This is a genomic window from Nocardia sp. NPDC052001 (assembly GCF_040680615.1).
GTDB lineage: Bacteria > Actinomycetota > Actinomycetes > Mycobacteriales > Mycobacteriaceae > Nocardia.
The window spans coordinates 403,701-519,043 of record NZ_JBFAXC010000005.1; the positions used below are offsets into that span (position 1 = coordinate 403,701).

A 115,343-nucleotide genomic window follows, 5' to 3' on the forward strand; every position below is an offset into this window, starting at 1 on the left:
TGGCGGGCACCGGTTCCGGCGTGCGTTCGGCGGTGCGCTTGGATCGGTAGACGTGCAGCTTGTCGGGCTGTTCCGGCAGCGGCTCGTCCAGCCCGGCCAGCAGATCACCGTCTCGCTCCCAGCGGCGCAGGACGTCACCGAACCATAAGTGCCGCAGCTTCTTCCGCTGTTCGATCTCCGACCAGTCGCGCGGCGCGGCCACCCACGGCTCAGCGCGGCCGCGCAGCGAATACGGCGCGATGGTGGTCTTGGCCATATTGTTCTGGCTCCAGTCCAGCAGCACCTTGCCCGCGCGCTCGGATTTGGCCATATTCGCGGTCACCAATTCCGGTCGCAGCTGTTGCAGATTCGACGCCACCTGTTTGGCGACCGCCGACGCGCCGTCCGCGGCGACCCGCCGATCCAGCGGGACGTAGACGTGAATTCCCTTGGAGCCGCTGGTGACCGGGTACGCGTCAAGACCGACCTCGCGCACCACATCCCGCAGGATCAGCGCCACCTCCGCGCATTCCGCCAGCCCCGCCCCCGGGCCGGGATCCAGATCGAACACCAGCCGGGTGATCGGACCGCGCACTTCCCCGTCGAAAACCCATTGCGGCACATGCACTTCCAGCGCGGCCTGCTGTCCGAGCCAGGCCATACCGGCCACCGAATCGATGAGCGGATAGGTCACCGGGCGGTCCGAATGCGGAACGGTGCGGCGCGCCAGCCACTTCGGCGCGTGCTCGGCCAGATTCTTCTCGAAGAAAGAGCCCTGCTCGACCCCGTTGGGCCAGCGTTTACGGGTCACCGGCCGCAGTGCGATATGCGGCAGCAGTGCCGGGGCGATGGCGGTGAAGTAGTCGATCACCTCGCCCTTGGTGGTGCCGGTGGCCGGATACAGCACCTTGTCGAGGTTGGTGAGCCCAACCTCGATACCCCCGAAATCCCGGCGGGACCCCATAGGCAGCAGTCTAGGGCCGGGTGCGGGATATTCCCGCCAGCCCACGGCTTCCCGGATCCGAAGCCGAAGGTCAGCTCACCCCGTCATCGCGGCATGGCTTACGGCCGGGAATCCACACCTCGCGGGCAGTGGACTCCGGCCAAAAGCCCGCCGGAATGACGGGGGCGGCGTCGACAATCAGGCCGGTGGCTGATCTCCCGGAGCCGGTTCCGGCGCGGGGGCCGGTTCCGGAGCGGGTTCGGGCGCGGGCTCCGGTGCGGGCGCGGCCGCGGCTTCGGCCGGTGCGGGCTCGGCGGCGGGCGCGGGCGCCTCCGCCGGAGCATCGGCCGGAATCGCGTTCTTGACCGCGGCCGTACCCTTGTCGATCTGCGACGAGTACTTGCCGCCGGTCTTGTCATTGATCACATTGCCGGCCTTGTCGACCGCGCTTTCGATCTTCTCGGCGTTCTGGGCCGCCACTTCCTTGCCCTTGCCGACCAGTCCCTTGAGCGTGTCAATCAGACTCACAGTCCCTGCTCCTTCACTCTCGGTCTTCGGTCATTCGCGCACATCTTCCCACCACGTATCCCCTGATGGGAGGCCAATCGGGTCGATCCGCTCTCCCGGCTTGGGCACGGCGACCGTCGTACCGGCGTCTTTCGCGGCGGTGACCATCCGGCGAACCGGCTCCGACCAGCCGTGGAAGGCCAGATTGAAGGTTGCCCAGTGGATGGGAACCAAAATCCCGTATCCGGGATCGCCGACACACAGATCGGCGTGTGCGCGCACCGCCTCCTCGGGATTCATGTGCACGTCCGGCCAGTGCCGGTCGTACGCGCCGATGGGAAGGAGAGTCAGATCGAACGGGCCCAGCCGCGCGCCCGCTTCCGCGAACGCCTTGGTGTAACCGGTATCGCCGCCGAAGTACACCCGGCGGGTCGGACCGGCGATGGACCAGGACGCCCACAGCGTGGTGTTGCGCACCAGACCGCGACCGGAGAAATGCCTGGCCTCGGAGCAGGTGATGACCAGATCGGTGCCGTCCGGATGCGCTCGCTCCAGCTCGGACAGGGAAACCGAAGCGGCCCAATCCAATTCGACGATGCGATCGGCCGGAACATCCCAGTGCCGCAGATGCGCGCCGATACCGATCGGCACGATGAACACCGCGTCCTGGGTCTGCACCAGCGCTTCGACGGTATCGCGGTCCAGATGGTCGTAGTGGTCATGCGAGATGAGCACCGCGTCCACCGGCGGCAGCGCCTCCAGCGGCGTCGGCACCGGATGCAGCCGGGCCGGGCCGACCAGCGCGGACGGCGAAACCCGTTCGCTCCACACCGGATCGGTGAGCACCCGGTAGCCGTCCACCTCGACCAGACAGCTGGCGTGCCCGTACCAGGTGACCGCGAGATCGGCGGCCTGATCCGGCACCACCGGCGTCTCCAGCGGGATCTTTCCCGGCGGCCTGCCCGTATTGCGTTGTGTCAGTAGCTGATACAGCAGCTCCAGCCCCGAACCGGTGAGCTGCGAACTCGGTTCGGTGTTGTGGAATTGCTTGTTCCGATAGGTCGTCGCCCCGGTCGCGGTCGGCGCGATCGCATTGATCGACGCGCCCATGGCATTGGGGATACCCCATGCCGCCCGCACCACCCAGGAGATTCCGAATGCACCCGCTGCCATACCAGCCAGTCTCCGCGCATTCGCGCCCAAACGCTCGCCGTTCATCGGCCCTCGAATCTCGCGGAACGCTTCTCCAACCGAGCCACCCGTGCCTCCTGCGCATCGGCGCTGGCCCAGGCCGCGGCCAGGGCGGCGCGCTGTTCGGCGGTGTCATCACCGCGGCTGCCGTCATCGTTGAAAACCAGCTTCATATGACGCAGCGAGAGCGGAGCCAGCTCGGCGATCTGCTTGGCCCACATCTGCGCGTCCTCGAGCGTGCCGATCTTATTGGCGAAACCGAAGTTGTACGCGTCCTGCGCCTGCACCCGCTCCGCGCCCAGCAGAATGGTGCGCGCCGGACCCGGCCCGATCAGCGTGGATAGTCGCCGCACCGTCCAACGATCAACGGAGATACCGAGTTTCGCGGCCGGAATGGCGATGAACGAATCCGCGCTCATCACCCGCAGATCCGAGGCGATGGCCAATTGCACGCCCGCACCCAGCGCGCCCCCGTTGATCGCGGAGATCACCGGCACCGGTGCGGTCTCGATGGCGCGCAACATGCCGAGCAGCGCACCCAGGAAACTGTCCGAATAGACGCCGTCCAGATCCGCGCCCGCGCTGAACAGCGGACCCTGACCGGTCAGCACGATCACCCGAGCCGACCCCGCGGCCTCCTCGATCGCATCGCGCAGCAACCGCACGAGCTCTTCGTTGAGTGCGTTCCGCCGTTGCGGACGCTGCAGTTCGATGGTGACGACATCGCCATCACGGCTGACTCCGAGCATTTGTCCTTCCCCACTGTGCTACGTACCCATGGACATGTTCACTGTAAGCGGGCGTACCGTCGGGTCCGTGACAGCAACACCCGATGTCGAGATCCTGGTGATCGGTGCGGGCCAGGCCGGATTGTCGGTCGGGTACCACCTGCGCAGGCTCGGATTACGCCCCGAACAGGACTTTCTGATTGTCGACCACGCGCCCGCGGCGGGCGGCGCGTGGCAGTTCCGCTGGCCTTCTTTGACATTGAGCACAGTCAACCGCGTGCACGATCTGCCCGGAATGTCCTTCGAGGAGACGCTGCCGGACGGGTCCGAGAACGCGCAGGCAGCCACCGCGGTACCGCACTACTTCGAGTTGTACGAGAAGCGGTTCGATCTGCGGGTGCACCGGCCGGTATCGGTGAGCGTGGTGTGCGATCGGGCGACGACCGCCACCTGCCCGGATGCCGAGGTGGACGGATTGCTGCACTCCGAGGTGCGGCCGGTGCGCCTCGATCACACGGACCCTTCGGTCGTTAAACCGTTCGTGGACAGCGATATTCGCAGCCGGGGGCTCATCAACGCCACGGGGACGTGGGATAAACCGTTCATCCCCTTCTATCGCGGCGCGGACACCTTCGCCGGACGGCAGTTGCACGCGCACGACTACAACACCGCCGACGAATTCGCGGGCAAGCATGTGGTCGTGGTCGGCGGCGGAATCACGGCAATCCAACTGCTGGACGAGATTTCGCGGGTCGCCGACACCACCTGGGTCACCCGGCGCGAACCGGTGTTCCGGGACAGCAAGTTCGGACCGGAGGCCGGACGCGCCGCCGTCGCCATGGTGGAGGATCGCGTACGGCGCGGACTGCCGCCGGGCTCGGTGGTATCGGTGACCGGACTGCCCGAGGACGACCGGGTGCGCGCCGCTCGCGCCCGCGGCGTACTCGATCGCAAACCCATGTTCGATCACATCGAACCCGGCGGAATCCGTTGGGCCGACGGCACTTTCCAGGCCGCGGACGTGATTCTGTGGGCCACCGGGTTCCGCAGTTCCCTCGACCATCTCGCACCGCTGCGGCTGCGCGGGCCCGGCGGCGGGATCACGATGGCCGGGCAGCTCGCCACCCAGGTGGCGGCTGATCCGCGCATCCATCTGCTGGGGTACGGGCCGTCGGCGAGCACCATCGGGGCCAACCGCGCGGGGCGCGCTGCGGCGGTGGAGCTCACCAAATACCTTGGGCTGCATACTGTGTGACCATCTCACGGTGTGGATCCCGGCCAAAGCATGCCGAGACGACGGAGGATTCGATCAGCCGACGGCTTGTGCCGCGAGGTGGGGGTTGGTTAGGCGACGGCTTTGGGGGCGGTCTTGCCGCGCGGGGCGCCGGGGTCGGCGACGACGCCGAAGCGGATCAGGCTGGCGGCGGTGTCGAGCAGGGTCTGCTGGACCGGGCGCATGGTCCAGCCGAGCTCGTCCCGGGCCTTGGCGGCGCTGACGTGTTCGGTGCGGCCCAGGTAGCGGGCGGCGGTCGCGGCGGCGGGATTGAAGCGGGCGCTCAGGCGGACGAGCCAATCGGGCAGCACCCGGGTCGGGACGCGGTATTCGGTGGCGATCGCACGCGCCATCTCCGGTAGCGCGACCTGTTCGCCCGCGCAGATGTAGCGATTGCCCACGGCCCGCGGCAGCTCCATGGCGAGCCGGTGCGCGACGGCCACATCGCGGACATCGACCGTGGAGAAGCCGAGAGCGGGCAGGCCCGGCATTTCCCGGGCCAGCAGGATGCGCACGGCATCGACCGAGGTGCCGGCGGCGGCACGCTGCACCGGGCCCAGAATCATGCCCGGATTGATCACGGCCAGTTCGAGTTCCGGATGCGCCGCCGCGAAATCCCAAGCGGCGCGCTCGGCCAGGGTCTTGCTCTTCTCATAGGCGTTGCAGGCGTTGACATCCGACCAGTCGTCCTCGGTAAGTACCCGATCGCCGTGCCCGCGCATGACTGCCGCCACCGATGAGGTGAGCACCACCCGTTGCACACCCGCGGCCGCCGCGGCACGCAGCACCCGCAGCGCGCCGTCCACCGCGGGGCGCACGAGTTCATCCTCGTGTTCGGGTTCGGCGGGCGGGAAGGGCGAGGCGGTGTGAAGCACGAAACGGCAGCCCGCCACGGCCTCCGCCCACCCCGCGTCGGAGTCCAGATCGGCCTGGACGAAGTCGACTCCGGACAGGTGGGTGAGTTCGGCGGCCTTGGCGAGTGAGCGCACCGTGCCGCGCACCCGATAGCCCTGACCTTGCAATTCATCGATGACATGCCCGGCGAGATAGCCCGAGGCGCCGGTGACGAGGACGAGGTCCGACATGGGACGGCTCCAATCTGAGCAGTGTTTAGAATCTAAACAATGTATAGATTCAAGGGCGCGCCGAAGTCAACCCCTTACGCTCATCCCATGCCGACCAAGGACCGCTACCACCACGGAGACCTCCGCGAAGAGCTGCTGCGCGCCTCGCTGCACCTCATCGAGACCGAGGGTTTGGCAGCGGTGAGCCTGCGCCGGGTCGCACGCGAAGCGGGCGTCAGCCCCGGCGCGCCGTACCACCACTTCAGCGACCGAGCCGCGCTACTGGCGGCGATTTCCACGCGCGGCTTCGAACAGCTTGGCGCGCAATTGATTTCAGCTCGCGAGCAAGCCGACGGACCGCGCGACGCGATCATCCGCATGACCGTGGCGTACGTGGAATTCGCGCGGGCGTCCCCCGGATACTTCCGGCTGATGTTCCGGCCCGAATTGCATCAGCCCGAGAAGCATCCCGAGACCGAGGCCGCGGGCGATGCCGCCTACGCCGTCCTCGAGGACATCATCGACGACGCCACCCGCACCGGCGGCCTGCCGCCCGAGGATGCCGAGACATTGGCGCTGTCACTGTGGAGCCTCGCGCACGGCCTGGCATCGCTCACGGTGGACGGCAAGCTCGAATTGCGTTCCGCCCAAATGGGAACCACCGCATCGGCACTCGCCGATCGGGTCACCCGCATGTTCGCCGACCTCCTCGACAGCCGGTGGCCGCAGGCCGGAACGCCACGGCACTGAGAACTCAGGCGGGCGCGTCCACCTGGAATTCGTCCGGATTCGGGCCGATGCGAGTGCCGTTGTCCAGGGCGCTGATTCGCGTCACCTGATCCTGGGTCAGCTCGAAATCGAAGACCTCGAAGTTCTCCGCGATGCGAGAGGCGGTGACCGACTTCGGGATGGCGACATTGCCCAGCTGCATATGCCAGCGCAGGATGACCTGGGCGGGCGTGCGGCCCACCTCCTGCGCGACGGCGGCGATGGTCGCGTCCTCCAACACCGCGCCCTGGCCCAGCGGGCTCCATGCCTCGGTGATGATGCCGTGCTCGGCGTGGAAGGCGCGCAACTCGGTCTGCGCGAGATACGGGTGCAGTTCGATCTGGTTCACGGTCGGGGTCTCACCGGTCTCCTCGATGACCCGCTCCAGATGTTCCCGGGTGAAATTCGAGACGCCGATGGAGGTGACCCGGCCCTGCGCCTTGAGCGCCTGTAGCGCCCGGAAGGTGTCCACGTACAAACCGGACTCGGCAATCGGCCAGTGAATCAAATAGAGGTCCAGAACATCCAGTTCCAGACGCTTCATGCTCTCGTCGAAGGCGCGCAGGGTCGAATCATAGCCCTGATTGCGATTCCACAGCTTGGTGGTGATGAAGAGTTCATCGCGCGGCAGCCCCGAATCGGCGAGCGCGCGGCCCACCTCCGATTCGTTGCCGTAGATGGCCGCGGTATCGATACTCCGGTAGCCGACCTGCAGCGCGGTCGCCACGGTGTCGACGGTGTCACCCGATTCGACCTTGAACACACCGAAGCCGAGCTTGGGCATGACATGGCCGTCATTGAGGACGATCGAGGGGACTGCGCTGGTCTCGCTCCGGTAAGTCACCATTCCGACCGTAGAAGTGGTTCACCTGGGCGTCAACCACGCGCCCGCGCGTGTCAGTGCCGAAAACCGATATGTGAGCGGGCTAACTTCCAGCAGATATTCGATCAGTGCCAGATGACGCAGGACGGATCGTCGGTGGTGCTGAGCTGGCAGCGCGTGAACGAACCGGAATTGATGAGCAATTGCTCGATCAGGTACGACAGTGAATTGCCGCCGATCGAGGAGCCCGCGCCGGAGGAACCGGCCGTGAGCAGATTGACCAGCACGCCGGGGCTCGAACCGGTATTCGCCGAAAGCGTACCGAGCGAACCGGGATTCGCCGAACCGGTCTCGGCCGAGGCGGACGCGGCGCCGGTGGTCAACGCCGCGGCCGCGACCGCTCCGATCATGACGAGACGAGCAGTTCGGTACATGCAGAACCTCCGTGTTACCCACTCACGGAAGCAATTCCATTACACCGCAAGCACTTCCAACTGTCATCTCGAGACAATAGTAAAATTCGAGCATTTCAGTGAGCCCCCGAAACCGGTGTCCCGAAGATCATCGGCAGCGCTACTCGGGCAGCCCCAGCCTCCGATAGCGGAGATGCCGGACCGCGCGGAGTTCAGCCAGCGGCTTGGCGGTCAGATCCGCTACCTCCGCCGCGATGGCCGACACCATGCGCATCGCGAAATCCACCGCTTCATCCGCGGCATCGGGATATTCGGGGACGATGCGATCCACGATGCCGTTGGACCGCAACTCCGTCGCCCGAATGCCCTGTCGCGCGGCCATTGTCGGGGCGTGCAGGGTATCGCGGTAGACGATCGCGCTCGCACCCTCCGGCGGCAGCGGGGCCAGCCAGCCATTGGCGGCGGCCAGCACGCGGTCGGCGGGCAGCAGCGCCAGCGCGCCGCCGCCACTCCCCTGCCCCAGCAGCAACGAGACCGTCGGGGTGTCGAGGGTGACGAGATCGGCCAGACAGCGGGCTATTTCGGGAGCCAGGCCGCGCTCCTCGGCCTCCCGGGAGAGCGATGCGCCGATGGTATCGATCACCAGCACCAGCGGCACATGCAATTCGGCGGCCAGATGCATGGCCCGGCGCGCCTCGCGCAGCGCCGCCGGACCCATGGTCTGGTCGGGTGATTGGCCCGCGCGATCGTGGCCGAAGACAATGCAGGGTTGACCGCGAAAGCGCGCCAGCGCGTGCACAACCGTCCGGTCGGATTCACCTTGTCCGGTGCCGGACAACGGAACTCGGTCGGTCGCATGCCGGAGTAGTTCGCGAATGCCCGGACGATCGGCGCGCCGGGAGATGAGCACCGACTGCCACGCGGGCACATCATTCCCGACCTGCAACGCCGGACCGCGCAGTTCGTGCCCGGCCTGCAGAATACCCACGCCATTGTCGAAATCGCGGGTGTCACCGTCCATTTCGGTGAGCGGCTGCGGACCGTCGCACAGCACGTTCAGGGCCCGATGCGCGATCCGGCGAAACACCGAGATCGGCACCACGCCGTCGATGACGCCGCTGTGGTACAGATTTTCTGCGGTCTGCACCCCCTCGGGGAAGCTGCGGCCGTAAAGTGCCTTGTAGACGCGCGGTCCGAGAAAACCGATCAGCGCGCCAGGTTCGGCGAATGTCATGTGCCCCAACGATCCCCACGAGGCGAAGACGCCACCCATGGTCGGATTGCGGAGATACACCAGATATGGATACCCGGCGGACCTGTGCACGGCGACAGCTCCGGCGATCTTCACCATCTGCACGAAAGCCACTGTGCCCTCCTGCATTCGGGTACCACCCGAAGTCGGCGAGGCCAGCAGCGGCAGACCCAGCTCGGTGGCGCGCTCCACCGCCGACACGATGCGCTCGGCCGCGGCAACCCCGACAGACCCTGCGAGAAAGGCGAATTCGCATGCGATCACGGCCACCGGCCGTCCGCGCAACATTCCAGCACCGGTCAGCACCGACTCATCGATGCCAGCCTGCATCGCCGCTACGTCCAACTCCGCCCGATACTCGGAAGAAGCCTCGACAGGGATCGGCGGTAGATCCCAGCTCTCGAAGGAACCGGGATCCAGCAACTCGCCGAGCAACTCTCGCGCCGAGGTCTTCACGCGCGCGAGCTTAGCTGTGCCCAACTTGCGCCGCCTGCGGCGACGCGGTTCGCGGCCCTTGAAGGCCCGAATCTTCCCTCCCTACGGGCGCTCCTTCGTCGCACCCTTCGGTCAGTCCAGATTCGAGCCGGGCCGCGAACTAGTAGCCCTGCACAACCTTGCGCAATGCATATTCGGTCACGGCGACCAGCGCCTGCTTCACCGGTTCCCGGCGACGGGCATCCATCGACAGGATGGGGACATCGGCGGGCACCGCGAGGGCCTGACGAATGTCCTCCACCGGATACCTTGGCGCATCATCGAATTCATTGATCGCCACCAGGAAGGGTAGGTTCCGTGCCTCGAAATAATCGACGGCGGCGAAACTGTCCTCCAGGCGACGGGTATCGACCAGCACCACCGCGCCGATGGCGCCCTTGATGAGGTCGTCCCACATGAACCAGAAGCGGTACTGGCCGGGCGTGCCGAACAGGTAGAGCACCAGATCATCGGCCAGGCTGATACGGCCGAAATCCATGGCCACCGTGGTGGTGGCCTTCGACGGAACACCCGTGAGGGAGTCCACGCCCACACTGGCATTGGTCACCAGAGCTTCGGTGCGCAGCGGAACGATCTCCGAGACGGCACCTACCAGGGTCGTCTTACCCACACCGAACCCACCGGCGACCACGATCTTGGCCGACGTGGGCTTGCTGGTGCGCGTATCGACCTGTGTCGTCGAATCAAATACGCCGGAGTCCACTGAGAACCCTTTCGATCAGCTCGCGACGTTCATCGTCGCTGGAATCGTCTTTCAATGTCGCCGAAACCCGTACATGGCCGGCTTCGATCAGATCAGCGACCAGCACCCGGGCCACCCCGATCGGGATACCCAGGCGCGCGGCGACCTCGGCGACAGACGGCGATTCTCTGCACAACTCCACGATTGACGTCTCGATGTTGGTGAGTTCGAACTGCCGCTCGAGGGCGACCGGATGCGATGCGACGAGCGCCTCCAACGCCAATTCCACCTTCGGCCGGGTACGGCCGGCAGTCAGGGAATACGGGCGAACGAGGCTCGGCTCGGCGCTACCGATGCGTTCGTTGTCTATGTCCATCCCGCCATCAGGAACCCATCGTGACGCGAGGTGTGGCCTGAACTGTCTGGCCCACTCGCTCGACCAACAACGCCATTTCGTATCCAACCTGGCCGATATCGCACGAGGTATTCGTGAGCACCGCGAGGTAGGAACCGTCGCCGACGGCCATCAGGAGCAGATAACCGTGCTCCATCTCGACCACCGACTGCAGGACGGTGCCGCCCTCGAACAGATTGGACACGCCCACCGACAGGCTCGCGAGGCCCGCGGTCACGGCAGACAGCTGCTCGGCACGATCCACGGGCAGTTGCGCGCTCGCGGCCATCAGCAGACCATCCGCCGAAACCAGAACCGCGTGTGCGACGCCCGGAACCTCATTGGCGAAATTCGAAACCAGCCAATCCAGCTGACGCTTCGTACCACCTAGATCGGGGTTCATCGGTCTCCTTTATCTCCGGTTAGGTTCATTTCTTTCATCGCACGGCCATCCCGGACACCTTGCTGATGCCGACTCAGACTCGACCTGATGGATTCTGGGTCGCGATGGGCCGCCTTGTCAGCGTTTCCGTTGACACCGCCCGGCACAAGTCGGTTACCCGGATCACGTTGCGGCAGACCCGCGGCCGTACGGCGCTGCGGCTCGGACTCGTTTACCCGCTGCGCGGCCTGCCAACCCTCATCACCCGGTGATTCGAAGGACGAGGCCACATGGGATCGCTCCGCGCTCGGATCCGACAACCACGCCGACATCATCTCAGCGAAGATCGGCGTACCCATGGACGCCTGATCCTCACCGGTCGCGGGCTGCAACCGGGTCTGGAAGAACGAGGCCGCCTTCTGCGGATTCGAACGGAAACTGTGCCGGCCGCGGTCCTTCGGATCACCCGAATCGCCCTGCGGCAGACCGAGACCCGGCAGCGGAGCCGGACGCTGCGGCAGACCCGCACCCGGATCCCGCTGCGGCAGACCACTGGCGCCGCGCTGCGGCAGACCGGGCGCACCCGCATCGGTGCCACCGCGCTGCGGCAAGCCACCATCGCGCTGCGGCAGACCACTACCGGCCGGATCCGCACCACGCTGGGGCAGGCCACCCGGACGCTGCGGCTGCCCGCCGAACGCGGCTTCCTGCTGCGGTGCGCCAGGCGCGCCATTGCCACCGGGCGCACGACGCGCCGCTCCACCACCCAGCGCTTGGCCCGAATCACGCTGCGGCAGACCGTTGGAGCCGGTATCCGACCCACCGCGCTGCGGCAGACCACCCGCGGCATCGGCACCACCGCGCTGCGGCAGGCCGTGCCTGCCCGTATCGCGCTGCGGCAGACCACCGGACTGATCCCGCTGCGGCAGACCACCCGGGGCAGCATCCGCGCCACCACGTCGGCCCTGCTGCGGCAAACCGCCCGACTGATCCCGCTGCGGCAGACCATTGCCGCCGTCTCGCTGCGGCGGCGCCCCGGCGGACGGATCACGCTGAGTCAGGCCGCCCGAGAGGGAATCCTGGCCACCGCGCTGCGGCGGCTGTTGACGACCCTGCGGGCCGCCATCCGCTCCGCTTCCACGCTGCGGCAAGCCACCTGAGAGAGCATCGGAATCGCCGCGCTGCGGCAGACCACCCGACAGGGCATCCGACCCACCGCGCTGCGGCAAGCCACCCGACAGGGCATCCGAACCGCCACGTTGCGGGAGACCACCCGACAGGGCGTCGGAGCCACCGCGCTGCGGCGGCTGCGGACGGTTCCCCGCACCCGAATCACGTTGCGGGAGACCACCTGCGGCCTCACCGCGCTGCGGCAAACCATCACGCGCGGGCGCGCCATTGGCGCCCGGCTCACGGGTGGGCAGTCCGCCCTGGGCGGAACGCTGCGGCGGCAGGCCGACACTGGGCTCGCGACCCGGTGCGCCATTGGTGCCCGGCTGGCGCTGCGGCAGACCGCCGGACGCCGAACCGTTCGCTTGATCAGCGCCACCGCGCTGCGGAAGCCCCGTCGCCGGATCGCGTGGCGCCAGACCATCCCGCTGCGGCGGTACCGGACCGCGCTGCGTCAGACCCGAGTCACCCGGTCCGCCGAGACCATTGGAGCCACCGAGGCCGACACCCTTACCCGGACCGCCGGGGCCACCCGGGCCGCCGAGACCACCCGGTGCACCCGGTGCACCCGGCGCGCCGGGGCCACCCGGACGCTGCGGCAGTCCACCGGGACCACCCGGACCGCCTTGGCGGCGAAGCATATTGGCGGCGAGACCGCCGCCGGGCCGGGCCGGGCCATCGCCCGGCGGACGCTGCGGCAGATTCGCGGCAGGCTGCGCACCCGGCGCGGCCGGACCATTCGCACCCGGATCGCGCTGGGGTAGCCCACCGGGTCTGTCCACCGACGGGGTGGCCACGGTGTGCTTCACGGTCGGACCGTTCACACCCGGCTGACGCTGCGGCAGACCGCCGCCGAGACCGCCACCGGCAAGTCCGCCACCGCCGAGACCGCCACCGCTACCGGGCAGACCGCCAGGGACGTTGGTGCCCGGCGAACGCTGCGGCAGACCCGTCGAGGCACCGCCCGACGCGGCCGCGGGAGCCGGTGCTCCGGGCGCTCCCGGCGCACCGGCCGGAATCGGCCCGCTCACACCGGGATCCACCGTGACCATGACATTGCCGGTCGCGGTGCGGGTGACCGCGCGCATCTGCATGGAGGACGGCGCGCCCTGCTGATTCCCCGCACCCTGCGCGGCCGGGGCCGGCTGCTGCGGATTGCCCTGCGGCGGCACCGAAATGGCACCGCCCGCCGCCACGATGAGCGGCTTGGGCACGTGCACCGTCACGGTGACGCCGGGATCGCGGGCGGTATCGAAGGTCGGGCGCAGTCGCACGCTCAGGCCGTGGCGCTCGGCCAGGCGGCCGACCACGAACAGACCCATGTGCCGCGCGGTATCCGGACCCACCTCGGCGGTGGATTCCAAACGCCGGTTGATCTCGGCCATTTCGGCCGGGGGCATACCGATGCCGCGGTCCGCGACCTCGATGAGCAGACCCTGATCGTGCGCCTGCGCGAAGGTGAACTTCACGTCCGTCTCCGGCGGCGAGGCGCGCAGCGCGTTATCGAGCAGCTCGGCGAACAGGTGCGCCATATCGGAGGCGGCCGGTTCGGTGAGCGCACCGCGCGGGGTCGCGCCCAGCTTGACGCGTTCGTAGTCCTCGACCTCGGAGATGGCGGCACGCAGTACGTCCGCGATCTCGACGGGCGCGGACTTGGTGCGGCGCTGTTTGGTGCCGGCCAGAATCAGCAGGTTGTCACCGTTACGACGCATACGCGCCGCGAGATGGTCCAGGCGGAAGAGGTTTTCGAGCAGGCGCGGGTCCTTCTCGTCGTACTCCATCGCCTCGATGAGCGAGAGCTGATGGTCGACAAGGGACTTCGAGCGCCGCGCCAGGGTCTCGAACATATCGTTGACCTGGGTACGCATGGAGGCCTGATCGGCGGCCAGGCGCAGCGCCTGCCCGTGGATATCGTCGACGGCGCGAGCCAGCTGACCGATTTCCTCATCGGTGTGCACCGGCATGGGCTCCAGCGGCACGTCTTCCGGATCGGCGCCGTCACGCAGCTGCGAGACCTCCTGCGCCAAGTCGTATTCGGCGACGCGGAGCGCGGCCAGGCGCAGACGGCGCAGCGGCACGATCATCGCGCGCGCGATCAACACGGCCAGCGCGAGCGCGCCGAGAATGGTGGCGATGACGATCACGGTGTAGCGAATGGCGTCGCCGCGCGCGTTGGACGCGAGCACGTCGACTCGGGACACGATGTCCTTGGTCGAGTTGGTGCCGATGGTCTGATAGTTCTCGACGCTGGAGACCAGCGAATCCTTCAGATCCGAGACCGGCAGCTGACCGGCCTGCGCCTGCGGGCTGGTGACCAGCTGCAGACGGGTATCCACCAGGCGTTGTAGCTCCGCGATGATCGGATCGCCGTCGGCGAACCGATGCGCCATGACCGCGAGCAGCTGCCGCTCGGTGCTGATGCCGATCTGGATATCGCGCAATCCGTCCTTGGGATTGCTGCGCAGCGCGTCCGCGAAACCGGCGACCTCGCCGACCAGTACGGCACGGGTGTTCAGCGAGTCGACCAATCGTAGTTTGGATTGATCGACGTTCTTATCGGCGATGGTGGAGACGATGCTCTCCACGGTCCGGACGCTGTTACCGCGAATCCGCTCGATGGTGTTGATGCCCTCGGCGGTGGTCTTGAGCGGCGCCAGTCCATTGGCGCGAACCGCTTTGGAAGCGGTGATCATGTCATCGAGTGCGGCGCGCGCGCTCGGGAGATCGGACAGCGATGAGACCGCGCGCTCGGCGAACTGAATAGCGGTATCCAGGCTCGCCAATTCGGGTTCGGTGGTGATCGACTGGTTCGGGCCGAGCTGGACCATCTGACCACCGACCACCGAAGCGGCCGTGGCACTCAAACCGGTGATCGCCGGAATAACGGCGACATGGTCGACCGCGTTCCCCTGCCTGCTGGACTCCGCGAACTCTGCCGAGATCCTCGACGCACCCAGCACGACGGCGACCAACAGCGGGACGGCGAGCACCGCCGTCACCTTCCATCGCAGGTCCCAGTTGCTCAGCGCCCAGCGCTTATTGCTGCCGGACCTTGCGGCGTCACGCATCTCCCACTCACTTTCCAAACTGGCCCAAGCCACGCGCCATCAGCGAGCCTCCGCGATCGCACGCTGGGCTCGACAGACGGAGCTGGCCGAGAACTGCGGCTGGCCGAGAAATTGCGTCCAAGACGGCCGAAATATGTGACATGCGATTCTAACGGATCAATAACTTCTTGTGTGACCTCTTGGCAACCACCAGTCTCTGACCAGCCGTTTGCAGGCATTATCAAAGGTCGCGGCGTCCGCCCGGACGTCGCGTGAAGTCTGCCACAATCAGGCTGATCTATCGAGGCGGGCATCCATGCCCTTCACATGCGTGCTGCGGAGCTAGGGAGTCACGGGGTTGAACGCGAAGCAGGAGTACCGACCGGCGTATCAATTGAGCCTGGTCGATCCCTCGGAGTTCTGGCGCACCGCGGCCGAATCCATCAGCTGGGATGTTCCGCCCACCCAGATCCTCGACTCGAATGCGCGCCCGACCGCGCGCTGGTTTCCGGACGCTCGCCTCAACACCTCCTACAACGCACTTGATCGTCATGTGCGCGAGATCACACCCTCGGAGGGCGGTTCCGGCGGTCAAGAGGGGGGTCGCGCCGATCAGCCCGCCCTAATATACGACTCCGCTATGACCGGCACCAGGCGTGTTTACACATACGCACAGCTGCTGGACGAAGTCGCCCGATTTGCCGGATCCATGGTGCGACTCGGTGTGAAAACCGGCGATCGAGTCGTCATATATATGCCGATGATTCCGGAATCCGTTATCGCGATGCTCGCCTGTGCTCGCATCGGTGCGGTGCATTCGGTGGTTTTCGGCGGCTTCGCGGCGCACGAATTGGCCGCTCGCATCGATGACGCCGAACCTGTGCTGATCATCACAGCCTCCGGCGGGCTCGAACCCGGCCGCCGTATCGAATACCCGCCGATCGTGTTGCAGGCGTTGGATATCGCCGAGACCACCGCACCGCGCAATGTGCTGGTCAAAGCGCGGGACGGCTTCCCCGAACTGCGCTTCTCCGCGGCACAGGCCGCCACCGAATATCTGCCTGATTCGTCACAGACCGTGGCCGCGCGCTGGCTGGACTGGGATGAGGCGATCCGCGACGCCGAACCGGCCGCACCGGTTTCGCTGGCCGCGACCGATCCGCTGTACATCCTCTACACCTCCGGCACCACCGGAAAGCCCAAGGGCGTGGTCCGCGACAACGGCGGGCACGCGGTGTCGATGGCCTGGTCGATGCGCAATATCTACGACGTCAATGCCGGGCAGACCATGCTCACGACCTCCGATATCGGCTGGGTCGTCGGCCATTCGTACATCGTGTACGCGCCGCTGCTGGTCGGGGCGACCACCATCCTTTACGAGGGCAAGCCGATCGGGACGCCGGACGCGGGCACGTTCTGGCGGCTCATCGAGGACTACCAGGTCGATGTGATGTTCACCGCGCCGACCGCGTTGCGCGCCATCCGCCGCGCCGATCCCGAAGCGGCGCTGGCCAAGCGGCATGACATGTCCACCCTGCGCGCGCTGTTCTGCGCCGGTGAGCGGCTGGATCCGGCCACCTATGAATGGTCGGTCGACACCCTGCTCGCCGATCGGCCGGACTGCCCGGTGGTGGATCACTGGTGGCAGACCGAGACGGGCTGGCCCATTTGCGCCAATCCGCTTGGACTGCAACAGCTTCCGATCAAGGCCGGATCGGCCTCGGTTCCCGTGCCCGGTTATCGGCTGCGGGTACTGGATTCGGAGGGCAACGCCGTGCCGCCGAACACCGAGGGCAATATCGTCATCGGGCTGCCGCTGCCGCCCGGCACGCTGACCACGCTGTGGCGTGATGACGCGCGCTTCGAGCGCTCCTATCTCTCCGCCTATCCCGGGCACTATCTGACCGGCGACTCCGGCTTCTTCGACGAGGACGGCTATCTGTTCGTGCTCGGCCGCAGCGACGATGTGATCAATATGGCCGGACATCGCCTGTCCGCGGGCGGCATCGAGGCCGCCATCGCCGGACATCCGCTGGTCGCCGAGACCGCGGTGGTCGGGGTGCCGGATGAGCTGAAGGGCCAGCGGCCCATCGGATACGTGGTGCTCAAGGCCGGTGTCGATATCGCGCCCGAGGAGTTGCGCGCCCAGGTCATCGAGCGGGTCCGGGATCGGGTCGGCGCCATCGCCACGCTGTACGACGTGGTCGCGGTGACCTCGCTGCCCAAGACCCGATCGGGAAAGATCCTGCGCCGCACCATGCGCCAGATCGCGGCGGGCGAGACCTTCGAGGTGCCGCCCACCATCGAGGACGCGGGCATGCTGCCCACCCTGGAGAAGCAGATCCGCGATGCGGTGACGCTGATGGAGGATAAGGAGCGCATCGCGGCCGCCGACGCCGCGACCGCGGCCACCACCCCGTTCCGGCGCATCGACCCCAATGCCGCCGCGCCGAGCGGAGATACCGCGCCCTCCGCCTGAATCACCCGCTGACCGGGGCGAATTCGGGCACCCACACGGTTTTCTCAGAGATCGTTCACGGGACTCCCATGGCGGTGGCCTAGCGTCGGGCGGGCACGGGTCGCAGGACCCGTGTACCGCTGAGAAAGGCCGATACATGAGTTTCGTCCGTAACCACCGGACCGCCGCGATCCTCGGCGCCGGTGCGCTCGCCACCGTCGCGATCGCACTGGCCCCCGCCACCGCCTCCGCGAGCCCGCTGGATCTGGCCGCGCCGCTGCTGAATTCGACCTGCACCTTCGCCCAGGTCGACGCCGCACTGCACGACAAGGCCCCCGCCCTGGCCTCGCTGCTGGATCAGAACCCGTCGCAGAAGGCCGAATTGCAGGCCAAGTTCGATCAGTCGCCCGCACAGCGCCAGGCCGAATTCGACGCCTATGTGCGCGATAACCCGGACGCCGCGAACTCCGCCGCGAACGATCCGCGCGCCTCCGGTATGGCCGCCACCATCCAGACCGTCGCCGACACCTGCCACAACTACTGAGGCAGAGACTGCGACAATGGAACCCGTGGGCGAACGCGGCGAGTTACCTACTGTCCTGGTCGTCGATGACGACGAGGATGTTCTTGTCTCGGTCGAACGCGGGCTCCGGCTCTCGGGCTTCCGGGTGGTCATCGCCCGGGACGGCGCGCAGGCGCTGCGCGCGGTCAACGAGACCGCACCCGATGCCATCGTGCTCGATATGAATATGCCCATCCTGGACGGCGCGGGCGTGGTCACCGCCCTGCGCGCCATGGGCAACGAGGTGCCGATCTGCGTGCTGTCCGCGCGCAGCTCGGTCAACGACCGCATCGCCGGACTGGAATCCGGTGCGGACGACTACCTGGTGAAACCGTTCGTGCTGGCCGAACTGGTGGCGCGGATCAAGGCGCTGCTGCGGCGGCGCAGTGATGTGCCGCCGTCCTCGGTACCGGGCGGAATCACGGTGGGGCCCTTGGAAGTCGACGTCGCCGGATATCGCGCACTGCTGCACGGCGACGAAATCGAGCTCACCAAGAGGGAATTCGAATTGCTGTCCACACTGGCGCGCAGCGCCGGAGTGGTATTGAGCCGGGAACGACTGCTGGAACTGGTGTGGGGCTACGACTTCGCCGCCGACACCAATGTGGTCGACGTCTTCGTCGGCTATCTGCGCCGCAAACTCGAGACCGACGGCACACCCCGGCTGCTGCACACCATTCGCGGCGTCGGATTCGTGCTGCGCGCACCGAAATGACGCCGTGAACCGCCCGCGCAGTCCGCGACGCCGCTCGTATTCACTGCGGGCGCGCGTCGCCGCGGCGGCCGCCCTCGGCGCGACAATCATTGTGGCGGCGCTGAGTTGGTTCACCATGTACGCCATCGAGCGCAATAACCTCGCGCAGGCCGATCAGCAGTTGGCCGTCACCTCGCGGGTGGTGCTCATCGAACCGGTGCTCGCGGTGACCGTGCTCGGCGTGCTCGGACCCACCAACGATATGGCCCTGACCGTGCGCAATGCCGACGGCTCACTGGCCAGCACCTCGGTGCAGCTGCCCGCGCTACCGGTCGGGAATCACACCGTCACCGTGGACGGCAATACCTACCGGGTGCTCACCACCACCCAGAATCAACCGTCCGGACGTGTTGTCTCCCTTGGCATTCCGACCACCGAGAACGAGCGCACCACGGCCGCGCAGCGGCGCTGGGTGCTGTGGGCGGCGCTGCTGGCCGTGGCCGCGGCGGCCGGACTGGGCTGGCTGTTCGGCGGGCGCGCGGTGCGCCCGATCGCGAACCTGACCCGGCAGCTGGACCGGCACGGCGAACCCGGCGGCCCGCTGCCCGTGGACGGGCACGGGGTGCGCGAATCGGAAATGCTCGCCGACGCGGTCAACACCATGCTGGAACGCATCGACCGGGCGCAGGCCGAAACCGCCGCCGCGCTGGAGACCGCCCGCGATTTCGCCGCCGTCTCCGCACACGAACTGCGCACCCCGCTCACCGCCATGCGCACCGATCTGGAGGTGCTGCGCACCCTGGACCTGGACGAGGCGCAGCGCGCGGAAATCCTCATCGACCTGCATCGCGGGCAGAACCGGGTGGAATCCACCCTCGCGGCGCTGGAACGGCTCGCCGCCGGGGATCTCACCAATGCCCGCGATCACGTGGCCACCGATGTGGCCGAACTCATCGATGCCGCCGCACACGACGCCAACCGGCACTTCCCGAATCTGAAGGTGCGCATCGACACCGATGCCGAACTCGTCACCCGCGGCCTGCCCACCGGGCTGCGCCTGGCCATCGACAATGCCCTGGCCAATTCCGCGCGGCACGGCGGCGCGACCGAGGCGCTGGTGTCGGCGCATCGAGATCCGTTCGGGCACATTGTGATCAGCGTCGACGACAATGGGCACGGCATCCCCGCCGCCGAACGCGCCACCGTCTTCGAACGCTTCGCGCGCGGCAGTCAGGCCGCCAAGGGCGGATCCGGGCTGGGGCTGGCGCTGGTGGCACAGCAGGCGCAATTGCACGGCGGGCGAGCCTATTTCGACGACGGACTGCTCGGCGGCGTGCGACTGGTACTGGAATTGCCGGATACCCCAGTGTTTACCGAATTCTCAGAGAAACGCCAGAGCTGACGGCAATAGGTACCTCTACGGTCTTAATAGTGTTGGGAAAACATCGCACTCGGCTGGCCCTGTTCGCTCTCCTACTGGTAGCCGCGGTCACCACCGGTGTAATCGCGTATCTGCGCATATCGCCCGCGCCCACCGGGGTGGCGCTCATCAACGGCGATACCGGGCCCACCGGTGCCAAAATCGCAAGGGCGTTGCAGGACAGCGGAACTCGCGAGTGGGATGTGGTCGATTCGGCCAGCACCGACGATTACGCGGTGATCATCACACTGCCCACCGAACTGTCCGCCGATATCGCCTCGCTCGGCACCGATAAACCGCAGCGGGCGCAGGTGACGGTGACGACCAATGATCGCGCCGACGCGAATATCGTGAACGATGCGGTGAATGACGTGACAAAGAAAATCAGCGCGTCCGGACTCGACACCCTTTTCGCCTCGATGAACAGCGCGCGCGGGAAATTGCAGCAGGTCTCCATGACCAGCACGCTGCTGAGCGCGGGCGTACAGGCCGCCGCCGACGGCGCACAGCAGTTCGGCTCCGGGGCCGATGAGATGCTGGCCTTCCTGGATCAGGCGAAAGCCGGTGCGGGACAGATTACTTCGGCCATCACCGAGTTGAACACCACGGTCGGCGCGGCCACCAAACAGGCGAACGATCTCGGCACGGCGCTGGATTCGACCGGGGTCACCGTCGGACAGGTGTCGCAGGCGGCCGATCAACTGAGTTCGGGCATCAATGCCATCGTGCCGCTGCTGCAGGGTCTGCCGTTCGCGGGCGATCCGCAGTTGGCGAGCATCATCACCCAGCTACAGGGTTTGCAGGTCGTGGCGAACCAGGCCGGAGGCCAGCTCAACGGGGTGGGCGATCTGGTCGGCACCACCGTCACCCCGGAAACGCGGATCGGGCAGCTGCTGCACGATGGCGCGACCCGCCTCGGTGACGCGAGTGCGCAGTTGAATCAGGGCGGGCAGCTGGCCGCGAGCATTCCGGCGCTGGCGGATCAGGGCAAGACGCAGCTGGTGGCGGCGTTGAACGCGCTGACCTCGGGGGTGTCGCAATTGCAGGCGGTCACGACCACGCTGGGCAATCAGGCCACGCAGGCGTTGAACGCGCTGCCGCAGCGCGGGGTGCCGCAGCAGTCGGCGATCGCGTCCGCGCTCACCGATCCGGTGGAGATCGTCCGCAAATAATCTGCGCCAATAAAGCGTTGGCAAACAATCAGCAACAATCGGCGGTTCTTCCGGTTACACTCATGACCGAATTGTTCTAATCGATCAGTTTTTGACGCTCCTGCCCCACCCGCGCCACGGCTCCACCCCCCAGCGCCCCGGTACCGGAGAGGAAACGATCGTGAGCATGCTGCTGGCCGCGCACGACATGTACGGCACAGTCCTCGCGCAAATGGGCAATCCCACGGCCGAGACCCCGCCCATGGCCGACAAGATGATGAAGATGTTCCGCTACTTCACCTGGTTCACCCAGATGTCCGGCATCGCCGCCATCACCTACGGCGGCGGAAAGTTCGCCTGGGAGAAGTGGGGCGGCGGAGCGGGCTCCCCCAAAATGGTCGCCAACGCCATGCTCGGCGGTGCGACGGCCACCAGCGCCGGCACCATCATGAACACCATCGTCGGCTCCTGACAGCCACACCGAGGAGAGATTTCGGGGGCACACCCCGGAACCCCGAAGTGCGAAGATGCCCACACAACGAACGCCCGCCTCGCTTCCACGAGGCGGGCGTTCGCTTTTCGAACGCGAAGCGCTTAGTTCAGCACGTCCAGCAGATCGATGATGAAGACCAGGGTCTTGCCCGAGAGGCGGTGTCCGGCTCCGGCGGGGCCGTAGGCCAGCTCCGGCGGGATGGTGAGCTGGCGGCGGCCGCCGACCTTCATACCGGGGATGCCTTCCTGCCAGCCCTGGATCAGGTTGCGCAGCGGGAACTTGATGGACTCGCCGCGGTTCCAGGAGGAATCGAACTCTTCGCCGTTGTCGAACTCGACGCCCACGTAGTGCACGTCGACGGTGGAGCCGGGCTCTGCCAGTGCGCCCGTGCCCTCGACGAGGTCCTTGATCACCAGCGTCGCGGGGGCGGGCCCGTCCTGGAACTCGATTTCCGGCTTGGTCATGGTTGTCCTCTTCGATAGGGGATCGGGATCGTCAATCACCTTATGCTGTGCCCCGGATCGACCTCGAGCTGTGCCCCGCAAGAGCCCGGAACGATGTCGCGCGAGAATAGCCCCGTGGCCGAAGTGATCGATATCGACGACCCCGCCGACCCGCGCGTCGCCGACTTCCGCGACCTCAGCAATGCCGATCGGCGACCGGACCTGCCCGGCGGTAAAGGGCTGGTCATCGCCGAGGGCACCGTGGTGGTGGAACGCATGCTGGCCTCGCGGTTCACACCCTCCGGATTGCTGGGGGTGGCGCGCAAATACGAGGTGCTGGCCGAGCAGCTGGCCGGTATCGACGTGCCGTACTACCGGGCCACCGCCGAGGTGATGGCGGAGATCGTCGGATTCCATCTCAATCGCGGTGTGCTCGCCGCGGCGCGACGGCCGCCCGAACTCACCGCGGAAGCGGTGCTGGCGCGGGCGCGTACGGTCGCGGTGCTGGAGGGCGTGAACGATCACGAGAACATCGGCTCGATCTTCCGGAACGCGGCGGGCCTGGGCGCGGACGCGGTGCTGTTCGGCGATCGCTGCTCCGATCCGCTGTACCGGCGTTCGGTGCGGGTCTCCATGGGGCATGTGCTGCGCATCCCCTTCGCACCGCTGCCCGAACTCCCCGATGGCCTGAATATATTGCGCGACAAAGGTTTCCAGATCATCGCGCTCACCCCGGATCCGAAGGCGGACACCCTCGCGCACGCCATGACCGGCGACCGGGTGGCCCTGCTGCTCGGCGCGGAGGGCCCCGGCCTGACCGAGGACACCATGCGCGCCAGCGATATTCGCGCCCGCATCCCCATGACACCGGGCACCGATTCCCTTAATGTGGCGACCGCCGCCGCCATGGCCTTCTACGAAAGAGTGCGTGCCCAGTGAGTTCAGGACCGGCCCAGTGAGCTATCCGCCCGACGGCCCCTACGGCTACGGCTATTCCGAGCCGACCCCGTGGGCCAGCGGTATCGCCGTCATCGCCTTCGTGGCGCTGCTGACCGCGGCCGGGGTCTACTCCTTCGGATCCGCACTGGCGCAGATTCATCCGCTGCTCTCGGCGCTGGTGAATGTGGTCGCGGTGGGCGGTGTCACTCCGACGGCCTGGCGCTGGCGCTTCCAGCCGGTGACACGCTGGGTGATCGCGGGTCTGGGCGTGGGCGTGTTACTGGCCTGGATCGCCCTGCTGGCGAGCTGAACTCACTGATCCGACTGACTCGGCGTGCGTCCCAGCCGGTTTCGCGCGTCGAGCCGTGCGGTGCCCGCAGCAGTCAGGACACGCGGTCCCGGTCCTTGCCGCGCAGCCAGCCGAACAGCCCGCGCTTGCCATTGCGTTCGACGGTGACCGGTGCGGCGGGTTCGTCCACGGCGGGTGCCTGGCCCTTGGGGAAGAGCGAGAATCCGCAGACCTCGATCAGATCCGGGGTGAGCGCGTCCTCGGAGAATTTGCCGCGATAGCGGAAGCCGAGCCATTCCTGATTGGCGGCATCGGCGAAATCCGGTGGGTCGAACGGCAATAGCTGTGGATCGGCCATTTCGCCGGGTTCCAATTCGATGGGGTGTTCACCCGCCCAATACGGCCGCTCCCATACCCGGGGCATGCCCTCGTCCTCGAGGATGTTCACCCGGCTGGCGCTGAACGACCGCCGGAATTCCCCGCGCTCCCATTCCGCGAAAGCGCCCCAGCCCAGCGACAGGTCGTAGGACACCAGATAGGTGTGCTCGGAGGCGAGCGGACGGACCAGCAGCTCGGGGAGCCTCGTCGGTCTGGGCAGTGCCGCCTGGGTGGAGCAGACCACGGTGACGCCGGGATAGCAGCCGATATAGATGGATTCGGGATCCGGCCCGGCCCACACCTTCATGGTGCCGGAGGCGGCGGGCACCACATCGCGATCCGGATTGAGCTGGCGGGCCAGCGCGAAGGCGGCTTCGGGATCGGGTCCCGGATGCGCGCGCAGTACGCCGACCGGATCGGAGGCGTCGACGTACCAGAGGGACGAGACAGTGGATGGCATTTCGCACCTCCCGAATTCCTTGCGAACCACTATTGGCAAACTATCCGCAACATTCGGTGGCCGCTCTCGGCGTCGGCGCGGACGGCCCCGGCCATCACCGCCACCACCATAAAATCTACCCGCCCGCCCGTCGAAATGTCGCTGTTGCGCAAGGTCTCCCCCGGCGCGGCGAACTTGCCGCCGCCTGGGAACCTTCGGACAATTCAGGCAGTTTGCCAATGCAACGGCGCATTCCCGCCGCTATCGGCACCGATTCGGCAACCGGAAACGCGAAAAAGCGCCCCCGGCAATCGGGGCGCAACAATTTCAGCGCTGTAGCAAACTTTCAGCTTCGAATTCGGTCCCGCAACCGAACGCACCGCGGGACGCGCGTCAGTGACCGGAGCTGCGCACGCCCAGGAGTACGTCTTCCCACGACGGCATGGGGGCTTTACCGCCACGCTTGGCCCGATTCTGCTTCGCCGCGGGCTTGGCGGCGGGCGGCGTCGCGGGCGCGGTGGTCGCCGCGGCGGCCGGAGCCGCCGTGGCCGGTTCCGCGACCGCGGGTTCCGCCACCGGAGCCGACGCGGCCGGAGTCGCGGCAGGCGCCGACTGCGCCGGAGCGGGCTCGGCCTTGTCGGGCACGGTCCGCTCGGGCACGGTCCGCTCGGGAGCGGCGGGCGCGGTTCGATCGGGTGCGGTCGCGGCGGTGCGTTCGGGCGCGTTGCGTTCGGGCGTGCGCTCCGGCGTCGAATGTGCCGGGGCGGCAGGCGGAGTCGTCACCGGGGGCGTCGGGGTGGCCACCGGGGCCGGAGCCGACGCGGCGGCGGACGGTGCGGGCACGGTGCCGTCACCGACGGCGGCGCGCTGCTCGTAGTAGCCGTCCATGGACTGCTGGCTGGCGACCCGGGCGGGCGCGGACTCGTAGTCGGCGCGCTCCTCGCGCGGGACGGGCGCGGTGGTGCGCGGCGTGGACGCCGGGGCCTCCACCATGACCGGTTCGTTCTGATCCGGCAGGATGGTGGCGAGACCGCGCAGAGCGCGGCCGAAGTCCGGATCGATCAGGTCCGAGGCCGGATCATCGAGCGGCACAACGGAACCGCCGTGCGCGTCGGGCTGGTAGCGCCAGTGCGCGGCGATGACCGAACGTCCGGCCTGCCACTGCAATTGCGCGACCCAGTACGCCTTTTCGTCTTTCCAGGCGTCCCATTCGGCGACGTCGATATTGTGGCCGCGCTCGGCGAAGGCGGCGGAGACGATCTCGATGAGGGTTTCGACGGCGGGACCGTCATTGCGGACCGGATGCGCCTTCTGCGCGAGCTCCGCGGCCCGGGCGCGTTCCAGCAGAACGGGATACGCGAAACGCTCCACCCGGCTGGCGGGCATTCCGGACTCTTCGGTGACCTGCTCCACCGAAGCACCGGCACGGATTCGAGCCTGGATATCGCGAGGGCGCATCGTGGCTTCCGTTTCGATCTCGATTTGTCCGAACCGGGCAAGATCTCCGCGGGCAGCGGCACGCAGTTTGTCATCGGCGGGGAGCCGGTACTTCTGACCGCTCTCGGTATCGATGCACACGATGTGCGTGGAATCGGGCGTCAATCCGATTACTCGAAGTTCACGCACCGTTACCTCCTTGTCACTGCATCGAACACAGTGCTGCGTCTACACAGCTGTCAGGCTCGCTTCTCCGCCCACGTTCTGGAACAGTAGTGCACTTCTGTGATTCATGGGGCAAGACACGCGGCGCGAAAATCTGTCGCCAGACTCTCGCGCCGCCTACTGTGTCTTAGTTTGCGGTTCAGCCGATCTGCTGCACAACCCAATCGATGCTGCGGGTCAGCTGGGAAACATCCTCGGGATCGATGGCCGGGAACATACCGACGCGCAGCTGGTTACGACCCAGCTTACGGTACGGCTCGGTATCGACGATTCCGTTGGCGCGCAATACCTTCGCAACCTGTGCCGCATCCACCGAATCATTGAAGTCGATGGTGCCGACCACCTGCGAGCGGTGCGCCGGATCCGCCACGAACGGGGTGGCGAATTCGCTGGTCTCGGCCCAGTTGTACAGGCGCGACGAGGAATCCGCGGTGCGCTTCACGGCCCAGTCCAGACCGCCGTTGCCATTCATCCATTCGATCTGATTGGCGAACAGCAACAGCGTGGCGAGCGCCGGGGTGTTGTAGGTCTGATCTTTGGTGGAGTTGTCGATCGCGATGGGCAGCGACAGGAATTCGGGGGTGAAGCGACCCGAGTTCTTGATCTCCTCGACGCGAGCCAGCGCGGCGGGGCTCATCAGCGCGATCCATAGGCCGCCGTCGGAGGCGAAGCACTTCTGCGGTGCGAAGTAGTACACATCGGAATCGGCGATGTTCACCGGCAGACCGCCCGCGCCGGAGGTGGCGTCGATGGCGATGAGCGCGTTCTCCGAACCCGCGGGACGCGACACCGGGATGGCCACACCGGTGGAGGTCTCGTTGTGCGCCCAGCCGATGAGGTCGACCGAGGGATCCGAGGTGGGCTCGGGCGCGCTGCCCGGCTCCGCCTTGACCACGATGGGGTCGCCGATGAAGGGGTTGGCCTTGGCCACCGAGGCGAACTTGGAGGAGAACTCGCCGTTGGTCAGGTGCAGCGACTTCTCGCGGATCAGGCCGAAGGCGGCCGCGTCCCAGAACGCGGTGGTGCCGCCGTTGCCGAGCACGACCTCGTAACCGTCGGGCAGGGCGAACAATTCGCGCAGGCCGGAACGCACCCGGGCCACCACGTCCTTGACCGGCTTCTGCCGGTGGGAGGTACCGAACACGGAGGCGCCGGTATCCACCAGGGACTGCAGCTGTTCGGGACGCACCTTGGAGGGTCCGCAGCCGAACCGTCCGTCGGCGGGCTTGAGATCGTCGGGGATGGTCGGGAACGCAGAGGTCATGGCGACAAGGGTAGAGGCTGCGCATCCGTCGCGAAACGAGTGGGTCGGCCCTGCAACACGTTCGGACCTCGGGCTTCGGCAAACGGCGGGTATCGCTGTGGTGAGGACCACAGACGCACTACCGTTCAGCAGCATGAACATGGCCGCGCACGAGCGACCTGGATCTCCCGCCGGCGATACCGCCGAGCCCCCGAATTCGACCGTCGCACAAGGTGTTATCGCAGGTCGAGCGGTTGCCGATCCGGAATCGGAGCCGCGCCCGGGCCTGTTGCGCCGGTTGACCGGACTGCGGCTGTCCACCCAATTCGGGTCGCACGGGCTCACCCGGCGCGGTCCGGCCCTGGACGATGCCGCCCGCCGTGAACTGCTCATGCACGGCACCGAGGGCACCGCGACAATTCTCAGCGTCCGTTCCGAGGTCGAGCCCGGCGCGGCCGGCAGCGCCCCGCGGCCTGCCGATCAGCGCCCGGACGGCGATCCCCGGACCCGGGATTTCCCCGGGCCGAGCCAGGAATTCTGGGTGCGCGTCCAGCTGGAGGACCGGCACGCGTACGAGACCCGGGTGCGGCAGCGCGTCAATACCCCTGACCAGGAATGGATGCAGCCCGGCGATGTGATCTCCTGCCGCGTCGATCCGGGCGATCACGATCGCGTGGTGCTGTACGTCCCGGCCGTGGAGGAGGCGAGCCGCACCAATATCGCCAAAATCCTGGCCGACGGCCGCCGCGCCCGCGCCACCGTGCTCGCGGCCACCCCGGTGGCCGCCGACTACACCGGCCGCGATGATCCGGTGCTGCGCCTGGATCTGGAACTGCATGCCTGGGATGAGCCCGCGCCCTGGCGGATTCGCATCATTCAGCCGGTTCCGCTGGCCGCGCTGGAACTGGTGGACCTGGGCCGCCACCTCGAAGTGGCGTTCTTCACAGTCGATCGCGGCGAATCGGTGACGGTCGACTGGCAGGCTTCCCGCGAACTCGATTGATACGCGCGAACTTCGATTCGCTAGGGCAGGCGGACGAACTGGAAACCGCTGCCCTTCAAGGCCGTCAGCGCCGCGTACATGCCGGGGCCGGTACCGGATTTGGGTCGGTGCATATGCGCCAGCGAGATGCCGCCGGGCGCGGCCTTCATCATGTTCGCCTGCACCTGAGCGGCATTGGAGGTCGCGCCGTAATCGGCGTTGAGCGAGTAGCCGACCGGCACTTCGCCGAGGTCCTGGACGATATTCACGGCCAGTTCGTCGTAATGCGCGGTGCCGGTGCGGAAGAAGCGCGGTGCGTGGCCGGTGAGCTGGGTGAGGCGTTCGTGATTGCCCCACACCTCGTCGACGGCCTCCTGCGGTGAGCCGGTGCCCTTGATCTCGTAGGCGGCGTGACCGTTGACCGAGAGCGGGCGGTGCGCGGTGCCGTGGTTGGCGAGTTCGAAGAGCGGATTGCCCGCGAGCTGGGCGGCACGCAATTGGTTCGCGTCGATCCAGCGCTTGTTCAGGAACAGGGTGGCCGGAATCTGCTGTGCGATGAGCAGACTCAGCAGATTTTCGTCGATTTCGTTATTGCCGGGACCACCGCAGGCATCGAAGGTGAGCGCGAATTGCTTACCTGAGGTATCGAAATTGGTGAGAATGCCGGAGATATCCGTTCCCCACTGGTTCGGTTTCTTCCCGGCGTATTTGGCCGCCACCGCGTCGGGGCTCAAACCGCCCTTGGCCAGCGGCAGATTCGCCGTCAGCCCCCTATCCGGCCGCGGCCGCGGCGCTTCCAGCACGCGGTCCGCGGCATTTCCGCTGGCCTTACCGCAGCCTGCGGATACCACGCCGGCGGCCAGGGCCGCACCGACCGTGAACAAAGTTCTCCGCGAGAGTCCTGCATCGAGCACTTGCGCAGGTTATGCCACTTACGACCCGAAGCCCAGGATTCCGATCACCGTTATTTCGACCTTCGCGGGCGCGCAACCTATTCACCACCACAATTCGGGCACACGTAATTCATTGTTCGGCCGCGGGACTCGCGGAACGTGTCATGTTCCGCCGGGCGCTTTCCACCGTGGAGAGCCCCGGCGCGCCGTTGTCGCCCCGGTGCTCCAGACTGTATCGGCCCAGTCACCTTGCCGCCGACAGCCACTCGGCGGCAATCGGGGGGTGCCCGGTACCGATCCCCTTTCCGGTACCGGCCGTTTCGACGCGCGATGAGGAAGTACATGACCTACCCGAACAACCCGTATCCGCCGCAGCAGCCCGGATACGGTTATCCACCCCAGCAGCCCCCGGCGCAGCCGGGTTACGGCTACCCGCCGCAGGACGCGCAGCCGGGCTACGGTTATCCACAACAGCCCGTGTCACAGCCGGGTTATCAACAGCAGCAGCCGGTTTCGCAGCCCGGTTATGCACAGCAGCCGGGTTATGCACAGCAACCCGGATACGACTACAACCAGCAGCAGCCCTACGGCGGCTACTCCCCCTACGGCGCGCCGGTGGCACCGCTCGGTGAGTACGCGAGCTGGGCCGCGCGGGCGGGCGCGTACCTGCTCGACGGGCTGATGTTCTTCCTGCCCGTGGTCATCCTGGAGATCCTGGCCATGACGGTCGGCACCGATTCGGTGGATTGCTCCTCGTACAGCAGCAGTTACAGCACCTCGCGCAGCTACAGCGCGGGCTGCACCGGCGGCGGTTTGAACGCGTTCGGCGGAATCCTGCTGTTCCTGGTGTTCGTGCTCGCCGTGGGCGCGGGGATCTTCCTGATCTACCGCGAGGGCAGCACCGGGCAGACGCCGGGCAAGAAGATCGTCGGCATTCGCCTGGTGCGCGAATCCACCGGTCAGCCGGTCGGTTTCGGCCTGGCGTTCGGCCGCAAACTGCTGCACGTGGTGGACAGTTTCGCCTGCTACATCGGCTGGTTCATGCCGCTGTGGGATGCCAAGCGGCAAACCCTGGCGGACAAGATCGTCAACACCGTGGTCGTGAAGGTGCAGTAAAGCCGGAGTCGGCCCGAAACACCGAGGCCCGCAGCGGATTCCGCTGCGGGCCTCGAATCGTCTTGCGGGCGTTGCCTACCGGGCAAGCACCTGATCACTCGCGGGCGAGATCACTTGCGGACGACGGTCTCCCAGCCGGCCACGGTCTCGGGCAGGCGCGGGGCCGGGCCGGTGTAGATGGCGGCCGGGCGGACCAGCTTGCCGAGCTTCTTCTGCTCCAGGATGTGCGCACACCAGCCGGCGGTGCGGCCACAGGTGAACATGGCGGGCATCATATGCGCCGGGACCTCGGCGAAGTCGAGGATGACCGCGGCCCAGAATTCGACATTGGTCTCGATGGCGCGGTCCGGGCGGCGCTCGCGCAGTTCGGCCAGCGCGGCCTGCTCCAGGGCGGCGGCGACCTCGTAGCGCGGGGCGTCCAAGCGCTGGGCGGTGGCGCGCAGCACGCGGGCGCGCGGGTCCTCGGCCCGGTAGACCCGGTGCCCGAAGCCCATGAGCTTTTCCTTGCGGTCCAGGATGCCCTTGACCAGTGCCCGTGCGTCGCCGGTCTTCTCGACTTCCTCGATCATCGGGAGCACGCGGGCGGGCGCGCCGCCGTGCAGCGGGCCGGACATGGCGCCGATGGCGCCGGACAGCGACGCGGCGACATCGGCGCCGGTGGAGGCGATGACGCGGGCGGTGAAGGTGGAGGCGTTCATGCCGTGTTCGGCGGCGGACACCCAGTAGGCGTCGATGGCCTCGGTGTGCTTGGGGTCCGGGTCACCCTTCCAGCGGGTCATGAACCGCTCGGTAATGGTGGTGCACTCGTCGATCTTCTTCTGCGGGACCGCGGGCTGGTAGATGCCGCGCGCGGACTGCGCGACGTAGGACAGCGCCATCACCGAGGCGCGGGCCAGGTTGTCGCGGGCGGTGTCGTCGTCGATATCCAGCAGCGGCTGGTAGCCCCAGATCGGGGCGAGCATGGCGAGCCCGGCCTGAACATCGACGCGGACGTCGCCGGTGTGGATGGGCAGCGGGAAGGGTTCGGCGGGCGGCAGGCCGTGGCCGAATTCGCCGTCGACGAGCAGGGACCACACGTCACCGAAGGTGACCCGGTTGGCGACCAGGTCGTCGATGTCGACGCCGCGGTACCGGAGCGCGCCACCATCCTTATCCGGTTCGGCGATATCGGTGGTGAACGCCACCACGCCTTCGAGGCCGCTGACGAAATCAGCTGGGATGACAGGGCTGGCCGCAGCGCTGGCAGTCATGTTGTGACTCTCCTTGCAAATCGGGCTGCCCGATCCATGGGCAGCCACGCCGATCCCCTAGACCTTAACGCCCGCATTACTCCGGAGTAACGTCTGGCCCATGCGCGACCAGGAGAATTACGCCACTCCCGACCTCGATATCGCGGCGCTGCGCGTGGAGTACGGAGTGGACGCCGGCGACAATCATCCGGGCCCGGAAACCGACCTCGACGAGAGCTGGTTGACGGACGGCTGGGAACCGTTGTTGCGCAACTGGATCGAGCACGCCACCGCGGCCGGGGTGACCGATTCCAATGCCATGGTGCTGGCCACGGTGGAACTCACCGATTCGGGGCCGCGGCCGTCCTCGCGGACGGTGCTGTGCAAAGGACTCTCGCCCGAGGGTGTGACTTTTTACACGAATTACGAATCGTTCAAGGGGCGGCAGCTGATCGCGACGCCCTATGCCTCGGCCACTTTCGTCTGGCCCGCGTTGGGCAGGCAGGTGACGGTGCGTGGTCCGGTGCACAAGGTCGCGCCCGAGACCACGGCCGTCTATTGGCAGTCCCGGCCGCGCGGTTCGCAATTGGGGGCATGGGCGTCGCTGCAATCGCGGCCGATCGCCTCGCGCGAGGAATTGGATCGGCGGTTGACCGAGTTGACCGCGCGTTTCGCGGAGGTCGATCCGATTCCGGTGCCACCGCAGTGGGGCGGTTTCCTGTTGCGGCCCGAATCGCTGGAGTTCTGGCAGGGCCGCCGCAGCCGGATGCACAATCGCATTCGTGTCCTGGTGGAACCGGGCAATCCCGATATCGCCGCCATGAAGATCGAACGATTGCAGCCCTGACCAGCATGATCGCAATGGTTCGGCGCGTGGGGTTTCTCACGTCCGAATCATGGGACGACCCCCGAAAAAGGCTAGTCGCACCGCAATTCATCCCATTACTGTCACCGCGGTGAAGCTGCTCGCCGATATAACCCCCTTACGCAACCCCGACTACCGACGGTTGTGGACCACCGGTGTCGTGACCGTGATCGGCGCGCAGCTCTCGGTGGTAGCGGTGCCCAAGCAGCTGTACGACATCACGCACAGCTCCTCCTATGTGGGACTGGCCGGACTCTTCGGCCTGATTCCGCTCATCGTGTTCGGCCTGTGGGGCGGCGCCCTCGCCGATGTGATGGACCGCCGCAAACTGCTGCTCATCACCAGCACCGGCACCGGCCTGACGGCGCTCGCGTTCTGGGGACAGGCCGCGGCCGGACTGAACAACCCCTGGCTGATCCTGGTGCTGTTCGCGGTGCAGCAGGCGTTCTTCGCGGTGAATCAGCCCGCGCGCAGCGCCATCTACCCGCGTTTGCTGCCGGAAGATCAACTCCCGGCGGCGAATTCGCTGTCCATGACCGTCATGCAGTTCGGCGCGATCGCCGGACCGGTGGTGGCGGGCATGCTGATTCCGGTGTCGGGGCTCTCGACGCTGTATCTGCTGGACTCCATCGCACTGCTGGCCACACTGTGGGCCACCTGGAAACTGCCGCCGATCCCGCCGACCGGTGAATCCCGGCGCGCCGGATTGCGCGAGGTCGCGGACGGCTTCGTCTACCTGGCCACGCAGCGAATCCTGTTGGCGTCCTTCGCCGTCGACGTGGTGGCCATGGTGTTCGGCATGCCGCGCGCGCTGTTCCCGCAGATCGCGCAGGACAGTTTCGGCGATACCGCCAGCAGCGGTCACGCATTGGGTCTGCTGTTCGCGGCCATGTCGGTGGGCGCGGTGCTGGGCGGGGTGTTCTCCGGCTGGCTGTCGCGAATTCGCAGGCAGGGCTTGGCCGTTGTGGTGCTGATCGTGCTGTGGGGTCTGGGCATGGTGGGCTTCGGCCTGGCGGTCGGGGCGGCCGGGCATAGTCTGAGCACCACGGTGGCGCTCTGGATCGCGTTCGGGTCCTTGGCTTTCGGCGGTGCGGTGGATATGTTCTCGGCGGCGCTGCGCACCACCATGTTGCAGTCGGTGGCCACCGATGAGATGCGCGGACGGCTGCAGGGCGTGTTCATCGTGGTGGTCGCGGGCGGACCGAGAATCGGTGATGTTGCACACGGTTTCGCGGCCGCGGCGGTGGGTACCGCGGCCGCCGCGGCGGGCGGTGGCGTGCTCGTGGTGATCGGCATGGTGATCGCGGCACTGATCTTCCCGGCCTTCGTGCGGTACCGGGTGGCGCGGGCGCACGCGGAGGTTCCGGCCTGAAATCCCCGGTCGTCGCCTGAGCGTCCGATAAGAATTTTCCAAGGACTTCGCAAAGACCGGCCCCTAATTTCATAAGCGTCCAGAGCACAGCACCACCGGATGCACGGGGAAACATCATGCGAAAGTCCTTCACCACCAAGGCCATCACCACCGCCATCGCCATGGCCGCCATCGGCGGCGCGGGACTGCTGGTACCCGCGCAGGCCGGCGCCACAGGCACCTACTGGGGCGCCATCGCCGTCTCCGACGAGGGCAATTGGCACGCGTCGTGGAATTACTCCACCAAGGACGCGGCCAAGGCCGAGGCGCTCAATCGCTGCAACGGGCGCAATTGCGAGGTGCTGGTGGCCTTCACCGAATGCGGTTCGATCAGCCACTCCGACAGCCTGCGCCAGTACGTGGGCCGCTACGGCTCCACCCGCGACGAGGCCGAGGATCGCGCCCGCGTGGCGTACGACTCGCGCATCATCAAGACCGTATGCAACGACTAGCCGACACGCCGGGACGGGCGGTGCGGCCCATGCCTATAGCGCATAACCGCACCGATCCTCACATCGCGACCATGTGACTGTGAGGTAGTTAAGGACCACCCTCGTTAGTCGGGCTTACCGGACAGCGACTAGCGTTGAGCCAAGCGCGTCGTGCGCCACCGCGCCGATGCCTATGGTTTCAAGCCTGAGAGGGATCCTTCCGTGCCCGCTGAGAACATCATCAACGTCGACGAAGACGCCAAGCCGGTGCTGTCCTACCCCGGTGGTGAGTACCCGATGACGGTCGCCAAGGCCGTCGAGGGCAACGACGGGATCGACCTGGGCAAGCTGCTGGCCAGCACCGGGTACGTGACCTACGACCCCGGCTTCATGAACACCGCGTCGACCAAGTCCGCGATCACCTACATCGACGGTGAAGCCGGCATCCTGCGTTACCGCGGCTACCCGATCGAGCAGCTGGCCGGTAAGTCGACCTTCATCGAGGTCAGCTACCTGCTCATCTACGGTGAGCTGCCGACCCAGGCCCAGCTGGATGACTTCACCGACCGGATCCGCCGGCACACGCTGCTGCACGAGGATCTGAAGCGCTTCTTCGACGGCTTCCCGCGCAACGCGCACCCGATGCCGGTGCTGTCGTCCGCGGTGAACGCGCTGTCCGCGTACTACCAGGATTCGCTGGACCCGCGCGATCCCGAGCAGGTCGAGCTGTCCACCATTCGACTACTGGCCAAGCTGCCGACCATCGCGGCGTACGCCTACAAGAAGTCGGTCGGCCAGCCGTTCCTGTACCCGGACAACTCGCTGTCGCTGGTCGAGAACTTCCTGCGCATGACCTTCGGCTTCCCGGCCGAGCCGTACGAGGTCGACCCCGAGGTCGCCGCGGCGCTGGACATGCTGCTCATCCTGCACGCCGATCACGAGCAGAACTGCTCGACTTCGACTGTGCGCCTTGTCGGTTCGTCCGACGCCAACCTGTTCACCTCCGTCTCCGGCGGTATCAACGCGCTCTGGGGTCCGCTGCACGGCGGCGCCAACCAGGCCGTGCTGGAGATGCTGGACGACATCAAGGCCGGCGGCGGCGACGTCAAGGAATTCATCCGCAAGGTCAAGAACAAGGAAGACGGCGTGAAGCTCATGGGCTTCGGGCACCGCGTCTACCGCAACTTCGACCCGCGCGCGACCCTGGTCAAGCAGGCCGCGGACACCATCCTGCGCAAGATCGGCGGCGACGATCAGCTGCTCGATATCGCCAAGGCGCTGGAAGAGGCCGCGCTCACCGATGAGTACTTCATCGAGCGTCGCCTGTACCCGAACGTCGACTTCTACACCGGCGTCATCTACCGCGCCATGGGCTTCCCGACCCGCATGTTCACCGTGCTGTTCGCCATGGGCCGGCTGCCGGGCTGGATCGCGCACTGGCGTGAAATGCACGGCGAGCCTTTGAAGATCGGCCGCCCGCGCCAGATCTACACCGGCTACGAGGCGCGCGACTACCGGGGCATCACCGAGCGCTGATCGCTCCCCCGTCGCACTCGACATCGAACCCGCCTGCCGCACTCGGCAGGCGGGTTTCGTCATTCCGGAAGCCGTTCCTGCACAGCCGTTAACACTGCAAGGTCTTTTTAAGGAGATCATCAGCGCCGCCCGGCAAAGTAGTTCTCACGAGATCGAGACGATCTCGACGGGGGGAACCTGCAGGGCGCGGGGGAGGCGCTCAGCCATATGGGGAACCGGGCGAAGCGCGGGGAGGCGCCGAGCCACACGGGGGAACCGGCTGGACGCGGGGAGGCGTTCGGCCACACGGGGAACCGGCGACGCGTTGGGAGGCGCGGAGCCATTCGGGGGGACGGTGACGCGCGGGGAGGCGCGGAACCACCCGGGGGGACGGTGACGCGCGGGGAGGCGCGGAACCACCCGGGGGGACGGTGAGGCGCGGGGAGGCGCCGAGCCGGGGGATCAGGGGCGAGTGGCGCCACCCGGAGCTGTCGGGGGGTGGGTGGCGCCACGCGCGGGGGAAAACCCGATGCGCGGAATGCCCGATTCATGGGATGGTCGGACTATGGCACTCACGAATGGCATCACCCTGCGTTCGGCCACCGAGAGCGACTTTCCCGCCATCCTGGAGCTGGCCGAAGTCTGCTTCGGTATGCGCTACGACCAGGTGGAGAAGGACAATATCCCGGGCCTGTTCCCGATCGAGCGCGCGATCGTCGCCGTCGACGGCGACCGCATCGTCGGCCACACCGTCGACCGCACCATGACGGTCACCGTTCCCGGTGAGAACACGATTCGAGCCTGCGGCGTCTCCGCCGTGACGGTCGCGCCCACCCATCGCCGCCGCGGCATCCTGCGCGCGCTGTACACCGAACAGCACGCCCGCACCGAGGCCGAGGGCATTCCGCTCACCATGTTCACCGCGAGCGAGGGCACCATCTACGGCCGTTTCGGCTACGGCCCGGCAACGGTGGCGAGCGAGATCACCATCGATCGCCGCAAGGCCGAATTCCGGCCCGGCACACCGGATCCCGGTGGCGTGCGAACGGCTACCCTGGCAGATTCGCAGGATCACATTCGCGAGGTGTACGACCGCTGGCGGCGGCTGGTGCCCGCCGGACAGGATCGGCCCGACGCGAACTGGAACATCTGGTTCGGTGATCCGGACCGCTACCGCGACGGCGCGTCCACGCTGTTCGTGCTCACCCATCCGGACGGTTATGTGCTGTATCGGCGGCAGTGGCGCGATCATGAGTCGGTCGCGCTCGTATCCGAGTTCAAGGCCGTCACCCCCGAGGCCCATATCGCGCTGTGGCGGGTGCTGCTGAGCCTGGATCTGCTGGACAAGATCGAGGCCGACCTCGTCGACGACGATCCACTCCCCTTCCTGGTGACCGATCCGCGACTGGTGCGCACCAAGAGCCGCTACGACGGACTCTGGGCGCGCGTCATGGACGTGCCCGCGGCGCTCACGGCCCGCACCTACCGCGAGGACCTGGATACCGTACTGGCGGTGGATGATCCGTTCCGTGAGGCGGGCGGCACTTTCGCGCTGCGGGTGCGGGACGGGGTGGCCGAATGCGAGCGCACCGACCGCGCGGCGGAGATCGAACTCGGCATCGATGTGCTGAGCAGCCTGTACTTCGGCGCGCACCGGGCGCGAGTCTTCGCCGCCGCCAACCGAATTCAAGTGAAGGACGCGGCACTGCTACGCTCCTTCGATACGGCTTTCACGGGCGATCGAGATCCGGAGTTGGGCTGGTTCTTCTGAGTTCGTGAAGTGAAAAGGGTTGGGCGGCACCAATGGTGCCGCCCAACCCTTTTCTCGTATCCGACGTACTACTTGCCGATCTTGGCGCGGAACGGTCCGCCGATGCTGTTGAACAGCAGGTCCCCGTTCGGGAACGCCTCGACGATCGCGTACGCCCCGTTGCCGAGGTTGGTCTGCCCGAAGATGGTGCGGTGCACCGTTTCCCCGGTCTTCCAGTCCAGGCCGGTGACCTCCCAGCCGTCGGCCTTGGAGTAGCCGTTCACGAAGACGATGCCCGAGCCGGTGGATACCGCGGGCACCATCGAGGTGGACACCACATCACCGCGCGTCCACGCCGAATTCCACCGGTGCGCCTTGGGATCCCATTCGAAGCGCTGCATACCGTGCGGAGGTTCGGCGACCGGGCCGTTGGCGAGCACATCCACCAGGCGGTCCGGGGAGCCGCCCGCGCCGATGTTCTGCACCACGAACGCGCCGTACCCGTTCACCACCACCGACTGTTCGGACTGGATGAACTCCGGCGGATTGTCGAGTCCGGCGGTCACCTGGATCTGATCGGCGATGCGGTTCGACTTGGTGTCCGGCTTCTGCTGGAAGCCGTCCGGAATCCTATTGCGCCAGAACGCGACCAGCTTCATATGGTCGGAGCCGTCGGTGATCACCACCAGCTCGTCGGTGTCCTTGCCGTAGCCCATCAGGGTCGGCGTGGAGCCGGTGCCGATACCGAATTTCACCGCCGGGGGCTGGCGGCCGAAGTCGTACGGTGAGGCCCAGCCGCCGTCCGCCTCATCGGTGGAGAGTTTGCCGTTCTTCCACACCGCCTTGCGCATGACCTTGTCGGAGGCGAAGTAGATGCCGCCGTCCTGATCCACGGCCATCGAGTTGGAGATGGTTTCGTCATCACCGATGCGGATCTGCTGCGGGTCGCCGGTGAGGTCCCGGTTCAGCACGTACAGCGCGCGGGAGGCCAGCACCACCAGATGCCCGTCATAGGTCATATCCGCGCCGACGATGGTCTCCGGAATGCCGAGCGTGGTCATCGAGGTCGACAGCAGCGGTTTGAAATCCTTCTGCGCGATGATCTCGATACCGTCGGCGGGCTTGTCCTTGTTCTTCAGGCCGAAGACGAACAGCTCCGCGTTCTGGTTCAGGAAGTAGAAGTGGTTGTCCTTGTCCACCATGCCGTAGACGCCGTTGCTGATGCGCGTCCAATCGACCCCGCCCCAGTCCTGGGCGATGGCGGCCTCGATCTGGCCGGTATCGGTGAACTGCCGGTTCAGCACCTGATCCAGCTGCTGCGTCGAAATCGGTTGTACGCCAGGGGCATCCATGGCCGCGACTTCCTTGAAGCCGCCGTTGGAGACGTCCACGTAGCGCGGGCCGGAGGTGGAGGAGATCCACATGTAGTCCGGCGACGGCGAGGCTAGGGTCATGATGCTGACCGGACCGGTGGGCACGCGCTGCATCTGGGCGGGGTCGATATGGAAGGTGCCGCGCGGCACCTCGTCCGGGAAACTGTCGGACTGCGCGGGGTCCAGGTGCGTGACCGCGAATTTATCGGCGGCCAGGTAGGGGTTGCGGGCCGGGCCCGAACCGGCGGCACTCGCCGCGGCCGAGGTCGAGGTGGCACTGGAGCTGGAACCGGAGTCGGAGGAATCATCACTGCCGCAGCCGGTGAGCGCGCTCGCGGCCGCGAATGTCAGCACGACCGCGCCCGCACCGAACCTGAGTTTGTTGCTCAAAATTTGCCCCTGTCCATTATTTGACGGGAGAACGGGTTAGATCTGCACATATTTCTCTTGCTAGAGATTAGCAATCACGCCGGGGCGGCAACGCCTTTTCGAGGTCAAACCACGGATTCAGCCAACCCTGGGCAGGTGTTCACACCTGGAAGTCAGGGTTTTCCCGGTGTCGGCGACCGCGCGGCGCTGGCATGCTGGAAGATGTGAAACCGATCCAGTTGCTCTTGAACATCCTGTGGTTCGTCCTGGTGGGATTCTGGATGGCGCTGGGCTATGTGGTCGCCGGGCTCATCTGCTGCGTCCTGATCATCACCATTCCGTGGGGTATCGCGTCCTTCCGGATCGCCTCGTTCGTGCTGTGGCCGTTCGGGCGCGAAGCCGTCGAGAAGCCGGGCGCGGGCGTGGCCTCCATGCTGGGCAACATCATCTGGATCATCGTGGCCGGCTGGTGGCTGGCGCTCGGGCATCTGTTCACCAGCATCGCCCTGGCCATCACCATCATCGGCATTCCGTTCGCCTGGGCGAACCTGAAATTGATCCCGGTGTCACTGTTCCCGCTCGGCCGCGAAATCGTTCCCAGCGACCGGGCATTCGGGGCATAAGCCCCGCGCTCACGCGGCACAGTGGTGGTATGCACGACAATCCGCTGTGGGCGACCGGCCCCGAGATACCGCGCCTCACACCCGCCGAGGCCGCCGAGCAGGGGCTGACCTTCACCGATCTGCTGCTACTCCGCGCGGCTGACGACCATCCGGGGCTCCTTTTCGAGGAATCGACCTGGAGCTGGCGCGAGGTGGTGCGCGAATGCGCCGCTCGCGCAGCGGTTCTGCGCGAATTGCGCCGCCCCGGACGGCCGTTCCACCTCGGAGTGCTGCTGGAGAATGTGCCCGAGTACATCTTCCTGCTCGGGGCCGCGGCCTTCGCCGGGGCGACGCTGATAGGCATCAACCCGACGCGGCGCGGGGCGGAACTGGCGGGCGATATTCGCGGCGTGGACTGCGATCTGATCATCACCGACGGGGAACAGCGCGCTCTGCTCGCCGGACTGGATACCGGCGTGGATGACGATCGCGTGCTGGATATCGATGAATCCCGGTGGCGGGAGCGGGTTTCCGCCGAATACGCGACGGACGCGTGGGTCGCGCCCGAGGCCCGGGATCGCTCGACACGGCTGCTGCTCACCTTCACCTCCGGTTCCACCGGTGCGCCCAAGGCGGTGATCTGCACGACCGGACGGCTGGCGGCGCTGGGCGCGATGAATCACTGTTCGCTGACCCGCGCCGATGTCACCTACAACGCCATGCCGCTGTTCCATGGGAACGCCATCATGGCCTGTTGGGCGCCTTCGGTTTTCACGGGTGCGACCTTCACCATGCGCCGCCGTTTCTCGGTCAGCGGGTTCCTGCCCGATATCCGGCGGTTCGGGGTCACCTACTTCAACTATGTCGGGCGGTCGCTGGCCTATCTGCTGTCCGCTCCGGAATCTCCGCTGGAGCGGGATACCAAGTTGCGCACCGCTTTCGGGACCGAAGCCGCGCCGCGCGACCGGGCCGAGTTCGCGCGCCGGTTCGGGGTGACGCCGGTGGAGAGTTACGGATCCAGCGAGGGCGGGGTGGTCATTCGGCTCACCGACGATTCACCGCCGGGCGCGCTCGGCCGCGCACCCGAGTTCATGCCGGTGGAGATTCACGACGAGCAGGGAAAACAGTGCCCGCGTGCGCTTTTCGCCGCCGACGGCACTCTGCTCAACGCATCCGAGGCGATCGGCGAGATCGTGAATATCGCCGGTGCGGCCATGTTCGAGGGCTACTACCGCAATCCGGAGGCCAGTGCCGAACGCGTGGACGGCGCGACCTTCCGCACCGGTGATCTCGGATATCAGGACGAGGCGGGATTCTTCTACTTCGCGGGACGGTCGGGTGATCGCCTGCGCGTGGACAGCGAGAACTTCGCCACCGCACCGGTGGAACGCATTCTCGCCCGGTTTCCGGGCGTGAAATTGGCGGCGGTCTACCCGATTCCGGATCCGCGCACCGGCGATCAGGTGATGGCGACCCTGGAATTGGATGCGGGTGTGCGATTCGATCCGGAACTATTCGGCGAATTCCTCGCCGCGCAACCCGATCTCGGCACCAAATGGGCGCCGCGCTTCGTGCGCGTCACCGAATCCATTCCGGTCACCGCGACCCGCAAGATCGACAAACCGGCACTGCGCCGCGAATCCTGGCTCACGAAAGATCCCGTGTACCTGGGTGATACGAAATCCCTGCGCTATCAACCGCTGACCGAGAGCCTGCGGGACGAGCTGTCCCGCGAATACGAGCACTACGGCCGAACCCCGGTCTAGCTCGTCGCGGTACCCGGATTTCCAGCACTGGGAAGTGGAGCCGCGCGCGATATCTTTACTCGGATTCGTCCACGATCTGTTTCATGATCCCGACGGCCTGCTCCAGCACGGCCAGCTGGTCGGGGCTGAGATTGGAGAGCTGATCGGTCATCCAGGCCTCGCGGGCGTGGGTCTCATCGGCGATGAGGGCGCGCCCGTTCTCGGACAGCGACACGATGATCTGCCGCCCGTCGGTGGGATGCGGATCGCGTTGCACCAGCGACATTTCCGACAGTGACGCGATCACCCGCGTCATGGACGGCGGCTGTACCCGCTCCTTGGCGGCCAGCGCGCCCGGCGTCATGGCGCCGTCCCGGTTCAGGGTGGCGAGCGCGGAGAGCTGAGTCAGCGAAATCTGGGCATCGGCACGCCGCCCGCGCAGATGTCGCGTCAAGCGCACCACCGCCAGCGACAGTTCACCGGCGAGCGCTCGAATATCGGAAGGCGTTGTCACAGAGCGAAACGATACGTGACCGTTCACGCACACGACGCCTGTTCCGGCGCACACCCCCGCCACCGGGCGGCGAACCCGACCGGTACGCGCCCCCACCCCCTAGTACCCCCGCACCATCCCCGCCCAAACCAGACATTTCCCCAATGGCGAAAATCCGCATCCCTCCGGTATCGCCCGTGGCTCGAGCAGCGGCGCATCCCCGGCCCGCGACCACCGGAACTCCACGGGGACAGCCCCGCCGATCCCCCATCGACCGCTCCACCTTCTACGCTGGATCTCGTGACCCAGCCCGTACCGGAAATCCCGCAGCGCTTCACCGACCCGCGACCGGTCCTGGCCGTCGGCAGCCTCGGCTTCCTGATCGCCACAATCGTGGTCTGGCTCAATGACGACTGGGCGACGGCCCGCCCGATTTGCCTGATGGGCCTGGGCGTGGGCCTGCTCGGCTACACCATCTTCGCCATCCAGCGCCGCGGCGCGCGCCGCGGCGACAAGGGCGCACAGCTCGGCCTGGACTAACCACCCCCGCACAAGTTCATGGGGCAGCCACGCCCCCGTGTACACGGCCGGCGGGGAAGAGAAGCGCGGGCGGTCAGCGGATGTCGAACTCGGTGGTCGTACCGGTGAAGGGGTGCAGGGTGCCGTCGGCGGCGAGTTGGTCGGCGTAGTGCTGGAGGCGGTAGCGGCCCGGCGCGGTGCCAGCGGGGATGTCCCAGGTGAAACGGGCTATGGAGACATCCGCGCCGCGTTTGGACCAGAAGTATTTGACCGGCCATTCGCCTTCGTTGGCGATGCGGGTCCAGCCGGAGTCGGTGGCGCGCTGGATTTCCAGGAAGGTGCCGTTGCGGCGGGTGTTGTGTTTCGGATGGGCCGAGACGAATTCGGCCGCGGCCTGGTCACCGGGGGCGTAGGCGGGGGCCGGTTGGGTCAGGACGTCGCCGAAGTTCGTACCGGGCAGCGTGCCATCCGGGCCGGGGGCGGCCACGAAATTGGGCTGGAGGTTGGCGACGTCGCGCGGGGCGGGACCGCGCGGGACCGCCTGTTGCGCGACGAAAGCCGTTGCGAGACGGTGGAATTCCTGCTGATAGGCCGGGAGCGTGTAGCGGCCGTACAGGGTTGAGCCGCCCTCGTACTGCTGGGCGTCGTATTCCTCGGGGGTGGCGACGTATTCGTGATAGCAGTTGGCGTAACCCTGCATGAGCACCTGATCCAGCGATACGCCGAGGGCTTCCGCGACCACGCGACGGATGCGCAGGCCCGAGGTGATGGTGAATTCCGCTCCGCCGCAGGCGAGATAGAGGTCGCCGATGCGCACCAGCTGGATCGGCACCACGCTCGGCACCCACGGCACCGGCGGCATGATGCCGAGCGGGGCGACAATGGCCTTGGGGGCCTGGGCGTCGGCGAGCCAATCGGGAATCGGCTGGTTGACGCCGCCGAGCGCGTCCACGAACGGGTTTCGCACGCCCTCGGGAATCGGCACGCCGGGCAGGCCCGGACCGTCCTCGACACTGCCCGCGATGAGCGAGACACCCGCGCAGGCAGGTGCGGTGTGGCGGGGCTGACCGTTCGGGGTCCAGCGGCCGTCGACCTCGATATCGGCGATATCGATGTAGCAGAGCAGGCTGGCGACCGGACCGCTGAGCGGGCTCGCGGCCGCGAGAGCTGTTTTCCCGGCACGGTATTGGCGGTCGCCGATGATGCGGGTGTTCTCGAATTCGTTCTGCGTCGGCCCGTCGGTCGGGTGCAGATTCAGGTTCGGCGACATATCGCCGGAGTTGGTCTGCGGGAAAGCGGCGACGAAATCGCAGCCGTCCAGGTAGCGGACGCCGTGTTCCTCGTGTTCGAACGAGTAGGAGGCGTACCCCTTGTTGTCGGCGCTGATGAGCCGGTTGGTATTGCTCATCGAGGTGTTGTGGGTGGCGAACCAGGTGATGACGCCGACCTCGCGCCCGCCCTTGCGCAGCGACAGTACGGTGACCGCCGGATCGATGGCGTCGGGGAAAACCTGTTTGTCCGCGTCGGGATTTCGATCCCAGGCGATCTTGGATCGATTCACGCTGGCGTCGTGCAGTTCTCCGCGCCCGAGTGCGAGGCTGCCGGGGGAAAGGTCGGCGTCCGCGGCGGCAATGGCCTCGACTATGCCGTTCACTTCGGCGTCGTACACCTGCTGCTGGAATCCGAGAATGGACAGGTTGTACGCGTAGTCATTGCTGGATCCGCCGCAGGTGGCGTGTGAATGCGTGGAGGTGAGCAGGACGTTCTGCTCGGTGTAGCGATCACCGAATCGTGTTGCGAGCGCGGCCATCACACCGCGGTGCACGGATTGGAAGATCATGCCGTTGTCGGCGACGACGTAGACCACGCGCTGGTCCGCGCTGCCGAAGATGAAGGCGCGGGCGCGGGGTCGCAGGTGGATACCCGCGGTGTCCTGTCCGAATTGCGAGTAGCCCATCATCCCGCATTCGGCGGCGGGGCCGGTGATGTCGGAAATGCCCACTCCGACGAGGTATTCGCCGGAATCCGCGTATGCGCGCGAGCCGGGTAGCGCGAATGTTGCCGTCACTCCGAGCGCGGCGGCGCCGATCGCGGCTCCGGCCAGCACCGTTCGGCGGGAGACGGTCGTGACCTCGCCCGCATCGGCCGTTTCCTTGTCCGACAGCGCCATTCGCGTCTCCTTCCGTTCTGGAAGGCAGCGAACCATACAACTGGACGTTCGTCCAGGCCAGATTTTCCGACCCTGCGAATTGACTGTGCGCTTCCCGGACGCTTAACTCCCTGGAGTGTCCTCCCGATTGAGCGTCGAAGAACGACGGGCCCACCTTATCGAGGCGGCCATCGGCCTTGCCGAAAAAAAGGGCGTGGCAGGAGTTACCACGCGCGATGTTGCACAGGCAGCCGGTGTTTCGCTCGGTGTGGTGCATTACTGTTTCGAAAACAAAGATCAGCTGATGACCGAGCTGGTCAAGGCGCTTTCGATGGAATTGCGCGATTCCGTCGATGCCAACGAAACGGTATGGCAAGACGTCGGAACTGGAAAAGAAGCGCTTCAAAAATTGGTGCGCGCTGCCTTGGAACTCATGTGGCTCAACGTCGAAGCCACACCCGAACGTCAACTACTCACCTACGAAACCACCACCTACGCACTTCGCGAAGGCGAACAAACTCCGGCGAAACTGGCAATCGCCCGCGAGCAGTACACATTCAACGACTCCACGCTCGCCGACATCGTCGAACACGCCCGCGAGGCCACCGGCACCCAGTGGACCGTTCCGGTCACCACCCTGAGCCGCTTCACCCTCGCCGCCATCGACGGCATCGTGCTGCGCTGGCTGGTCGACAACGACAGCGCGGCCGTGCGCGAACAGCTGGACCTGCTAGCCACGATGGTCTGCTCGTACACCGCCTGACCACCCCGTCCACTACTCCGGCGCGCGTATTCACGCGCGCCGGAGTCTTTTTCATGCGGATGATTAGCTAAACGGTTGCTTGCGTACGTGAACGGTATCGCCGTCCTGCCACCACGGCACCGAGACGGTGGTCTCCACCGCACCGGTCAGACGCACCCGGAGCTCATCGTGAACGACGAGATCGCCTGCGGTGCAGGCGGAACCGAATTGCAGGCGCAACAGCACGCCGAGCGGATCGGTATTCCAGGTGGTGCGACGGCCCTCGCCGAGGACTTCGGCGGTCACCACCTCCGAGGCCAGCGGGATGTCCAGCAGTGCGGAAAGGGATGGGGCCGAGGCGATATCGCCGACGATGAGGCGATCCGCGGGCAGCGCCGGACCGAACCAGGACTTGTCCAGGATCAAGGCGTCCGCGGGATCGATGACCGCGCCGGAGAGGGCGCGCACCTGATCCGGGAAATCCAGGTCCTCGACATCGAGCAGGCCCTCGGCCATCGCCACCCCCAGGCGGCGATGCGTTTGTGAAATCGCCTCGGGGGTGGGTGATCTCGTCGGATCGGCGAGGGCGTCCAGCAGTTCCTCCGCCAATTGCGCGGTCATGATCTCCGGGGCGGCGAGCACCCCGCGCAATACCAGCAAATCCTGCTCGGAGAAGCCGAGAAGTTGCGGGAGCAGGCCCGCGAGGCTCTCGTCCTCGGGATGGCGCATGAGGCCCAGCGGGATATCGTCGATATGCGCGTTCTTGCGCAACCACCAGGCGGTGTAACCGTCGCGGTCCGACAGCAGCGGGCGGGTGCTCTCATCGGAGAGCAACAGGCGCAGGGCCTCCGGCCATTTCGCGTCATCGACCAGATCGAGGTCGCGGACCGCGCGCAGCTCCGGCGGATCCTCCTGCAAGCCCTCCCACCAGGCATCCTCGTCATCGAGGTGATGATCCGGGCCGGTCGGGTCCTCCTCGACGGCGAGGGTGAAGCTCCAGCCGACACCGATGGCGCGCAGGGCGTCGCGGCCGTACTTCTCCAGCGTCTCCTCGGCGATGATCTCGAACGGCGAATCCGCCACCAGCACACCGTCCAGCGGGGCCGCGGGCAGCAGCAGTTCGTCGGCGGGCAGCAATTCGCCTGAGTCGTCCGGCAATTCGAGCAGGCCGAGCCAGGTCGGCAGGGTGCCCGGCATGGCGGTGCCCGCCAGGCTCAACACCGCCTCCACGGTATCGGGATCGCTCGGATCGTCCTCCAGGATCGCCTGCAGCGCGGGATCATTCAGCAAATCCTCGGGCGTCGCGGCGCGCGCACCCAGGCGGCCCAGCAACTCGTGCGCGGCCTCCGGATGCACCAGACGCGCCCAATGCACGGGAATGGCGTTCTCCAACTGGAGATCCAGCACCACGGTGCGCGGCCCGGTCACCAGCCGCCCGTCCGCGAGCGGTACCGACAGCGCGCCCAGCTCCTCCACCGACAGTGGATCCAGCACGAACGGTTCCAGGGCGTCGTACAGCGAATACCACCACTGCGCGGGACGTTCCAGACTGCTCGACAATTCCGCGATCCGCGCCAACCCGATCCGATGCACATCCAGGGCGGCCAGCGCATCCGATCCCGCACGCCCGGAAAGCTCCGGAATCACCAGCGGCCCAACAATTTCCGCCAGCAATCGCGCCAATTCCGGCGTCGCACCCGGGAATACGCTCGCCCGCCGCGGCCGCTCACCGAGATCCTCGGCCACCGATGCGGAAGCCGCCCGGGGCAGCGAACCGACCTCCGGCCATGCGGCGGCCTCGGGCAGCGCCTCTCCTTCGGGCGCACCTCCCCGCGGCGAGAGATCCTGGCGCAGTACGCCATTCGTACCGGAATCGCCGAACGTCAACTCCAGCTGATGTGCGGCATCCTCATCGGGGCTACCGACTCCGGTCGGCGCGCCGGAGCCCGCGGCGCTGTCTTCACCCGCACTCGCGGCTATGTCGGCCGTGCTGCCCGCGCGTGCCTCGAGGGCCGCGTCGAATTCGAGCAGGGGGTCCGCGCCGAGTTCGGGATTGCCGCCGAGCGCGTGATCGCTGCCGATGAGGCGGGGGTCGCCGAGTGCTTCGCCGCCCGAGCCGAAGACGGGGCCGCGCAGGACCGGGAGCCAGGGGTGTTCGCGCAGTTCGGCGATGAGAGCCTCGCGCAGGACGGTATCGGGCTCACTGCGCGCGAAGCCGGGGACGGGCACCAGCACCAGGCGGTCGGCGGGCGGCAGTGCCAGGGCGAAATCGGCGTAGCCCGTGGCCAATTCGGCGATCCGGGCACCGGGGAGCAGGCGGCGGCGATCGGGCTGCATGGGGATATCGGCGATCAGCAGCGCGGGGAGCGAGAGTTCCTCATCCGAGCGGGTCGGGGCGCGCAGCACATCCGGGCGCACCGCCACCGGACGGCCTTCGCGCAACGGCAGCAGCCAGCGCGCGTGCGGGGTGCGGTACTGCCACCAGCGCCGGTCCTCCCACTCCCCGGTGACCCGGACTTCCTGTAGTCCGTTATCGAGATCGGTGACAGCACAGCGGATTTCGTCATCCGCGATCGAAACGCTCTGGAGCGCGGGCAATTCCAGCAGCAGATCCACCGCTTCCGCCCGCATCCCCGCGAGCAGCGCGTCGGCATCCACCTCCGGCCGCAGTTCGAGCACGATCTCACTGTCGAATCCGGCGGCGGGCTTCGCATCACTCGGCCACGCCAGCCGCAGTGCGGGCGGCACGAATTCGCCCTCCACCTCGGGAATCTTGACGTCTTCGGCCGCGAGCAGCGCCGCCGTCGCGGCCCGCGAGAACCGCACCGACCCACCCGTGGACCGGAACTCGACCTCCTCCGCCACACTGAGCACCGCGGTGAACCCGACACCGAACTGCCCCACCGCCGCCTCGCTCGCGGCCGGTCCGGCGGTCTTCGCCGACGCGCGCAGCGCCGTCAACGCGTGCACCCCCGAAATATCCAACGCCACACCCGTATTGGCCACATGCAGCACGCGCCCGTCCAGCCACACCGCCAGCCGCCCGACGACCCCCGCCTTGGCCGCGGCGTCGGCGGCGTTCTGCGCCAGTTCGGTCAGCACCCGATCCCGATACCCGGCCCGCACCAAATCGGCCTCGGTGGCCGCATCCTCCCGCAACCGCGTGGGCGACCCCCGCCACGCCGCGATCACCCCGGCCCGCAACCCCGCGGTATCGAACGGATCCCCCACAGCCCTACCGCCGTCCAACCCACGCACCCCTTCCGCTCATGAACGCCAGCAGCGCCCACCCGCCCGGCCGACCCGGACGCGACAGCACACCTTAAGCGCCTTTCCCTCCACCCACTCACCCATAGCCCCCACCACCCCGCGAACCAGCACCCGACCTCCACCTGAGCCGCCCGCGCGGCCTCTCCAACCAGTCGCGCATCAGAAAAGCGGTCACCGGCATACGGTGGTCACACATCCCACCCGGTTGAACGTGGAAATGGCGGTACGCCGCTGGTCCAGCTCCGCGACCACACGCGACAGTGAACATCGCCCATCGCGAATGACGTTGGCCTGCCGACCCGGTCACCCGAAGGCGCAGACGCTCCCCTGGACGGTGGTGCGACCTGCACAGTCACGCCACCGGTGGCTTCACTACTCGGCCGTGATCGGGGCAACACCGATCACCGGGCGCGGGGTGGCCGCGAACCGCTTGGAATTGGTGTACGGGCTCCAGGTGATCCCGCGCACCGCCTAGTGCCAGGACAGCAGCCTGTGTAGAGCTTCGCGTCCAGCAGATCGCGGGCGGTCGTTCCCACCGGATGACGATCCGTACGGTGGGATCGGCCCGCTGGGCTGCGACCGGATTTCCTGACCGGCGCAGCGCCAGAGCGAGGCTTCGGGAGTTGGTGCGACTCCACGGCTCCCGGGGGTCAGTGCGACTCCGCAGCTCCGGGGTCACCGACCTGTGGTGCGGCGGTTTCGGCTTCGACGCGGACCGCGCTCACACCCCAGGCGTCGTCGACCACCATGTCGGGGTCCGCCAGGTCGAACAGCGCGGGAATCCCGTTGTCGGCGGGGACCTGCGAGATCTCGGATTCGATCGGGGTCACGGCCGCCACCTCCGCCACGGCGGTGATGGCCTCGGCGGTGGCGCTTTCGGCGATGGCTTCCGCCGCGACGGGAGCGGTTCCGGCCGAGGTGGACGAAGCCCCCTCGGATGCGACCGCGTCCGATGCGACCGAAAGGGACGACGTCGTCGACGAATTCGCTTCGGGCGCGGGGGCATTCGTTGCGACCTCGGTCGGCTCGCTCACCGGCGACGGGTCGGCGGGGGCCGAAACGGCGGCGGTCGGCGTCGATCCCGCATCGGCGGGTTCGGCTGCCACGGCGTCGGAGGTCGCATCGGCGGCTGTCACGACTTCGGTAGTCGCCGTGGCGGTTTCGGCGGACGCCGAGCCCGGCGAAGCGGCTTCGGCGGGCGTCGTATCCGCGGGGGTGGATTCGGCATGGGCCGCGGCGGCGGTGATGTCCTCGGCGTGGGCCGCGTCGGCGGTGATGTCCTTGGCGGTCGCCTCGCCCGCCGGGGCGGAATCATCCTCGGCGGCAACAGCTTCCGGCTTGCGGAGTTCTTCGGGGGGGATGATTTCGACGGCGGCGTCGTCGAAGGCTTCGTAGGCGGGGGAGCCGGCGCCGGTGGGGAGTTCGGTGTCGGAGTGGGCGCCGCAGCCGTATTCGAGGCTGACGACGCGGCCGTCGGCGCCCATGGCGTTGGCGCACACGCCGAAGGCGGCGCGCAGGCCGCCCGCCAGGGGGACGAAGAAGCCGCAGGTGCCGCAGGTGGCGGGGGCGGCGCGGGCCATATCGGTATCGGGGCCGAATTCGGAGAACCAGCGGTCGGCCGCTTCCTCGCGACCTTCGCGGCTCAGCACACGGGGGCGGCCGAGGCCGAGTTCGAGGGCTACCTCGTCGACGACCGGATCGCCGGAGGCGATGTAACCGGGGACGAGGCGGGGGTCGTGCAGGGGCGGGGCCAGCAGATCGCCGGGGGCGAGGTCGCCGGGGCGGATGCGCTGATCCCAGGGCAGGAAGTCGGGGGCGACGAGCGCGTCCGGGCCGGGTAGCAGCGCCGATTCGCTCACCGTGACCCTGGTCGCCTCGGGCGGGGCGGCCACCACGACCGCCCACTGCCAGCCGCGATAGCCCGGCAGCGTGGCCTCGAAATGATGGGTCGCGGCCGAATCATCCTCGGCCGTAACACCTATATGCCTGCCGACGCCGAGTGGCTCCAACTCCAGGAGCGCACGGCGAGCCAGGTCGACCGCCTCCGCCAGGATCGGCCGAACACCGGACTCCGAAACTCCAACCGCGCTCACGCCCTACATTTTGCCGTATGGAGCGCAAACGTCGTGCACCGGTAGCGGCCGCGAAGATCATGCTGTGCTCGGCCATGTGCCTGGCCGCCGCAATCACCGGTTGTGACAGAGCCGACGACACGCCGCGCCTGCGTGTCGAAGTCATCGCGACTCGCCCGCACGACACGCGGGCATTCACCGAAGGACTGGAAGTGGACGGCGACACGCTCTACGAGAGCACCGGACTTTCCGGACAGTCGTATATCCGCGCCACCACCCTCGACGGCGGTACCGAGCTCGCGCGCGCCGACCTGCCCGCACCCCTGTTCGGCGAGGGCGTGACCGTGGCCGGAAACCTGCTCTGGCAGCTCACCTATCGCGACGGCATCGCGCTGGCCCGCGATCCGAAAACCCTGACCGAACTGCGCCGCACCACCTTCGACGGCGAAGGCTGGGGCCTGTGCACCCGCGCCGGCCGCGTCCTCATGTCCAACGGTTCGGCCACCCTCACCTTCCGCGATCCGGAAACCTTCACTCCCACCGGCACAATCGCCCTCACCAGCCATAAGAACGCCAAACTCAACGAACTCGACTGCGCCCCGGACGGTTCGGTGTACGCCAATGCCTGGCCGACCGACACGATCCTGCACATAGACCCCGAAACCGGCACCGTCCTGCACGCCATCGACGCCTCGGACCTGCTCCCCCGCTCCGCCCGCACCCCCGCCACCGACGTCCTCAACGGCATCACCCACCTCCCCGGCACCGACCACTTCCTGCTCACCGGCAAGAACTGGCCCACCACCTACGAGGTCCGCTTCCTCCCCGACTGACGCTCCCTCCCCGGCCGACCGCGAATCATCTCCGGGAGGCGGCACCACGCCCACTCCCGGTAGTGAGAATCCACACCGGCTCCGAGGTGCGAATGCCCCGGCCGACTAGGCACGGCACCTCGAATTCACGACCGTCAAGCGGGCTTTGTGTCCCCGCACACCCGCCGTAGTCGCACCCCTGTCGTCCGGCACTGCAAGAATTGGGTGCGTGACGACTCCCCGCGAACCTGACGCCGACCCCGGCCGGTGGGGCGACGAGGAGTCTCCGCTCATCGAACGGCACCCCGGCTTCGACCGCTATCCCCCGGCCAATACCCCGTCCCGGCGATCGCGCGGCGATGAGGAGGTGCCGGAGTTCCTGACGCACCGCGCCGCCGCGCAACCCGGACATCCTTCGGGATCGGGTGTGCAGGCCGCCGAAGAGCAAGAGCGGCGGCGGGTTTCGCGGTGGTCCCGGCGACGGTCCGGGACGCCCGCGCCGGAAGCCACGACCACCAGGTATTTCGGCGCGCGCGGCGACTTTCCCGCGGCTGCCCGGCAGGTACCGGATTCCGCTGGGGCGCAACGCCCGCTGACCCCTTCCGAGGCGGAGACCACGCGCCTGCGCGGGGCCCAACCCGCGGATTCACGCGGCCCGGCCCCGGATGCCCGGGCCGTGAACTCCCCGAATGCCCGGGGCGGCCCTCGGCCGGAGTTACCCGCCGGTGCCCCCGCACAGCCCGGACATGATTCCGACCGCTCGGATCGGGTAGACCCGCATCGAACGCGGCCGGAGGCGACTCGGCCACTGCCGCAGGCGGAGGAGGGTGTGACGGAGCAGGTCGGGGATGCCGGATTGCACAAGCCGCCGCGCAAGTTGACGGTGACGCGGGTGGCGGCGCGGCGAAGCATCGAATTGACCGAGCGCGGATTCGCGACTTTTCAGCGAGCGGCCAAGGCCGATGGAGCCGAGGAGTCGGGTCTCACCGCGCTGGTCTACGCGACGATGGCGAATTTCGCGACCGATGCCGCGGTTGCCGTGGCGTTGGCGAACACGTTGTTCTTCGCCAGTGCGACAGCCGAATCCAAGACCAAGGTCGCGCTGTACCTGCTGATCACGATTGCCCCGTTCGCGGTGATCGCGCCGCTGATCGGGCCCATGCTGGACCGGTTGCAGCGGGGTCGCAGGCTAGCGCTGGCGGGATCGTTCGCCGTGCGTGTGCTGGTGGCGGTGCTACTGATCTTCAATGTGGATAACTGGGCGCTGTATCCGCTCGCGTTGTGCATGATGATTCTCAGTAAATCGTTCTCGGTGTTGAAATCCGCGGTGACGCCGCGCGTACTGCCGCCGGGAATCGACCTGGTGCGCACCAATTCCCGGCTCACGGTATTCGGCCTGGTGGGCGGCACGCTGGGCGCGGGTGGTGTGGCGGGACTGATCGCCTCGGTCGCGCATTCGGCGGGCGCACTGCTGTTCGCGGCCGTATTGGCCGGTGCGGGTTGCTATCTCAGTTTGAAGATCCCGTCCTGGGTGGAGGTCACCGAGGGCGAGGTGCCCGCGACGCTGACCTATCACGGCGATGATTCGCACACCGAGGTCCTCGATGCCCAACGGGCGGAGCAGATTCAGCCGAGCAAGCGCCGCCAGCCGCTCGGCCGCGCCGTGGTCACGGGGTTGTGGGGCAACGGCACGGTCCGCATCCTGACCGGATTCCTCACTTTCTACGTGGCGTTCGTCGCCAAGGCCACCGAACATCGCCCGGTGCAGCAGGCCGCCATGCTCGGCGTGGTCGGCGTCTGCGCCGCGGTCGGCAATTTCGCGGGCAATGCCACCGGCGCGCGCATGAAATTGGGCCGCCCGACCCTGATCGTGCTGCTGTGCACGCTGTCCTGTGTGGGCGTGGCGGTGGCGGCGGCCGTACTGGGCAATCTGCTGGGCGCGGCCGCGGCCACGCTGGTCGCGGCGGGCGCGAGCGCCTTGGCCAAGGTCTCGCTGGACGCGTCCATTCAGGACGATCTCCCCGCCGAATCGATCGCCTCGGGTTTCGGCAGGTCGGAAACGGTATTGCAGCTGTCCTGGGTGATCGGCGGCGCGATGGGCGTACTGCTGCCCACCGAGTGGTGGAAAGGTTTCGCTGCGGTCACGGGGGTGATGGCGCTGGGATTGGTGCAAACGGTGGTCAGCTACCGTGGTCATTCGCTGCTGCCCGGTTTGGGCGGTAACCGCCCGCAACACGCGCAACAGGAGATCCCCGGTGCCCACGGCGCCGAGGAGCCCACCACGTAAGGACAGGAATCCACGGTGAGCAAACCCAATGCCCGCACGATCGTCGCGCTATTGGCGGCCCTGCTCGTGGTGGCCGTTGCCTATGTCGCCGTCATCGTGGTCGTCGCCAATCGCGCGACCAAGCCGGACCCGGAGATCACCGCGTACGCGCACGGCAAATCGGTGACGGTGGCGCCGTTCAGGTTCTGCAATCCGAAGGTGGCGAACGGGCAGATCGATCTGAGCGACTGCAACAATTCCGAAGCGGTCTCGGATCTCGACGTTCCCGCCGGTTCCCCGCTGCAGATCTCGCTGCCCAAGGAGATCGCCAAGGCCCCCTGGCGGATGAAGCTGTTCTACCGCCTGCCCGGCGACAATGTGGCCGTCGGCGCGTTCACCTACGAGGATTACAAGAAGGGCCTGGTCAACACCGAGGTCGAGACCTCGGGCACCCCGGCCGCGATCACCGTGCCGACCCCGAACGATCCGCAGATCGAACTCGCGGTTGCCGAGCTGTATCTGCCCGTGCCCGCCATGGACGCGCAGGGCAATGTGGGCTGGGTGCCGAGCGCGATCTGGTCCATCCACACCCCGGCGTATCAGGGCCTCAATATCGAATGACCTGCGGCGCAAGCCCATTCGCATGAAAACGGGCCCCGGTGAGTCGAACTCACCGGGGCCCGTTGGCTTTTCGGATGCGACCTAGTGGTCGAGTTCGCGCGCCACGCCGCGCACGACTTCCGCGATGCGCTGGGCGGTCTTGCGATCCGGGTACTTACCGCGGCGCAGATCGGGCTGCACCTTGGTCTCCAGGATGGTGATCATGTCCTCGATGAGGCCGTGCAGTTCATCGGTGGACTTGCGATTGATGGGGGCGTCGCTGCGCGGACGGCGTTCCCGGGATTCGCGCTCATTGCCACGCACAGTGGGGGTTTCGAGCAGTTTGAGGCTCAGCGCCTGCGGACCGCGGCGACCCGCCGCCATCCCGAATTCGACCCGCTGTCCGGGCTTGAGCGCTTCGACACCTTCGGGCAGCGCCGACGAACGAACATAAACATCCTCACCCTCGTCCTGGGAAAGGAAGCCGAAGCCCTTTTCGACGTCGTACCACTTCACCTTGCCGGTCGGCACTGCGCTCACCCGTTCGTCATTCGATGCCCGGGCTCGCCGGGCACAGTTGTGGTCGGCGGACCGATCGTCCGAGACCTTGCGTTTGCGAAAAGAACGCGCCCCACAGCTATGGCAGGACGCGATTGGATTCGAGTCTACCCCGGTGCGAAAGGCCCCAGCACGTGAGTTTTACGGTTCTGGGGTGTCCGATACTTCTCCCGAGCAGGCTCCGCGCAGGTCCGGAAGCTGGCTCCTCTATCTCGCCATGACATTGTTCGCGGTGGGATTGCTGGCCATTGTCGCAATCTTCGGCGTAGGGCTGTTGACCGATTCGAAACCCGGGGTGTGGCTGTATCTGCTCGCCATGGCGGCGCCGCTGGGGTTCCTCTTGGCGCTGGTCTTCGCGCTGTGGTCGGGTCGCCGCGCACGTTGAACCGGCATTCCGGCCAACTCCGTCTGTGACACGTCCGATTGCCCACTTCGTTACCGGACCACACATGTGACCTTCGTCACATTACAGAACGGTCACGGTGGAGTGACAGACCCCTATCGGCGCAGACTCGCCGTGACCACCTGCACAGACGGGAAGCGGAACCCCTTGCGCCGGTTACTGACCCGGACAGACACGACGGTTACCAAATGGTGATTTTTCGCGGGGACCGCCGTATGGTCATTTTTCAGCCGGGTCAGCCCGGCGCCACCGGCCCGCCGCACCGAACCTCACCCCGCGGGTACGGACCCCAACTGGAACCCAGGGGTGAGGACGAGGAACAGCGCGCACCAGCGCGCCGGAGCGGACGACCTCTCAGTTCGCCCCCGGTAGTCAACCCTCGAGGCGCGTACGAGAGGAAAACCCGAAAATGAGTGGACGCCATCGCAAGCCGAGTAACACCGGTCGCACGGTCGCCAAGGTAGCCCTGACGGGCATCGCCCTCGGTGGAGCCGGAGTGGCCCTGGCCGGTAACGCCAGCGCGGCACCCGACTCCGACTGGGATCGCCTCGCGCAGTGCGAGGCCGGAGGCAACTGGGGCATCAACACCGGCAACGGTTTCCAGGGTGGGCTGCAGTTCTCGCCCAGCACCTGGACCGCCCACGGCGGCGGCGAATACGCCCCCACCGCCAACCAGGCCAGCCGCGAACAGCAGATCACGGTCGCCGAGAAGGTGCTCGCCTCGCAGGGCTGGGGCGCCTGGCCCTCCTGCTCCTCGAGCCTCGGCCTGCACAGCGCACCGTCGCAGCGCACCGCTCCGCAGACGGAAGCGCCCACCAAGTGGAATCCGCCGAGCCCGGGCAATGTCCAGGCCGCCGACGGCAGCCAGCAGGTCTTCCAGGCCGTCGACAAGGCCATGGAGATCGCGCAGTCGCAGGGCATCAACATCCCGCAGCCGGTGCTGGACTTCCTGAATGTCAGCAAGGCCAACAACACTCAGCTCGATCCCACGATCGTCAACTTCTTCCAGGCGAACAAGGGTCTGCTCCCCCACTGAGACACCTCGTTCGCGTATACAGACGCCCCGCATCAATGACGATGCGGGGCGTTTGTGTTCTCCCGAGACCGATGTTGCTGCCGGAACGCCGTGCGCCGGGCAAACATCCGGGTGCCGGAGGGGGCGCGTCGGTAATGCTCATGTCAGAATGAGCGCGTGGTGAACAAATCGAAGAAACCCTACGTCGACAATGGCTGGCCGGAGACGGCCAATGGCGATCACGCCGTCACCGAGCTCTCGTCGACCCGCTCGGGCGGCCTCTCCCCGTACGGTGAGGACACCGAGTTCCCGCTTCCCGTGGATCAGCTGCCCTACGTGCACCCGCACACGATCATCAACCGCTGATCAGCCGCTACACCGATAACCATGCGGTTAACGGCACGGCTCGCATTCGCGCGGCCGCCGCACCCGCGGCGGCCGCGCAGCCGTGCGTCACACCGCGTCTGTGCCGTGCCCCCGGCCGGATCACCTCCGGCCCCTGCGCACGGCCCCCATTCCACCTGTCTCGCCGTGCTTTCGAGGCAACCGCATTCGTCCGCCTGGATCGGGTGAAGTGACCGATACCGTTCCCCCCGCCGACGCTGACGGCGCATCCTCCGCCGCGCCCGAGGCGGCGCCGGATAAGCCCGCCAAGGCGGTCAAGGCCGCCAAACCTCGCAAGTCGGCGAAAGCCGCCGAGGCGGCGACGCTGACCGAGTGGCTGGCGGCGCTCGGGGATGACGCGCTCGTGGAGCTTTTGCAGGTGCGGCCGGATCTGGCGGTGCCGTTGCCCGCGTCCATGGCGGTGCTGGCGGCTCGGACCGAACAGCGCGCTTCGGTGCTGCGGGCCACCGATGAATTGGACACGCTCGACTTCGCGGTCATCGAAACCCTTGTGGTGCAACGGGCGGGAGATCTGCGCGATCCGCAGCCCGCGCCGCGCACCGTGCTGACCAAGGTTCTCGGGGATCGGGTCGGTAAGGCCGCCATCGACGCGTCGGTGGCGAAGCTGCGGGCGCGGGCGCTGGTGTGGGGATCGGATAAGGCACTGCATCTGACCCCCTCCGCACAAGAGGCGCTGCCGTGGCCGCTGGGCAGCACCACCGAACTGCCGGATTCGCTCACCGAGCCCGAGATCAAGGCCGCACTGGCGGAACTGCTTCCGCCCGAACGCGGCCTGCTGGACAAGCTGGCCACGACCGGGCCGCGCGGGCGCACCCGCGACGCCGCACCGGGTACGCCGGAGGATCGACCGGTGCAACGACTGCTGGCCCGTCGACTATTGCGCTGGATCGATGACGAGACGGTGGAACTGCCGATCTCGGTCGGCCAGGTGCTGCGCGATGAACCGGTCACCGATCCGCACGCGCTCACCCCGCCGCAGCCCGAATTGCGTAGGCAGGGCAGCGCGGATGTGAACGCGGCGGCCGCCGGTGAGGTCGGAGAACTGTTGCGGCACAGCGCCGCCATCCTGGATGTGCTCGCCCAGGCCCCCGCGCCCGCACTGCGCTCGGGCGGACTGGGTGTGCGCGAGATCCGGCGGGTGGTGAAGCAGACCGGGGTCGACGAGACGCGCATCGGTCTCATCGCCGAGGTGCTGGCCGCGGCCCGGCTGCTGGACAAGGGTTCACCCGAACCGCTGCCCGATGACGGCACCGAGGACTTCTGGGCCCCGACCACCACCTCCGACGCCTGGCTGGCCGTGGTCCCCGCCCGCCGCTGGGTGGTGCTCGCGCAAGCCTGGCTGGACCTGGATCGCTTCCCGTGGATGATCGGCGCGCGGGACGCCAATGACAAACCCCTCGCCGCGCTCTCGGCCGAACTGCGCAATGTGCACGCGGTCCGCGATCGCCGCGCGATCCTGCGCCTGCTGGCCGAATACCCTTCCGGCAACGCGGTTTCCGCTGCCGATCTGGGCCGGGCGCTGGCCTGGCGGCAACCGCGCTGGCGACGGCACTACCGGCTGGACGCGGTGGAGCGCACGCTTGCCGAGGCCGAGACGCTGGGCCTGGTGGCGCGCGGTGCGGTCACCTCGGCGGGCCGGGCACTGCTGCACGGCAGCGCGGAGGACGCGGAATCGGAGATGGCGGCCGCGCTGCCCGAACCCGTGGATCATGTTCTCGTACAGGCGGATTTGACGGTGATCGCGCCCGGGCCGCTGGTGCCCGAGCTGCTGGATCGGATCTCCCTGGTCGCCGATGTCGAATCGGCCGGTGCGGCAACGGTTTACCGGCTGAGTGAGAATTCGGTGCGGCGCGCGCTGGACGCGGGTGCGACAGCGGCGGAACTGCACAATCTGTTCACCGCGCATTCGCGCACCCCGGTGCCGCAGGCGCTCACCTATCTCATCGACGATGTGGCGCGGCGGCACGGGCGACTACGCGCGGGGATGGCCCAATCCTTCGTCCGCAGTGAGGATCCCGCGCTGCTGGCGGAAGTGCTGGCCGCCCCCGTGGCGAGTCAGCTGGCCCTGCGCGCGGTGGCTCCGACGGTCGCCATTTCGCAGGCCGCCCTGGGCGAGGTGCTCGAACATCTGCGCGCCGCGGGCTTCAGCCCCGCGGGCGAGGACTCCTCCGGCGCGATCGTGGATCTGCGCCCGCGCGGCGCCCGTATACCGGCCCGTTCCGGACAGAAGCCGAATTGGCGGCCGAATCCGCCCAGCACCGAACAACTTCAGGCGCTGGTGGCGGAATTGCGCGCGGGTGAGCGGGCGGCGCAATCGCGGGCGGGTCAGACCGTCCGCTCGGACGGCACCCGCACCACCACCGCCGCCACCCTCAACCTGCTCCAATTGGCTTCCCGCACCAGGCGTCCGGTGCACATCGGCTATGTGGACGCCTCCGGCGTCGCCACCCAGCGCGTGGTCGAACCGCTGAAAGTCGGTGGCGGCCAACTGGATGCGCTCGACCCGGTGACCGGCGCGATCCGGCACTTCACCCTGCACCGCATCGCGTCGGTTGCGCTGATCGAATAGGTCCTACTTCGGATTCCCGAGGCAGAACGTGGTTTTCGGGTCCGAGACCGTCCGGAAGCCGATCGCGGTGTTGGCATCGCACAGGAATTCGTCGGCCTGGCCGTCGATGCGCTTGGTCACCTTGAACGACGCCTCGGGTGCGGTGCACTCGACGTTCTTGTAGCCGGTGGTCTGGCTCTCGTTGTAGCAGGCGCCCTCCTTGAAGTTGGGCGTCAGGCACAGGAACGCGGTGGTCCCGCCATTGAGCGTCTCCTCGTAGGAGGTCTGCTCTTCCTTGCAGTCGGTCTTCTTGTCGAAGATCTGCGCGACCTTGTAGACCGCCTTCTCCGACGAGCAGTCGACCGGCTCGGTCTTGGAGTCGACCATCGACCCCTCGATCACGTTGATGCAGTCGCCGACCTTCGCCTTGGCGGTATCGGACTTGCTGGCGTCCTTGATCATCGAACAACCGGTCACTGCCAGCGCGGCCACCGCCACGGCCACCAGGGCCAGCACGAGGCGCAGTAGCGGCCTCGTTCCTGTGAACTTCACCTGCGAAAACCTTTCTCACCGTACAATTCACGGCTGCCGTGAACGCGGTGAGGATACCTTTGCGCTATCGCCGACCGCATCACCGAAATTGGGGATTTACGAACCCGAGGCGGAACCGGACGACGAACCCGCCGAACCCGACGAGCCGGCCGATCCGGTCCCGATCGGACCTGTCGGCACAGTAGCCCCCTTGGAGCCCGGGCGGTTGATGTAGACGGTGACCGGTGACCCGGAGGCCGGTTGCACGGTCACCACGCGGGCTCCCGCGGGTGAGGTGACGGTCCCGCCGTCCACCCGGACCTCGTAGCCGATCGGATAGTGCAGATCGGAAACGTAGATCTCGGTCGGCCGCGGCCCGGCGTGCGGGGTGTAGCGGTAGGCGAAGTCGCCGGTGTCCGCGTCGAAGATCATTCGCCCCGGCGTGCCCGCGGTGGCCTGCGGATAGGTCCGCACCAGTTGCCTGCCGATATCGCCGAGGAAGGGATCGGGTCGCGGTCCGGGCGCTCCGAACCGCGAGGCGTAATGCCAGTACTGCCAGCTGATGAACCGCTCGTCGGCGCGAATCACGGTGTTGCGCAGCACGGTCGGATCACCGTCGCCGAATTCGGTGACCAGCGTGGGCAGCCGCGTGCGAGTGGTGAAGGAGTCGATATTGCCCCAGGTCTTGTCCTGCTGCATCGGGCACAGACCGCGCAGGAAGGCGGGCAGGCCCAGGTAGATGGCGAGCTGACTCGGAATGCAGTAGTCGTGCGGGGCGAACGCGATATCGGGCGCGGTGATGGGCGGATTCCTGCCGAGGTTCGACGGCATGGTCTCGTTCCAGGTGACATTGGGCTCCCAGAACACCATGGTGTTCGCATTGCGTGCCCGCACCGCATCGGTCAGCTTCTGCATGGCCGCTTGGTATTTCACGTCGAAGCCGGGGCAGCCGTTGGGGTAGCAGGACAGGAACGCGCTGCCCGGCCACGGTTCGTTCATGAGCTCGAAGCCGAGCACCCCGGCATGCCCGTCGAGCCGCCCGGCGAGCGCGCCGAGCGCCTGGCCGAGATAGTCGAGGACCCCATTGCTGTTGTTCCACACCTCATCCCAGCCCTGATTCATGCTGGGCATGAGGTAGTAGAGCGGGAAGCCGAGGTTCGGTTCCAGTGCTCCCGGACGGGATTTCAGCGCCCATTCGGGAAAACCGTTGCCACCCCACACTTTCGAGAGTCCGTCCTGGTGATTGTCCAGGAGGGTGTGAATCCCGCTCTGCGCCAGCGTATCCACCACGGTGGCGACGCGATCCAGGTAGGCGGTGTCGACCACCCCCTTGGTCGGCATCAACCCGTCGAAGGACACCCCGAGTCGCACCGTGTTGAAGCCGTGCCCGGCCAGTAGCGCCGCGTCCTCGGCGGTGAGGGTGAACCCGTCCCCCGGTTCGATGTACGGCGCGTCCTTGTCGACATTGTTGACCCCGTGCAGCAGTACGACCCGCCCGAACTCGTCGACGAAGCTGTTCCCGTCCGCGTGAACGGCCGCGGTGCCGGTCGGCGTGGCCTGCGCGGTGGGCGGTGTGACCAGCATCGCTCCCCCGAGTGCCGCGGCGACCAGGCCCGCCTGCCACCGTCTGCCCCGTAATACCCTGCGCATCGGCACCTCTATTCAGCTTTCGACATAACTTCGACCCAACACGGACTATCTGGACAACCGCCCAAGTTGGAAGGGATCGTAGCCACCGAAACTCGGGGCTTGACCGTTTTCGCCGAATTACCCCCCGCCGCGCTGTCGGTGCCATCAGGAACAATGGACAACGGCCCTGTTCGGGGCCGACAAGCCAGGAGGTGCCGTGACCGACGGACCGCTCATCGTCCAAAGCGATAAGACACTGCTGCTCGAGGTGGATCACGAGGCCGCTAACGCCGCCCGGCAGTCCATCGCGCCGTTCGCGGAACTGGAGCGGGCGCCCGAGCACGTGCACACCTACCGCATCACCCCGCTGGCGCTGTGGAATGCCCGCGCCGCCGGTCACGATGCCGAGCAGGTCGTCGACGCGCTGGTGAAGTTCTCCCGGTACGCCGTCCCGCAGCCGCTGCTGGTGGACATCGTCGACACCATGGCCCGGTACGGCCGGCTGCAACTGGTGAAGAATCCGGCGCACGGGCTCACCCTGGTCAGCCTGGATCGCGCGGTGCTGGAGGAGGTGCTCCGGCATAAGAAGATCGCCCCCATGCTCGGCGCGCGCGTGGACGACGACACCGTGGTGGTGCATCCGTCCGAGCGCGGGCGCATCAAACAGATGCTGTTGAAGATCGGCTGGCCCGCCGAGGACCTCGCGGGGTATGTGGACGGCGAGGCGCACGCCATCGACCTCGATTACGAGGGCGGGCACTGGGAGCTGCGCGACTATCAGCAGATGGCGGCCGACTCCTTCTGGGCGGGCGGCTCCGGCGTGGTCGTATTGCCCTGTGGCGCGGGCAAGACCATGGTGGGCGCGGCGGCCATGGCCAAGGCCAAGGCGACCACGCTGATCCTGGTCACCAATACCGTGGCCGGGCGGCAGTGGCGGCGCGAGCTGCTGGCCCGCACCTCGCTCACCGAGGAGGAGATCGGCGAATACTCCGGTGAGCGCAAGGAGATTCGCCCGGTCACCATCGCCACCTATCAGGTGATCACGCGGAAAACCAAGGGCGAGTACCGGCATCTGGAGCTGTTCGACAGCCGCGACTGGGGTCTGGTCATCTACGACGAGGTGCATCTGCTGCCCGCGCCGGTCTTCCGCATGACCGCGGATCTGCAGTCCCGCCGTCGTCTCGGCCTGACCGCGACCCTGGTGCGCGAGGACGGCCGCGAGGGCGATGTCTTCTCGCTCATCGGGCCCAAGCGCTACGACGCGCCCTGGAAGGATATCGAGGCGCAGGGCTGGATCGCCCCGGCCGATTGCGTCGAGGTGCGGGTGACGCTCACCGATGCCGAACGTATGGCATACGCCACAGCCGAGCCCGAGGAGCGCTACAAACTGTGCTCCACCGCGCGCACCAAACTGCCGGTGGTGGAATCGATTCTGGCCCAGCACAAGGGCTCGCCGAGCCTGGTCATCGGCGCGTACCTGGATCAGCTGGATGAGCTGGGCGAACACCTGAATGCCCCGGTCATCCAGGGTTCCACCAGCACCAAGGAGCGCGAGAAGCTGTTCGAATCCTTCCGGCTCGGGGAGATTCCGGTGCTGGTGGTCAGCAAGGTCGCGAATTTCTCCATCGATCTGCCGGAAGCCTCTGTGGCGGTGCAGGTTTCGGGCACCTTCGGGTCTCGGCAGGAGGAGGCGCAGCGTTTGGGGCGGCTGTTGCGGCCGAAACAGGATGGCGGCCAGGCTCACTTCTATTCCGTTGTCGCACGTGACACGCTGGACGCCGAATACGCCGCGCACCGGCAGCGTTTCCTTGCCGAGCAGGGGTATGCCTATCGCATCACCGATGCGGACGACCTGTTGGGGCCGACGTTAGGATAACTGGAGGACTAGCCTCCGGAAGGCGGGAGGGAAGGCACGTGCGACGCTTCGAATTCGAGGTCGACCGTGAGCATGCCCGGGCGGTCAACGAAGTCGTCGCCGATCTGCGGCGGTTGCGGGTGCTCGGCGTGGGCGCGGCGGTGGTACTGGGGCTGGGCACCGCTTTCCTGGTGTGGGTGAATCACCCGTGGTCCTGGCTGCTGGCGGTGGCCTTCCTGCTGGGGGCGATCACCTCACTGTTCATCGGCCTGTGGACACCGCATCGGGGCCGGGTCGACAAGCTCTATGCCGCAGGCGAACTGGTGCCCGCGGTGGTGTCCGAGACCAGCGGTTCGGGGGCGACGCTGCTGGCCCTGGTGGATCTGGCCAAGCCGAACACCGACGGTCCGCGGTACGCCCTGGTGACCCGCACGGTGCGCGCCCTGCCCGGGCACCGGACCCGGATCGGCGAACAGGTGCCGGCGGTGACGGTGCGGATCGATCGCGCACCCGGTTCGGTCGGGGAGCTGTGGCAGTCGGTGAGCGCCATGCCGATCGCGTGGGGCACCCGGGATCTCAATATCATCGAGCAGGCACGCACCACCATCCGCGAGGTGGAATGGCAGCTGCTCACCGACAATCTGGATCTGGCGGACAAGGTGCGGCACGTGGATGCCAAACGGCTGCTGCTGGATCCGCAACAGCTCCCCGAGGAGCTCCGGCGGGTAACCGGGTAGGCGCCGGGGCAAGCGGCCCGAAATCCCTTGCCCCGGAACGTAGAATGATCCGATGATCCCCGGCGCGAATCTTGCCGCCTTTTTCGTCGCGGCCACCGTCCTCATCGTCATTCCCGGACCGGGAGTGCTCTTCGTCATCGGCCGCGCGCTCACCTCCGGGCGCAAGGCCGCCCTGCTATCGGTCCTCGGTCATGCCGTGGGCGTGCTCCTGGTGCTCACCCTGGTCGCGGTCGGGCTCGGCGCGATCGTGGCGGCCTCGGCCATCGCCCTCAACACCGTGAAGCTGGCCGGTGCGGCGTACCTGATCTACCTGGGCGTCCAGGCTATTCGCGAGCGCAAATCGCTGCGCGAGGCGTGGGAATCGCGGCGCGAGGTCGCCGAGGGCGGCAAGCTGATGCGGCAGGCGTTCCTGGTCGGGATCAGCAATCCCAAGGCCATCATCTTCTTCTCCGCGGTGCTGCCGCAGTTCGTCGACCCGGCCGGTGGGCCGGTGCCGGTGCAGATGCTGATTCTGGGGCTCATCTTCCTGGCCATCGCGGTGGTCTCGGACAGCGCCTGGGGCCTGATGGCGGGATTGGCGCGGGATTGGTTCGCGCGCTCGCCCAAGCGGCTGGAGACGGTCGGCGGCGCGGGCGGGGTGATGATCATCGGACTGGGCGCCAGCGTGGCCGTGTCGGGCACCGGTCATTGAGCACGGCGGCGACTAGCATCGCCCCGGGGGTTCTTGATTTCGCGCCGGGAAAGGGGCGGTTCGACGTATGAGGCACAGCTGGTGGCGGTACACGGTGGTCGGCGCGATGCTGCTGGCGGGCGCGAACGCCGTTCCCGCACAGGGTGATCCGGGCGATCCGTTCGCCGGTGCGCCGGGACTCGGCGATCCGTACTACCCGCTGGACGGCAATGGCGGCTACGACGCCAAGAACTACGACATCACCCTCGGCTACGATCCGGCCTCGCACGCCATGACCGGTTCCACCCGGGTGGACGCGGTCGCCACCCAGGCGCTGCGCACATTCAACCTGGACTACAGCGGCCCGGCGATCTCGAAGGTGACGGTCAACAATCTGCCCGCCTGGTTCGATCGCGCCCAGGAGCACGAGCTGGTGATCACGCCGATGCTGCCGCTGCTGCCCGGCCTGCCCTTCACGGTGCAGGTGGAGTACGGCGGCGATATCACCGGCACCGACGGCGAGGGCTGGGTGCTCTCCCCCAGCGGCGGGGCTTTCGTTGCGGGCGAACCGCATTCGGCCTCGGCCTGGTATCCGCTCAACGACACCCCTTTGGACAAGGCCACTTTCGCGCTGCACGCCACCGTGCCCGCCGAATGGGAGGTCATGTCCAACGGTCTGAAGATCCGCGATGAGGTACACGGGGCCAATCGCACGGTGGATTGGGAGATGCGCCAGCCCGTGGTCGGCTATCTGACCACCATCGCCATCGACAAATTCGATTTCCTGGCGCAGCAGCGCGCCAATGGCACACCGCTTTTGAGCGCGTTCGCACCGGATGTCAAACAGTCCACCCGCGATACCGAGGCGCGGCTGCCGGAATTCCTGGACTTCCTGGAGCGGCTGTACGGCCCGTACCCGTTCGACACCGCGGGCGGCATCTACGTCGACACCGATCTGCAGTTCTCCCTGGAGACGCAGTCCCGGCCCATCTACGCGCCCTGGACCGATCTGGACACGGTGGTGCACGAACTGACCCACCAGTGGTGGGGCGATTCCATGTCGGTCGAGCAGTGGTCCGATATCTGCCTGAACGAATGCTTCGCCAGCTACACCGCCGACTATCTGTGGCCCGAACGCATGGAGGGCAAGGATGTCGACGCGATGTATCGCGAGACCGTCGCCAAATACCGTGGCGAGGACAAGTTCTGGCGCATCATGCTGCAAAACCCCGGTGTCGGAAACGAATTCACCGCCGTCTACTACCGCGGCCCGCTCTTCCTGCACGCGCTGCGCCGCACCATGGGCGATGCCGCGTTCTTCGGCGCGGTCCACGATTTCGTGGACGGTCACCGCTACGGCAACGCCTCCATGCCGGAGTTCCGCCGGTTCATGCAGTCCCGCACCCCGGTGGACCTCACCGGCTTCCTGGCTGCCTGGCTGGACCGCTCCGAACCCCCGGCCGACGAATACCTCTACCCGGGCTCACTGCGCTCCTGAGCGGCGAAACCACAAGCCGCGCCGCCTGTTCCGGCTGTTGACCGGTCAGGCGGGCAGCGGGCGGGCGCGGTCGGTGGCCACCAGGGCGGCCATCACGCCCAGGACCGAGCCGGTGACCAGGCGCTGGGCGCGCAGCCAGAGCGGGCGGGCGGCGAGGAAGGTCGCGAGAGCGCCCGCGCTGAGCACGATGAGGCCGTTGACCGTGATGGCGATGGCGATCTGGACCGCGCCCAGGCTCAGGCTCTGCAACCAGACCGAACCGCGGGCGGGGACCACGAATTGCGGGATGAGCGCCATGTACATGATGGCGATCTTGGGGTTCAGCAGGTTGGTGAGGAAACCCATGGCGAACAGGCGGCGGGTGGGGTCGGCGGGCATGGCTTCGGGGGCGAAGGCCGAAAGGCCGCCGGGGCGCAGGGTTTTCCAGGCCAGGTAGAGCAGGTAGGCGGCACCGGCCAGTTTCAGGGCCAGATACAGCGCGGGCACCATGGCGAACACCGCGGTGATACCGGCGGTGGCGGCGGCCAGGTAGACCGCGAATCCGGCCGCCACACCCGTCAGGGAGATGAATCCGGCGCGGCGGCCCTGTGACACGGTCCGTGAGACCAGGTACATCATGTTCGGGCCGGGCGTGAGCACCATGCCCAGCGCTATCGACGCGACACCGAGAACCGCGGCCATCTGGATCATGACCTAGATCCTGCGCGAACTGGCCCGCCCTGTCGCGGGCCAGTGACAACCGAGTGGACTGCCCCCTTGTCCTCCCGGGCGGATCAGCGCGCGGACGCGGTGCGGCCCGCGCGGAGGCGGCGGACGCCCTCGGCGATGGTTTCCTCTTTCTTGCAGAAGGTGAAGCGGACCAGGTGGTTCCAGGAGGCTTTGTCATCGGCGAAGACGCTGACCGGGACCGCGGCCACGCCGAGGCGTTCGGGGAGTTCGCGGCAGAAGTCGTAGGCGTCCGTCGCGCCGAGCGGAGTGATGTCGGCGCAGACGAAATAGGTGCCGTCGCTGCGCTTTACGCCGAAGCCCGCCTCGGACAGGGCCGCGGAGAGGCGAAGGCGCTTCTCCGAGAGCGTATCCCGCAGTGCGGCCACCCAGCCCTGTGAATGTTCCAGGGCGTGCGCCACAGCGGGCTGGAAGGGGCCGCCGCCGACGAAGGTGAGGAACTGTTTGGCGGCCAGTACGGCGTCGATGAGCGGGGCGGGGGCGCAGGCCCAGCCGATCTTCCAGCCGGTGACGCTGAAAGTCTTGGCGGCGCTGGAGATCACGACGGTGCGCTCGAACATGCCGGGCAGGGTGGCGATGCTGATGTGCTGATGCCCGTCGAAGGTCAGATGCTCGTACGCCTCGTCCGACATGACGTAGAGGTCGTGTTCGATGGCGAGCTGGGCGATGGCGGTCAGGTCCGCGCGTGAGAGCACGGCGCCGGTCGGATTGTGCGGTGAATTCACCAGCAGCATGCGGGTTCTGGGCGTGATGGCGGCGCGCAGGCTGTCCAGGTCCAGGGCGAAACCGTCACCGTCCGGGACCAGGCGCGCGGTGCGGCGCTGCGCCCCGGCCAATGCCACGGCGGCGGCGTAGGAGTCGTAGTAGGGCTCGATGAGCACCACTTCGTCACCGGGTTCGACCAGTCCGAGGATGGTGGCGGCAATGGCCTCGGTGGCGCCGACGGTCACCAGCACCTGACTGTCCGGGTCGTAGTGGGTGCCGTAGCGGCGGGCGCGATCGGTCGCAATCGCTTGGCGCAGTACGGGTACGCCGCGACCGGGCGGGTACTGGTTGAAACCGTCGGCGATGGCCTGCCGGGCCACATCGAGCATGCCGACGGGGCCGTCGGAGTCCGGAAAACCCTGCCCCAGATTGACGGCACCGTGCCGGACGGCGAGTTCGGTCATCTCAGCAAAGATCGTCGAGGCGTACGGGCGCAGCCGGGCGACGGTCGGAATCGGGCGCATGTCCGGAGGATAGTCCACCCGCCGCAATGGTTGCGAAACGATAGCGAAAGGCTATGTTTCACTTTGGAATCGAGCTCCCTACCTGGCTCGTTGTGCAATGCCCTAAAGGCGGCTAGCCTGCCCGTGTTTTATCTCACAACCGCCCATCAGCGGTTTCTCGAAAGGGGCGAAATATGCCCTCGGTATTGGATCTTCTTCTGCACCCGGCGCAGGGTATTGATCTCGCACATCAAATTGCCCATCAGCTTATTGCTGGCAACTGGAGCACCGGCGATTGGAATCTCGGCTCCAGCTTCCCGCCCTCCGGTTCGGGCGGCTCCGGCTCCGGTACCGGTTCGGGTATCGGAAACTGCATGCCCACCGGTTCGGTCAGCCTGTCCGGCGGAATGGATTGCAGCTCCGGCTCCGGGTTCACCTACCCCCCGAAGTAATGAGCACCGATGTGCGGCATGTCGGTCGGGGGTGTGCCGCCCATCGGCTCTCGGGACCGTACGTCAGTGCGGTAGTCGCAAGCCCTTGAGCTTGGCCGGATTGACGAGATCGTAGACGCCCCAGACCTTTCCGTCCCGCACGGTGAACCCGTAGACGCGCGGAGGGGTCCCGGGACGCCCCGGTTCCGAGGCACGCTCGTGCACCAGAATCCCCAATTGGCCGTTGACGAGCACGAATTCGAACGCGCCCGATTCGTAGACCGCCGGATCGTCGAAACCGTGCCGGGTGCGCAGCCCGAGCCAGAGCCGGGCGTTCTTGTCCACGCCGGCGACCACATTGATCGCCGTCGCGGTGGTGCCGCCCGCATCGCCGATGGTGCGCACATCCGGATGCAGCGCCGCCACAACGGCATTCACATCACCCCGGTAGAGCGCCTCCAGCAGCCGCTGCACACCGGCATTGTGCTCGGCATCGGTGACCGGTTCCGGGCTGTGCGCCAAGGCTTTTCGCGCCCGCGAGGCCAGCGCCCGCGCCGCCTCGACGGAAACGCCCAGGATGTCCGCGATCTCGTCGAACGGCACCGCGAAGCCGTCGTGCAGCACGAAAGCCACCCGCTGCGGCGGGGTGAGGGTGTCCATGACCACCAGGGCGGCGAACCGCGCATCCTGTTTGCGCACCACCGCGGCCAGCGGATCGGGTGCGCTGGAGGGTTGCGCACTGGTCACGATGGGTTCGGGTAACCACTGACCCACGTACTGCTCGCGCCGCGCGGCGGCACTGCGCAACCGGTCCAGGCAGATTCGCGAGACGACGGTGGTGAGCCAGGCGCGCAGATCCTCGATCTCGTGCTGCCGGGCCACCGCGAGCCGCAACCAGCTCTCCTGCACCGCGTCCTCGGCATCGACGACGCTGCCGGTCAACCGATAGGCCACCGAGAGCAGGTGTGGCCGATGGGTTTCGAACAAATCGGTGAGCAGAGCGGCGACCATCGACCCGATCCTACGGTCGCGGTCGGACCAATCGGGCACCGCCCCGGACGGCGTCCGCACCACCGCGGCCGACCACCGCAAACCCGATGCGCCCGTGCGAGGTTCCGTGACAGCATGGCGGAATGGACGCGCGGACGCTCACTAACGGCACGGTGTGGCTGTCCCCGCCGACCGCCCTGGATATCGACGACATCACCGCGTGCTGCCAACAACCCTCGGTCGGCCGCTGGACCACCATGCCGGTCCCCTACATCCGCGCCGACGCCGAGAAGTTCATCTACGACATGGTCACCCCCGGCTGGGCCGACCGCAGCCCCACCTGGGCGCTGCGCCTGGGTGAACACGCTCCGGTCGTCGGCATGATCGGCCTGGGCCCGATTGATTCACGCCGCGACCACAATTCGGCCGAAATAGGCTTCTGGCTCTCCGCCGAAGTCCGCGGCCGCGGCCTCATGACCCAGGCCGTGCACCTCGCCTGCGAGGCCGCCTTCGCCCCCGGCTGGCTCACCCTGGACCGCATCGAATGGCGCGCCATAGTCGGCAACCACGCCTCCGCCGCCGTAGCCCGCCGCGCGGGCTTCCACTACGAGGGCCTGCTCCGCAGCGGCTGCGTCCAGCGCGGCACCCGCCTCGACAGCTGGATAGCAGCCCGCCTCCGCACCGATCCCCCCGGCCCGGCCCCCGCCTGGCCCGCGGGAATCTGACCTCTACCCCAAGCAACACCACCCCCGCCATCCCGAGTAACACCACCCCGTCATCCCGGCATGCTTTTGGCCGGGATCCACACCTGCTGCCGGACAACAGGTTTCAGTGGATCCCGGCCAAAAACGCGCCGGGAAGACAAGGGTTCACATTCGGGTTCGGGACGTGCCCGAGCGGTTCGATCCGGTCGCGCGTCCGCGCGGGAAGGGTCGATCCGGGCGGGCGGCCGTACCGGGAGGGTTCCGGCCCGACGCCGGAACCCGCTCTCCCGCAGGCTATGTCAGCCAGGCTATGTCAGCCGCGCGCCGCGCGACGGGCCGCTACCGCGTCGGCCAGCACGTCGAGCTGGGTGGCGGTGACGTCCCAGTCCAGGCAGGCGTCGGTGATGGACTGGCCGTAGGCGAGGGTTTCCGGGTGGCCCAGGGTGAGGTCCTGACGGCCCGCGACCAGGAAGCTCTCCATCATCAGGCCGACGACGGTGTCCTCACCGGCGGCGATGCGGCCCGCGATATCGGTGACCACGTCGACCTGCTTGTTGTGGTCCTTATTGCTGTTGCCGTGCGAGGCGTCGACCACCAGGCGCTGCGCCAGCGACGACTTCTCCAGGCGGATAAGGGCTTCCGCGCAGGAGTCGGCGTCGAAGTTGGTGCCGTTGCTGCCGCCGCGCAGGATGACATGGCAGTCCGGGTTGCCCGCGGTGCGGATGAGCGCGGAACGCCCGTCCAGATCGGTGCCGGGGAAGACGTGGCTGGCGGCGGCGGCGCGCACGCCGTCGACCGCGACCTGCACATCGCCGTCGGTGCCGTTCTTGATGCCGACCGGCATGGACAGCGCGCTCGACAGCTGCCGGTGCACCTGACTGGCGGCGGTGCGCGCGCCGATGGCGCCGTAGGACACCAGGTCCGCGATGTACTGCGGGGTGATGGGATCGAGGAATTCGACCGCCACCGGCAGGCCCAGCCCGGTGATGTCGAGCAGCAGTTCGCGGCCGACGTTCAGCCCGGTGTTGATGTCGAAGCTGCCGTCCAGGTGCGGATCGTTGATCAGGCCCTTCCACCCGAGCGTGGTGCGCGGCTTCTCGAAGTAGACGCGCATCACCACGTGCAGCCGGTCGCCGAGCTCGGCGGCCTTGGCGGCGAGCTTGCGGGCGTACTCCATGGCGGCGGCGGTGTCGTGCACCGAGCACGGTCCGACGATCACCATCAGGCGGTCGTCTTCACCGTTGAGCACCTCGACGGTGGCCTTGCGGCCCGCGCGCACGGTATCGGCGAGCGCGTCGTCGAGCGGGTAGTCGCCGCGCACCTCGGCGGGCGAGCGCAAGGGGCTCACGCTGAGAGTGCGCTGGTCATCGAGATCGGCATGCCGGGGATCGAGATCGGCAGCGGTAGTCATGTTCGTGGGTTCCTTTTCTCAGGCCGACCCACGGGGATTTCTGACTGTGAACCCCTCGGAGCCGGTCTGTTCATCCGGCTCGGGGTGGAGAAGGTCAGCGCAGGTTCGCGCCGCCGAGCCCACCCGGGGCCGGCTGGCTAAACCAGAAATACACGCGCTGCATGCCCGGCACAGTATCAGAGATGACGGAAATTGCGTGTGGCAGCCGACACACAGTGGGATGCCGTCCCATAGACTGGGATGGCATTCGGGAAAAACGCCCGCTCGGAACCTGATTGCCGAGCCGTAGCTAGCGCGCGATGTAGTGCAGGATCACATCGTGCACATGCCGCGTCTTCTCATCGCCGCGGAACTCGACCTCGTAGTTGTTGTGCCCGGTGCTGATCACGATGTGCCCGGACGAGAAGAACTGTCCGGCGAACGACTTATTGGTGATCACGCTGACGCTGCTGATCCGCGCGTACGGAATGCTCGTGATGGCGATCTTCTTCCCCACGAACGAGTTGTCCTGAATGATCACGCGCCGATCGGTGAGCCCCAGGAATCCGGTGCCGACCCCGATGGCGTCGTACACCGCCAGGATCGTCTCACCCTGCAACAGCCCCTGCTGAATCTTCTCCAGCTGATCGCGCCGGTCGAAGGGAATGCTCACCGCTACCGCCGCGGGAACGCGTAGCTGACCTTGGTCAGCTGTTCGGACAGTTCCCACAGCCGCCGCGCGGTGACCTCATCGCGGGAGGCGGCGGTGGAGCCGCTGGGCCCGGGATTGCCGCGCAGACCGCGTAATCCGGTCGGGCCGTAGAATCCGCCCGGCCGCACCTCGGCGGCGGTGGCGGCGAAAAGGCTTGGCAGCGCGCCCATTTCGGCACTCTGCGCGAGAACCCGGTTGCCCACGGCCAGGAAGTAATCCTGGAACGACTCGGTCTTGCCCTGCAATTCGGTCGCGGCGTAGCCCGGATGCGCGGCCAGCGACAGCTTCGATGAGCCCGCCGCGGTCAGCCTGCGCTGTAATTCGTAGGCGAACATGAGATTCGCCAGTTTGGACTGCCCGTACGCGAGCCAGCGCTGATAGCGGCGATGCTCCCAGTTCAGATCCGCCAGATCGATCTTGCCCATGGCGTGCATTCCGCTGGAGAGGGTGACGATGCGATCGCTCACCTTGTCCAGCAGCAGCCCGGTGAGCGCGAAATGGCCGAGATGGTTTGTGCCGATCTGCATTTCGAAGCCGTCGGCGGTGCGCTTGAGCGGTACCGCCATCAGGCCCGCGTTGTTGATGAGCACATCGGCGGTCTCGACCGAATCGGCGAATTCGCGCACCGAGGCCAGATCGGCCAGGTCGAGTCGCCGCACCTGCACGTTCTTACCGATGCTATCGGCCACCGAACGCGCTTTGACCTCATTGCGGCAGGCCATGATCACCTGCGCCCCAGCCTCGGCGAGGGCTCGCGCGGTGACCGCGCCCAGCCCGCTGTTGGCGCCGGTCACGATGATCGTGCGGCCGGTCTGATCCGGGATGTCGGCTATGCCCCAACCACTCACGAGGTCGAGTCTAGGGGCGTGCGCGCCCGCCCGCCGGATCTCGCCACCAACCGACCCGTACCCGCAATTCGCCAGCCGTTCGCCGATCGATTCGGAACGGCGGCGTGTCCGAGTCCGTTTGATAGGCCCTGACCAGGCAAAGCGGTAGCGTCCGCGCCTATGGACACGCTCATACTCGCGGGTTTGCTATGCGTGCTGTACCTGATTCTCACCCAGAGTTCGCGGCGCGCGATTCTGACCGGCTGGTGGATCGCGGCGATCGCCTGCGGCGTACTGCTGAAGCTGCACATCACCAGCAGCCTCGGATTGGGGCTGACATGGTGACCGATACCGCGCCCGGAACCGTGGAAAGCCGTGGCGGAGTGCTGAATCAGCTGCAATTCTGGCTGGCGCTGATCTTCATGGTCGGCTGGGCCGGGGTGATCTGCGGCGGTCTCGGCTTCCAGTTCGTGAACTGGGAGTACCCGTGTCCGCTGTGCATGCTGCAGCGCTACTTCATGATGCTGGCCGCGCTCGGCGGGGCGTACATCGTGCGCAAGGGCATGACCGGCACCATCGCGCCGCGCGATTACGCGGTCGGCTGGGGTATGGCGATCGTGGCCTGTTTCGGCGGCGGTTTCACCGCGTGGCGGCAGACCATGCTGCACATCCTGCCGGGCGATCCCGGTTACATGGGCGCGGTCTTCGGCCTGCACCTGTACGTGTGGGCGTGGATTCTGTTCGTCGCCGCCATCACGACAATCGGTGTGGTGCTGACGTTTTCGTACGCGACGTCGACCACGACGATTCCGGCTCGGCCGCATCGGATGGCCGGGCGGCTGGCCTTCGGCTTCCTCGCGCTGGTGATCATCGTGAATCTGGTGGCGACGTTCTTCCTGGAGGGCTTCCACTGGAAGCTGCCCGATGATCCGGCCTGTTATCAGCTGCCGCACGATCTCGGCATCCTCGACGGCGGATGCGAGCTGCCCGATACTCACTGATTGAGATAGGGTTGCCTAACCTTCGTAAAGCAACCCTTACTCTCAGAGGCTCAGCATCGTGACATCGCTATCGACCGCACGCGACCACCGCGACGGCTTCGTCCCCTTCCCCGCCGAACTCGCCAAAAGCTACCGGCAGGCCGGATATTGGGCAGGCCGCCCGCTCGGCGAACTACTCCGCGACGCGGCGCGGCAGTGGCCCGACCGCATCGCCCTGCTCGGCGATCCGGGCACGCCCGGAGCGGGCGCGACCTACGCCGATCTGGACACCGCCGCCGATCGGATGGCGCACGGACTGCTGAAACTCGGTCTGGCGCCCGGTGATCGGGTCGTGGTGCAGCTGCCCAATGTGCTCGAATTCGTGCCGGTGCTGTTCGGCCTGCTGCGCGCGGGCATCATTCCGGTGCTCACCCTGCCCGCGCATCGGCGCGCCGAGATCGAACATCTCACCCGGCTCTCGGGCGCGGTCGCGTACGTGATCGCCGACAGGGCAGGCGATTTCGACTATCGCGCGCTCGCCCATCAGGTGTGCGCCGCCGTGCCCACGCTGCGGCATGTGCTGGTGCTGGGCGATCCCGGCGCGTTCACCGATCTGCATTCGGTGCCCACCCCGGGCGGTGCGCTGCCCGAGGTCGATGCCACCGATATCGCGCTGATGCTGGTCTCGGGCGGCACCACCGGCCTGCCCAAGCTGATCGCGCGCACGCACGACGACTACTACTACAACGCCACCGCCAGCGCCGCGGTGTGCGAACTGCGCCCCGAGGACGTCTACCTCGCGACATTGCCCGTGGCGCACAACTTTCCGCTGAGCTGCCCCGGCATTCTGGGCACCATCGCCACCGGCGGCGGCATGGTGTTCGTCACCGATCCGAGCCCGGAGCACGCCTTCGCCGCCATCGAACGGCACGGCGTGACGGTCACCGCCGTGGTGCCGCCGCTCGCCCAATTGTGGACCGCGGCAGTGGAATGGGAGGAGGCCGATCTCGGCAGCCTGCGCCTGCTCCAGGTCGGCGGCGCGCGCCTGGCGGAGGTCAACGCGCGAGAAGTGCGGCCCGCCTTGAATGTTCGGCTCCAGCAGGTGTTCGGCATGGCGGAGGGACTGCTCAACTACACCCGCTTCGAGGACTCCGACGAGATCGTCTGCACCACCCAGGGGCGACCGCTCTCCCCCGCCGACGAGGTGCGCGTGGTGGATGCCGAGGGCAATGACGTCGCCGACGGCGAGGAGGGTGAGCTGCTCACCCGCGGCCCGTACACGCTGCGCGGCTACTACCGTGCGCCGGAACACAATTCGCGCGCCTTCACCCCCGACGGCTTCTATCGCAGCGGCGATCTGGTGCGCCGCCTGCCCAGCGGGCACCTCATGGTCTCGGGCCGCATCAAGGACGTCATCAACCGCGGCGGCGAGAACGTCTCCTGCGATGAGCTCGAGGAGCATCTGCTCGCCTATCCGGGCGTCCGGCACGCGGCCGCCGTCGGGCTGCCCGATGACGTACTCGGCGAAAGAGTCTGCGCCGTACTGGTCGTCGAGGCGGATATGCCGACCCTGGCCGAGATCAAGACCTTCTTGACCGAACGCGGCCTGGCCACCTACAAGCTGCCGGATGTGTTGCGGCAGACCGATATTCTGCCCATCACCGCCGTCGGCAAGATCGACAAGAAGGCACTGCGCGCGGCCCGCTGAGGCGCGCGGGAGCATGGATTCGCGGTGACCGCACCCGGGGTACCGGAGATCGGGCGCATTGGGCATGTGCACTTCGTCACCGCGTTTCCGCAGGACACGCGGACACCGGCATCATAGGGTTCATCTATGGGTGGGTGGAATACGTCGAATATCCCGGACCTGACCGGTAAGACCTACATCGTGACCGGTGCGACCAGCGGGCTGGGCGCGTCCACCGCACGCGGTCTCGCCGAGGCGGGCGCGATGGTGATCATGGCCTGCCGCAATGAGATCAAGGCGCACGAGGTCGCCAAGACCATCCGGGGCAAAACGCAGATCCGAGTGCTGGACCTCGCCGATCTGGCCTCGGTGCGCGCCTTCGCCGATACCGTCGACCACGCGCACGGACTGATCAACAACGCCGGTGTGATGGCGGTGCCGTACGGCCACACCGCCGACGGTTTCGAAACGCAGATCGGCACAAACTTTCTCGGCCACTTCGCGCTCACCGGCCTACTGCTGGACCGTATCTCCGAACGCGTGGTGAACGTCTCCAGCATCACGCACTACATCGGCCGCATCGATCTGGAAGACCTGAACTGGGAGCGCCGCGCGTACTCCCGCTTCGGGGCCTACGCGCAGACCAAACTCGCGGTGCTGCTGTTCACCTACGAACTCCAGCGGCGACTGCTGGCGGCCGGATCGGCCAAACTCGCGCTGGCGGCGCATCCCGGGTACGCCGCCACCGAGATCAACTCCAAAACCCAGAACCTGCTGGAGCAGATCATCGATCTGGGCAATCGGCTGATCGCGCAGAACGCCGATATGGGCGCGCTGCCAACACTTTTCGCCGCAACCGCGCCCGAGGCGGAGCCCGCGGGCTACTACGGTCCGGCGCATTTCAACTGGAGCGGTCATCCGATCCGGGTGAGCTCCAATGCCGCCTCACACGATGAGAAGATCGCCGCCCAGCTCTGGGAGCTTGCGGAACGACTCACCGGCGTCGACTTCACAGTGCACCCGGACTGAACCCAAAAGCGGCACCCGGACTGAAAAACACTTCGAGCGGGAACCCGCGGCACCGTCACTTGCCGTGAGCTCCCGCTCGATGAGTGGTATGCGCAGCGACTCCGCCGCGCCTCGGATGAGTCATGCGCACACCACGTTTCAGAAGGGCCGGCGATGCGGCCCCGAGTCCGTCCGGTCAGGCGCGCACCACGTAGGGCGCGACACTGCCGAGCTTTTCGCAGGTCTCCTCGAATTCGCGTTCGGGCCGCGACTGGCCGACCACGCCCGCGCCCGCGCGCAGCCACGCACCGGAGCCGGTCTGGTAGACCGCGCGCAGCACCAGGGTGGCCTCCAGCGCGCCGTCGGGGGAAATCGTCACCACGGCACCGGAATACAGGCCGCGGGCGTCATGGTCGAGGCGGAAGACCGCGTCGACGCCGGCCGCCTTCGGAATGCCCGACGCGGTCACCGAGGGGAACAGGGTTTCCAGCGCGTCCCACGGACTGCGGTCCGCGGCGAGGCGGCCCTTGACCGTGGAGGCCAGGTGCTGCACGCTGCCGCGTTCGCGCACGGCCATGAAATCCGAGACCGCGGTGGTGTCGGGTTCGGCGACCGCGGTGATCTCGGCGAACGAGGTCTGCACCGAGATCGCGTGCTCGACAATCTCTTTCGGATCGCTGATCAGGTCGGCGCGAGCCGCGGAGTCCACCGCGTCACCGCGGCCGAAGGCACGGGTGCCGGCCAGCGGTTCGGTGGTGACGATGCGTTCACCGTCGACCGAGGCCACCAGCTCCGGGCTGAAGCCCGCCGCTTCCAGGCCGCCCAGGCGCAGCAGGAACGAGCGCGCGGGCGTGTTGTTCATGCGGCCCAGCCGGTAGGAGTCCGGAATGTTCACCGCGAAGGGCAGATCCACCTTCCGCGACAGGATCACCTTCTGATATTTGCCGTCGTGGATCTCGGCGACACCGGCCGCCACCCGGTCGGCGTATCCGGTCGGATCCACGGTCACGTCGACCGGATGCGCGATCGGCAGCGCACTGCCCTGGGCCGCGGCGATGAGTTCGTGGATATCGGCCGTCTCGGCGGGCGTCGCACCGGCGACCCGCACGCCGGAGGCGTCGATGCGCACCTCGATGCGCGGAATCATCAGGTGCGCCAGCGTGGCCCGCGGATGTACATGCGCGGTCGCGCCGAGCGACCAGGCGCAGAATTCGAATCCGATCCAGCCGTACGCGTTTCGCCGTCCCAGCGGAATACCGGCCAGGGCGCGATCGACGGCCTGGGCCGGACTGCCTTCCCACGCACCGGAAGTCGTCTGTCCGTCCCAGCTCACCCGCAGCTCGTCCGCGTCGAGTTCGACGCCGCCGATCGGGTCGGCCGCGAACACCCATACACCGGGGCGCTCGTACACCACGTATTCGCCGAAGCGATCCGCCGCGGCCAGTGCGGCGACCGCTGCCACCGGATCGGTGACGTGCTCGCCCCATCGCTGCTCTTCGTCGAGCCGTACCCGTTCGTCCGTGGCCGCCACCAGTCCTCCAAGGTTATGCTTACCTAACTTCTTGAGGGAGGTTAGCATTACCTTCCTTCGAATGGTCAACCCCTGCGGACGACCTCCGTCACACTCACCGAAACCCGCAGCACGATCGGGGAATTGGTCGGTCCGCAACCCCGCGGCCCCGCTTTCGGCTTCAATGGATTGCGGCGGCACACGTGCGGAGGTAACTACAGATGCTCGATCACGACAGTCGGCTCCCGGAGGCCGCCATCACCCCCGGGTCGGTGGTGGCGCTCGTCGACGCCGCCGGCCGGGTCGAACGCGAACTCATCGGCAATTGGCTCGCCGAGGGCGGTATCGCCCAGGAATACGGGACCGCCGCCCCCGTCACGCAATTGGATCTGGACGCCGACGCCGTCACCACCCGGCTGGTCGGGCGACATGACGATCCACTGGTGGTGCCGGTGCGCGTGCTGTGGTTGCCACCCGAACGAGATGGTGTGCGGCGCACCAGCTTCGGCGATCTCATCACCCTCACCAATCCACGCAAACCCAATCGCTTCATGCAGCGGCGACTGGTCACCAAGGCCCCCGACCGGCATCTGGTGCTCACCGGCGCGCCCGCCCGGCTCAGCGAGCTGCGCGCCAACAATCCCGGCTCGATCGGCGCACCGGAATCCTTCGCGCGCGCCATCGTGCGCGCGGGCACCGTCGCCCTCGAACGCGCCGAGCGCGCCGTCATCGGCGACCGCTACAAGGTGCCGCGCCTGGTGGTCGAGGAGATCCTGGACTCCCCCGAATTCCTGCGCCGCCTCGACGTCATCGCCGAACAGGCGGGCACCGCGCCGCGCGAGGTCTACCGGCGCGCGGAGAAGGGTTTGCGCGAACTCGTCGCCGCGCAGAGCCGTCTGGTCTCCGATCTCTTCACCCAGGCCATGCGGCCGGTGCACGCCTCCACCTGGAAGGTCGACGACGATCCGATCGGATTGGACCGGCTGCGCGCGCTCAATCGCCGGTATCCACTGGTATTCCTGCCCTCGCACCGCTCCTATGTGGACGCCTTCGTGCTCGGGGATATTCTGGCGCGCAATGACTTTCCGCCCAATCATGTGGTCGGCGGGGCAAACCTGAAATTCTGGCCGATCGGGCCCATCGCCCGGCGCACCGGAACCGTATTCATTCGGCGCAGTTTCGGCGATGACGAGGTATACAAAGCGGTCGTCGAGGAATACTTCGCGTATCTGCTCGCCAAACGATTCAATCTCGAATGGTATTTCGAAGGCGGGCGCACCCGCACCGGCAAACTCCGGCCGCCTCGCTACGGATTGCTGAATTACCTTGCGTCGGCATTGCGTTCCTCGCGCATCGACGATGTGATGCTCATTCCGGTATCGATCACCTATGAGCGGCTCAATGAAATCGGGGCCATCGCCGATGAACAAACCGGCGGCATAAAACAGGCCGAAGGGCTCGCCTGGCTGGCCCGCTATGTTCGCAATCAACAGCATTCCGCCGGACACGTCTACATTCGCTTCGGCAGTCCGCTGTCCGCCCGCGATCGACTGGCGGCGCACGGCGATCCGCTGACAACGCATGCGGCGCAGTCCGAGCCGGAACTCGAGGACCTGGAACACAAGGCGGTGCAGCGGCTCGCCTTCGAGGTCGCCGTCGGCATCAACGAGGTCACCCCGATCACCGTCAACGCCCTCACCACGCTGGTGCTGCTCGGCGTGCACGAGCGCGCGCTCACCCGCGATGAACTGGGCAAAGCCATCTCGCCGGTGCTGACCTACATCGAGAACCGGGCACTGCCGCGCGGCGAACTGGAAACCCTGCGCGACGATCACGGCCTGGCCGTGGTGCTGGAACAGCTCGCCGTCGCCAAGGTCGTCACGGTGTATCGCGGTGGCCTGGAACCGGTGTACTCGATCGGCGCGGGCGCGCATCTGGAAGCCGCCTTCTACCGCAACAGCGCCGTGCACTGGTTCGCCAACCGCGCCATCCTGGAACTGGCCATTCTCACCGCCGTCGAAGCACCCGAGGGCGATCAGTTGCGGGTCGGCTGGGAAGCCGCATACCGGCTGCGGGACCTGCTCAAATTCGAATTCTTCTTCCCCGAACGCGCCGAGTTCACCAGTCAGCTCACCGCAGAAATGCTGCGAGTGGATCCGGAGTGGCATCGCCGCACCGCCGCGGGCACGGTGGGCTCGGAAATCCTTGCGCACCTGGCAGAATCGGGTTTCATGATGGCGCACCGGGTACTGCGATCCTTCTTCGACGCACAACTCGTGGTCGCCGAACGACTGGCCGCGCGCGATCCCGCCGTCACCATCGACAAGAAGACGTTCACCGACGAATGTTTGCAGGTGGGCAAACAGATGCTGCTGCAACAGCGATTGCACAGCCCCGAATCGGTGTCCTCCGAATTATTCGGCAGCGCACTCAAACTCGCCGACAATCACGGCCTGCTCGAAGGTGACGATCCCGCGGATCTGATCGACCGGCGCACCCGATTCGCCGCCGAACTGCGCGATATCAGCGCCCGCATCTCCCGCGCCGCCACCCTCGACCCGTCCAATCGGCTGGACGCGCTATGACGCACCGGGCCTCCGGCGGCGAACTGCTGGCCCCGGGCGTCGGCATCATCGAACAACCCATCGGCGCAATGGATCTGGACGAGGCGGTGGCGGCCATCCGCTCCGGGCCGCAGGGGCCGGGCGTGGCCGCGATCTTCGACTTCGGCGGGACCGTGATCAGCGGCTTCAATCCGCCCGCCATCGTGAAACGCCTCATCCGCCGCGGCGGCGACAACGCCGTCAGCGCCGTCCTGCTCGGCAGCATCCGCGGTGCGCGCAGCGAAGGCGAATACGAACGCTTCCTGCAACAGGCCATGCACACCTGGGCGGGCGTCCCCGAAACCGAACTCGAGGAACTCGGCGCGCGGCTGTTCCTCGAGACCGTGCACGGACACCTCTACCCCGAAGCCTGGCGACTGGTGCGCGAGCACGAAACCGCCGGGCACACACTGCTGCTCGTCAGCTCGCTGACCAGGTATCAGGTGCAACCGGTCGCCGAGGAACTCGGCATACCCAACGTGCTGTGCACCACCATGGCGGTACAGGACGGCGTGCTCACCGGACACGTCGACGGAAAACCACTGTGGCGCAATGGCAAAGCCGACGCCGTGCGCAGGTTCGCCGCGACCCGCGGCATCGACCTCGCACAGAGCCGGGTGTACGCCGACAGCGCCGCCGACCTGCCACTACTCCAACTGGCCGGACATCCGGTCGCGGTCAACCCGGACCCGCGAGTGGTGCTGGAGGCCGCCGAGAAGAGTTGGCCGGTACTGCATTTCCGGCCCCGGCAGGCACCGACGCCCACCGACTACGCGCGCACCCTCTCCGGTTTCGGGGCGCTCGTCGGCGGCGCGCTGTTCGGCATCGCCGCCAAGGCGCACACCAAACAGCGCAGGCAGATGGCCGATTCCATGCTGACCGTCGCCGCCGACTCCACACTGCGCGGCACCGGCGTGCGGGTGCGCGTGGCCGGAGCCGAAAACGCCCGTGCGCCACGGCCCGCCGTGTTCATCTTCAATCATCAGAGTCAATTCGACATCGTGGTGATCGCCGAGGTGCTCGGCGACGGCTTCACCGGTATCGCCAAGCGGGAAGTCGCCAACAATCCGCTGTTCGGGCCGCTCATGCGGTTCGTGGAAGTCACCTTCATCAACCGCGGCGACAGCGCCGCCGCCAGAGCCGCCCTGGAACCCGTCGTCGAAACCCTCAGGGGCGGACTGTCGGTCGTCATCGCCCCGGAGGGCACGCGCTCGCTCACGCCGCGCGTAGGGGCCTTCAAGAAGGGCGCGTTCCACATCGCCATCCAGGCCGGGGTGCCGATCATCCCCGTAGTGATCCGCAATGCGGGCGAAATCGCCTGGCGCAACTCGGCCGTCGTGCGCAAGGGCGTGGTGGATGTGGCCGTCCTGCCGCCCATCGACGTCAGCGGCTGGGATCCGGCGCAGATGGACGACGAGGTGGCGGCGGTCCGGCAGCAGTTCGTGGACACCCTGCTGCACTGGCCCGAAAACGAGTGATCCCGCACCACCGAAGTGGTGCGGGATCGAAGTCACGGTGTGCGACAGCGCGTCAGACGGCCTTGCCGAACAGCAGCTTCCACGGCATCAACGCCGACTCCAGCTGCACCTTCAACGTCATCTTGGACGCGCCCTTGGTGCGCTCCTCGAAGCGGATCGGCACCTCGGCGATGGTGATGCCCTTCTTGACCGTCCGATAGTTCATCTCGACCTGGAACGAGTAACCGTTGCTCTTGATCGAGGACACATCGATGGCGCGCAGCGTATCGGCCTTCCACGCCTTGAAACCGGCGGTCGCGTCCTTGACGCCCAGGCGCAGAATCAGATTCACGTAGAAGTTGGCCCAGGCGGACAGCGCCTTGCGATGCCACTTCCACTCCTCGGCGGTGGAACCGCCGGGCACATAGCGGGATCCGAGCACCACGCCCGCGTCGGTGGTCTCCAGCTTCTCCAGCATGGCCGGAATCACCTCGGCGGGATGCGAGAGATCGGCGTCCATCTGGATCACCACGTCCGCACCCTCGTCCAGGGCGCGGGTGATGCCCGCGATGTAGGCGCGGCCCAGACCGTCCTTCTCGGTGCGGTGCAGCACACTCACCACATTGGGCAGGTCCACCGCCAGCTTGTCGGCCACCTCACCGGTGCCATCGGGTGAATTGTCATCCACCACCAGCACGTGCAGGTCGGCCACCGGTAGTGCGGTGAGTCGCTCCACCGCCACCGGAAGATTCTCCCGCTCGTTGTAGGTCGGCACCACAACGGTAACCTTCAAGACTCGCCCTCCCGCTCGATTCTCGCCCGTACGCGCCCCCGGCACGGGTGGGCACAACGTCGATTCTGCTCACGGAACTTTAGTTGATGTACCTGAGGTACACGTGAGCGCATAGGCCCGAGCGGCCAGTCCAGCGAGCCGTCCTCAGTCGTCGTCGGCGTCCGCGGCCTTGTTCCGCGCCTTCGCGATCTCCAAAGCCCTTTCGGCAGTTGCCTTATCAGGATACGGCCCCATCCGCCCACCCACCCAGCACTGCTTACCCTGCTCAGCCCGGTGATGATCGATGCAGTAGTACCACTGGTTGTCTTCATCAGCCATACCTCCAGCATGGCACCAAGATCAGGACGGTCGGTGCGAACACGCGAAAATCAGCGCTAGCAGGGCTTCACCTGGTAGGTCGGACAGAAGTCCCCATATTGTGCGTCCCAGGCCCGAAACGGTTGCGACCGTGGTGTGAAGCCCCTGGGCCAGGTCGTCGCCGGGTCGAATCGCACGAACATGACACTCGCCCCGTTCACCTGTTCCTCGTCGGTGGTCATCAGATCCGGTAGCGGGCCGGACGAGAAGGCCATCGAGAAACCGTCGGCCAAGCTCGCACCTCGGAGATCCGTGTGGGCGAACTGCGCGCCCCGCAAATCGGCACTGCCCAGTGCGGCCATACGCATATCGACCGAGGCGAACCCGGCTCTGTGCAGCTTCGCGTCACCGAATATCACAGCCTGCATCGAACCGCCTTGAAACCCGGCGTCGCGCAGGTCAGCGCCGTCCAGCACCGCACTGTCGAGGACGGAGTCCACGAATACCGATTCCCGTAGGTCGGCCTGGAGAAACAACGCATGCGTCAGGTTGGACTGTGTCAGGAGCACCTGCCGAAAGTTGGCATTCCTCAGGTTGGCCCACACCAGGCAGGTATTCGACAGGTCGATGATCTCGACATGAGCGTCATCTCGGCCGCCGATCACGGTCAGCGCGGTCTGCACGTCGAGATCGGGTTCTTTCTTGACCACACCGCATTCGGGTCCATTCGGCGCGTGGGTGCGCACGAAGGCTCCGAGCATCTGCATGATCGGCTTGCGATCCGGCTCGGAGTCCTCGGAGAGCTTGCGTAGCAGGTTGATTCCGCCCAGCCGGATATCGAGGTTGCTGTTGCCCAGCTGCTCGACGGCTTTCGCGAAGCGGTCGGTGACGGCGGTCTGACGTGCCAGTCCGGACTGTTCGCTTGTCGCCCTGAGTGATTGGTTCGTGAACCACAGCGTCGCCAGCGCGGCGATGGTGGTGACCATGGCCGCCAGCTTCGGCCAACCTCCCCAGCCGAACAGCGCTCGGCTCGCGCGGCGGACGCGGAAGCGGCGCGTATCGGGTTGGCGCAGAGAGTAAATGCGATGCGGACGGCGTCGCGCGCCGGTTCCCCCCGTTGCTGATCTCACCCCTTGATTTTCCCTCGGGGGTACGACAAAAAAGGTCGCACCCTCGGGGTGCGACCTTTGATGACGATGGTGGCCAGAGCCGGGATCGAACCGGCGACCTTCCGCTTTTCAGGCGGACGCTCGTACCAACTGAGCTACCTGGCCGAAGCACCCGGTATCGAATGCCAAGATAAGTCTTGCGACCCTGACGGGACTCGAACCCGCGACCTCCGCCGTGACAGGGCGGCGCGCTAACCAACTGCGCCACAGGGCCTTGCTTGCTCCACTACAACAGTGTTGCCACTGTTGTACCCCCTACGGGATTCGAACCCGCGCTACCGCCTTGAAAGGGCGGCGTCCTAGGCCGCTAGACGAAGGGGGCCCGCCGGATCACTCCGGACCGTTACACTCAACGGCTTCCGTTGGGAGCGGAGATAGCTTATGACAGCATCCGCTCTATTCCCAAATCTGCTGGTCAAACCGTCAAATTGAGATCTTCCAGCCGGGCGGACACCCGCCAGCCCACGCGCCGGAACTCCTCGGTCCACTCGGGAGTCGCGGTGGCTTCCACGATCATCTCGAGCGCCTCGGTGAACCGGGAGCGCAGATCGACCGGACCACCCAGCACATCGGCGATATAGCGCTGGCCCGCCAGGGCCGCCGCCAGCGTGCGGGTGAAGCGGTCCGGATCGGTGTCACCGCGCAATTGCTTGTGCTCGGTGGCGCGCACCGCGAGCAGCCGGATGGACCGCCCGAGAATGCGGCCGCCGCCGGCCTGGATATCGCGATAGAACTCCGGTTCGATGATGAGCCGGAACTCGGCCTGGATGATGATGTCGTTCTCCAGCCGCAGCGCGATCTCGTCGATCATGCCGTGCAGGACATCCAGGGGTCCGAGATCCCCTCTGCCGAGCCATCTTTCGGTGGACACGCGGTAGCGGTCGACTGCCGCTTCCAAGACCGCGCGAGCCAGGTCCTCCTTGGAGTCGAAGTGAAAGTACATGGCGCCCTTGGTCGCGCGTGAACCTTCCAATATGCGGTTGAGCGATGCAGCGGCATAGCCGCTCTTCCCGAACTCAACGGCGGCGGACCTTATGATCGCCGCGCGTGTCCGGCGGGCCCGCTCTTGCTGCCGTGCCATGCTCGAAACGCCTCCGAAGCTAGCTACCGCCGCTGGCTACCCCGTGGTGTTCCACAAAGCGCCCTCGACGCAAAGTTACGTGTCTTTCAAATACTTCAAAACGGGCTTCGCCCGAATTACCAAACTTTTGGTACGAAAAAGCGCGAAAAACTTGAAACACACCAACTGGTATAGTTTTTCCCGCCCGGGTGCGCCGCAGGGGGTGCGCACCCGGGCGTTCTAGTCGTCTGGAACCGCCTCCCGCAGCCTGATCTGTTGGAGCCGCGATCGATCGGAACCGTTCGCAACCCATTCGGGCATATCAACGATAAGCCGAATCCCGTGCTACCGGGGCAATCCCGGTTCTTCAGGAATTCACCAGTCGGTCACCGTACCCGGAATGCGCACCCTGCGTGAGGTGTACCGGAGAGTCAGTTAGCCAGCATGCCCCCTATCGAAAACCGCAATTCCTCAGCTAACAGCTGGGTGAATGGTCCGGAAAGCTGAATTCGCCCATATCCCTTGAACGTTCGGTATTCGGCCACAGCGGCACACCCCGCCGCCGCACGCCCGGCAGCACCCGCGGTACCGAGCGCCGCCGGCCGCGCCGAATCCGGCCGGTTCCCGGCCTGCGCTCCAAAATGCTTGCCACACATCACCATTGGATGATATTCACAATCAGGCGCATCGAAACAATCTGCGTGTCAACGCGATTGCCGAACGGCAGTACAGCGCCGGTTCCGGCGTGCGCGCGCACGACCGGGACGCAACCGGGCCGCACCCCTCGCGCCGCCCGCGCGCCCCTCCCCGGCGCGCGGTCCGCCCCCGCCCGCGCCGCCATCAATCCCCACCGACCGGTCCGCACCCTCACAGCCCCTCATCGTGCTCCGCGCACCCCACCCCGGTGCCCCCGAAACTGGGGGATCGGCACATTCAGTCACCCCTTTGGCGCACCCGGTCACCCGACCACGACCCTCACGCGAACCGGGCCACGACACGACACTCCCGCGAACCGGCCACGCGCGCACCGCGCTCCGGACACCCGCCCGAGCGGACCACCCCCGCCGCAGCGCCCGGCGACACCACCGACACACGCGGGGCCAACCGCCGTGACCAGCGCAAATGCCGTCCGGCAGCACACAATTGGATACTCATTTAACACTTGCGGGGTCAACCTACTAAAGTGATCGACCGCGCCCCTATAGCTCAGTTGGTAGAGCTACGGACTTTTAATCCGCAAGTCGCAGCGCTTCTAGCTGCGGAAACGCTAAAATCTTGGGGCATCCATGGGGCATAGACGACAGAAGGGGCACCCGTAGGTGCCCCTTCACTGCGTTGTGCCCCCTGTAGGACTCGAACCTACGACCTAGAGATTAAAAGTCTCCAGCTCTACCAACTGAGCTAAAGGGGCGTAGCGGCTTAGCGGGGACAAGAGTACAACATGCCCCACGAATGCCCCACATGGATATCGACGGAGGCGCGATCACATGGCATGGGCCGAGAAGCTCCCCAGCGGCCGGTACAGCGGCGTATATCGCGACGCAGCAGGCAAGAAACGGCGGCTGCCCAAGACCTTTGCCCGCAAGGACGATGCGGTGCGGTACGCGGGCAAGGAGGAAGTCAATCAGCGCGAGTCCCCGACGCCCGCCGACGCGGGGAAACTGACGTGGGGCGAGTGGGAACCGCGGTGGCAGGCTCGCCGAATCGTGGACAAGAGCACAGATCGGTCTGACCAAGGTCGACTACGCGATCACGTTCGCCCGCGATGGGAGCGGGAACCTGTGCGCAGCATCACAACCGGCATGATTCAGCTATGGGTGACCGACATGGCGAAATCCGGCATGGCACCCTCGACGGTCGCCAAAAACTACTACCTCCTGAGCGCGTCCATGAAGGAAGCGCACAAGGCTGGTGTCATCGAGATGAATCCATGCAAAGGCGTGAGCTTGCCGAAGCCCGGCCCAATGCCGGAGCGCTACCTGGACATCAGCGAAACCTCAGCAATCATGGCCTCGTTGAGCGATTTCGATCAGCTCGTCGTAGACGTACTGCTTGGTACGGGAATCAGGCTCGGCGAAGCGATGGGCCTGCACTGGGAGAACGTCGATCTGAAACGCCGATTGGTCGCGATCGAATGGGCCTACGATCCCGTCGAGCAACTGATGAAGTCCCCGAAGGATCATGAGCGCCGCACGATTCCCATCGGGGCCAGCTTGACTCAGCGGTTACACAGACACCTTTCGCAAGTCGGCGTCGGCAAGCCTGCGCCCGCCCCCATCACGTACCCCCGCGCCGCCCGCGTCCATTCCGGTCTGGTTCTCGCTCACACCGAAGGCAGGCCATTCGATCCGTCCAATCTCCGGACGCGATTCGATGCGTCGGTGCGGATCGCGTACGTCGGCAAGGGCAAGCACCGGCACCAGATCGGCCATGTCCGCTTGCATGACCTGCGCCACACCTACGCGAGTCGCCTGCTGGAGGCTGGAATCCCTATCGAAGAGGTTTCGCGGCTGCTGGGCCATGCCAGCATCACCACCACTCAGCGGTACGCCCACCGCGCGAAAAATCAATGGACTGATGTCCGCGCGGCCCTCGGCTAACACCTATCCCCCACCTCCGCGACTGGTCGTACGTGCCGACTACTGACCAAACGTGCCGACTCTGCCTGCCGCCGGGCTTCTGCGGTCTGAGCGGAGCAGGATCGGTTTCGGATGATCACCGCGCGCATATTCAGCCCGGGTAGTCGGCTGACGCGGTAGGTCAGCTGAGGGGTGAGCAGTGACACGTAAACGAGTTCTTCTATCGGTTCTGCCGTTCGTTCTGGCCGCCGGTCACGGGGTGGCCGCCGCCGCGCCGGGGCAACCAGGGTTGGCGGTGCCGGGTGATGGTCAGCCGGGACTGAGTACGGCTCCGCAACCGCCGCCCGCAGCGCCGAGTCTGGCCGACTACATCCCGGACCCGCCCGCACCCCCAGCGCGCCCGCAGCCGAGTCAACAGACCCCGCCCCGACCCAGTGTCCCGAAACCTCAACCGGCGCAGGACAACGAGGCACAGAGCCCAGAACCGGAGCCCGCGCCGGAAGTCGTTCCGGCTGCGCCGAACACATTGCGGGCGGGCAATGCCACTGTGGCGGTACCGAATTGGGTAGATGCCAAGACCCGGGACAAGGCGCAGGCGTATCTGAACTGGGGGGAATGGCAGATCGCCGCAGGATATGACGCGCTCGGATTCTCCCGGCAGGAGTCGGACCGGCGCGCCGCCTCGACCCTCATGGGCGGGCTGGTCGGCGGCGGCGTTGGAATGGAAATCGCTTCGGTGCCTGCGGCAGTGGCCGGATGCGGTGTCGGCGGCGTTGTCGGCGCGGCGGTGGGCGCGGCCATCGGGGGCGTGCCGACTGCGGGCGCGGGCGCACCACTAGGCGCTGCGGTGGGCGGTGTGGCTGGATGCGCGGTCGGGTTAGTCACGGCGGCAGTCCCGGCCATCGTGGCGGGCGCCACGGCGGGCGCTGTTGTCGGCGGCGGCGCGGCCGGTGCGCTCGGCGGCGGCGTCGACGTGGAAAAGCCCGCAGTGGTCCCTCCGCTCATCGAAGTAGCCGCGCCGACCGTCGATCCTGTTGCCGGGGCAGTCGATTCGCTGGCCGCCGCGGTTCCGGGTGCGGGCGCGGTAGTCGATTCGCTGCGGTCCGCGCTCGCGGCCATGCCTCAACTCTGACCGCACCGGCGGGCGATATCGCGGGAACCCGCACGGCGGCGAGCGCGTCCAAGCTGATATGACGACATCGCCGCCGCGTGGTCCCGGCTTCTACGACAGCACGGCCGGGCGGTGGGCGCTGGCGTGCCTGCGGATTCGGCTCATGCTGACCTACGGCGACCCGGCTGTCCGCCGCCGCGATCGGCGACGCTCTCAGCGGGGAGTGATGGCGCGCTGAGAGCACCATTGCCGCATCTCCAATGTCCCGCGCCGGTTCCCGGTCTCGATCGCGAATTCGACTAGCCCTATCCATGCGCCGTCTCGGGTGCGCGCCCACCCGTGCAGCAACCCGGGTGCTGTGCCGGTCATGTCCAGCCCTCCGGCACGCACACGCATCGGCAGCGCGTTGGCGCTGGCATTGCCCGGGTGGGTCGGGATCGCGGCTGCCAGATCCACTGTCACCGGCGTCGGTGGATCGACCACGCGCCGCAGCGGCGGTTCGAATTCGTCGGGCCAGCGTTCGAACATAGTTTCGAATCATATCCATGATGTGTCCACAAACCAGCCAAGGGCAGACCGAGACCGCCCGCGCGTGCGACACAACCGCGACACGGGCGTGAGAATCTCCGGCAATGACAAGCCCTCACGAACTCGCCTCCCCCCGAACTGGCCGCGATGCGTGCCGCATACCTGGCCCTGGAACCGCTCACTGACGACGCGCGGGCGCTGCGATGGCTCGGCGATGTCCTGTGCGGCGGTGTCCGCACGCGTATCACGGCCATGACACCGGTTCGATGACTCCGGTCTCATGATCGATACAGCTCATTCTCACCACCGGCCGCGCGCCGCGTACACCAGCGATTCGCGGCCGGTACGGTCGGATTCACAGTCCTAGCAGGCGTTTCGAATGGTTCGCGGTGCGGGTATTTTGCCGCGAATCTGCGGCGGAATACCCGGCACGGCACACCTTGCCGCATTCAATAGCCGCGAGCTTGCTTATCGGACGCTATCGAATAGCTGCGCTGCCGGGAACGATCATGTCGTTCCCTTCTTCGCACGCCGCGTTGCCGGTTCCGGGAGTCCGGTAGAGCTACGGTCCGTTCCCCTGCGCGCTGGTGTCCCTCTGGGCGGCCTGGCCCGCCGCCGAGGCGATGCCCTTTCGTGCCCTGCGGGCGCGGTGTTTTTCCCGGTCCGCAAGCGCGTCGGGGCTGGTGTGTGGTGTCCCTCCGGTATGGCCTGGGGCGTCTCCGATCACGGACGGAACCCGCCCCGCGCCCGGCGCACCTGGCCGCTGGATCACTCACCGAGTGCGCGGGGCGGGTTCTGTCTGTGATAGCCCCGTGAAGGCCATACCGGAGGGACACCACACACGCCGCGCGCGGACCGCGCGACCTTCGGTCGCGGTACCCCGGTCCCCACCGCCATCGCGCTACGGACCCAACCCCTTACGGTCTCGCGTGCTCTATACCGCAGCCTGCCTACCTGGCCGGACCACAACCTTCGTATGCCAACGCAACCTACTCGCAAACGCTCCGATACCCACCCAACGCAACCCAAGTCTTTTGTCTTTTCCTCACCACCCCACCACCTCTCACTCACTTCATCTTTTTGATTTCTGATTGCTCCCTTCCCTCCCCCGTTCCCCATCTCATCTTCTGTTCACGTAGTGGGAGATGAGATGGGGAACGGGGGAGGGAAGGGAGTGAGCAGAAATCTTGCCCTTAAAACACTGCTCACGCATGGTTTTTGGGGTGGTGGGGACACGCGAAAAACCCGCACCGGTTTGTACGCCTGATTCGCTGGGTTTTCGCGGGATTTTCGCGCCCTCGATACCCCGAGATCAACTGCCGCACAGCCGATGCCGTGACACGAGAACGGCCCTTCCTCGGCCGGACAGGATATGTCCGGCCAGCGCCTTGCCCAAGCGCTTCGCCTGCGGCTCGCCGCCTTCGGCGATGGCCTGCGGCCACCCTTGTGCAAACCGCAGTCCGGACAGGCCAAGCCTTCGGAGGAAGGGCCGAAATAGCGGTCAGGGTGGAACCGCTCCACCCATGCCGCGCCGCCGACCGGCCGTGAACACGACGCAGCCCCCGACCCATACGGGCCGGGGGCTGCGCGGTGCTGGCGGCTAGGCGGCGGGCGCGGTGTAGGCGTCCAGCCCGTAGACGCGGCCGTAGCCGCTCTCGACCGGACCGACGTAGCTCAGGTTCTCCAGTCGGCCGCCCAAGGCGATGCCTCCGGCGCGGGCGCGGCGCACGCCCGCGTTGATCGCGCGCATGACATCGCGGTCCAGAGTGATCGCGTATAGCCCGTCGTCCTGCTCGTCGGCGCGGGCATCGGTTTCGAGGATCAGCTGCGAATCGATGACCGGATCGCCGCCCGCGGCGGGCATCGGTCGGCGGTCGACCCAGAACAGCGGCTGTCCGGCGCTGTTGTGGCGGTGGCGGCGCACGACGGCGACGATTTCACCGCTCACCCCGTCCCCGGGCTTGACGTCCTTGCCGAACGGGTTGGTCGCGCCGGTGGTCATCAGCTCGGTGTTGATCTGGTCCAAATCGGTCAATGAAGTGGTCATGAGTGGGTTCCTTCCAATGGGTTCAACGAGTCGGATGGTGCCCCGCCGGGCGGCCCGAATGTCTCGGCACCGCCCGGCGGCGATCGGTTAGCGAATGATGCTCAGGACGTGCGCGTCACCTCCGTTCTCGGATTCGGTGATCGCATTGCTGGCCTTGAACCGCGCGACGACTTTGGCGACGGTGCCGTGATGCAAGCCGATCAACTTGCCGATATCGCGTGTGGATAGCCCGGCCTGGCTCTGCTCCCAGATGTAGGCATCGCGCTCGGGTGTCGCTTCCGGACCCGGCGGTGTCGCGTCGCTGTCGCCTGCTGTCGCGTCGGTGTCGCCCGAATCGTCGCCTTCGCTGTCGCCAGCGACGGACTGTCGCGTCCGGGCGACGCTTTGCGACACGGGTGCGACAGGCGCTGTCGCCATCTTTTCGGCCGCCGCTGCCTGGTTGCTGGCCTCGGCAGTCCGGGGCACTTCCAGCAGGGTGGTCAAGGCGTGGGTAACCGCGAGTGCGGCGATCGGAGCCGCTCCCGCGACCGCTGCGGCAGCGAACCCGTTCAGTACCTTGCCCTCGATCATCGAGGCGTGGGCGGCGTTGCCGACCAGCGAAATCGCTTCTGCCGCAGCGAGTTCACCCCAAAAGAACCCGTAGGTTCCCTTCGGGATGACCACATTGGCCTTCTCCCGGCGACGCAGGGTCACCAGCGCGAACGCGGATTGGATGATCGGCCCGTCCACGATGACCGGGGCACCCCAGGCCAGCCAGGAAGGAATCCCGGCGGCCTGGGCGAGCCCGTGCAGGGCGATAGCTGACCAGCCGAAGGCCGCGACCGACACCGCAGCCACCGCCAGCAGCGCCACAGCCTCGGCGACATTCCAATCCAGTCCGGTTGTCGCCTCGGTGTCGCCTGCTGTCGCCTTCCCGGCTGTCACGGTGTGTCCGGTCTCGGGTGGCGACAGCTCCCGCCCGGTCGGGGCGACAGCGGCGACACCTTTTGTCGGGTCGGCGGCGCTCATCGCTCGTACCCTCCTTCGGCCCGGTCTGACAGCGCGGACCCTCCGGCCCAATCCGCCAGCGCCGACCCCGCGTCCGACCGCGACGGCCGAATCAGGCGTTCCTGCTCCGCGCGCACTGCAACCTCTGCGAGTTGATCCAGGGCGTCAGCGAGTTCTCGGTTACGGGCAATCAGCCGTCCGACCAGCTGTCCGGCGGCAACCAATTGCTCCTCCAGCTCGTCGGCCCGCTGGTTCGCCACGATCAGTCGGGCGTCGGTGTCGGCGCTGCCGCTCGGATGCTCCGGCGTCTCCTGATCGGAGCTGACGGGCGTGGCCGGAATGGTGCGGATTGGCGACCATGCGACTGTGCCGACCGGTTCGGGTGCGGCCTGCGCAGGCATGGTCGCGTCCAGGGCGGGGGCGCTCATCGCTCGAACCCGTCGTGCTCGCTGGTAGCGGCGTCGGCGGCCAGAGCGTTGCCGGGCTTGAACTCCGCGAGCGCGGACAACGCGCCCGCGGTGGGCCGGTCGAGTGCGTCAGCCCGGGTGATGTACGGCGAAACCACCCCGCCGGAACCGTCGCGCTCTACGCCGTGCTCGGCCATGTAGCGGGCCTGCTCCTCGCTACGCCGCTCGATCGGCGACAACCCCTCCAGGTCGACGTCTACGGTCAGCCGCTCGGGATCGCGGTTGTCTTCGTGCCGAAGCGTCGCGTCCTGGAGGTAGCACCACTCCTCGACCCACTCCGGATCGCTCATCCACCGGTTGGCGTAGTCGCCGTAGTCGACGGCATCGGCCGGGTCGTACTCGCCCTCGTAGGTGGACCAGGCGTGCACGAAGTCCGCGCGCATCCGCGTCTCGGTCTCGCCCGCTTCGGCCGGGGTGAAAGGCTCGGGCTGGGTAATGTCATTCATTGGTTCGGTGTCCTCTCGATCAGTGGTTTTCGTGGTGATGGCGGACCATCGGCCGTGGCCGGACAGGTCGCGTGCCTGCGCCTGACTGCGCCACGTCACCGGGTCCATACCGGGCGGTGTCTCGCCCGGTATGGTCGGCAACTCCAATTGCCCTTGCGGGTGGATGAATGCGCCGGTTTCGATCCACAGCTGCCGCAGCTCGCGCCAGCGCGGGGCGACCTCCGGATCTGCGATCCAGTGCTGCTCGATCTCGGCGGCGCGCTCGTACAGCCATGCCGCGTCGGGGTGTTCCGGCCATGGCTGGTCCAGGGCCAAATCCACCCGCATGTGCGCCCGGGTGTAGTCGGTGCGCCATTGTGCCTCTGCCGGGTCCGGGACACGGCTGGCGTGGTACTCGCCGATTTTGGTGTCGATCCGATCCAGGCCGCATTGGGCATAGGTGACCAGCAAGGCATCCATGCACCAGTTCTCCAGGTCGGACTCCCAATCCAGCGTCGGCGCGGCCTTGGTGCCCTTGGCCCACCGCTGCGCGCGCTCGTCGGCGTCGGTCCATACGACCAGTCCGAGGCCATCGCAGTCCCGGCACGGGCTGTCCTCATCATCGAGGTCTTTCAGGCCGGTACCTGTGCAGATATCGCAGTCCTTGGTGCGGATCACCGCTCGGCCCCGTCCCGCTCGGTGTCCTGCTCGGAACCGTTGCTCAGGGCGCTACCGGGCTTGTGGTCCGCCAAAGCTGACCGGCCCGCCGACGCCTGGTCGATGCGGTTGAGTTCCTGCCTGAGCCACTTGCGCATGTCCGGATCGGTCTCTTCGTTCAAGTCGATCTGGAGATCGGCGCGTCGGTCGGCGGCGCTGGCTATGCGGTACTCGACTCCGAAATGACCATCCCCGCGAACGAACACCGCCCCGCCGCTCTCTTGCGCCTGGAACCAGACTTCATCGCTGGGGGCTTCAGAGGTCCACACCTGCTCGGGTCGCTGCTGCTCGCGGTCGTCGGCGCTCATCGCTCGGCCCCGTCCCGCTCGGTGTCCTGCTCGGAACCGTTGCTCAGGGCGCTACCGGGCTGGTGACCGGCCAGCGCCGACCGTCCCGTCGCCTTCTTCGCGGTCTTGGCCTGGCGCTGCGCGCTGCCGTACCGCTCGCTCGGCTTGGTCCGCTCGACCAGCTTGGCCACGGCCTCATCCCGCTCACCGCGTAGCCGCTCCAGCTCGGCTTTCTGCTGCTCCAGCTCGGCTTTCTGCTGCTCTACGATCCCGGTCAGTGCCTTGGTCTGCTCCGCGAGGGTGTTGCGCTGGTCGGCAAGCTCGCGGACCCGTCCCACCATGTCGTTCATGTCCGGCGCGGCCTGCGCGGTCGCGGTGCGCTGCCCCAAACCGCCGGCGGTTTCCCCGGAGACACGGCCGGGCTGTGGCGGGCGCTCGGTGGAATCCGCGGTGGCCTCGCGTGCCTGCTGCGATCCCTGTTCGGCGGGGTCCGGCTTGCGGTAGGGCTCTCCCTTGGCGTGGGCCGCAGTCACGTCACGCCATTTCTCGGTGGCGCGACCAACGGTGGTCTGATTGCCTTCGCGGAGGTAGAACGGCGTGCGCTGGCCAGCCTCGCGGGCACGAACCGTGAACTGTGTGCCAGCCTTCCAGTTGTTCTCGATCACCGTGCTGTGCACCCACTTCGCGCCCTCGGCCTCGCTCGGGAAGTACCCGACGTTCGTTTGCGAGCTGCCATCCGGAGAACTGGACGCGATCTCCACCCGGCACCGGCTGTTGGCCTCGGCGTTGTTGAATTCCCACTGGATCCGCTCCGCGCTGAGCCCGGCCTTTTCGGCGTCGCGGACCGCGTCCTCGCGCGCCTGCTGGTACTGGCGACCGGACCCGTTCTTGGTGTAGTCACGCTGCCACTGGTGTTCTACGTGCCGGATCTTCTGTATCGCGTCGGCCCGGCTCAGCGCCGGAGAGGCCTGGTCGATCCCGCGCGGCTCCCGCCCCGGGGCGAAGTCCTGGAACTGAAACTGCCGATTCGCAGTCGCGGGTGAGGGTGTGGCGGTGTGGCGGTCGGCGCGGGCCTGCGCTGCCCGGTCCTGTTCTGCCTGCCAGAGCGCGTATTCGCGGTTCTGCTGCTCCTCTTCCCGGCGTGTGTAGTCCTGAAGTTCGGACTGCACCCCCGCCGCGCGGGCGAACATGGCGTCTTCGTTGCTCAGCGGCGGGAAAACCGGCCCGAGCGTGCTGGCCGGGTCTTGATCGACCGCGCCCAGCGCGAGGGCGGCTTGCCCCCGCTGCTCCAGCGACATCCCCGACATGTGCAGGGTCGATTCGATCCGGGTCCGCACGGCCGCAAGCCGCGCCGACGCGGCCTGCACCTGTCCGGGGCTGTAGAGGTTCGGGGCACCGCGCATCGCGGCCACAATGCGGGCCTCGTGCTGGTAGTCCCCTACCCGCTTCTCCATCCAGGCGGCGGCAATACGCTCGGCTCCCAGCTGTTTCTCGATGTGGCGGGCCATCTCATCGCGCTTCTGCCGGGTCAATTTGGCTCCGCGAATCGAGTGGTGCTGGCGGGCGAGCCAGCTGCGGGCGGCGTTCATGGCCTGCCGGAATACGGTGCCGGGCACGGCGGCGATTTCGTCAACTTCGTTCTGCGACATGATGATTCATTCCTTCCAATGGGTGTTACTGCTGCTCGGCGGAATCGCCGAGAGTTTCGGGGATGATGAGGGCCTGCGCCTCGTCGGCCGGGCCCGAGAAATCCGGGTAGGGCGGGAACGTCCTGGACTGCCACGGAGCGACGGAGGCAGGGACATCGACGTTCTGCGCGAACGCATCTCGGGCGGTCGGCCATTCGTCGGTGTGGCTGCTGACGTAGTTGTAGGCGTGGTAGAACCGGGCGCGGTCCAAGAACGACAGCTCATCGGGGTCGCGGCTCTCGAACTCACTGCGCAGGGCTTCGAGCTGCGGAGCCCACACCCGCGCGTCACGCTCGACCGGATACCCGGGGTCCACCGCGACCATCTCGGCGCACTTGCGGTTCTTCGCGTACCGAACCTCGCTGATCAGCTCACTGACCGACAGCTCGGACAGCTCCCGCGCAATCGGGCCACTGAGCAGCTCGGGCCGGAACTTCGCGCGGATCTGGATCTGAACCTGTTCGCGCGCATGGACATCGAACTCTCGGCGCGCTTTCTGCTCGCGCAGGATTCGGTCATAGTCGGCGCGGTCGGCGGGCGAGAGCCGTAACCGGTTGATCGCGTCGGGAATCCGCGCATCCAGGTCGTTGACCAGAATTGCGATCGTCGCGAACGTCGCGACCGCCCCGCAGGCGAGACCGATAACGACGGCGGTTCGAAAATCGTTGCTGTGCATGGCTTTTCCTTCCAATGAGTTCTATTGACGAGCGAAACGGATCAGGCCATCGATCGCCCAGAGCTGGGCAAGCGGCTTCGGTACGCCCAAGATGTCGGTGATCTCGGCCCAGGTAGAGCCTTCGATCCAGTCCTGAGCGATGCCGTGTCCGAGTTCCTGGACGGCTTCGGTGGCGGTGAGTGCGCAGTGCCCGCGCCGAAGAGCGGCAGTGCACAGTCGATTCGGGAACGGGCGGCCTCGGGCGGCCTGGCGGGCTTCGGCGTACCAGGACTCCAGATCCGGGTAGCGGGCGACGGTCTGGCCCCATTCGTCGGTTACTTCGTGCGACATGGTTCTCACTCCTGCCCGAGCGAGGTGAGCGACGCGGCCGGATCGGCTACGCGCACAGCCGATTCCAGTTCGGCCGGGAATGCGGCCCAGTACCGGAACAGGTTGGTCACCTCGGCCAGCAGCCCGGCCAGCACCGGCACTTTGCCGACAAGCAGGGCCGCGATCTGCCCATCCACGCCCGGCGCGCCTGTCCATACGCCCGCGCCGTACTCCCCGCCCCACAGCGCGGCCAGGGTGTGAGGGTTGAAGCGGGACAGGAACTCCGCGGTGGTAGTCGCGGGCAGCGCGGGGGCGTCCACGATCAGGTGCAGGCCCATTTCGCGCAGCTGAATCCAGTAGTAGTCCTGGATCGAGGAGGGCAACCCGGCCCGGCTACCGCCGGGGTCGAGCATGGCCAGCAGGGTCGCTGGCGGCAGGGTCCACAGCCACGCCGGAAGCTCCGGGTTCATCTGAAAATGGTTGGTAGTCACTGACTTTCCTTTCACTTGGTGGGTTTCTTGCGGGGCCGGATCTACAGCGATCCGGTGTCCTCGGGGGGCGTGTCCTCATCAGGTCCAAGCCCCAGCAGTTGCTTGCCGAACTGCCAATCGGTGAGCACCCATTGATCGGTCTCGCGCAGGATCGCCACGGCCGTCTGATAGGCGTTCAGGGCGCGCAACTGGGCGATGAGGGCGCGGAAGCCATTGGCGATCGGATCGTCGGCGGCAAGGTTGTCTTTCACGATCGGATCGAGGTTGAGCATCCGAAGCGAGGGCGGGGTGATGTCTTCGGCCTCAGCCAGGCGTCGCCCCTTCTCGGGCCACGGCAGCGGCGCGAGAACGATCGAATGCGCCAGCAGGTACCACATGCCGCGCAGCTGCGCGCGCTGCTGCGTCACCATGTGTTCGTCCGGGCGGGCCAGCAGCCCGAGCGTTTGCGCCTTCTCCTCGCATTGGAGCCGGGCCGACGCTCCGCCGTACAGGACGGCGAGACGGTCTACTAGGGCGACGGCGAGATCACGGGTGTCGGTGGTCTCGCTCATGACTGCTCACCGCCCCGCGCGGTGCGCCGCGCCTCGAAGGTGCCGCGACGGTCGGCCAGGCGGGTCACGCGATCGCGTACGGCGCTGGACTGCTCGGCGACGACTCCCGCGAGCATCCGCACCGAATCGACCGGGCCGGGCCGCCCCGCGCAGTGCCACCAGGCGTACGCGGCCAAGGCCAGCACGTAGAGAGACAGCGGGCCGGGCAACGGCAACACGATCACCGCGACAGTGGCTGCACCGGTGGTTGCTACCGCCGGACCCCAAATACGCACGTTGTCACGGGTTTTGGTGGCGCGCTCCAAGGGCTTGGCCATGGCGCGGCCGACGGTGCCGCCGTCCGGGATGACCGGCACCAGTTGTTCGGCGAGTTCCTCGGCGGCAGTGCCGCGCATGTCGGCGGCCAGGGCATCAAGTACGGCCTGGTCGTGCTCCTGCTCGGCGGGGCTGCGCCCGCCCAGCTCCTCGCCGTGGTTCTCGGGTTCCATCGGATCAGGGGTAGTCATTGCTGTATCTCCTTCCAGGACTTCGGATTTCGGGTCACGCCGCGCGGCGCTTGCCGTTCATGTCGATCACCGGCGCGAGCTTGCCGCCGCCATTGGGCGGGGTGGGATCGGTGAAGTCGGCGATGCCGGGCAGAGGCCGCAGGTTCGCGAGGTCGGCGTCGTTGAGCGGGCTGACCCGGCCCCAGCGGGCGCGCCCGCCCTGGACGATCACCAGGTCGCCTTTTTTCATGGCGCGCAGGCGATTCGGCGGCAACAGGTACTGGTCCGAGACCTGCACGTTGCCTTCGTCGCCTTCGTTGTGGCCGTTGATCAGCTTGCGGCTACGGTCGAACTTCGGACGGCTGCCGTAGACCTTGCAGATGGTTTCCGGGTCGGTGGTGCGCCCGATGAGACTGCCGCCCGAAGCGGCTGAGACGAGCGCGTGACGGCTGTCTTCGTCGTGCCCGAGGCCCTGCCAGGACTGCGCGATCCACCAACTACCGATGCCCGCTTTGCGCAGGCGTTCAACCCATTTCACCGCGCGGGTTTTGCCATCGGAGACTGCTGAGAACTCATCGACCACAAGCAGCGTGGTGCGCCCGTGGGGCTTGTCGGCAAGCTGTTCCAGCATGGTGCCCAGCGCACCGAACTGCGACCGCGCCCGGTCCGGGGTTTTGACTCCTTCCAGGGTGATGTACAGCGCGTCGTAGTCGGTCAGTGCCCTGTCGCCGTCGAACGCCTCACCGAGCGAGCGATACAAATTCGCGAATTCGGCGCGCCCACTGCGCATCACGGGCTGTTTTCCGTCGACTGTGGACTTGATCTCCATATCGATGCCCATGACGCCGGACCAGACGTCCTCGCCCGCGACCCCGCCCCAGAGCTGGGCGAGCTTGTCGACGTCGAACCGGGACAGGAACTCATCCCAGTTGCGCGGCGGGTTGTGACCCTGGGGCGTCTGGACGCCCTTGATCATTTCGACCTTGGCCGGGGCGTCCACGATCAAATGGATGAGGGTTTCGCGGATTTCGTGGAAGTACTTCTCGGTGTCGGTGGTCGGCGTGGACCCGCCGGAGATCATCGCCGAGAGCACCGACCGCAGATCATCCACAGTGGACTTCTGCTGCTCGGGCTTGAGGCTGTCGAAGTCCTTGCCCGGCCACATCCGCAGCTTCACCTTGCTCGGGAACTCGCCGATCCGGTCGGGCCGAACGCCCAGGGCTTCGAACCACTTCCGCATTCGGCCCGCGACCTTGCGCGATGCCGGGCCGCCGTTGCAGTCCACGACAATGATCAGCGGGCGGCCGGGCCGGTCTGCACGCCACCATTGCCGATGCCGCGTCCATGTGGTCGTGAACCAGGACAGCAGCACCCGTTCCATCAGGGTGGTCTTGCCCGACCCACTGGACGCCACTGTGGTCATGTGCTCGGCGACATTGATCCACGGCAGGATCAGCCGAGTCTCATTGCGGCCCAACAGCGCCCGCGCCACACCGGACGGCGGTGCCTGGGTGGTCTCCAACGCCAACCGGCCCAACACAAGCTGCGGGTTGAGTCCGCCCGTTGTGTAGGGCAGGCGGCGGCGGGACAGGCGCGCGGCGGCGGCCTGCTCGCGCTGGGCCTGCACGTAGATCGCGCGTTCGGTGCGGGTTGATGTCTTGAGCCCCACCGTGAGCAGCTGCATCCGCCGGTTGGTGTGCAGCACAGCCGCGATCAGCCATGCCGCCGGAATCAGCAGCGGAGCCATACCGAACAGCCCGCCGACGAACTGGCCCGCCAGGAACTCGCTCGCGGCCTGCCCGGCATCGCGCAGCGGCGCGAACACATCCCACGCCCACAGCGCCGCCGCACCCGGCATCGCCAGCACCGAGGCGAAGAACCAGTTCCGGAGCTTGACGGGCTTCCAGCCCAGCAGGATCGCCGGAGCGGTGATCGCGAGGACACCGATGGCGACGGTGACCAGCACCGCAGCACCGAGCAGGCTCGCCTGCCCAACGCTGTCCCACGTCCACGAGGAGAAGTCCGGCATCCAGCCCAGCGGGTCATGATGGACGCCCTTGATGGGCGGCATCTCCGGCCGGACCTGGATACCGGCGGGTTCGGTTGTCGGCGGCGGCACCGGCGCGGGCAAGTCCGCGGTGGGTCCGCAGTCGTCGGGGGTAATCATTGGCACGCAGGTCATGACCCGATCGCCTTTCCGTTCTCGTGGTGCGGTGCGGCGTCGGCGGTTTCGTTCGCCTCGACTCCGCCCTTGATGACCCGAAGTCCGGACTTTCCTGCGGTCTCGGCTTTCCTCGGGTGAATGACTTCTTCCAGGTCCAGCAGGGTCAGCTTCGGGCCGCTGGACAGGTCCAAACCCTTTGCCGCCGAACGGATGACGTTCTTGACCTCATCGCCTCGGCAGTAGTAGGTGAGCCCGGCACAGTCGGCTTGCCGGGCCACCTGAAGGGCCTGGAACACCGCCGACCGCGCCGCCCTTGGGTCTTTTGGGCTCAGCTCGACCTCGACCGCCCACAGATCCCCGCCGCTGGTGTAGTAGCGGCCATCGTGAATGTGCGGGCGCGATTGCCCGGCCTCGACCAGCCCGACTTCCGCGCGCAGCAGGCGTTCGGAAATCCAGCGGTCCAGGTCCATCCCGGTCAGTGCCGTCCGAAGTTCGAACACGGCCTTGGTGTGGGCGGCCATCATCGGGGTCGGCACCCAGTACCGGACCGCTCGGCCCAGCAGCATTTCCGCTGACACCTTGGTCGGGAAGATCCAGGACGGACCCGGCACCGGCCGTACCCGCCGTTTGCTGATCAGGTGCGCCCGTTGCCATTTCGAGGCAATCCGGTACATGCCGTTCAAGCCGACCCCGAGCATTGCGGCCACCGCATCCATCGGCGCGCCGTACTGCTCGGCCAGGATCGTTGCCCCGGCCATATCGCGCGGGGACAGGTGAATACTCATCGGTCCATCCCTTCGTGCTCGATCTCCAAAGCCGTCGCCTCGGCCAGGGCGCTACCGGCCTTGTGGTCGGCCAGCGCACTAGATCCGGCGCGGCGCGGTCGGCCCGGCTCGTCGCGGCAGATGCACGAATCCGGCAGATGCTCACCGCATTTGAGCCATTGGCCCGCTTCGCGGTCGGGCGTGCGGACCAGTGGCGGCGTCGGGCGATCCACCCAGATCCACCGATCGGTCTGCCCCAGCCGCCGAGCGTGCTCGGCCATGTGCGGGATATCGGTGATCCGGGTCAGAACCGCCCGCGCCGACCGCTCATCCTCGGCAGGAACCTCGGCAAGGTCGGCGGCGTGCGCCGAGTGCTGAATCTTTACGGGCACAATGCGTTTGGTCGGAATACCGGCGTTCTCGGCCAGCTGAGCCAGATGCGTCACCTCGGGCGAAGCATCGCCGATAAAGGCCAGGCATCTATCCGCCCCGAGGTTGATCACCTCTAGGTTGCGGACCATCTCCGCCGATCGGCCGTAGCGTTTCCGGTTGGCCGGATGACGTTCAACGTGCCCGCCCCAATGCGACCAGCACGCCTCGGCCAGCATGACCGCGCCGCACGGGTGCGCATCCGAGACCAGTACCGCGTCCCGATTCCACACCGCCGCAAGGGCTTCGCGGATCGCCAGGCGGTCGTCCCAACTCTCCGACCCGGTGACCAGCACGCGAGAGATGCCGCTCATAGCTCCATCCCCTCGTGCTCGGTCTCGTGGTCCGCCGACGCGGCCAGGGCGCTGGTCGCCTTGTAGTCCGCCAGCGCGCTGCGGCTAGGAGTCCCCCAGCCCGGACCCGGATCGCCTTCGCTCTCGAACTCGCTGCGGTCGATACCGCGCCGCTCCGCCGCCCGAAGCTGGCGTTCGCGGTTGGCCTTGGCCAGCGCCACCCGATTCGCCTCGGTGCACGGGAATTTCGGCGCAGCCAAGTTCACGTCGAACAGGTAGGCGACTTTGACCCGCCCGCGCGGCGGCAGAATGCCCTGAATGTCTTGGCCGTTCGGGCGCAGACCCTCCGCGTCAAGCTGACGCTTGGTGCGCAAATGCGCAGGTGCCATCCGCCACGGATAGACCGGAATGCCCTCGCTCATCGCGGCACCGCCGACCAGGTAGGCGGGCCACACTCGACGGGCAGCGCCGCCACCTGCACACCCGGAGCCGGGCACACGACAACCGTGGACGACTGCTCCTCGCGCTGACTGAACAGCAGGCATCCGCCGAAGACTCCGCCCGCGAACGCCATGATCAGCAGAAAGAGAATGAGCGAATGCGTGAGCGAGATCGACTGACGCGCAACCTGCTTCGGTCCCGGCTGATACCAGCCGACCGGCTCACCGGTCGCGGGATGGTAGGTGTCGATATACCGATGTGTGCTCATGCCGCATCACCCCCGGCAGCCAGCTCGGCGGGAACCTCGACCAAGGTCGCGGCCATCGCATCGGCAATACCGGCGGCGACCAGATCACGCAGCAGGGCCGCCTGCTCCAACGTCAGCTGCAACGACATGTCACCACGCCCGGGCCGACCCTCAACCGTGACGCAAACCCGGTCGATGTGGGCGGCGTAGTACACCCTGAACGACCCCAAGACCGACATGAGCACCCGAATGCCGTCTACGTCGACAGCGTGCCCGTACTTGTCCACCTGGGATACGTGCTTGCCCATGAAATCGCGCATCACGCCACGCCCTTGCCTTGGACAGGCACAGCCAGTTGCGACAGCTGGATCTTGTCGATTCGCTTAAGTCGCGGGCCGATCACATAGACGGTCAAAAGTCCACGTTGAACCCAGTTCCGAATGGTCCGCTCGGAGACGTTGTAGGTCTGGGCAGCTTCTTCGTAAGTGATCAGGTTCTCGGGCGAGACGCTCTTGGTAGACCGCCTTGCCTTGGTACGACTCCCCGTAGTTGCCATTGATCTGCACTCCTTGCCGTAAGTTGCGGAAACCGTTGGCACTAAGCACATCTCGCGAGGTAGGGGGTGCGGCAGTTCACAGAAGGAGGGCATTTGCGCACACCGGGGGTACACAATTGATGGCGTGTGCCCCCGTGTGCCCCACGGGCGACCAGGCCACCTGCGCCGCACCTGCGGCGGTAAGTTGGGTTGGGGATGAACCGCACGCACGACCACAGCCACACGGGCTGGGCCTCTCTGAGAGATGGCCCTCATTCGAACGAGAGGGCAGAGGATGCAATTAGCGATGAAGTTCGATCCCAAGTCCACGGAAGCGGTAATGACCGAGGCCTGCTTAAAGGTCGGTATCGAATCGCGCGACAGCTCCCTAATCCGCCTCGGAGAAAATGCGATCTATCGACTCAATAAAGAACGTGCCGTAGTTAGAATTGGACGTTCACTAGAATCTAGTCAAAAGGAATTATCGGTAGCCCAGTGGCTAATGGACAACTCTTTTCCTGGCACAGAACCACTTGAAAAAGCGCCCGATATTGAAATTATCGACGGGCTTCCGGTGTCATTTTGGAAGCTAATCGAAGAGAGCGGAAGTCCGGTCACTTCAAACGACCTGGGATACGTTCTCAAGAGTTTTCACGAACTCCCAGAACCAAGCGAACCATTCTTGCCAGAATTTACTATTATGCCAAAGGTGGTCCCGAGGATCATCGGGCTCCGCGACCGATTCTCTGTCGAAACCATAGATTTCTTGCTGTCTCTTCATGGCGAGATTGAAAACGAGTATTCCGGGTTGCATTCCATCCTCGGATGTGGACCACTCCACGGGGATGCCCACATCGGAAACCTCATGCGAGACAGCGCTGATATTCTGCGCCTGATTGATTACGGCGATACATGTATCGGCCCTCGCGAATGGGACGTCTGCGTTCTTGCAGTGGCTTACCGCGTAGGCACCGCAAAGCGAGAAACATACGAAGAATTCGCAGATGCTTACGGCTTCGATGCCTTAAACTGGGACGGCTTTAGCATTGTTCAGGCCATTAGAGAACTGAACATGACAACATGGCTAATGCAGCTAATCGGACAGTCCTCGACGGTCGATGTAGAAATAGAAAAACGTATCGATGACCTGCGGCTAGGCCGTAAGCGGTGCTGGGAACCCTTTTGATCCCAGCTTTTGAAATGCGTAATCCGAAAAAGAGTCAGCGAGCGGTACGCTACCAGCACTTCGCCGCAGCCTGCTGTTGAAATCAGCGACATAGCAAACAAGCCTGTGAGAGTTCAACTCCGAGACTGCGTCCACTATCAATCGCGCGGCATCGACGGCTTGATCTAACTCGCGGGCTTGGATTTGAGCTGTCGCGAAAACCGTTCGCACAAACAGCGAACTACGGACATACAGCCCGTCAACCTCAGCCAAAGAAGATTGCGCGAAGTTTATGGCCAGCTCCGGGCGATCCAGATCTCGGAAACAATGAGCCATCTCTGCATGCAACTCGGACTCGTCAAAATACTTGATCCAATCGGGATCGTTTTGCGGCTCTCTCTTCAAAAGATATTCTTCTGCTGCCGCTAATGCAGCGGCAGTTCCTTTTTGGTCTCCACAAGATGCCAACCCCCGGGCTTCCATCGCGTGAAACAGTGCCATCGCTGTTGGCGTCGCAAAACCGGCGGATATATGTTGCGCGCCACGGGCAAGATGCACTGCATCGTCATAGTGCCCCAGGAAATTGGCTTGATGACTCATTCCAGCGAGCATCCGCCCACACAACGCGCGATCGCCTGCGGCTTTTGCGAGTCGGAATCCGTGGGTTAGGTATCTCTGAGCTAGTCCGTGTTCACCAACATCATAAGCCGTCCAGCCAGCAAGTCGAGTCAAGGCTGCGGCTATACACAGATATTCATGCCCGAGACTGGATTCCGGTGATGCAAACCGCACACGCGGCAATACCGCTGTTTCCAAAAATCTCGCGACAAGCAATTTCGACTGTCCCCCACCGTATCGATAGTCAAAGCTGGAGAACATAGCCAACGCGTCTCGCGCGGCCTGTACCTCCACCTCTCCCACTCGGCCCGCGATCTCGACAACGTTCCCCGGCTCAGTCCCGAACATCGCCTTCACCAGCAGCTCAGACCACGCCTGCGGGTACACGAGCAGATCCGCGCCGGACCGCAGCCGAGTAAGCCCCTCTAGATCACTGAAGCTCTGCGCGGCTGTCGCCGGATAGGAGAAGGTGCCCACCGAAGGAGTCGACGTAGCGGCCTCTTCGAATCCAAGATCGGCATTCGAAATCGGCCGACCGACCAGCCCGGACAAGACAGCGCACATGACCTCACAGGTTGAAGGCGATGGCTGCGCGATCTCGCGCCGAAGATACTTCCCGATGTTGGTGTGTGAAGTTCGAACCTGGGGCTTCCCACCTGGAGGTTGATACGCCTGCATCAACCTCGCGAGTGACTTGTTCTTGACTCCGGCCTCGTCCATGACGGCCTTGAGACGCAGGTTCTTGATGGGCCCCTGTGCGTCCATAACGCTTCTCCCCGTTAATGTTTGGCGTTTCCGCCAATTTCCCTGATCGTACTCCTAAAATCACAGCCCATGGGGCAGAACAGGGCGGTTCATGGGGCACAAATGGGGCACAGACGTTGCAGGGCGATGCCGAAACCTTCCACTGGGTTCCGACGTCTTCAAGCGTCATGACCGGTGTAAGCTGCTTAGAATCGTCGATGCTTGCAGATCAGACCGAGAGGTGGTACAAGCAGGTTGAACGGACTTTTAATCCGCAGGTCGCAGGTTCGAGCCCTGCTGGGGGCACAGTTTGTCCCATATGGGACACAGTTGCCGAGGGGTCCGGGATACTACATTCGGGCCCCTCGCCACTCGGCGAATCCGTGGCAATCTGTCCGGGTTTCGCCTACCGTGACCCCCGTAGGGCTTTTCCGGGATGCCAACACCACAGGCGGAGTTCATGACTTCCTTCGATGACCTGCTCTCCAACGTGCCCGTCGCACAGATCGCCGACAAGCTCGGAGTCGACGAGGCGACCGCCACCACAGCGATCAACGCGGCCATTCCGGTCCTCCTCGGCGGATTCCAGGCACAGGCCGGCAACCCCGACGAGGGCCTCAATCTGGAAGGCGAAGTCGCCAACCAGCCGCACGGACTACTCGACGGCGGCGTGGATATCGACAAGGTCGACGTCGACAACGGCAGCCAGATCGTCGACCAGACCTTCGGCGCCGAGAAGAACACCGTCATCAGCGCCCTCGGAAACGTGGGCGGCGGCAACGCCCAGGACCTGATGGCCAAACTCCTCCCCCTGCTCGCCCCCATCGTCTTGGCCTACCTTGGTAAGAAGGCAATGGGCGGTGGCGGCGCGGCCACCGGTGGCGGCGAGACCGCTGCCGCAGGTAGCGGCGGTATCGGCGATATCCTCGGCAGCCTGCTCGGCGGCGCCACCGGCGGTAAGGGCGGTGGCGGACTCGGGGACATCCTCGGCAAGGCCGTCGGCCAGAACGCCGGCAATGTGCTCGGCAATGTGCTGGGCGGACTGCTCGGCAAGAAGTGAGTTCGCACCGAGACACGATGTGCGGCTAACGAACTGCGGCTCACGGCGATAGACAGGGCGCCGTGGGCCGTTGTCATATGACATCTCTCACTGACCCCGCAATGGCACTCGCATGAGTTTCACATCACCATACGGTGCCGTAAGGTATGGGCCGCGGCGGCAGGCCGGCGAGGGTAGACAGCTTGATCGCGATACGAAGGGCATATACATGGCAAAGGATCTGACTCAACTCGAGCTACTGACGGAGTTGGAGCCGGTTGCCGCGGAGAACGTAGATCGGCACCTCTCCCTGGCCAAGGAATGGCATCCGCACGACTACGTGCCGTGGGATGAGGGCCGCAACTTCGCCGCCATGGGCGGCCAGGACTGGGATCCGTCGCAGTCCAGGCTGAGCGAGCTCGCCAGGGCGTCCATGATCACCAACCTGCTCACCGAGGACAACCTCCCGTCCTACCACCGGGAAATCGCCGAGAACTTCTCCCAGGACGGCGCCTGGGGCACCTGGGTCGGCCGCTGGACCGCCGAGGAGAACCGGCACGGCATCGTCATGCGCGACTACCTCGTCACCACGCGCGCCGTCGACCCGGTCGCCCTCGAAGAAGCCCGCATGATCCACATGACCAACGGCTTCGCCTCCCCCGCGCAGGTCAACCAGGACGACGCCGGATTCCTGTACTCGGTCGCGTACGTGACCTTCCAGGAACTCGCCACCCGCGTCTCGCACCGCAACACCGGGCGCGTCTGCGACGACCCGATCGCCGACCGCATGCTGCAGCGCATCGCGGCCGACGAGAACCTGCACATGATCTTCTACCGCAACATGTGCGGTGCGGCGCTTGACCTTTCGCCGGACCAGACCCTCGAGGCCATCACCCTCATCCTGGAGAACTTCCAGATGCCGGGCGCGGGCATGCCCAACTTCCGCCGCAACGGCGTGCTGATGGCCAAGCACGGCATCTACGATCTGCGCCAGCACCTCGAAGAGGTCGTGAACCCGGTCCTGAAGAAGTGGCGCATCTTCGAGCGTGACGACTTCACCACCCGCGGCGAGGAGACCCGCGAACGCCTCGGCCTCTTCCTGGAGAAGCTCGGCAAGGACGTCCTCAAGTTCGAGGAACAGCGCGACCGCATGCTCGCCCGCGAAGCCGCCAAGGCCGAAAAGGCCATGGCAAGCCTGTGACATAGGACGCTGACGCTGGGTCTTGGGGGCTTCGCCCCCAAACCCCCGGACGCGCCAAGGCAATTGGCGGTGCGCCCCGGCTCGCTGACCGCGCTCCCGAGCGACCTCGCCCCATCACTTCCGTCCCCGTCGCGACGTTCTCGCGACGGGGACGTTTTGCCTGTCAGAGCCCGGTTGCGGGGGATGTGATCCGGGGCACGCGGGGGTGGGTGCGACACTGGTGGGCGTGACGACCTCGATCGAAGCCTCCAAGTCCACGCTGCGGATCGGACCGTATCCGGTCGATCCGGCGGTCGTGCTGGCGCCGATGGCGGGGATCACCAATGTCGCCTTCCGGACGCTGTGCCGGGAATTCGGCAGTGCCACTTCCATTTACGTGTGCGAGATGATCACCGCCCGCGCGGTGGTGGAGCGTAATGAGAAGACGCTGCACATGATGTCGTTCGGGGCGGATGAGAGCCCGCGGTCGATGCAGCTGTACGCCGTCGATCCCAAGACCGTCGGGGAGGCCGTGAAGGTCATCGTCGGCGAGGGGTGGGCGGACCACATCGATCTGAACCTCGGCTGCCCGGTGCCCAAGGTGACCCGGCTCGGGGGTGGCGCGGCGCTGCCGTACAAGCGGCGGCTGTTCCAGGACATCGTCAAGGCGATGGTGTCGGCGGCCGAACCGGCCGGGGTGCCGATCACGGTGAAATTCCGGATCGGGATCGACGATGAGCACCACACCTTCCTCGATACCGGGCGGATCGCCGAGGCCGAAGGCGCGGCCGCGGTCGCGCTGCACGCGCGCACCGCCGCGCAGCGGTACTCCGGTGCGGCCGACTGGACCGCGATCGCGCGGCTCAAGGAAGCCGTCACCACCATCCCGGTGCTCGGCAACGGCGATATCTTCAGCGCCGACGACGCCCTGCGCATGATGGCCGAAACCGGCTGCGACGGCGTCGTCGTCGGACGCGGATGCCTCGGCCGCCCTTGGCTTTTCGCGGAACTGCAGGCCGCCTTGCGCGGTGAGCCGCTGCCCACTCCGCCGAATCTGGGCCGGGTCGGGGAAATCCTGCGCAGGCATACCGAACTGCTCGTCGCGCACGACGGCGAGGACAAGGCCATGCGCGATATCCGCAAGCATATGGCCTGGTATCTGATGGGCTTCCCGATCGGCGGGGATCTGCGCCGCGGCTTCGCCACGGTCGGCAGCATGAATCAGCTGAACGACCTGATCGGGCAGCTCGACGTGAATGCGCCATTCCCCAAGGACGCCGAAGGCCCGCGCGGCCGCCAGGGCTCGCCCGGCAAGGTGGCGCTGCCCGACGGCTGGCTCGACGATCCCGAGGATCCGACCGTCCCCTGCGCCGCGGACGTCATGCACAGCGGCGGCTGACCCGCCCAACCGGCCGGAATGCCCGCCGACGGCCATCGAGAACGGCCTCGGCGCGCACGGCAGGCGGCGGCACCGCCCGGCGCGAGCACCGCTCGCCCCGGACTGCGATGTCGTAACGCCCGCCGAGTCGGACGCCGCGTTTCGGAATGAATCGCCCGGTCCCTGGCAGAATTCCGCGAATGCTCGCAGCACCGCCGCTGCGGTCGACTCGCCGAACTCCGCGCCGCGGAAACCGGGCGCGGCGGATTTACGGCGGAATGCGGTACACACGGTCGATCGGCGTTCGAGTGGTCGACCGTGGCGGAATCGTTATCATGGCGGTCGGCATCGAAAAGCAAAGTGAGGTTCGTTGGTGGGTGACGATCGGTACGGGCGTACGCCACGGCCCGGAGGTCGCGCCCCGTGGGAGCGCTATCCCGCGGACGACGACGCCCAGCCACGCGCCTCCCGGCGGTCCAGGCATAACGACAATCCGGACGCCGGCTCCGCACCCATCTCGGTGCAGGACCTCGTCGAACGCGTCGACAGCGAACGCAAATCCCGCCGTCGCCGCCGCAAGGACGATGACGACGCACCGCATCCCGCCGATCCGGCCACCCGCCGCCCGCCCGCCGACAGCACCGGCGCCCGCCGCGCGGTAGCACCCGACAGCGCCGCCACCCGGCGGGAACCCCCCGCCCCCAACGGTTCTCAGCGCGGCGCCAACGGCGATACCGGCGCCCGCTATCCCGTCACCCCGGATCCGGCCGCCGCCAACGGTTCCCGGCACGGCACCGAGGCCACCGGCTCCGGTCGCACCGTACGGCCGAATCCGCCGGGCGGCGCGCACATCGCACCCGGCGGCACCGGCGCACAGCGCGCCGTACCCCCGAACACACCGGGCGGCACCGGATCTCAGCGCCCGGTAGCGCCGAACGCCAATGCCGCCGACGGACTCCGCCGCGTCGCCACCCCCGCCGATAACGCCCGCCGGGGCGCGAACGGCCGCATCGACCCGACCGCGGATCCCGTCACCGAGGAACTACCCGCGCTCACCGAACCGCCCCGGGCCGAACGCAAGAGCAAGAAACTGCGCGCCCCCGCCCCGGTCGAATCGCCCGCCGACTATCCGACCACCGCGCTGCCCACCGCGGTCGGGCCGAAACCGCTCTCCCCCGGACGCCGTCGCCGCAATCGGCGACTGCACCTGGCCGGGCGCAGCGCGCTCGCCCTGTTCGCCGTCATCGCCATGCTCATCACCGGCGGCGGCTGGAGTTACCTCAAGGCCAAGGACAGCAACTTCACCCAGGTCTCCGCGCTCGACAACGACTCCCCCGACGTCGTCGACGCCGATGCGCAATACGGTGACGAGAACTTCCTCATCGTCGGCACCGACACCCGCGCGGGTGTCAATTCCCAACTGGGAGCGGGCAATACCGACGACGCCGAAGGCGCGCGCTCGGACACCGTCATGCTGGTGAACATTCCCGCCAACCGGCAGCGCGTGGTCGCGGTCTCCTTCCCACGCGACCTGGACGTCACCCGCCCGGTCTGCGACGGCTGGAACAACGACAAGGGCGCCTACACCGGCGAGAGCTTCCCGTCCGCCATCGGCGACAAGCTCAATGCCGTGTACGCGCTCGGCGGGCCGAAATGCCTGACCAAGGTCATCCAGAAAATGTCCGGCCTGAAGATCAACCACTTCGTCGGCATCGACTTCGCCGGCTTCGAAACCATGGTGGACACCATCGGCGGCGTCGAGGTGTGCAGCACCAAACCACTGGTCGACGAAATCCTCGGCACCGTGCTCACCACCCCCGGCAAGCAGATCGTGAACGGTTCCACCGCACTCGATTACGTGCGCGCCCGGCACGTGGTCGGCGAGGAACGCAGCGACTACGACCGCATCAACCGGCAGCAGCGCTTCCTGTCCTCACTGCTGCGCGGGGCGCTGTCCAGCAAAGTGCTGTTCGATCCGGGCAAACTGAACGGCTTCATCAACGCGTTCGCCCAGCACTCGTTCATGGATAACGTCACCACCAAGGATCTGCTCATGCTCGGGCGGTCCATGCAGAAGATGCAGGCCGGTGCGATCACCTTCCTGACCGCGCCGACGGCGGGAACCACGTCCTACGGCAATGAGATTCCGCGCGAATCCGATATCAAGGCCATCTTCCGGGCGGTCATCGACGATCAGCCGCTGCCCGGTGAGAAGAAGACCGATCCGGCCACCACCACCAGCGAGGCCCCGGCCGCCAAGCCGAAGCTGACCGCGGTCGATCCGTCCACGGTCTCGCTGCAGGTATCCAATGGTTCCGGCGTCTCGGGCGTGGCCTCCACGGCCGCGACCAAACTCGCGAACCAGGGCTTCCAGATCTACAGCACCGGCAATTACGCCGACGGCACCGCGGCCAAGACCATCGTGCGCTACTCCAGCGGACACGAGGCGGCCGCCGCCACCGTCGCCAGCTCATTGCCGGGCGCGAGTCTCGAGCCCGCGACCGGACTCGGCAGCATCGTCGAAGTCGTGCTCGGATCCGATTACGCGGGCAGCGTGAAAGCACCCACCGCGTTCGGCCAGCCGCTCGCCGATACGCCCACCGACTCGGGTGGCGCGAGTGCGGCTCCGGTCACACTGCCGTCCGATCTCGAACACGTCAACGCCGCCGACGACACCTGCAAGTAGGGTCGACGGCACCGCTCGGACGTGCGGCGACCGCCCCGAGCGGACCGGCACCGATGATTCACCCACCGTTGGTGACTTGGTCAGCGGGTACCACTAGTGTCTTGACTCATGCGTGTCATCTACAACGAACAAATGGCCGAGCTAGCCGATCTGCTCGGCGGCATGGCCGGGCTCGCCGGATCGGCGATGGAGCGGGCCACCAACTCGCTGCTCAACGCCGACCTCGAGCTCGCGGAGCAGGTGATCACCGAGTACGACCGCATCGCCGAGATGATCCAGCTGGCCGAGGAGAAGGCGTTCGCGCTGCTCGCCCTGCAGGCTCCGGTCGCCGGTGATTTGCGGCAGGTCGTCAGCGCCATCCAGATCGTCTCCGACGTGAACCGGATGGGCGTGCTGTCGCTGCACGTCGCCAAGATGACCCGTCGGCGCTTCCCCAACCACGCCGTGCCCGAGGCCGTCAACAGCTACTTCGCCGAAATGGGCCGCATCGCGGTCAAGATGGGCGCCACCGCCAAGGATGTGCTGGAGACCCGCGATCCCGAGCGGGCCGCCAAGCTCACCGATGACGATGAGGCGATGGATGATCTGCGTAAGCATCTGTTCACGCTGATCATGGACCGCGACTGGCAGTTCGGCGTGGCGGCGGCGGTCGACGTGGCACTGCTGGGCCGCTACTACGAGCGCTTCGCCGACCACGCCGTCGAGATCGGGCGTCGCGTGGTGTTCCTGGTGACCGGCGTACTGCCGCCGGACCCGGACTCGGAAAAAGAAAGCATCTGAACAACTCTCGTAGGCGCTCGGGGATAAACCCCTGAAACCCCTACGGCGCCCGCACACGACACGGTGCGGGCGCTGAGTTGTATCAGGACTGCTGATCCACGGATTCCGCTGCGGGGGTGTCGGTTTCGCGCCAGCCGAGCAGGACCGAGGGGCCGCGTTCCGGCTTCCAGGGCAGCGCTACGGCCACGATGAGCGCGGCTACCACCAGGGTGCCCACGGCGACATAGGAGGCGGCTGTCGCGCCGTCCAGGGCCGCCACCTTCATGGCGTGCACCAGATCCATCTTCGCCTGTGCCAGCAGCGGATTCACAGGGGCCTTGACGATCTCCAGGACGCTGATGGGCGTATTGCTCGCCAGTTCCTTCTGCTGCGGGGTCATGATCTGGCCGGGGATCGCGGCGATCTTGCCGCCGACATTGTGCGTGTACACCGAGGTCATGATCGAACCGAGCAGGGCCACGCCCAGTGCACCGCCCACCTCACGCGTGGTGTCGTTGACCGCCGAACCCGCGCCCGCCTCCTCCAAAGGCACCGAGCCCATGATGGATTCGGTCGCCGGACCCTGAACCACCGCGAACCCCAGGCCCATCAGGATCATGGACACCACAACCGGTCCCACATAGGCGGTGTCGACGGTGGTGCGGCCCGCCAGGTACATGGCCGCGGCGAGAATCAACAGTCCGCCCACCACCATGGCGGTGGTGCCGAAACGCTGCGCCAGCATGGTCGCGATCGGCGCGCCGAAACCGACGGCGATCGCGAAAGGCAGTGAGTGGATGCCGAATTCGAGCGGCGTCAACTCCTTCACACCCTGGAAGTACTGGGTGATCAGGAACAGGAAGCCGAACGCGGCGAAGTAGGAAACCGTGATCGCCAGCGACGGCAGCGCGAAACGGCGATTGCGGAAGAGCCGCATATTCAGCACCGGCGTCGCCACCCGCAGCTCCCAGCCCACGAACACCGCCAGCGCGATAATCGAAAGCAGGTATCCCGCAAGGCTTTGCGCGGACAGCCAGCCGTGCTTGGGCGCCTCGATGATCGACCAGACCAGCGCCGTCACACCCGCGAGGGACAGCACGATGCCGATGCGATCGAGCTTGTCCACATGCGCCGCACGCGATTCCGGCACCGTGATCAACACCGCAGCGATGGCGACCAGCGCCACCGGCACATTGATCCAGAACACCGAATGCCAGGAGAAGTACTGCAGCAGCCAGCCGCCGACGGTCGGGCCGATGGCGACGGCGATACCGGCCATGGCGGTCCAGGCCGCGATGGCCGCGGCGCGCTCGCGCGGATTGGTGAAGATATTGGTCAGCAGGGCCAGCGTCGCCGGGAAGACCACGGCCGCGAAGACGCCCATCCCCGCGCGGGCGGCGATGACCTGCCCCAGCCCCGAGGACAGCGCACCCGCCGCCGACATGGCCGCCACACCGGTCAGGCCGATGATCATGAACTTGCGCCGCCCGTACCGATCGCCGAGATGACCCATGGCGAGCAGCAGCCCCGAGAACGCCAGCGTGAACGCGTCCACGATCCACTGCAGACCGCTCATATCGGCCTGCAGCTGCACCGCCATCGACGGCAGCGCCACATTCACCAGCGTGTTGTCCAGTACCACAAGCAGTTCCGCCAGGCAGATGGC

General features: G+C 66.7%; 105 protein-coding genes, 5 tRNA genes and 1 pseudogene (2 of these 111 cut by a window edge). 49 read left to right on the forward strand and 62 right to left on the reverse strand.

Annotation, left to right across the window (positions count from 1 at the left end; genetic code table 11):
* The 4 genes from ligD to AB0L82_RS25720 all read right to left on the reverse strand — a co-directional run.
* A protein-coding gene (gene ligD / locus AB0L82_RS25705; protein ID WP_364641313.1) for a non-homologous end-joining DNA ligase crosses the window boundary here: on the reverse strand, positions 1–943 show its 5' portion. Its footprint begins 1,010 nt before the window's first position; the window shows 943 of its 1,953 coding nt (coding positions 1–943); it begins with the start codon at positions 941–943; the stop codon falls past the left edge of the window.
* Positions 944–1,120: 177 nt separating this feature from the next.
* On the reverse strand, positions 1,121–1,450 hold the full coding sequence (locus tag AB0L82_RS25710; RefSeq protein ID WP_364641316.1) for an antitoxin: 330 nt from the start codon (positions 1,448–1,450) through the stop codon (positions 1,121–1,123).
* 30 nt (positions 1,451–1,480) lie between these two features.
* A complete protein-coding gene (locus AB0L82_RS25715; RefSeq protein WP_364641319.1) occupies positions 1,481–2,602 on the reverse strand; it encodes an MBL fold metallo-hydrolase in 1,122 nt (373 codons plus the stop codon).
* Positions 2,603–2,643: 41 nt separating this feature from the next.
* A complete protein-coding gene (locus AB0L82_RS25720) occupies positions 2,644–3,369 on the reverse strand; it encodes an enoyl-CoA hydratase (protein ID WP_364641322.1) in 726 nt (241 codons plus the stop codon).
* Positions 3,370–3,436: 67 nt separating this feature from the next.
* On the opposite strand from AB0L82_RS25720, the gene AB0L82_RS25725 reads away from it, so the two are divergent.
* Entirely contained in the window at positions 3,437–4,603 is a 1,167-nt protein-coding gene (locus AB0L82_RS25725) for an NAD(P)-binding domain-containing protein (RefSeq protein WP_364641325.1), read from the forward strand.
* 89 nt (positions 4,604–4,692) lie between these two features.
* Here AB0L82_RS25725 and AB0L82_RS25730 read toward each other — a convergent pair whose 3' ends face one another.
* Positions 4,693–5,706 (reverse strand): NAD-dependent epimerase/dehydratase family protein, encoded by a 1,014-nt coding sequence (locus AB0L82_RS25730; RefSeq protein ID WP_364641328.1) that lies wholly within the window; start codon positions 5,704–5,706, stop codon positions 4,693–4,695.
* 87 nt (positions 5,707–5,793) lie between these two features.
* On the opposite strand from AB0L82_RS25730, the gene AB0L82_RS25735 reads away from it, so the two are divergent.
* Entirely contained in the window at positions 5,794–6,435 is a 642-nt protein-coding gene (locus AB0L82_RS25735) for a TetR/AcrR family transcriptional regulator (RefSeq protein ID WP_364641331.1), read from the forward strand.
* Positions 6,436–6,439: 4 nt separating this feature from the next.
* Here AB0L82_RS25735 and AB0L82_RS25740 read toward each other — a convergent pair whose 3' ends face one another.
* The 7 genes from AB0L82_RS25740 to AB0L82_RS25770 all read right to left on the reverse strand — a co-directional run bounded on the left by AB0L82_RS25740 (position 6,440) and on the right by AB0L82_RS25770 (position 15,132).
* Positions 6,440–7,297 (reverse strand): aldo/keto reductase, encoded by an 858-nt coding sequence (locus AB0L82_RS25740; protein WP_364641334.1) that lies wholly within the window; start codon positions 7,295–7,297, stop codon positions 6,440–6,442.
* 104 nt (positions 7,298–7,401) lie between these two features.
* Positions 7,402–7,710, reverse strand: coding sequence for a hypothetical protein (locus AB0L82_RS25745; protein WP_364641337.1), 309 nt, complete (start codon positions 7,708–7,710; stop codon positions 7,402–7,404).
* Positions 7,711–7,849: 139 nt separating this feature from the next.
* Positions 7,850–9,397, reverse strand: coding sequence for a carboxyl transferase domain-containing protein (locus tag AB0L82_RS25750; protein ID WP_364641340.1), 1,548 nt, complete (start codon positions 9,395–9,397; stop codon positions 7,850–7,852).
* Between the two features lie 139 nt (positions 9,398–9,536).
* Positions 9,537–10,139: an ATP/GTP-binding protein gene (locus AB0L82_RS25755; protein WP_297623101.1), complete on the reverse strand. Its 603-nt coding sequence runs from the start codon at positions 10,137–10,139 to the stop codon at positions 9,537–9,539.
* On the reverse strand, positions 10,120–10,494 hold the full coding sequence (locus AB0L82_RS25760) for a DUF742 domain-containing protein (protein WP_364641343.1): 375 nt from the start codon (positions 10,492–10,494) through the stop codon (positions 10,120–10,122). The genes AB0L82_RS25755 and AB0L82_RS25760 overlap by 20 nt, the downstream gene beginning before the upstream one ends.
* 7 nt (positions 10,495–10,501) lie before the next feature.
* Positions 10,502–10,915, reverse strand: coding sequence for a roadblock/LC7 domain-containing protein (locus AB0L82_RS25765; RefSeq protein ID WP_029930951.1), 414 nt, complete (start codon positions 10,913–10,915; stop codon positions 10,502–10,504).
* On the reverse strand, positions 10,912–15,132 hold the full coding sequence (locus AB0L82_RS25770) for an ATP-binding protein (protein ID WP_364641346.1): 4,221 nt from the start codon (positions 15,130–15,132) through the stop codon (positions 10,912–10,914). Before AB0L82_RS25770 ends, AB0L82_RS25765 begins: the two co-directional genes overlap by 4 nt.
* Positions 15,133–15,469: 337 nt before the next feature.
* On the opposite strand from AB0L82_RS25770, the gene AB0L82_RS25775 reads away from it, so the two are divergent.
* The 6 genes from AB0L82_RS25775 to AB0L82_RS25800 all read left to right on the forward strand — a co-directional run bounded on the left by AB0L82_RS25775 (position 15,470) and on the right by AB0L82_RS25800 (position 21,868).
* Entirely contained in the window at positions 15,470–17,590 is a 2,121-nt protein-coding gene (locus tag AB0L82_RS25775) for an AMP-binding protein (protein WP_364641349.1), read from the forward strand.
* Between the two features lie 136 nt (positions 17,591–17,726).
* A complete protein-coding gene (locus AB0L82_RS25780; RefSeq protein ID WP_364641352.1) occupies positions 17,727–18,113 on the forward strand; it encodes a hemophore-related protein in 387 nt (128 codons plus the stop codon).
* A 16-nt stretch (positions 18,114–18,129) separates the two neighbouring features.
* Positions 18,130–18,846 carry a response regulator transcription factor gene (locus AB0L82_RS25785; protein WP_364641355.1) on the forward strand — a complete coding sequence of 239 codons (717 nt, stop codon included), beginning with the start codon at positions 18,130–18,132 and terminating at the stop codon, positions 18,844–18,846.
* Positions 18,847–18,850: 4 nt separating this feature from the next.
* Entirely contained in the window at positions 18,851–20,227 is a 1,377-nt protein-coding gene (locus tag AB0L82_RS25790) for a HAMP domain-containing sensor histidine kinase (protein ID WP_364641358.1), read from the forward strand.
* A gap of 29 nt (positions 20,228–20,256) precedes the next feature.
* Entirely contained in the window at positions 20,257–21,417 is a 1,161-nt protein-coding gene (locus AB0L82_RS25795) for a hypothetical protein (protein WP_364641361.1), read from the forward strand.
* A gap of 166 nt (positions 21,418–21,583) precedes the next feature.
* Positions 21,584–21,868, forward strand: a complete 285-nt coding sequence (locus AB0L82_RS25800) for a hypothetical protein (protein WP_330185534.1) — start codon at positions 21,584–21,586, stop codon at positions 21,866–21,868.
* A gap of 122 nt (positions 21,869–21,990) precedes the next feature.
* Here the strand turns inward: AB0L82_RS25800 and AB0L82_RS25805 are convergent, their stop codons facing one another.
* A complete protein-coding gene (locus AB0L82_RS25805; RefSeq protein ID WP_364641364.1) occupies positions 21,991–22,353 on the reverse strand; it encodes an FKBP-type peptidyl-prolyl cis-trans isomerase in 363 nt (120 codons plus the stop codon).
* Between the two features lie 114 nt (positions 22,354–22,467).
* On the opposite strand from AB0L82_RS25805, the gene AB0L82_RS25810 reads away from it, so the two are divergent.
* Together AB0L82_RS25810 and AB0L82_RS25815 are read left to right on the forward strand one after the other, a co-directional pair.
* Positions 22,468–23,271 carry an RNA methyltransferase gene (locus AB0L82_RS25810; RefSeq protein ID WP_364641367.1) on the forward strand — a complete coding sequence of 268 codons (804 nt, stop codon included), beginning with the start codon at positions 22,468–22,470 and terminating at the stop codon, positions 23,269–23,271.
* Positions 23,272–23,287: 16 nt separating this feature from the next.
* The gene (locus AB0L82_RS25815; RefSeq protein WP_364641371.1) at positions 23,288–23,581 is read left to right on the forward strand and encodes a DUF2537 domain-containing protein; all 294 of its coding nucleotides are present in this window, start codon (positions 23,288–23,290) and stop codon (positions 23,579–23,581) included.
* Between the two features lie 73 nt (positions 23,582–23,654).
* Here the strand turns inward: AB0L82_RS25815 and AB0L82_RS25820 are convergent, their stop codons facing one another.
* The 3 genes from AB0L82_RS25820 to serC form a co-directional block, all read right to left on the reverse strand.
* The gene (locus AB0L82_RS25820; RefSeq protein ID WP_364641374.1) at positions 23,655–24,398 is read right to left on the reverse strand and encodes a hypothetical protein; all 744 of its coding nucleotides are present in this window, start codon (positions 24,396–24,398) and stop codon (positions 23,655–23,657) included.
* A gap of 372 nt (positions 24,399–24,770) precedes the next feature.
* Positions 24,771–26,003: a septation protein SepH gene (gene sepH, locus AB0L82_RS25825; protein WP_364641377.1), complete on the reverse strand. Its 1,233-nt coding sequence runs from the start codon at positions 26,001–26,003 to the stop codon at positions 24,771–24,773.
* Between the two features lie 175 nt (positions 26,004–26,178).
* The gene (serC, locus tag AB0L82_RS25830; RefSeq protein WP_364641380.1) at positions 26,179–27,303 is read right to left on the reverse strand and encodes a phosphoserine transaminase; all 1,125 of its coding nucleotides are present in this window, start codon (positions 27,301–27,303) and stop codon (positions 26,179–26,181) included.
* Between the two features lie 133 nt (positions 27,304–27,436).
* Here serC and AB0L82_RS25835 point away from each other — a divergent pair, with 133 nt between their 5' ends.
* Positions 27,437–28,285, forward strand: a complete 849-nt coding sequence (locus AB0L82_RS25835) for a hypothetical protein (protein ID WP_364641383.1) — start codon at positions 27,437–27,439, stop codon at positions 28,283–28,285.
* A gap of 20 nt (positions 28,286–28,305) precedes the next feature.
* On the opposite strand, the gene AB0L82_RS25840 is transcribed toward AB0L82_RS25835, so the two are convergent.
* Complete coding sequence (locus AB0L82_RS25840) at positions 28,306–29,178, reverse strand: polysaccharide deacetylase family protein (protein WP_364641386.1); 873 nt, start codon at positions 29,176–29,178, stop codon at positions 28,306–28,308.
* A 321-nt stretch (positions 29,179–29,499) separates the two neighbouring features.
* Between AB0L82_RS25840 and AB0L82_RS25845 the strand changes: the two genes are divergently transcribed.
* Positions 29,500–30,273 (forward strand): RDD family protein, encoded by a 774-nt coding sequence (locus AB0L82_RS25845; protein ID WP_364641388.1) that lies wholly within the window; start codon positions 29,500–29,502, stop codon positions 30,271–30,273.
* 110 nt (positions 30,274–30,383) lie between these two features.
* Here the strand turns inward: AB0L82_RS25845 and AB0L82_RS25850 are convergent, their stop codons facing one another.
* On the reverse strand, positions 30,384–31,523 hold the full coding sequence (locus AB0L82_RS25850) for a citrate synthase 2 (RefSeq protein ID WP_364641391.1): 1,140 nt from the start codon (positions 31,521–31,523) through the stop codon (positions 30,384–30,386).
* 100 nt (positions 31,524–31,623) lie between these two features.
* On the opposite strand from AB0L82_RS25850, the gene pdxH reads away from it, so the two are divergent.
* The 5 genes from pdxH (at position 31,624) to AB0L82_RS25875 (ending at position 37,495) form a co-directional block, all read left to right on the forward strand.
* Complete coding sequence (pdxH, locus tag AB0L82_RS25855) at positions 31,624–32,349, forward strand: pyridoxamine 5'-phosphate oxidase (protein ID WP_364641394.1); 726 nt, start codon at positions 31,624–31,626, stop codon at positions 32,347–32,349.
* A gap of 109 nt (positions 32,350–32,458) precedes the next feature.
* Positions 32,459–33,739 carry an MFS transporter gene (locus AB0L82_RS25860; protein WP_364641397.1) on the forward strand — a complete coding sequence of 427 codons (1,281 nt, stop codon included), beginning with the start codon at positions 32,459–32,461 and terminating at the stop codon, positions 33,737–33,739.
* 116 nt (positions 33,740–33,855) lie between these two features.
* Positions 33,856–34,230 (forward strand): DUF4189 domain-containing protein, encoded by a 375-nt coding sequence (locus AB0L82_RS25865; RefSeq protein ID WP_364641400.1) that lies wholly within the window; start codon positions 33,856–33,858, stop codon positions 34,228–34,230.
* Positions 34,231–34,431: 201 nt separating this feature from the next.
* A complete protein-coding gene (locus AB0L82_RS25870; RefSeq protein ID WP_364641403.1) occupies positions 34,432–35,745 on the forward strand; it encodes a citrate synthase in 1,314 nt (437 codons plus the stop codon).
* Positions 35,746–36,289: 544 nt separating this feature from the next.
* Complete coding sequence (locus AB0L82_RS25875; RefSeq protein ID WP_364641406.1) at positions 36,290–37,495, forward strand: GNAT family N-acetyltransferase; 1,206 nt, start codon at positions 36,290–36,292, stop codon at positions 37,493–37,495.
* 68 nt (positions 37,496–37,563) lie between these two features.
* On the opposite strand, the gene AB0L82_RS25880 is transcribed toward AB0L82_RS25875, so the two are convergent.
* A complete protein-coding gene (locus tag AB0L82_RS25880; RefSeq protein WP_364641409.1) occupies positions 37,564–39,237 on the reverse strand; it encodes a hypothetical protein in 1,674 nt (557 codons plus the stop codon).
* A gap of 212 nt (positions 39,238–39,449) precedes the next feature.
* On the opposite strand from AB0L82_RS25880, the gene AB0L82_RS25885 reads away from it, so the two are divergent.
* Positions 39,450–39,839: a YccF domain-containing protein gene (locus AB0L82_RS25885; RefSeq protein ID WP_364641785.1), complete on the forward strand. Its 390-nt coding sequence runs from the start codon at positions 39,450–39,452 to the stop codon at positions 39,837–39,839.
* 29 nt (positions 39,840–39,868) lie between these two features.
* Positions 39,869–41,584 carry an AMP-binding protein gene (locus tag AB0L82_RS25890; protein WP_364641412.1) on the forward strand — a complete coding sequence of 572 codons (1,716 nt, stop codon included), beginning with the start codon at positions 39,869–39,871 and terminating at the stop codon, positions 41,582–41,584.
* Positions 41,585–41,639: 55 nt separating this feature from the next.
* On the opposite strand, the gene AB0L82_RS25895 is transcribed toward AB0L82_RS25890, so the two are convergent.
* Entirely contained in the window at positions 41,640–42,077 is a 438-nt protein-coding gene (locus AB0L82_RS25895; RefSeq protein WP_364641415.1) for a MarR family transcriptional regulator, read from the reverse strand.
* A 279-nt stretch (positions 42,078–42,356) separates the two neighbouring features.
* Here AB0L82_RS25895 and AB0L82_RS25900 point away from each other — a divergent pair, with 279 nt between their 5' ends.
* On the forward strand, positions 42,357–42,596 hold the full coding sequence (locus AB0L82_RS25900) for a DUF2530 domain-containing protein (RefSeq protein WP_364641419.1): 240 nt from the start codon (positions 42,357–42,359) through the stop codon (positions 42,594–42,596).
* 73 nt (positions 42,597–42,669) lie between these two features.
* Here the strand turns inward: AB0L82_RS25900 and AB0L82_RS25905 are convergent, their stop codons facing one another.
* A complete protein-coding gene (locus tag AB0L82_RS25905) occupies positions 42,670–44,745 on the reverse strand; it encodes a neutral/alkaline ceramidase (protein ID WP_364641421.1) in 2,076 nt (691 codons plus the stop codon).
* Positions 44,746–44,872: 127 nt separating this feature from the next.
* On the opposite strand from AB0L82_RS25905, the gene AB0L82_RS25910 reads away from it, so the two are divergent.
* A complete protein-coding gene (locus AB0L82_RS25910; RefSeq protein WP_364641424.1) occupies positions 44,873–45,487 on the forward strand; it encodes a TetR/AcrR family transcriptional regulator in 615 nt (204 codons plus the stop codon).
* A gap of 63 nt (positions 45,488–45,550) precedes the next feature.
* On the opposite strand, the gene AB0L82_RS25915 is transcribed toward AB0L82_RS25910, so the two are convergent.
* Positions 45,551–48,697, reverse strand: a complete 3,147-nt coding sequence (locus AB0L82_RS25915) for an ATP-binding protein (protein ID WP_364641427.1) — start codon at positions 48,695–48,697, stop codon at positions 45,551–45,553.
* A 1,319-nt stretch (positions 48,698–50,016) separates the two neighbouring features.
* Positions 50,017–50,829: pseudogene (locus AB0L82_RS25920) on the reverse strand (DUF3027 domain-containing protein); the annotation flags it as partial.
* A 17-nt stretch (positions 50,830–50,846) separates the two neighbouring features.
* On the opposite strand from AB0L82_RS25920, the gene AB0L82_RS25925 reads away from it, so the two are divergent.
* The 3 genes from AB0L82_RS25925 to AB0L82_RS25935 all read left to right on the forward strand — a co-directional run bounded on the left by AB0L82_RS25925 (position 50,847) and on the right by AB0L82_RS25935 (position 54,507).
* The gene (locus AB0L82_RS25925; RefSeq protein ID WP_364641430.1) at positions 50,847–51,641 is read left to right on the forward strand and encodes a glutaminyl-peptide cyclotransferase; all 795 of its coding nucleotides are present in this window, start codon (positions 50,847–50,849) and stop codon (positions 51,639–51,641) included.
* A gap of 655 nt (positions 51,642–52,296) precedes the next feature.
* Positions 52,297–53,907, forward strand: coding sequence for an MFS transporter (locus tag AB0L82_RS25930; RefSeq protein ID WP_364641788.1), 1,611 nt, complete (start codon positions 52,297–52,299; stop codon positions 53,905–53,907).
* A gap of 15 nt (positions 53,908–53,922) precedes the next feature.
* Positions 53,923–54,507 carry a DUF2771 domain-containing protein gene (locus AB0L82_RS25935; RefSeq protein ID WP_364641433.1) on the forward strand — a complete coding sequence of 195 codons (585 nt, stop codon included), beginning with the start codon at positions 53,923–53,925 and terminating at the stop codon, positions 54,505–54,507.
* 81 nt (positions 54,508–54,588) lie between these two features.
* Here AB0L82_RS25935 and AB0L82_RS25940 read toward each other — a convergent pair whose 3' ends face one another.
* Positions 54,589–55,017 carry a cold-shock protein gene (locus AB0L82_RS25940; protein ID WP_364641791.1) on the reverse strand — a complete coding sequence of 143 codons (429 nt, stop codon included), beginning with the start codon at positions 55,015–55,017 and terminating at the stop codon, positions 54,589–54,591.
* A gap of 181 nt (positions 55,018–55,198) precedes the next feature.
* On the opposite strand from AB0L82_RS25940, the gene AB0L82_RS25945 reads away from it, so the two are divergent.
* From AB0L82_RS25945 to AB0L82_RS25960, 4 genes are all read left to right on the forward strand, one after another.
* Positions 55,199–55,429 carry a hypothetical protein gene (locus AB0L82_RS25945; protein ID WP_364641436.1) on the forward strand — a complete coding sequence of 77 codons (231 nt, stop codon included), beginning with the start codon at positions 55,199–55,201 and terminating at the stop codon, positions 55,427–55,429.
* 427 nt (positions 55,430–55,856) lie between these two features.
* Positions 55,857–56,483 carry a resuscitation-promoting factor Rpf1 domain-containing protein gene (locus AB0L82_RS25950; RefSeq protein ID WP_364641439.1) on the forward strand — a complete coding sequence of 209 codons (627 nt, stop codon included), beginning with the start codon at positions 55,857–55,859 and terminating at the stop codon, positions 56,481–56,483.
* A 156-nt stretch (positions 56,484–56,639) separates the two neighbouring features.
* The gene (locus AB0L82_RS25955; protein WP_067568388.1) at positions 56,640–56,828 is read left to right on the forward strand and encodes a hypothetical protein; all 189 of its coding nucleotides are present in this window, start codon (positions 56,640–56,642) and stop codon (positions 56,826–56,828) included.
* 343 nt (positions 56,829–57,171) lie between these two features.
* A complete protein-coding gene (locus tag AB0L82_RS25960; RefSeq protein ID WP_364641794.1) occupies positions 57,172–59,436 on the forward strand; it encodes a helicase-associated domain-containing protein in 2,265 nt (754 codons plus the stop codon).
* Between the two features lie 3 nt (positions 59,437–59,439).
* Here the strand turns inward: AB0L82_RS25960 and AB0L82_RS25965 are convergent, their stop codons facing one another.
* On the reverse strand, positions 59,440–59,967 hold the full coding sequence (locus AB0L82_RS25965) for a hypothetical protein (RefSeq protein WP_364641443.1): 528 nt from the start codon (positions 59,965–59,967) through the stop codon (positions 59,440–59,442).
* Between the two features lie 96 nt (positions 59,968–60,063).
* Positions 60,064–61,530: a cellulase family glycosylhydrolase gene (locus AB0L82_RS25970; RefSeq protein ID WP_364641797.1), complete on the reverse strand. Its 1,467-nt coding sequence runs from the start codon at positions 61,528–61,530 to the stop codon at positions 60,064–60,066.
* A 262-nt stretch (positions 61,531–61,792) separates the two neighbouring features.
* On the opposite strand from AB0L82_RS25970, the gene AB0L82_RS25975 reads away from it, so the two are divergent.
* The 4 genes from AB0L82_RS25975 to AB0L82_RS25990 all read left to right on the forward strand — a co-directional run bounded on the left by AB0L82_RS25975 (position 61,793) and on the right by AB0L82_RS25990 (position 66,335).
* Positions 61,793–63,451, forward strand: a complete 1,659-nt coding sequence (locus AB0L82_RS25975) for a DNA repair helicase XPB (protein ID WP_364641446.1) — start codon at positions 61,793–61,795, stop codon at positions 63,449–63,451.
* 38 nt (positions 63,452–63,489) lie between these two features.
* Positions 63,490–64,167 (forward strand): DUF3239 domain-containing protein, encoded by a 678-nt coding sequence (locus AB0L82_RS25980; protein WP_364641449.1) that lies wholly within the window; start codon positions 63,490–63,492, stop codon positions 64,165–64,167.
* A gap of 52 nt (positions 64,168–64,219) precedes the next feature.
* On the forward strand, positions 64,220–64,858 hold the full coding sequence (locus AB0L82_RS25985; protein ID WP_364641452.1) for a LysE family translocator: 639 nt from the start codon (positions 64,220–64,222) through the stop codon (positions 64,856–64,858).
* Positions 64,859–64,925: 67 nt separating this feature from the next.
* Entirely contained in the window at positions 64,926–66,335 is a 1,410-nt protein-coding gene (locus AB0L82_RS25990) for a M1 family metallopeptidase (protein WP_364641455.1), read from the forward strand.
* 45 nt (positions 66,336–66,380) lie between these two features.
* Here the strand turns inward: AB0L82_RS25990 and AB0L82_RS25995 are convergent, their stop codons facing one another.
* Positions 66,381–67,025 (reverse strand): LysE family translocator, encoded by a 645-nt coding sequence (locus AB0L82_RS25995; RefSeq protein WP_364641458.1) that lies wholly within the window; start codon positions 67,023–67,025, stop codon positions 66,381–66,383.
* A gap of 83 nt (positions 67,026–67,108) precedes the next feature.
* Positions 67,109–68,290, reverse strand: coding sequence for a pyridoxal phosphate-dependent aminotransferase (locus AB0L82_RS26000; RefSeq protein WP_364641461.1), 1,182 nt, complete (start codon positions 68,288–68,290; stop codon positions 67,109–67,111).
* Between the two features lie 173 nt (positions 68,291–68,463).
* On the opposite strand from AB0L82_RS26000, the gene AB0L82_RS26005 reads away from it, so the two are divergent.
* A complete protein-coding gene (locus tag AB0L82_RS26005) occupies positions 68,464–68,721 on the forward strand; it encodes a hypothetical protein (protein WP_364641464.1) in 258 nt (85 codons plus the stop codon).
* A gap of 63 nt (positions 68,722–68,784) precedes the next feature.
* On the opposite strand, the gene sigJ is transcribed toward AB0L82_RS26005, so the two are convergent.
* Complete coding sequence (sigJ, locus tag AB0L82_RS26010) at positions 68,785–69,711, reverse strand: RNA polymerase sigma factor SigJ (RefSeq protein ID WP_364641467.1); 927 nt, start codon at positions 69,709–69,711, stop codon at positions 68,785–68,787.
* A gap of 122 nt (positions 69,712–69,833) precedes the next feature.
* Between sigJ and AB0L82_RS26015 the strand changes: the two genes are divergently transcribed.
* Positions 69,834–70,415 (forward strand): GNAT family N-acetyltransferase, encoded by a 582-nt coding sequence (locus AB0L82_RS26015; protein WP_364641470.1) that lies wholly within the window; start codon positions 69,834–69,836, stop codon positions 70,413–70,415.
* Positions 70,416–70,707: 292 nt separating this feature from the next.
* On the opposite strand, the gene AB0L82_RS26020 is transcribed toward AB0L82_RS26015, so the two are convergent.
* The 3 genes from AB0L82_RS26020 to AB0L82_RS26030 all read right to left on the reverse strand — a co-directional run bounded on the left by AB0L82_RS26020 (position 70,708) and on the right by AB0L82_RS26030 (position 73,344).
* Complete coding sequence (locus AB0L82_RS26020; RefSeq protein WP_364641473.1) at positions 70,708–71,805, reverse strand: 3-deoxy-7-phosphoheptulonate synthase; 1,098 nt, start codon at positions 71,803–71,805, stop codon at positions 70,708–70,710.
* A gap of 289 nt (positions 71,806–72,094) precedes the next feature.
* Positions 72,095–72,457 (reverse strand): PH domain-containing protein, encoded by a 363-nt coding sequence (locus AB0L82_RS26025; protein WP_364641476.1) that lies wholly within the window; start codon positions 72,455–72,457, stop codon positions 72,095–72,097.
* 2 nt (positions 72,458–72,459) lie between these two features.
* The gene (locus AB0L82_RS26030; RefSeq protein WP_364641479.1) at positions 72,460–73,344 is read right to left on the reverse strand and encodes an oxidoreductase; all 885 of its coding nucleotides are present in this window, start codon (positions 73,342–73,344) and stop codon (positions 72,460–72,462) included.
* Between the two features lie 159 nt (positions 73,345–73,503).
* Between AB0L82_RS26030 and AB0L82_RS26035 the strand changes: the two genes are divergently transcribed.
* The 4 genes from AB0L82_RS26035 to AB0L82_RS26050 all read left to right on the forward strand — a co-directional run bounded on the left by AB0L82_RS26035 (position 73,504) and on the right by AB0L82_RS26050 (position 77,019).
* A complete protein-coding gene (locus AB0L82_RS26035; RefSeq protein WP_364641482.1) occupies positions 73,504–73,668 on the forward strand; it encodes a DUF5993 family protein in 165 nt (54 codons plus the stop codon).
* Positions 73,662–74,324: a disulfide bond formation protein B gene (locus AB0L82_RS26040; protein WP_364641485.1), complete on the forward strand. Its 663-nt coding sequence runs from the start codon at positions 73,662–73,664 to the stop codon at positions 74,322–74,324. The genes AB0L82_RS26035 and AB0L82_RS26040 overlap by 7 nt, the downstream gene beginning before the upstream one ends.
* Positions 74,325–74,382: 58 nt before the next feature.
* Entirely contained in the window at positions 74,383–76,011 is a 1,629-nt protein-coding gene (locus AB0L82_RS26045; RefSeq protein ID WP_364641488.1) for an AMP-binding protein, read from the forward strand.
* A 126-nt stretch (positions 76,012–76,137) separates the two neighbouring features.
* Complete coding sequence (locus AB0L82_RS26050) at positions 76,138–77,019, forward strand: oxidoreductase (RefSeq protein ID WP_364641491.1); 882 nt, start codon at positions 76,138–76,140, stop codon at positions 77,017–77,019.
* 175 nt (positions 77,020–77,194) lie between these two features.
* Here AB0L82_RS26050 and AB0L82_RS26055 read toward each other — a convergent pair whose 3' ends face one another.
* Entirely contained in the window at positions 77,195–78,529 is a 1,335-nt protein-coding gene (locus AB0L82_RS26055) for a salicylate synthase (RefSeq protein WP_364641494.1), read from the reverse strand.
* 200 nt (positions 78,530–78,729) lie between these two features.
* On the opposite strand from AB0L82_RS26055, the gene AB0L82_RS26060 reads away from it, so the two are divergent.
* Both AB0L82_RS26060 and AB0L82_RS26065 read left to right on the forward strand, forming a co-directional pair.
* The gene (locus AB0L82_RS26060; RefSeq protein WP_364641497.1) at positions 78,730–81,093 is read left to right on the forward strand and encodes a glycerol-3-phosphate 1-O-acyltransferase; all 2,364 of its coding nucleotides are present in this window, start codon (positions 78,730–78,732) and stop codon (positions 81,091–81,093) included.
* Complete coding sequence (locus AB0L82_RS26065) at positions 81,090–82,589, forward strand: HAD-IB family hydrolase (RefSeq protein WP_364641500.1); 1,500 nt, start codon at positions 81,090–81,092, stop codon at positions 82,587–82,589. Before AB0L82_RS26060 ends, AB0L82_RS26065 begins: the two co-directional genes overlap by 4 nt.
* 52 nt (positions 82,590–82,641) lie before the next feature.
* On the opposite strand, the gene AB0L82_RS26070 is transcribed toward AB0L82_RS26065, so the two are convergent.
* The 7 genes from AB0L82_RS26070 to AB0L82_RS26100 all read right to left on the reverse strand — a co-directional run bounded on the left by AB0L82_RS26070 (position 82,642) and on the right by AB0L82_RS26100 (position 85,908).
* On the reverse strand, positions 82,642–83,343 hold the full coding sequence (locus tag AB0L82_RS26070; RefSeq protein ID WP_364641800.1) for a polyprenol monophosphomannose synthase: 702 nt from the start codon (positions 83,341–83,343) through the stop codon (positions 82,642–82,644).
* A gap of 162 nt (positions 83,344–83,505) precedes the next feature.
* Positions 83,506–83,679, reverse strand: coding sequence for a hypothetical protein (locus AB0L82_RS26075; protein ID WP_364641503.1), 174 nt, complete (start codon positions 83,677–83,679; stop codon positions 83,506–83,508).
* A gap of 56 nt (positions 83,680–83,735) precedes the next feature.
* On the reverse strand, positions 83,736–84,644 hold the full coding sequence (locus AB0L82_RS26080) for a pentapeptide repeat-containing protein (protein ID WP_364641506.1): 909 nt from the start codon (positions 84,642–84,644) through the stop codon (positions 83,736–83,738).
* Between the two features lie 211 nt (positions 84,645–84,855).
* Positions 84,856–84,932, reverse strand: a tRNA-Phe gene (locus AB0L82_RS26085).
* A gap of 35 nt (positions 84,933–84,967) precedes the next feature.
* Positions 84,968–85,041, reverse strand: a tRNA-Asp gene (locus AB0L82_RS26090).
* A 35-nt stretch (positions 85,042–85,076) separates the two neighbouring features.
* Positions 85,077–85,149, reverse strand: a tRNA-Glu gene (locus AB0L82_RS26095).
* Between the two features lie 93 nt (positions 85,150–85,242).
* Complete coding sequence (locus AB0L82_RS26100) at positions 85,243–85,908, reverse strand: TetR/AcrR family transcriptional regulator (RefSeq protein ID WP_364641509.1); 666 nt, start codon at positions 85,906–85,908, stop codon at positions 85,243–85,245.
* A 1,173-nt stretch (positions 85,909–87,081) separates the two neighbouring features.
* Here AB0L82_RS26100 and AB0L82_RS26105 point away from each other — a divergent pair.
* A tRNA-Lys gene (locus AB0L82_RS26105) sits at positions 87,082–87,174 on the forward strand.
* A gap of 51 nt (positions 87,175–87,225) precedes the next feature.
* Here AB0L82_RS26105 and AB0L82_RS26110 read toward each other — a convergent pair.
* A tRNA-Lys gene (locus AB0L82_RS26110) sits at positions 87,226–87,298 on the reverse strand.
* 76 nt (positions 87,299–87,374) lie between these two features.
* On the opposite strand from AB0L82_RS26110, the gene AB0L82_RS26115 reads away from it, so the two are divergent.
* Positions 87,375–88,487 (forward strand): tyrosine-type recombinase/integrase, encoded by a 1,113-nt coding sequence (locus AB0L82_RS26115; protein WP_364641512.1) that lies wholly within the window; start codon positions 87,375–87,377, stop codon positions 88,485–88,487.
* Positions 88,488–88,665: 178 nt separating this feature from the next.
* Positions 88,666–89,598 carry a hypothetical protein gene (locus AB0L82_RS26120; RefSeq protein ID WP_364641515.1) on the forward strand — a complete coding sequence of 311 codons (933 nt, stop codon included), beginning with the start codon at positions 88,666–88,668 and terminating at the stop codon, positions 89,596–89,598.
* Positions 89,599–89,790: 192 nt separating this feature from the next.
* Here AB0L82_RS26120 and AB0L82_RS26125 read toward each other — a convergent pair whose 3' ends face one another.
* From AB0L82_RS26125 to AB0L82_RS26215, 19 genes are all read right to left on the reverse strand, one after another.
* Positions 89,791–90,105 carry a hypothetical protein gene (locus tag AB0L82_RS26125; protein WP_364641518.1) on the reverse strand — a complete coding sequence of 105 codons (315 nt, stop codon included), beginning with the start codon at positions 90,103–90,105 and terminating at the stop codon, positions 89,791–89,793.
* Positions 90,106–91,705: 1,600 nt separating this feature from the next.
* Positions 91,706–92,152: a hypothetical protein gene (locus tag AB0L82_RS26130; RefSeq protein ID WP_364641521.1), complete on the reverse strand. Its 447-nt coding sequence runs from the start codon at positions 92,150–92,152 to the stop codon at positions 91,706–91,708.
* A gap of 87 nt (positions 92,153–92,239) precedes the next feature.
* The gene (locus AB0L82_RS26135; protein ID WP_364641524.1) at positions 92,240–93,160 is read right to left on the reverse strand and encodes a DUF2637 domain-containing protein; all 921 of its coding nucleotides are present in this window, start codon (positions 93,158–93,160) and stop codon (positions 92,240–92,242) included.
* Positions 93,157–93,567 (reverse strand): hypothetical protein, encoded by a 411-nt coding sequence (locus AB0L82_RS26140; RefSeq protein ID WP_364641526.1) that lies wholly within the window; start codon positions 93,565–93,567, stop codon positions 93,157–93,159. Before AB0L82_RS26140 ends, AB0L82_RS26135 begins: the two co-directional genes overlap by 4 nt.
* The gene (locus AB0L82_RS26145; RefSeq protein WP_364641529.1) at positions 93,564–94,709 is read right to left on the reverse strand and encodes a hypothetical protein; all 1,146 of its coding nucleotides are present in this window, start codon (positions 94,707–94,709) and stop codon (positions 93,564–93,566) included. Before AB0L82_RS26145 ends, AB0L82_RS26140 begins: the two co-directional genes overlap by 4 nt.
* Positions 94,706–95,056 carry a hypothetical protein gene (locus AB0L82_RS26150; protein ID WP_364641532.1) on the reverse strand — a complete coding sequence of 117 codons (351 nt, stop codon included), beginning with the start codon at positions 95,054–95,056 and terminating at the stop codon, positions 94,706–94,708. Before AB0L82_RS26150 ends, AB0L82_RS26145 begins: the two co-directional genes overlap by 4 nt.
* Positions 95,053–96,684: a hypothetical protein gene (locus AB0L82_RS26155; RefSeq protein ID WP_364641535.1), complete on the reverse strand. Its 1,632-nt coding sequence runs from the start codon at positions 96,682–96,684 to the stop codon at positions 95,053–95,055. The genes AB0L82_RS26150 and AB0L82_RS26155 overlap by 4 nt, the downstream gene beginning before the upstream one ends.
* Before the next feature lie 25 nt (positions 96,685–96,709).
* On the reverse strand, positions 96,710–97,399 hold the full coding sequence (locus AB0L82_RS26160; protein ID WP_364641538.1) for a hypothetical protein: 690 nt from the start codon (positions 97,397–97,399) through the stop codon (positions 96,710–96,712).
* A 21-nt stretch (positions 97,400–97,420) separates the two neighbouring features.
* Positions 97,421–97,729 (reverse strand): hypothetical protein, encoded by a 309-nt coding sequence (locus AB0L82_RS26165; protein ID WP_364641541.1) that lies wholly within the window; start codon positions 97,727–97,729, stop codon positions 97,421–97,423.
* A gap of 5 nt (positions 97,730–97,734) precedes the next feature.
* Positions 97,735–98,199, reverse strand: a complete 465-nt coding sequence (locus AB0L82_RS26170; RefSeq protein WP_364641544.1) for a hypothetical protein — start codon at positions 98,197–98,199, stop codon at positions 97,735–97,737.
* A gap of 41 nt (positions 98,200–98,240) precedes the next feature.
* The gene (locus AB0L82_RS26175) at positions 98,241–98,750 is read right to left on the reverse strand and encodes a hypothetical protein (protein ID WP_364641547.1); all 510 of its coding nucleotides are present in this window, start codon (positions 98,748–98,750) and stop codon (positions 98,241–98,243) included.
* A complete protein-coding gene (locus AB0L82_RS26180) occupies positions 98,747–99,256 on the reverse strand; it encodes a hypothetical protein (protein ID WP_364641550.1) in 510 nt (169 codons plus the stop codon). Before AB0L82_RS26180 ends, AB0L82_RS26175 begins: the two co-directional genes overlap by 4 nt.
* A gap of 34 nt (positions 99,257–99,290) precedes the next feature.
* Positions 99,291–101,417 carry a hypothetical protein gene (locus tag AB0L82_RS26185; RefSeq protein ID WP_364641553.1) on the reverse strand — a complete coding sequence of 709 codons (2,127 nt, stop codon included), beginning with the start codon at positions 101,415–101,417 and terminating at the stop codon, positions 99,291–99,293.
* A complete protein-coding gene (locus AB0L82_RS26190; RefSeq protein ID WP_364641556.1) occupies positions 101,414–102,184 on the reverse strand; it encodes a hypothetical protein in 771 nt (256 codons plus the stop codon). The genes AB0L82_RS26185 and AB0L82_RS26190 overlap by 4 nt, the downstream gene beginning before the upstream one ends.
* Positions 102,181–102,906 carry a hypothetical protein gene (locus AB0L82_RS26195; protein ID WP_364641559.1) on the reverse strand — a complete coding sequence of 242 codons (726 nt, stop codon included), beginning with the start codon at positions 102,904–102,906 and terminating at the stop codon, positions 102,181–102,183. The genes AB0L82_RS26190 and AB0L82_RS26195 overlap by 4 nt, the downstream gene beginning before the upstream one ends.
* Complete coding sequence (locus AB0L82_RS26200) at positions 102,903–103,307, reverse strand: RRQRL motif-containing zinc-binding protein (protein ID WP_364641562.1); 405 nt, start codon at positions 103,305–103,307, stop codon at positions 102,903–102,905. The genes AB0L82_RS26195 and AB0L82_RS26200 overlap by 4 nt, the downstream gene beginning before the upstream one ends.
* A complete protein-coding gene (locus tag AB0L82_RS26205; RefSeq protein ID WP_364641565.1) occupies positions 103,304–103,594 on the reverse strand; it encodes a hypothetical protein in 291 nt (96 codons plus the stop codon). The genes AB0L82_RS26200 and AB0L82_RS26205 overlap by 4 nt, the downstream gene beginning before the upstream one ends.
* On the reverse strand, positions 103,591–103,893 hold the full coding sequence (locus AB0L82_RS26210; protein ID WP_364641569.1) for a hypothetical protein: 303 nt from the start codon (positions 103,891–103,893) through the stop codon (positions 103,591–103,593). The genes AB0L82_RS26205 and AB0L82_RS26210 overlap by 4 nt, the downstream gene beginning before the upstream one ends.
* Entirely contained in the window at positions 103,893–104,129 is a 237-nt protein-coding gene (locus tag AB0L82_RS26215) for a helix-turn-helix domain-containing protein (RefSeq protein WP_364641572.1), read from the reverse strand. Before AB0L82_RS26215 ends, AB0L82_RS26210 begins: the two co-directional genes overlap by 1 nt.
* A 286-nt stretch (positions 104,130–104,415) precedes the next feature.
* On the opposite strand from AB0L82_RS26215, the gene AB0L82_RS26220 reads away from it, so the two are divergent.
* Positions 104,416–105,294 carry an aminoglycoside phosphotransferase family protein gene (locus AB0L82_RS26220; protein ID WP_364641574.1) on the forward strand — a complete coding sequence of 293 codons (879 nt, stop codon included), beginning with the start codon at positions 104,416–104,418 and terminating at the stop codon, positions 105,292–105,294.
* Here AB0L82_RS26220 and AB0L82_RS26225 read toward each other — a convergent pair.
* Positions 105,262–106,656 (reverse strand): hypothetical protein, encoded by a 1,395-nt coding sequence (locus AB0L82_RS26225; RefSeq protein ID WP_364641577.1) that lies wholly within the window; start codon positions 106,654–106,656, stop codon positions 105,262–105,264. The genes AB0L82_RS26220 and AB0L82_RS26225 overlap by 33 nt on opposite strands.
* A 439-nt stretch (positions 106,657–107,095) precedes the next feature.
* Here AB0L82_RS26225 and AB0L82_RS26230 point away from each other — a divergent pair, with 439 nt between their 5' ends.
* The 5 genes from AB0L82_RS26230 to phoU all read left to right on the forward strand — a co-directional run bounded on the left by AB0L82_RS26230 (position 107,096) and on the right by phoU (position 113,698).
* Positions 107,096–107,695, forward strand: a complete 600-nt coding sequence (locus AB0L82_RS26230; protein WP_364641580.1) for a DUF937 domain-containing protein — start codon at positions 107,096–107,098, stop codon at positions 107,693–107,695.
* Positions 107,696–107,903: 208 nt separating this feature from the next.
* On the forward strand, positions 107,904–108,875 hold the full coding sequence (locus AB0L82_RS26235) for an acyl-ACP desaturase (protein ID WP_364641583.1): 972 nt from the start codon (positions 107,904–107,906) through the stop codon (positions 108,873–108,875).
* A gap of 238 nt (positions 108,876–109,113) precedes the next feature.
* Positions 109,114–110,253 (forward strand): tRNA dihydrouridine synthase DusB, encoded by a 1,140-nt coding sequence (dusB, locus tag AB0L82_RS26240; protein ID WP_364641803.1) that lies wholly within the window; start codon positions 109,114–109,116, stop codon positions 110,251–110,253.
* A gap of 352 nt (positions 110,254–110,605) precedes the next feature.
* On the forward strand, positions 110,606–112,918 hold the full coding sequence (locus AB0L82_RS26245) for an LCP family protein (RefSeq protein ID WP_364641586.1): 2,313 nt from the start codon (positions 110,606–110,608) through the stop codon (positions 112,916–112,918).
* Positions 112,919–113,026: 108 nt separating this feature from the next.
* Entirely contained in the window at positions 113,027–113,698 is a 672-nt protein-coding gene (gene phoU, locus AB0L82_RS26250) for a phosphate signaling complex protein PhoU (protein WP_364641589.1), read from the forward strand.
* Positions 113,699–113,780: 82 nt separating this feature from the next.
* Here the strand turns inward: phoU and AB0L82_RS26255 are convergent, their stop codons facing one another.
* A protein-coding gene (locus AB0L82_RS26255) for an MFS transporter (protein ID WP_364641592.1) crosses the window boundary here: on the reverse strand, positions 113,781–115,343 show its 3' portion. 75 nt of this gene lie beyond the right edge of the window; 1,563 of the gene's 1,638 nt are visible here — the last part of the coding sequence; its start codon lies off the right edge, out of view — the gene reads right to left on this strand; its stop codon occupies positions 113,781–113,783.

What these genes read in the sequence shown, in the direction of transcription:
- AB0L82_RS25715 (WP_364641319.1), bottom strand. Translation starts at nt 2,602, where the DNA reads ATGGCAGCGGGTGCATTCGGAATCTCCTGGGTGGTGCGGGCGGCATGG.
- AB0L82_RS25720 (WP_364641322.1), bottom strand. Translation starts at nt 3,369, where the DNA reads ATGCTCGGAGTCAGCCGTGATGGCGATGTCGTCACCATCGAACTGCAG.
- AB0L82_RS25730 (WP_364641328.1), bottom strand. Translation starts at nt 5,706, where the DNA reads ATGTCGGACCTCGTCCTCGTCACCGGCGCCTCGGGCTATCTCGCCGGG.
- AB0L82_RS25735 (WP_364641331.1), top strand. Translation starts at nt 5,794, where the DNA reads ATGCCGACCAAGGACCGCTACCACCACGGAGACCTCCGCGAAGAGCTG.
- AB0L82_RS25745 (WP_364641337.1), bottom strand. Translation starts at nt 7,710, where the DNA reads ATGTACCGAACTGCTCGTCTCGTCATGATCGGAGCGGTCGCGGCCGCG.
- AB0L82_RS25760 (WP_364641343.1), bottom strand. Translation starts at nt 10,494, where the DNA reads ATGGACATAGACAACGAACGCATCGGTAGCGCCGAGCCGAGCCTCGTT.
- AB0L82_RS25765 (WP_029930951.1), bottom strand. Translation starts at nt 10,915, where the DNA reads ATGAACCCCGATCTAGGTGGTACGAAGCGTCAGCTGGATTGGCTGGTT.
- AB0L82_RS25770 (WP_364641346.1), bottom strand. Translation starts at nt 15,132, where the DNA reads ATGCGTGACGCCGCAAGGTCCGGCAGCAATAAGCGCTGGGCGCTGAGC.
- AB0L82_RS25780 (WP_364641352.1), top strand. Translation starts at nt 17,727, where the DNA reads ATGAGTTTCGTCCGTAACCACCGGACCGCCGCGATCCTCGGCGCCGGT.
- AB0L82_RS25785 (WP_364641355.1), top strand. Translation starts at nt 18,130, where the DNA reads ATGGAACCCGTGGGCGAACGCGGCGAGTTACCTACTGTCCTGGTCGTC.
- AB0L82_RS25800 (WP_330185534.1), top strand. Translation starts at nt 21,584, where the DNA reads ATGCTGCTGGCCGCGCACGACATGTACGGCACAGTCCTCGCGCAAATG.
- AB0L82_RS25805 (WP_364641364.1), bottom strand. Translation starts at nt 22,353, where the DNA reads ATGACCAAGCCGGAAATCGAGTTCCAGGACGGGCCCGCCCCCGCGACG.
- AB0L82_RS25820 (WP_364641374.1), bottom strand. Translation starts at nt 24,398, where the DNA reads ATGCCATCCACTGTCTCGTCCCTCTGGTACGTCGACGCCTCCGATCCG.
- serC (WP_364641380.1), bottom strand. Translation starts at nt 27,303, where the DNA reads ATGACCTCTGCGTTCCCGACCATCCCCGACGATCTCAAGCCCGCCGAC.
- AB0L82_RS25835 (WP_364641383.1), top strand. Translation starts at nt 27,437, where the DNA reads ATGAACATGGCCGCGCACGAGCGACCTGGATCTCCCGCCGGCGATACC.
- AB0L82_RS25845 (WP_364641388.1), top strand. Translation starts at nt 29,500, where the DNA reads ATGACCTACCCGAACAACCCGTATCCGCCGCAGCAGCCCGGATACGGT.
- AB0L82_RS25850 (WP_364641391.1), bottom strand. Translation starts at nt 31,523, where the DNA reads ATGACTGCCAGCGCTGCGGCCAGCCCTGTCATCCCAGCTGATTTCGTC.
- pdxH (WP_364641394.1), top strand. Translation starts at nt 31,624, where the DNA reads ATGCGCGACCAGGAGAATTACGCCACTCCCGACCTCGATATCGCGGCG.
- AB0L82_RS25865 (WP_364641400.1), top strand. Translation starts at nt 33,856, where the DNA reads ATGCGAAAGTCCTTCACCACCAAGGCCATCACCACCGCCATCGCCATG.
- AB0L82_RS25875 (WP_364641406.1), top strand. Translation starts at nt 36,290, where the DNA reads ATGGCACTCACGAATGGCATCACCCTGCGTTCGGCCACCGAGAGCGAC.
- AB0L82_RS25890 (WP_364641412.1), top strand. Translation starts at nt 39,869, where the DNA reads ATGCACGACAATCCGCTGTGGGCGACCGGCCCCGAGATACCGCGCCTC.
- AB0L82_RS25905 (WP_364641421.1), bottom strand. Translation starts at nt 44,745, where the DNA reads ATGGCGCTGTCGGACAAGGAAACGGCCGATGCGGGCGAGGTCACGACC.
- AB0L82_RS25925 (WP_364641430.1), top strand. Translation starts at nt 50,847, where the DNA reads ATGGAGCGCAAACGTCGTGCACCGGTAGCGGCCGCGAAGATCATGCTG.
- AB0L82_RS25950 (WP_364641439.1), top strand. Translation starts at nt 55,857, where the DNA reads ATGAGTGGACGCCATCGCAAGCCGAGTAACACCGGTCGCACGGTCGCC.
- AB0L82_RS25970 (WP_364641797.1), bottom strand. Translation starts at nt 61,530, where the DNA reads ATGCTGGTCACACCGCCCACCGCGCAGGCCACGCCGACCGGCACCGCG.
- AB0L82_RS25985 (WP_364641452.1), top strand. Translation starts at nt 64,220, where the DNA reads ATGATCCCCGGCGCGAATCTTGCCGCCTTTTTCGTCGCGGCCACCGTC.
- AB0L82_RS25990 (WP_364641455.1), top strand. Translation starts at nt 64,926, where the DNA reads ATGAGGCACAGCTGGTGGCGGTACACGGTGGTCGGCGCGATGCTGCTG.
- AB0L82_RS25995 (WP_364641458.1), bottom strand. Translation starts at nt 67,025, where the DNA reads ATGATCCAGATGGCCGCGGTTCTCGGTGTCGCGTCGATAGCGCTGGGC.
- AB0L82_RS26000 (WP_364641461.1), bottom strand. Translation starts at nt 68,290, where the DNA reads ATGCGCCCGATTCCGACCGTCGCCCGGCTGCGCCCGTACGCCTCGACG.
- AB0L82_RS26005 (WP_364641464.1), top strand. Translation starts at nt 68,464, where the DNA reads ATGCCCTCGGTATTGGATCTTCTTCTGCACCCGGCGCAGGGTATTGAT.
- sigJ (WP_364641467.1), bottom strand. Translation starts at nt 69,711, where the DNA reads ATGGTCGCCGCTCTGCTCACCGATTTGTTCGAAACCCATCGGCCACAC.
- AB0L82_RS26015 (WP_364641470.1), top strand. Translation starts at nt 69,834, where the DNA reads ATGGACGCGCGGACGCTCACTAACGGCACGGTGTGGCTGTCCCCGCCG.
- AB0L82_RS26020 (WP_364641473.1), bottom strand. Translation starts at nt 71,805, where the DNA reads ATGACTACCGCTGCCGATCTCGATCCCCGGCATGCCGATCTCGATGAC.
- AB0L82_RS26035 (WP_364641482.1), top strand. Translation starts at nt 73,504, where the DNA reads ATGGACACGCTCATACTCGCGGGTTTGCTATGCGTGCTGTACCTGATT.
- AB0L82_RS26040 (WP_364641485.1), top strand. Translation starts at nt 73,662, where the DNA reads ATGGTGACCGATACCGCGCCCGGAACCGTGGAAAGCCGTGGCGGAGTG.
- AB0L82_RS26050 (WP_364641491.1), top strand. Translation starts at nt 76,138, where the DNA reads ATGGGTGGGTGGAATACGTCGAATATCCCGGACCTGACCGGTAAGACC.
- AB0L82_RS26060 (WP_364641497.1), top strand. Translation starts at nt 78,730, where the DNA reads ATGCTCGATCACGACAGTCGGCTCCCGGAGGCCGCCATCACCCCCGGG.
- AB0L82_RS26065 (WP_364641500.1), top strand. Translation starts at nt 81,090, where the DNA reads ATGACGCACCGGGCCTCCGGCGGCGAACTGCTGGCCCCGGGCGTCGGC.
- AB0L82_RS26075 (WP_364641503.1), bottom strand. Translation starts at nt 83,679, where the DNA reads ATGGCTGATGAAGACAACCAGTGGTACTACTGCATCGATCATCACCGG.
- AB0L82_RS26080 (WP_364641506.1), bottom strand. Translation starts at nt 84,644, where the DNA reads ATGGTCACCACCATCGCCGCGCTGGCGACGCTGTGGTTCACGAACCAA.
- AB0L82_RS26100 (WP_364641509.1), bottom strand. Translation starts at nt 85,908, where the DNA reads ATGGCACGGCAGCAAGAGCGGGCCCGCCGGACACGCGCGGCGATCATA.
- AB0L82_RS26115 (WP_364641512.1), top strand. Translation starts at nt 87,375, where the DNA reads ATGGCATGGGCCGAGAAGCTCCCCAGCGGCCGGTACAGCGGCGTATAT.
- AB0L82_RS26125 (WP_364641518.1), bottom strand. Translation starts at nt 90,105, where the DNA reads ATGTTCGAACGCTGGCCCGACGAATTCGAACCGCCGCTGCGGCGCGTG.
- AB0L82_RS26130 (WP_364641521.1), bottom strand. Translation starts at nt 92,152, where the DNA reads ATGACCACTTCATTGACCGATTTGGACCAGATCAACACCGAGCTGATG.
- AB0L82_RS26135 (WP_364641524.1), bottom strand. Translation starts at nt 93,160, where the DNA reads ATGAGCGCCGCCGACCCGACAAAAGGTGTCGCCGCTGTCGCCCCGACC.
- AB0L82_RS26140 (WP_364641526.1), bottom strand. Translation starts at nt 93,567, where the DNA reads ATGAGCGCCCCCGCCCTGGACGCGACCATGCCTGCGCAGGCCGCACCC.
- AB0L82_RS26150 (WP_364641532.1), bottom strand. Translation starts at nt 95,056, where the DNA reads ATGAGCGCCGACGACCGCGAGCAGCAGCGACCCGAGCAGGTGTGGACC.
- AB0L82_RS26155 (WP_364641535.1), bottom strand. Translation starts at nt 96,684, where the DNA reads ATGTCGCAGAACGAAGTTGACGAAATCGCCGCCGTGCCCGGCACCGTA.
- AB0L82_RS26160 (WP_364641538.1), bottom strand. Translation starts at nt 97,399, where the DNA reads ATGCACAGCAACGATTTTCGAACCGCCGTCGTTATCGGTCTCGCCTGC.
- AB0L82_RS26165 (WP_364641541.1), bottom strand. Translation starts at nt 97,729, where the DNA reads ATGTCGCACGAAGTAACCGACGAATGGGGCCAGACCGTCGCCCGCTAC.
- AB0L82_RS26175 (WP_364641547.1), bottom strand. Translation starts at nt 98,750, where the DNA reads ATGAGCGAGACCACCGACACCCGTGATCTCGCCGTCGCCCTAGTAGAC.
- AB0L82_RS26180 (WP_364641550.1), bottom strand. Translation starts at nt 99,256, where the DNA reads ATGACTACCCCTGATCCGATGGAACCCGAGAACCACGGCGAGGAGCTG.
- AB0L82_RS26185 (WP_364641553.1), bottom strand. Translation starts at nt 101,417, where the DNA reads ATGACCTGCGTGCCAATGATTACCCCCGACGACTGCGGACCCACCGCG.
- AB0L82_RS26190 (WP_364641556.1), bottom strand. Translation starts at nt 102,184, where the DNA reads ATGAGTATTCACCTGTCCCCGCGCGATATGGCCGGGGCAACGATCCTG.
- AB0L82_RS26195 (WP_364641559.1), bottom strand. Translation starts at nt 102,906, where the DNA reads ATGAGCGGCATCTCTCGCGTGCTGGTCACCGGGTCGGAGAGTTGGGAC.
- AB0L82_RS26200 (WP_364641562.1), bottom strand. Translation starts at nt 103,307, where the DNA reads ATGAGCGAGGGCATTCCGGTCTATCCGTGGCGGATGGCACCTGCGCAT.
- AB0L82_RS26205 (WP_364641565.1), bottom strand. Translation starts at nt 103,594, where the DNA reads ATGAGCACACATCGGTATATCGACACCTACCATCCCGCGACCGGTGAG.
- AB0L82_RS26210 (WP_364641569.1), bottom strand. Translation starts at nt 103,893, where the DNA reads ATGCGCGATTTCATGGGCAAGCACGTATCCCAGGTGGACAAGTACGGG.
- AB0L82_RS26215 (WP_364641572.1), bottom strand. Translation starts at nt 104,129, where the DNA reads ATGGCAACTACGGGGAGTCGTACCAAGGCAAGGCGGTCTACCAAGAGC.
- AB0L82_RS26220 (WP_364641574.1), top strand. Translation starts at nt 104,416, where the DNA reads ATGAAGTTCGATCCCAAGTCCACGGAAGCGGTAATGACCGAGGCCTGC.
- AB0L82_RS26225 (WP_364641577.1), bottom strand. Translation starts at nt 106,656, where the DNA reads ATGGACGCACAGGGGCCCATCAAGAACCTGCGTCTCAAGGCCGTCATG.
- AB0L82_RS26230 (WP_364641580.1), top strand. Translation starts at nt 107,096, where the DNA reads ATGACTTCCTTCGATGACCTGCTCTCCAACGTGCCCGTCGCACAGATC.
- AB0L82_RS26235 (WP_364641583.1), top strand. Translation starts at nt 107,904, where the DNA reads ATGGCAAAGGATCTGACTCAACTCGAGCTACTGACGGAGTTGGAGCCG.
- phoU (WP_364641589.1), top strand. Translation starts at nt 113,027, where the DNA reads ATGCGTGTCATCTACAACGAACAAATGGCCGAGCTAGCCGATCTGCTC.